This window comes from Bacillus cereus group sp. MYBK220-1 (assembly GCF_051916445.1).
Classification (GTDB): Bacteria; Bacillota; Bacilli; order Bacillales; family Bacillaceae_G; genus Bacillus_A; species Bacillus_A cereus.
In genome coordinates this window covers 461372-576714 of record NZ_JBQAGQ010000001.1, presented here as the reverse complement: position 1 = coordinate 576714, position 115343 = coordinate 461372, and the positions used below count along the sequence as shown (strand labels likewise).

Below are 115343 nucleotides of genomic sequence, written 5' to 3'. Positions count from 1 at the left end.
ATCTACGTCAGTGGATGGGTTATCGCAATCACTGCAACGTGCTAAGAAAAAAGGGATGACGGTGTTAACATGGGATTCTGATGTGAATCCGAAAGATCGTTCTTTTTATATAAGCCAAGGAACACCAGACCAACTTGCTAATTTATTAATAGAAATGACTTCAAAGCAAATTGGAGATAAAGGAAAAGTAGCCTTCTTTTATTCTAGCCCGACAGTAACGGATCAAAACCAATGGGTAACGAAAGCGAAAGAAATTATTAAAAAGAAATATCCGAACTGGGAAATTGTAACGACGCAGTACGGTGAAAATAATGCGCAAAAGTCTTTGTCAGTAGGAGAGAATATTTTAAAAACGTATCCTGATATTAACGCAGTCATTTGTCCAGATGCAACGGCACTTCCGGCAATGGCACAAGCAGCTGAAAATTTAAAAATGGATAAAAAGGTTGTCGTAACTGGCTTCTCTACACCAAACGTTATGCGTGATTACGTAAAACGAGGAACAGTAGCACAATTTGGTTTATGGGATGTAAAACAACAAGGTGCTCTCGCAACGTATGTAGCAAATGAAATTGTTGTAAAAGGGAAGAAGTTAAAAGTAGGGGATAGCTTCGAAGTAAAAGGAATTGGAAAAGTGAAGGTAGAGCCAAACTCCATTCAAGGATATGATTATGAGGCAGAAGGGAATGGAATTATCGTATTACCAGAACGAGTTGTATTTACGAAAGATAATATTGATAAGTATAATTTTTAGTAGACAAAAAAACGTCCGAATATATCGGACGTTTTTTTATTTCTTCATTAATTATGAACAGTTTCTTTTTCGTTTAATCCAAGTGTACGACCAGTAGAAGTGTGAAGATCTTGGAACAATCTTGGATTTTCAGTTAGTGAAATGCCATATGAAGGAATCATTTCTTTTATTTTTTCTTCCCATTCTACCATGCGGCTTGGGAAACATTTTTCTAATACTTCAAGCATGACGTGAACAGCAGTAGAAGCACCTGGTGATGCGCCTAGTAATGCGGCGATTGAGCCGTCAGCTGCACTTACTACTTCTGTACCAAATTGAAGTGTCCCTTTACCGCCAGCATCAGTATCTTTAATTACTTGTACACGTTGCCCAGCAACTACAATATCCCAATCTTCACTTTTCGCGTTCGGAATGAATTCGCGTAATTCTTCCATACGTTTTTCATGTGATAACATAACTTGCTGAATTAAGTATTTTGTAAGTCCCATTTCTTTTACACCAGCGGCTAACATCGTTAAGACGTTATTCGGTTTTACAGAACCGATTAAGTCAAGATTTGAACCTGTTTTTAAGAATTTAGGTGAGAAGCCTGCGAATGGTCCAAACAGTAAAGCTTTTTTATTGTCTATATATCTCGTATCTAGATGAGGTACAGACATTGGCGGAGCACCAACCTTAGCTTTACCGTACACTTTCGCATGATGTTGCTCTACAACTTTTTGGTTTTTACATACCATAAATAGTCCACTTACCGGGAATCCACCGATATGTTTTGATTCAGGGATACCAGTCTTTTGAAGTAGAGGTAGGCTACCGCCACCGCCGCCAATAAAGACGAATTTAGCAGTATGATGCTCAATTTTACCACTATTCATATCGTGTACTTTTACTTCCCACAAACCATTTTTCGTGCGCTTAATATTTTCGACACTATGCTTGTAGTTTAGCTCGACATTTTTTGTTTTTAAGTAATCAAATAACATACGTGTTAATGCACCGAAGTTAACATCTGTTCCAGAGTCAATCTTCGTTGCCGCCATCGGTTCATTAGATGTGCGGCCTTCCATAATGAGTGGAAGCCATTTTTTTAATGTTTCAGGAGCATCAGAAAATTCCATTCCTTGAAACAGTGGATTTTTTGAAAGCGCTTCAAAACGGTTTTTTAGAAACTCAACATTTTTTTCCCCTTGTACTAAACTCATATGAGGTAGTGGCATAATAAAATCTTGTGGATTACGAATTAATTTGCTCTTTACAAGATATGCCCAAAATTGTCTTGAAAGCTGGAATTGCTCATTCACTTTTACAGCCTTACTAATATCTATAGATCCGTCAGCTTTTTCGGAAGTATAGTTCAGTTCGCATAGCGCAGAATGCCCTGTACCTGCATTATTCCATTCGTTAGAGCTTTCTTCCCCGGCACTTGCGAGTTTTTCAAAAACTTTAATTTCCCATTCTGGTGCTAATTCTTTTAGTAATGAGCCTAACGTTGCACTCATAATTCCTGCACCAATTAAGATAACGTCTGTTTTTTGCTGCATGTTGCTCATGATAATCTCTCCATCCCCTATATTGGCAAAAAAGTGTAGGTGTTTTCTATGTCTAAGCCGTAAAAGAGAAACACCGCCTAGGCCCCACCTAGGTGTATACCTTTTTTGTCTCAATTATATAACCATCTCATACTCTATTATAATAATTAATAGACTAAAATATCTAGTGTTATCTGATAATTTTAAACTATTTAACGTTTTATTCGCTAAAAATCTTATTTAACAAGCTCTTTTAAGGTGATAAATAGAAAAAAATTACAGTTTGAAATTATCTCGAAAAAGCTTACGTATCCTTAAGTGACTAAATCGAGTACCTTTTTATAGGATTATTCTTTCTGTAATGGTAAGATTATTCTGAAAAATAAAAAGGAGGGACTCTAATGTGCACAAAAGAACAAATTTCAAACTTATTTCGAAACTTTTCAATAAAGGAATGTAAAGGGTCAAGTGATTTATATGAATATTTATCAATGAAAATTGCTGAAGATGAGGAAGTACTTACACTATCGTCCTATGCTCAGGTAGGTCAACCAGTCCCAAACTTACTATTAGGTGTAGTACATTATTTATTGCTAGCAGGGAAAGAACATCATTTAAAAACGTATTATAGTAGTTTAGTTGAAAATGCTGATACAAATTTAGATAAAGCTTTTAATCATTTTAAAGATTTCTGTAAAGAGTACCGAGAAGAAATCATTACTTTGTTACAAACGAAACTCGTTCAAACAAATGAAGTAAGACGGTGCGCATACTTATACCCAAGTTTCTGCTACATATTTAACAAAGTGAAGAAGCCGTTAGCGTTAATTGAAATTGGGACAAGTTCTGGGTTGCAACTGTTCTGGGACCAATATCGTTATTCGTACGGGACGGATGAAATGTACGGAAATATAAATTCAAATGTGCATGTAACTTCTGAAATAAGAGGGACGAATGTGCCGCATTTTCTAAAAGAAAGCCCATCTGTCGTAGAAAGAATTGGACTGGACTTACATGTGAATGATTTACATAATAAGGAAGATTATTTATGGTTACGTGCTTTAATTTGGCCAGAACATAAAGAAAGGCTTGAGATGTTTGATCAAGCTGCATCTTTAGTGAAAAATGAATCTGTCCAATTAATAGAAGGAGACGGTGTAGAGCTATTATCATCTATTATTGAACAAATAAGTGAAGAAGCTGTTATTTGTATTTTCCATACACATGTTGCAAATCAAATACCAGAACAAGTAAAACATAAGTTAGAAAAACAAATACAAGAAATTGGAGCAAAACGTGATGTATTCCACCTGTATAACAACATGTGGGATCGTGACCTTCATATTGATTATTATATTAACGGAAACGAATATCGTGAAACGGTTGGAGAAACAGAAGGGCATGGGAGATGGTTTAGCTGGAAGATTGGAAATGAGACGCTTATTTAGATTAATAGGGGCGCCCTCACTTGTAAAAGATGGGTCCATAGGCTCAAGCATTGACTAAATGGTTAAGGAATAAATGTATTAGTAACATACGAAAAATGCTTCGGAGAAATCCTAAGCATTTTTTGAATTACATTTAAACCCCATAATGGATCATGTACTTCTGTTCTGCTGCAGCTTGTACAATTTTTGAAGCTAACTCATTCAGCTCATCAGATTTTCTGAAGAACTTTGAGGATGTAACTGTTTCATAGAAAATTGCTAATGATTCAGGCGGGATAATTGTAATACCACAATAAGCTAAACCGTATTTCTGATTTTTGACTGTATGGAAGTAGGTTTTCATAATTGATAAATTTTGATTTAAACTACTGATAATATCATCATCAACAGATATACAATGATATTTCTCTGGTGTATAATCTTCGTAATTTTTTTGAGAAGTAAAATCGTCAATTATTCCAAAATCATGGACACATGCCATCATTATCATCCTTTCAACTTTAATAAAGTGAGTTCTATTAAAGTAAAATCGTCATTTTGTTTACGTATAATAGAAATGATTATGTAGTTCATTAGTATAGTACTTCATAAAACATCTTCGTTTCTTCTTCGTGAAGACAGTTTACTTATCGGTAAACTCATCGGGAGCCCAAGTGGCGATTTCATTCCCAGGTGCAGCGACTACAAGCCATTCCTCACATAGGACACCAGCTTGCCAACATTCATAATAATCATGAAAACCATTTAAAAAAATAATTTGTCCACTCTCTAATGTAATAATTAAATGAGGGCTTTCTAAGCCAAGTTGTATATCGGTAACTTTTTGTCTTCTTATCTTACATATTCTTTCATATTCTTCTTTCTCAGAATAAACTTCAAATTCATCTTCATTTAATGGGTAGCTTTTTTGAGGTTTATTAAATAAACACCATTTGGATTCGATATTGATATATAATTGTCCGTCATAATAAACTGAGTCGTGAAAGTTTGTGAAATGAATCTTTATAACGCCTGGAGAAATACCAAATTGTAATCCATCAACTTGTGATCCGATGAATAGATTTTTCAACACTTTTTCAGCGTGAATTTTATCCTCTGTATTCATTATTGAATTGCTCCTTTTCATAAAAATATACCTTATATTTTTATTGTAATAAATAAATTTTCATGTAAAATGAACCTTTTGTGAAAAACGAGCGAATATAGTGTGAAGGATTATGAGAGGGGAACGGAGCTTTGGATGAAGTACAATTAAAAGAATGGCTATATAAACGAAAGTATGTTATCTAAAAAAGACCTTGAGAAAGTGTTACTTTCGATTGTTGAATAGATATTTAGTAAAAGAAGCAACTAATAATTATATTATGTAAACTCTTTTTGTAAAACACCCATAAAAAAATGGATGTTTTATATTTTGATATATTAGGTGGAATATATAGTTTAAAAAAGCGGAATACTTTGCGGAAAGTTAAAAACATTTTTCGGATCGTATTTCGCTTTTACTTTCATTAATCGGTCAAAGCTGCAACTGAAGTATGCATCTGGCCAATTTTTAATGGAAAGGTCAGGTGTATTAACGTAGACACCCTTTGTAAAGGGGAGCATTGCCAAGCGGAAATCTTCAACCCATCGAATACTTCCACCAGCACCTTCTGATTGCCCCCAAGTAGCAAATATTGACATGTTTGATAGTGCTTTTCGGTAAAAATAAGCAGTCGCCTCATTTGGCACCTCGGCAACAGCACCGCCTAATCTGTGGAAAAATACGGAGGTGGTGGAAAAGGGTAAGTTAAATCGTAATTTCTATTTGATTACCTTCCGGATCGCCTATTACACTTTCATAATAGCCATCTCCAGTAAAACGTGGTCCATTCAATAAAGGATAACCAGCATCTTTTATCACCTTTGTCAGTTCATTCACACGTTCTTCACTACCGACAGAAAAAGCCATATGAGCATAGCCAGTTATGTTTAAATTAGGCTTATTTTCAATCCCTTTTTTACGCATAAGTTCAAGTCTTGCTCCAGATTCGAACGTAATAAAATAAGATTCAAATTGTTTCGTTTTATTATGATATAAAGAGTTTGCTTTACCATTAAAGTATTTCATATAAAAATCACGCATACATTCTAAGTCATTTACCCAAATTGCAATATGTTCAATTTTCATAGGTTTCACCAATCCTATCTGTATCAATTAGGCTTCCACTGTATTAAATTTGCATTTGCATTACAACAATTTTGCTTCGCTATTAAAGCTAGTTGTTAATTTTTGATTGTGTACGTACATACAATATGTAATTAAGTGAATGACCATCATAGTAATTACAGAAAAGGGTGAATGAAGCATATGAATCAATTTGAGCAAATGATGTACGTTGGTGTCATCATGTCTATTGTACTATCCGTAATGATTTTAGGGTCCTTATGTTATAATCCTCGACTTTCGTTAACTGATTATCCGAAAGATATTCAAAAAGTAGTTTTTCCAAAATCGATTCATGAAAAAAAGCAAACCATTTATTTTAATATTGTATATAATACTATTCTTTTCGGTAGTCCTTTCGTTTCTACATATATACTACATAAGCATGAAAAGTTAATGTATATGGATGCCTATTTACACACTTTTGGTATTTTAATGATTTTCAATTTAGTAGATTTACTTATAATTGATTGGCTAATTTTTTGCTGGATTACTCCAAGGTTTGTTGTGATTCCTAGTACGGAAGGTATGAAAGGTTATAAAGATTATAAGTTTCATTTAAGAGGGGCTATAGTCGCTACTCAAATTTTAGCAATCGTAAGTTTATTTTTGGCGGGAATTGCCACAACTATTTAGTGTGAAGAAGGGCATGGAGCTTTTATAAAAGATAAGGAGATTTATAATATATAGAATTAGAAATGAGAATTTGATAGTATTGGAGTAAGGAGTTTTAATAACAGTATATTAAACAATATTAATATACTGTTGCAAATGTTTTGATATTATGTGAAATTATACAATTTTACAGAGACATTTGATAAAATTCAAAAAAATTTAATGGAGGGTAATATGAAAAAAGTAATTGGCGCAGCAACAGCAACTGTTTTTGGATTGGGAGCGTTTACCACAACTGCTACCGCAGAAACAATCGTAACAGCAGATGTACTTAACGTACGTGAAAAACCGACTACAGAATCAAAAGTGGTCGAAAAAGTAAAGAATGGGCAAGAGTTAAAAGTCATAAATACCGAAGATGGCTGGTCAAAAATTGAGTTGAATGGTAAAGAAGTGTTTGTAAGTTCGGAGTTTACAAAAGATGTATATCATGTAACGGCGAATTTGTTAAATGTACGTACTGAAGCAAACACGGATTCAGAAATTCTTGGCAGACTAAAAAAAGATGATGTAATTGAATCAACGCATCAAGTAAAAGACGGATGGCTGCAATTTGAGTATAAAGGAAAAACTGCTTATGCAAACGTTTCTTTCCTATCAAGTACAGCACCAACTGAAAAGAAAACTGAAGAGAAAACGAAGCAAGTAGCGAAAGTACAAAAATCAGTTAAAGAAAAGAAAGAAATAAAGACGCAGAAAGTAGCAAAAGCGAAAGAAACAACGAAAGCACAAGAAATAGTAAAGCCTAAAGAAGAGGCAAAAGTAGTAAAAGTTAAAGAAGAAGAGAAAGCGCAAGAAATAGTAAAACCTAAAGAAGAGGCAAAAATTAAAGAAGAAGTAAAAGTTAAAGAAGAAGAAAAAGCGCAAGAAATAGCAAAGGCTAAAGACGAGGCAAAAATTAAAGAAGAAGTAAAAGTTAAAGAAGAAGAGAAAGCGCAAGAAATAGTAAAGGCTAGAGAAGTAGCAAAAGCTAAAGAAGAAGAGAAAGCGCGAGAAATAGCAAAGGCTAAAGAAGAAGAAAAAGCAAGAGAAATAGCAAAAGCTAAAGAAGAAGAAAAAGCAAGAGAAATAGCAAAAGCTAAAGAAGAAGAAAAAGCAAGAGAAATAGCAAAGGCTAAAGAAGAAGAGAGAGCGAAAGAAGTATCTAAAAACAACATACAGTCTGCTAAACGTGAATTAACGGTAGTAGCGACAGCGTATACTGCTGATCCAAGTGAAAATGGTACATATGGTGGACGCGTATTAACTGCGATGGGGCATGATTTAACGGCAAATCCGAATATGAGAATTATTGCAGTTGACCCGAAAGTAATCCCATTAGGATCTAAAGTATGGGTAGAAGGCTATGGAGAAGCGATCGCTGGTGATACTGGAAGTGCAATTAAAGGTAATCGTATTGATGTTTTAATGGGTTCAAAAAGTAAAGCTATGAATTGGGGAAGACAAACTGTTAAAGTGAAAATTTTATAATAACAATAATTATCCAAATAGAAGTCAGTTCTCTTTATTGAGGCTGGCTTTTATTTTGTTAGTAGAAGGATAATAGGATTTTTAAAGGGCTTATTACTAAATCTGTAATTAAGTTACCAGCTTCATTACCAAAAACAACGGTAAAGCTTATAAATATGAAGATATACCTACAGATGAAGATAGTTACTGGGAAGCTTTTGACTTGTTCGGTTCTGAATATGTATGTAGATTATTAGGCGTACCATTATATGATGATCTTCCAGAGGATTTGGCGTGTCCAACTTGTTCTAAAGAGATGAAATATGTTGCTACAATTACTCAAGATATTGAGGAACGTGGACTTATTTCAGTAGTTGATTTTCCAGTTTGGGGAAATGAATATATACTATTATTTATGTATAGATTGTTTAATTATAAAAACTGAAATACAAAATACAAAACAAGCCTAACATATTATGTTAGGCTTGTTTTTGTATCGCAACATCATTAAGAATTGCATCAAATATATCTTTTTGCGTAAAGTTATCTGTAAAAATAGTTTCTGTGGCAACCTTAATAGTATCGTGCGGATTATACCATTTTTGTAGGGAATCCTCACCAAATTCATGTCGTTTGTCTCTTGTGTTATGTCGTCTAATAGTTTCCTCTAATGATAAATCAAAGTAATATGCAAATGCATTTTCATCAAAATAACGAATTAATTCTTTTAACATCTCACCATACCTATGACTGTTCAATATACCTTCTAAAATAACAAATTCACATTTTCCTTTTCCGTACTTCGTAATTTCAGATAGTAAATCATGTGATAAATTACCCATTGTGTCGTGTACTCTAAGCATATCTCTACGTACAACATCCTGTGATACTAAAAGTGTCCCTTGTCCGAAATGTTCTTGTAGTTGTTTTGCAATCGTTGTTTTACCACTTGCGGAGTTTCCTCTAAGAATGATTAAAGTGGATGTAAATATAGGATTAGACATAATATATTCCCCCCCTGAACAGCATTAATTATATAGAAAATTTTAACAAATAAAGTGAGGAAAGTGTATAATCAATATGATGGATATTTAAGGAGGGGGTAAGATGGGGGATATATTAAAAAATGCACAACCAATATGGAAACGGACTTGGTTTCATTATCTAGGGGCATTTTTTATTGTTCAGTTACTGTTTATCCCGCATTAACGGGCAGTAAGACGCCCACCTCAAAATTCAGCGAAAGCGAAGAAGTTAGGTGGGGGGATCAACTGCCCGTAAAAGCCCGATTGGTTCAACTAATAATCAGTGGGGGATGAACAAAACCCCCACTGATTAAAGTTTCACTTTATTTTGTGTGAAATAACTGCGTGGGCGCCAAACCTTAGGCCAGGCGGAGAGTTTTTTAATAGAATATTAAATTCTCAATTTTTCACTGAATGGTTCACACTCTATACAATCCCGCAATTTAACGTATTTACAGCATTTTTTGCGATTACATTACTACCATATGCATTAGTAGGTGCAATGAAAGATGTAACAGTAAGAAAAAATATAAAGGAATAATAGAGGTATAATATGCTTTTTCAAAAAGAAGGTTTATTGATTAGATACGTAATGGAAGATGATGCATCTATCATTTCTAAATGGTTAACGGACCCAGCAGTCTTGCGGTATTACGAAGGACGAGATAATCCGCAATCTGTAGAAAAGGTGCTTGATCATTTTATACATAGCCCAAACAGTAATGAAAAAAGATGTTTAATAGAATTTGATACCATTCCGATTGGTTACATACAAATGTACCCAGTGGATTCAGAGTGGAAAGCGTTATATGGCTATAAAGAATCACAAAATGTATGGGGTATGGACCAATTTATCGGTGAACCAGCCTATTGGGGAAAGGGAATTGGAACAAAACTCGTTCAGGCAGCAATTACATATATTATGGGTGAAATGGGAGCAGAAGCAATTGCAATGGATCCGAAAGTAAATAATGAACGAGCAATAAAGTGTTATGAAAAAAGTGGATTTAAAAAAGTAAAGATTTTAAAGGAACATGAGTTGCATGAGGGGAAATTAGAAGATTGTTGGATGATGGAATATAAACAATAATAATGGCTTATACAAATAAAGGGGGATGTGTGAAATGAAAAAAGCATTAATCGTAATTGATGTGCAAGCGGGTATGTATACAGCTGGAATGCCAGTACATAATGGGGGAAAGTTTTTACAAACATTGCAAGAGCTTATTAGGGAATGTCGTTCAAATGATATTCCAGTTATTTATATCCAACATAACGGTCCTAAAGACCATCCGTTAGAAAAAGGTACGGATGGATGGCGAATCCATGCGGCCATCGCTCCGCAAGAAGGAGATAATATAGTTGAAAAGACGACTCCAGATTCATTCCATAATACAAACTTAAGCGAAGTGTTACAAGAGAAAGGAATTGAACATGTTATTCTTTCGGGAATGCCAACAGAGTATTGTGTAGATACGACAACGCGCAGAGCATGTAGTGAAGGGTATAAAGTAACGTTAGTGAGTGATGCGCATAGTACATTTAATACAGAAGTGTTACGTGCTGAAGATATTGTGAAACATCATAACGCAGTATTGGGAGCGTTTGCGGATGTTGTTGCAGTAAAAGACTTAAAAGTGGCTGCCTCTAAATAAGAGGCAGTTTTTTATTAGAAAAAATAGCGTCAAATATTGTTAGTAAGTCGGTATTTTGAAATAATCACTTATATAATTTCACGTACCATAATGAAAAAATACAAAAAAGGAGCACCACATAATTAAAAAGGGCGCTCCTGCATTAAAACGTTACTTTTTCTTATCTTTATCCAATATATTTTGTTCTTCAGCAAACTCTGTACCATATGCAAAGCGGCGATTAATACGAATGTTATCATTGTTGTGCCTTGTATGAGAGTTAGAGAAGCGATGAACGATTACTTCAGATAAAGTGAAGACGATGGCAGAAAGGATACTGCCCCATGCAATTTGCATATAGTTGTCTAATAAAATATTACCGAAAATCCATACGGTTAAATATGTTAATAAGAAATCCGACATAATGGCACCAGTATTGCCAATTCGATTTAAAATAATTTTATCAACGAACATGTAGGATACGATTGTAACAAAGAGACTGAATGAAATAATTTGAACAAACGTTGCAGGGAAAAATAAAGCAAGCCCAATGCTAAATGCGATAATGCACGATATAAACTTGATAAGCACTACTGTGAAATCATTCAAAATTTACACCTCCGATTTATACATAGTTTTTCAATAAATTCTGGAGTTCATACATTGTAACGGATTTATTTACATAAAACTTTTTCATGTTCGGAATTTAGTCTAAATATTATAAAAACAATGAAAAAATGTTATAGTAAAATGAGAGTGTATGACATTTTTAGGTAAGGGGGAATCCAAGATGTGGATTACTTCAGAAGTAGAAATTCCAGATGAGTTAATTGATCACCTTGAGCAAGGAAAGTTAGTGTTATTTGTTGGAGCGGGAGTTTCTATGAAAGGGAAATCAAACTTACCGAATTTTGATGATTTAGTTGATGAAATTGCAAAAACGTTATATGTCGAAAAACGTGAAATAACAGAGCCACATGATTATTATCTTGGCAAAATTGCGAAAACAAAAGATGTACATCAAGTCGCAAGAGATCTCGTTCATATAGAGAAATCAAAACCGAATCCATTGCATTATGCAATTCCAAGGTTATTTCCTTTAGATACAGAAATCCGCATTGTAACAACAAATTTTGATCAACATTTTACAACTGCAATTAAAGAAATAAATAGAGATATCAATGTTTATTACGCTCCAGCTTTACCGACTGGGAGAGCTTTTAAAGGTCTTGCTTACATACATGGTAATGTAGAACAGGAGAAAGAGGCTTTAATTTTAACAGATGGTGATTTTGGAAGGGCTTACTTAACGGAAGGGTGGGCGAGAAGGTTTTTAGTTGATCTATTCTCAAATTACACCGTTTTATTCGTTGGATATAGTCATAATGACCCAGTAATGAAATATTTAGCAACTGGTTTACCACCAAGTACAAGACGATTTGCTTTTGTCGCACAAGGAGAAAATACATACCACTGGGAACATTTAGGGATAAGACCAATTGTGTATCCGAATAAGGTGAATAATCATCAATCCCTTGTAAAAGCGGTAAAACGCTGGGCTGAATTAATGGGTGATAATTATATTACGAAAAGAATGCGTATTCGGGATATTGTAACGGTTCCCCCGTCAGTAGAACAGGAACAATTATCATACATAAAGCAATCAATTAAAAAAATTGAAACAGTACGTTACTTTGTGGAATTTGCTCATGATTATGAATGGGTCGAATGGTTAGAAGCAGAAGGTAAATTACAAAATTTGTTTATGCTTACGCCAAACTATAATGAAGTAGATGAATTACTTGCAGAATGGTTAGTGGAACAATTTCTTTTTAGTCATCAGAAAGAATTATTTCAATTAATTTATAAAAACTATTCTAAAATATCACCGTTATTATGGAGAACAATTTGTAACTACTTAAACGAAACGAGGAGTAAGATGGACCCGTTGTTGTTTGCAAGGTGGACACTCCTTTTATTAGAAACAGCTGAAAAAGATAGTAGCTCTATAGAAAAGATTTCTAAGTTACTACAAAAATGTTCTTTTCCTGAGCATAAAGAAATTGCCTTATTGTTACTAACTTTTATTTTAGACGGAAAACTGAAGTTGAAACGTGTAAGGAAATGGGGAAATGATACGCAAGAATCAATAGAACTCGAGGAATCGAGTCGCTTACCAGTATCTACATTTTCTCATGTGGAGCAAATTTGGAACGAAAAGATGAGGCCATATATCGCTTATTATGCTGTTCCAATTATGATGATTGGATTAGAAAAATTGAGAATGTTGTCGTTAAGACAAACGGCACTGAAAAAAAGAAATAAGGAAAATGTAGAGAAAGAGTTTCATCAAAATGACCTTGCATTTTTAATACGAATTGTAAAAGAGTGTCTAACTTATTTATGCGAAAACAATGAGAAAAAAGCGGATTATTATATTACAGAAATGATAGAAGCAAATAGTGTACTTCAAAAGCGAATTGCAATTGATGCGATGAATAAAAATATTTTTGTTCGTGTAGATGACAAAATGAAATGGTTGTTACATGAAGGACTTCTTTTAGATTTCACTTATAAACACGAAGTTTTTCAACTTTTAAAAAGGCATTATGCACATTGTTTAGAAAAAACAAAAGAAGAAGTCACTCGAACTGTAATAAAGCATCTTACAGAAGAGAGGGTATTTGATGCATGTCTCATATTAGACTTATTATTCAAGTGTGATTCGAATAGCCCATCTACGGCAAATGGGTATGAGTTAATGAAGCAAAAGCATCCTCATTTTCATTCTGAACGATACAGTGTACAAAAGAAAGAGGATACAGCAGAAAGCATTACTTGTAATGTAACTGCTGACGGATTATTGCAGCTGAAAGATGTTGAAATTATGAAGCAAGTTCAGCAATTTTCGCAAGATGGTGTTTTTGAACAACGCCATTTTTTAGAGATGTTATCAAAAGCATGTAAATTAAACACAGAGTGGAGTATTTCATTTGCATACCAATTAGTAGGAGTGCAAGAAATAAGTAATGAAGTATGGTTTGTTTGTATTAGAGAATGGCGAAATAATCGGGGATTGACGAATGAGCAAATCCAAAAAATTATTCCGCTATTGCAGAAATTTATTAGAAATACTGCTTTTCATTGGTTAATTAGTAGTTTTCTATATGAAATTAGTAATCGACTAGAAGAGTTAGAAGAGAATAGTATACGTGTTGTAAAACGATTTGCTTTTTCAGTGTTTCCTCAAGTTATGAAGAGTGATACAGACTTTAAGCTTGGGAAACAAGATTTTTATAATGAATCAATTCAGCATCCAGTTGGAAAAATGACGGCTGTATTATTAAAGTTGTTATCATATGATCATTTATACGATCGTAATGTATATGAATATTTATTTTTATTTGAAGAACAAGTAAGAGTTAATTCGGAACGAACAAACTTTATGTTTGCTCGTTTAATAGCAGATATTACATTCCTATATCATATTGAAAAACAATGGTGCCGAAAATATTTGTTACCATACTTAGATTTAAAAAAACAAAATGAGATTACGGAATATGCATGGGCCGGCTTATGTTACACGCAAATAAATTTACCTTTATTTACAGAAATGAAGCGATTTATTAAGTATGCGATAGAACATTTGGAAGTATTACATCCGCATACGAGAGAAGCTTTCTTGAAATGGCTTAGCTTTGTATTTATTAAATGTGTACTATATTGGGAGCAAAAAACAGATTGGTTATACCCGTTACTCATACTAGAAAATGAAGAAAATAAAATTAAGTTTATGCAGTTTTTATGCTATTACGTCAAAACATTAAGTGTAAAAGAACAACAAAAATTTTGGACAGCTTGGCTCAGTGTATTTTTGCGAGAACGACCAAAAATGGGTGAGATAACTGCAAGAGAATATGTAATGCTTTTACGTATTATTTTATACATGGATGAAATATTAGAAAAAGGATTATGTATTATGTCTCGTGCATTTTCAAGTGTACATGGTAAATGTGCAGGTGAGGAAATGAAGCAGTTATTGATTGAAATGCTTCATAAAAAAGAAAGTATGAAAGCGCATAAAGAAATATTTGCAAATGTGTTTTTTATTTTACTACAAACATGTCACGAAGCCGTTTTATTTGAAAAAGAAATCATAAAAATAAAAGAATTATTAGTTCAGTATGAAGTAGAGGAATATGTTTTACATTTACTAGAAAATGAAATAATTCGCATAGGAATTGTAATGGGTGATTTACAAAAAGAATTATAGGACGAAAGTGGAATTTTAAAAAATATATAAAAAGTTGTTGACAGTGTTTTGAAAAGCGTTCTATAATACGAATCATACTTATTCAATTTCAAAAACATTTGAATAAACAAAATGCAATGAAGAGATCACAGTAGTGGTTAGTCTTACTGTAACAGAGAGCTGGTGGTTGGTGTGAACCAGTACAGGGATAATCATGAATTACAGTCTTGGAGCATCTTTTTCGTAATAAAGATAGTTTGTCTTTATGAGGAAAAAGCGGTCAATTGATCGTTAACAGTGAAGAGAGGTAGACGGAAAGTTAGTCTACAACTAGGGTGGTACCGCGATAAATATCGTCCCTACTGATTTATTCAGTAGGGACTTTTTGTATTTTAGTGGTTCAACTTGAAAATTAAATAGTCATGCATTGAAAGGAAAAGCAGTAGTTGTTGTTTCCCTGTAACAGAGAGCTGGTGGTTGGTGCAAACCAGTACATAAACAAGAGCGAATTACAGTCCTGGAGCATCTTTTTCGTAGTAAAGATAGTATTGTCTTTATGAAGGGAAAGACGGTCAGATGATCGTTAACAATGAAGAGAGGTAGACGAAAGAAGTCTACAACTAGGGTGGTACCGCGATAAATATCGTCCCTACTGATTGGATCAGTAGGGCTTTTTTGTACAAAAAAGTGGGTTTTTAACTAGTAGTTCATGTCTTTGTAAGAATTATCAGTTTAAAATAAGAAGAGGTATCGATTCCACTATGAATTTGTATAATTAGTCAGTTCAGAAAATAGAGAATTTTTTATTCTCTTACTATACTTTTAAAACATTAGAGGAGGATTTCCAAATGGCAAATCATGAATTAGATCAATTACGTAAACAGGTAGATGAAATTAACTTACAACTATTACACCTTTTAAACAAACGTGGTGAAATTGTTCAAAAAATTGGAGAGCAAAAGCAAGTACAAGGTACGAAACGCTTTGATCCAGTACGTGAGCGTGAAGTACTTGATATGATTGCAGAGCATAACGAAGGACCATTCGAAACATCAACAGTTCAACATATTTTCAAAACGATTTTCAAAGCAAGCTTAGAGTTACAAGAAGATGATAACCGTAAAGCGTTACTAGTATCACGTAAAAAGAAACAAGAAAATACAATCGTTGATGTAAAAGGTGAATTGATTGGAAACGGAACACAAACGTTCATCATGGGACCTTGTGCAGTAGAAAGTTTAGAACAAGTTCGTCAAGTAGGGCAAGCGATGAAAGACCAAGGCTTAAAATTAATGCGCGGTGGTGCATTCAAACCGAGAACTTCTCCATATGATTTCCAAGGTTTGGGAGTAGAAGGACTTCAAATTTTACGTCAAGTAGCAGACGAGTTTGACTTAGCAATTATTAGTGAAATTTTAAATCCGAACGATGTTGAAATGGCATTAGACTACGTTGATGTAATTCAAGTTGGCGCACGTAACATGCAAAACTTCGATTTATTACGAGCGGTAGGTAAAGTTAACAAACCAGTATTATTAAAACGTGGATTAGCAGCAACAATTGATGAGTTCATTAACGCAGCGGAATACATCATTGCGCAAGGTAACGATCAAATTATTCTTTGTGAGCGCGGTATCCGCACATACGAAAGAGCAACACGTAACACATTAGACATTTCTGCAGTACCAATTTTAAAGAAAGAAACACATTTACCAGTTATCGTTGATGTAACACATTCAACTGGACGCAGAGATTTATTATTACCAACAGCGAAAGCGGCACTTGCAATTGGCGCAGATGCAGTAATGGCTGAAGTTCATCCAGATCCAGCAGTTGCATTATCAGATTCTGCACAACAAATGGACATTCCAGAATTCCATAGATTCATGGATGAGTTAAAAGGTTTCAAAAATAAATTATCTTAATTCCATATCATATATGCGTTGAAGAGGAAACAGTAGTGCTTATCTCACTGTTAAAGAGAGCTGATGGTCGGTGTGAATCAGTACAAAGGTAAGCATGAATTACAGCCTTGGAGCATCTTTCCCGACAACTTTTGGAGGGTAAGACGGTCAAACGATCGTTAAAGAAGAAGAGAGGTAGACGAAAGAAGTCTACAACTAGGGTGGTACCGCGATAAACATCGTCCCTACTGAGCGCTCAGTAGGGACTTTTTTGTACAAAAAAATAGTAAAGGGGCAAGAGAAATGAGATACATTACAGCTGGAGAATCACATGGACCGCAGTTAACAGTTATTTTAGAAGGTGTACCAGCAGGTTTGACACTTACGGCGGAACATATTAATAAAGAATTATTAAGAAGACAAAAAGGTCATGGACGCGGAAGACGTATGCAAATTGAAACAGATACAGTTGAAATTGTAAGTGGTGTTCGTCACGGGATGACACTTGGATCACCGATTACGTTAATTGTAAAAAATGATGATTTCAAACATTGGACGAAAGTAATGGGTGCAGAGCCAATTTCGGAAAAAGAAAGTAAAGACATGAAACGTACAATTACAAAACCACGTCCCGGACATGCAGATTTAAATGGAGCAATTAAATATGGTCATCGTGATATAAGAAACGTATTAGAGCGGTCATCTGCAAGAGAAACGACAGTTCGTGTAGCTGCTGGTGCAGTTGCAAAACAAATTTTAAGCGGATTAGGCGTGGAAATTGCAGGACATGTTCTTGAAATTGGTGGAGTAAAAGCAAAACATATTTCAAACTTATCAATTGAAGAAATTCAAACAATTACTGAAAACTCACCAGTTCGATGTTTAGATAAAGAAGTAGAGCAAGAAATGATGAATGCGATTGACAACGCAAAAAGTAGTGGAGATTCAATCGGTGGTATTGTGGAAGTCATTGCAGAAGGTATGCCAATTGGCGTCGGTAGTTACGTCCATTACGATCGTAAATTAGATGCAAAACTTGCTGGTGCAATTATGAGTATAAATGCATTTAAAGGTGCTGAAATCGGCGTAGGTTTTGAAGCGGCACGACAACCAGGAAGCAAAGTGCATGATGAAATTCTGTGGGATGAAGAAAAAGGATACACGAGAAGAACGAATAATGCCGGCGGTTTAGAAGGCGGTATGACAACAGGTATGCCAATTATCGTAAGAGGCGTGATGAAGCCAATTCCTACTTTATACAAACCGTTAGCAAGCGTTGATATTGATACGAAAGAAGCATTCCAAGCGAGTATTGAAAGATCTGATAGTTGCGCAGTACCAGCGGCGGGTGTAGTAGCTGAATCTGTTGTGGCATGGGAACTTGCAGATGCACTAGTCGAACAATTCGGAAAAGATCGTATGGAATTATTAAAACAAAACATTATGCAACACAATAACTACGCAAAAGAATTTTAATAAAAAGGTGGGTTTAACGTGCAAGTAAAAGATCAACTATCATCATTACAACCATATAAACCAGGTAAATCACCAGAACAAATGAAAGAAGTGTACGGAGATCATTCGTTTGTGAAATTAGCATCGAATGAAAATCCATTCGGCTGTTCGCCACGTGTTTTAGATGAGTTGCAAAAATCGTGGTTGGAACATGCTTTATATCCTGACGGAGGTGCTACAACGCTCCGTCAAACAATCGCAGATAAGTTGCATGTGCAAATGGAACAAGTACTTTGTGGTAGTGGTTTAGATGAAATCATTCAAATAATAAGCCGCGCCGTATTACGAGCGGGAGATAACATTGTAACAGCAGGTGCAACATTCCCACAGTATCGTCATCATGCCATTATAGAAGGTTGCGAAGTGAAGGAAGTTGCGTTAAATAACGGTGTATACGACTTAGAAGAAATTTCTTCAGTAGTAGATAACGATACAAAAATTGTATGGATTTGTAACCCGAACAATCCAACAGGCACATATGTGAATGACCGAAAATTGACTCAATTCATTGAAGGTATTAGTGAAAATACGTTAATTGTCATTGATGAAGCGTACTATGAATACGTAACAGCAAAAGATTTCCCAGAGACATTACCGCTTTTAGAAAAACATAAAAATATTCTTGTACTTAGAACATTTTCTAAAGCGTACGGATTAGCTTCTTTCCGCGTTGGATATGCGGTTGGACAGGAAGAGTTAATCGAAAAATTAAATGTCGTTCGTTTGCCATTTAACGTATCTTCATTAGCGCAAAAAGCAGCGACGATTGCTTTTGGTGATAACGAGTTTATTGAAGAAATAGTTCGTGTGAATACAGAGGGATTACAACAATACGAAAGCTTTTGTAAGGAAAATGAAATTCCATTTTATCCATCGCAAACAAATTTCATCTTCTTGCCAGTTGAGAATGCAGGAGAGATTTATGAAGCTTGTGCACATGCAGGGTTTATTATTCGTCCATTCCCAAATGGTGTCCGTATTACAGTTGGAACAAGGGAGCAAAATGAAGGGGTGATTTCAGTGTTACAACAACACTTTGAAAATAAAAAAAGAAAGTCTCGAGATGAGGAAAATGCGTAAAAAGGTAGTATTAATTGGAACTGGTTTAATCGGAGGCTCTCTCGCATTAGCAATTAAGAAAGAGCACGATGTAACGATAACAGGTTATGATATATTTCAAGAACAAGTAGAGCGTGCAAAAGAATTACATGTAGTAGATGAAATAGCAATTAATTTACAGCATGCATGTGAAGAGGCACATTTAATTATTTTTGCTTCTCCAGTTGAAGAAACGAAGAAGCTATTACACAAACTTGCGTCATTCCGTTTACGAGAAGATGTTATAGTGACTGATGTTGGTAGTACAAAAGGCACGATTATGAATGAAGCAGAAACTTTATTTTCAAAGGAAGTATCTTTCATTGGTGGACATCCAATGGCAGGTTCTCATAAAACGGGAGTTGAAAGTGCAAAAGCGCATTTATTTGAAAATGCATTTTACATTTTAACACCTATGCATCATGTGCCAAATGAACAAGTGGAAGAGTTAAAAGATTGGTTAAAAGGAACGGGATCACATTTCCTTGTTTTAAATACAGAAGAACATGACTATGTAACAGGGATCGTTAGTCATTTCCCGCACCTTATCGCAGCAGGTTTAGTGAAGCAAGTAGAGAAACATGCAGGAGATAATCCGCTCATTCATCAGCTAGCTGCTGGAGGGTTTAAAGACATTACACGTATCGCATCTAGTAGTCCGAAAATGTGGAGTGATATTGTAAAGCAAAATCGTGAGCATTTAATGGTATTATTAAAAGAGTGGATCTCTGAAATGGAAGATTTATATAAAACAGTTTCTACCGGAGATGCATGCGAGATTCAAAACTATTTTGCAGATGCGAAAGAATACCGTGATTCTTTACCAGTAAGAAAGAGAGGGGCAATTCCTGCCTATCACGACTTATACGTCGATGTATTAGATAAGGTGGGGGCATTGGCTCATATTACGAGTATTTTGGCGCGCGAGGAAATTAGTATTACGAACTTGCAAATATTAGAAGCGCGTGAAGGACTGCTTGGGGTATTACGTATTAGCTTCCAAAGGGAAGAAGATCGTATGAAAGCAAAACTAGCGCTTGGAGAAGAAGAATACCAAACTTATGAAACAATTTAAATGAGAAGGTGAAAAACGTGAAAGAAAGAACAATACAACCTGTTAATAACGGATTGAATGGCAATATTACAATCCCAGGTGATAAATCCATTTCACACCGTGCTGTTATGTTCGGTTCTATTGCAGAAGGGAAAACAACAATTAAAGGTTTCTTGCCCGGTGCAGACTGTTTAAGTACGATTTCATGTTTTAAAGAAATGGGAGTAGAAATTACGCAAAACGGTGATGAGGTTACTGTAGTTGGTAAAGGATTAGAAGGTTTACAAGAACCGAAAGCTGTATTAGATGTTGGTAATTCTGGTACAACAATCCGATTAATGTCAGGTATATTAGCTAACACACCATTTTTCTCTTGCGTACAAGGTGATGAATCTATCGCAAAAAGACCGATGAAGCGTGTAACAAACCCATTAAAACAAATGGGCGCAAACATAGACGGCCGAGAAGAAGGAACATTTACACCGTTAACAATACGTGGCGGAGATTTAAAAGCAATTGAATATATTTCTCCTGTTGCAAGTGCACAAGTAAAGTCAGCTATTTTACTTGCAGGTCTTCGTGCAGAAGGTGTAACAGCTGTTACAGAACCACATATTTCACGCGACCATACGGAAAGAATGCTCGAAGCATTTGGTGTTAAAGTAACTCGCGAAGGGAAAACAGTGAAGCTGTCAGGTGGACAAAAATTAACAGCAACAGATATTCAAGTGCCCGGTGACGTATCATCAGCAGCATTTTTCTTAGTAGCAGGTGCAATCATCCCAAATAGTAAACTAGTATTACAAAATGTAGGAATGAATCCAACCCGTACAGGTATTATTGATGTTTTAGAAAAAATGGGTGCTACGTTCACTGTAGACCTAATTAACGAAGGGGCATCAGAACCAGCTGCAAATATTACAATCGAAACATCTTCATTAAAAGGAATTGAAATTGGCGGAGATATTATCCCTAGATTAATCGATGAGATTCCTGTAATCGCATTAGCGGCAACGCAAGCAGAAGGAATTACAGTAATTAAAGATGCACACGAATTAAAAGTAAAAGAAACAAACCGTATTGATACAGTAGTTGCTGAGTTAACGAAACTAGGAGCTCGCATAGAAGCAACTGATGACGGTATGATCATTTACGGAAAATCAGCTCTAAGAGGCAATACAGTAAATAGTTATGGTGATCACCGTATCGGAATGATGCTTGCAATTGCTGGCTGCCTAGCAGAAGGAAAAACAATTATTGAAGATGCAGAAGCAGTAGGTGTATCATATCCTACATTCTTTGACGAACTTCAAAAGTTAGCTAAATAAAAAGGGTGGAAAGCAGATACGTGATGTATCTGCTTTTTTGTTAAAACGCCCTTGTAATTTCACTTACCGAACTATAATAGTGAGAATTATGATACAATTCAAAAAGGGAATGGAGGAGAATTATATGAATGTCATACAATTAAAAGAAGATAAATTCAGAGAAGCATTACGTTTATCAGAATACGCTTTTCAATATAAAGTAGATGAGGAACGATTACAGCAGCAACTTACAAAAATGAAGGAAAGTCATGAAATATACGGCATTATGGAAGGGAAAGACTTAGCTGCAAAACTACACCTCATCCCGTTTCATATTTACATAGGTAAAGAAAAATTTAAAATGGGTGGCGTTGCAGGAGTAGCGACGTATCCAGAGTACAGAAGAAGTGGGTATGTAAAAGAGCTACTTCAACATTCACTTCAAAGAATGAAAAAAGATGGCTATACAGTCTCTATGTTACACCCATTTGCTGTTTCATTTTACCGTAAATACGGCTGGGAACTTTGTGCGAATCTACTCAAATGTCATATAAGTAAGAGCGATTTAGTGATGAAAAAACAAGTAAATGGTACTGTGAAACGTTTTAATAAAGAAAATCATCCAAAAGAAGTCGAGAAGCTCTATGAAGCATTTGCAGAACGTTTTTCATGTATGTTAGTTCGAGAGAAGAACTGGTGGTTACAAGCGGTTTATGATGATTTAACATTAGCGATTTACTATGATGAAAATAAAAAGGCAGCAGGTTACATGTTATACAAAATAGAAAACTATAAAATGACAGTAGAAGAATTTGTACCACTGCATAATGAAGCACGAAATGGTCTATGGAATTTTATTTGCCAGCATGATTCTATGATTAAAGAGCTTGAAATGACAGTAAGTGAAAACGAACAGTTGTTATATACATTGCAAGAACCACGTGTGAAAACAGAAATAAAACCATATTTTATGGGAAGAATTGTAGATGTAGAGCAGTTCTTAAAACAGTATGAGTTAAACTGGAACAATGTACAACAAGAAGTCATTTTACATATTACAGATTCATTTGCACCGTGGAATAATGTATCGGTGAGACTTGCAAATTATGAAATAGCAATTATAGAAGAACCAATGGATAAAGGGATCAACCTAGATATAAATGCACTATCTACAATACTGCTTGGATACAAACGCCCATTAGAACTAAATGAATTAGAATTAATTAGCGGAAGCGAAGAGGAAATACGGGCATTTGAGAATGTAGTACCAGTGCGCAAGTCGTTTATTTATGATTTCTTTTAATTTGCATATAAGATGGAGTTGTTTCGAACAAAATTTTGGGATAGCTCCATCTCATTGTATTAATTTTTGTCGGTAAGTTGATATATCCTGAAAATCGCTGATATAATTTTATTCACATACAAGAGAATAGAATCGCAACTATACGTTGTCACGCACTTGACTTTTATTCCCTGTAATTTATAATTAAAAACGGAATGAATTTTCATTCCTGAAAATAGAGGTGGAAAAAATGGCTAAAAACAAACAAGAGGATATTTTTGATGCTGCGATGCAACTTTTTGCAGAGCGTGGTTACGATGGTACGACAATTCCAATGATCGCTGAAAAAGCAAATGTCGGTGCGGGTACTATTTATCGCTATTTTGAAAATAAAGAGGCGCTTGTTAACTCATTATTTTCAAAAAGTATGTTACAGCTTTCTGAAATGATAAAAACGGATTTTCCTGTTGAAGCAAATATTCGTGAACAGTTTAGTCATACGTATAACCGTTTATTTGAATTTGCGAGAAACAATGTGGATGCTTTTTTATTTACAAATTCTCACTGTGATAGTTATTTTCTTGATGAGCAGAGTAAGAAAATATTTGACGATTTTATAGGCTTCTTTATGAATATTATTGAAGATGGAATCGCAAAAGGTTTGCTTCGTCCATTGCCTCCAGTTGCTTTAATTATTATTGTATATCAACCGTTAGAAAAATTAACGAAAGTAATTGCAACAGGGCAATTAGAATACTCGAAAGAGTTAGTAAAAGAATTGGAAGAAAGCTCTTGGAACGCTATTAGAATCATTTGATTCTATAGCTTTATAAGGACAGGAATGAATATTCATTCCTAAATAGAATTAAAAAATGAGAGTAGGAGAGGGTATTTGTGCAACTAAAGGAATGAATATTCATTCCGGAAAGACTAGTTTAATAGAGTTTACAAAATAATGTAATAGAATAATAGGAATGAATATTCATTCCGTAACTAACGTAAATTTTAATCGCGGGAGATGATGCAAATGAGCAAGCTGAAAAATTGGAGAAGTTTATCTTTTCTATTATGGATAGTTATTACCATTACAATGATCGTAACGATGCCTAATATGGATAAATTAGTGAAAGAAAAAGGGCACATTACGATTCCTAATACAGAACAAAGTAGTATTGCTGACAAAATGATAAAAGAAATGGATAAAGACGGGACAGAAAAGTATGACATTATAGTTGTTTTTAATAGTGACAGTAAAACAGCTTTAACGACTGAGCAAAAAGAGGAAATAATAAAAACAATCAACGCTTTGCAAAATGAAAAAGAACAATTAGGAATTAAAGAAGTTGTTTCACATTTAGATAATAAAGAATTAGAGAAACAATTAGTTTCTAAAGATAATACGACTATTTTAACGCAAATATCGATAGATAAAAAGCATGGTGAAATATCGAAAGTTACAAATAACCTTCATAATAAAGTGAAAACGAAAGGGGTAACAACGTACTTAACAGGAAGTGATTTAATAGCAGGAGATTTCCTTACATCTTCTCAAGAGGGAGTGAAAAAGACTGAAGTTATTTCAATCATTTTCATTCTTGTAATATTAATCATTGTATTCCGTTCACCTATTGTTCCAATTGTTTCTCTTCTTACTGTTGGGGTATCATATTTAGTTTCAATGGGGATTATTGCTCATTTAGTAGATCAATTTAATTTTCCATTTTCTAACTTTACACAAGTGTTTGTCGTTGTTGTCCTGTTTGGGGTTGGAACAGACTATAACATTTTATTATTTACGAGATTTAAAGAAGAATTAAGTAAACAAGAAAACGCATTTTTGGCTACGAAAGAAACATTTAAATCGGCAGGGAAAACCGTTTTATATAGCGGGATAGCAGTACTAATTGGTTTTGCATCTCTTGCTTTAGCGAGTTTTAAACTATATCAATCTACTTCAGCGGTAGCAATTGGTGTCGCAGTTTTATTACTAGTATTAACTACGTTAAATCCGTTTTTTATGGTGCTTTTAGGAAAAGGGATGTTTTATCCCGTTAAAACATTTAAAGGTCATGAAGACAGTCGTCTATGGGGATTCTTTGCGAATAACTCAGTAGTGAGACCATTTGTAGCTTTAATTATTGTATTCGTGATATCAATTCCTTTCATATCAAAGTATTCTAATACACTTAATTACAACGATTTATTTGAAGTAGACAATAAATATGAGTCGAAAATGGGGATTAACGTAATAGAAGAACATTTTCCACCTGGTTTTTCTTCACCAAGTACGTTAGTCATTCAATCGAATAACAAGTTAGATGAGGCGAGTTCGCTTCAAACTTTAGATGAACTAACTGATAAGATTTTGAAAGTAAAAGGTGTTTCAGAAGTATATTCACCGACACGTCCAACTGGTGATAGGATTAAAGAACTATATATAAATAAACAAGCGGGTGAACTAAATACAGGTTTAGGAGATGCCAATGGTGGTATAAAGGAAATTAATGATGGATTAACTACTGCGAAAGATAAGATGGGGAATAAGGACTCAAATAGTCTTGCGAACGTTCAAAAGTTAATTGATGGAACAAATGAAGCGAAAAGTGGTGTATCAGCATTAGGAACAGCTTTAAATCAACTATCCAATGGCATAAATGACGGAGCACAAGGTGCGCGGCAAATTGAGAGTGGGTTAACTTCAGTAAATGAAAATATAAGTGTATTATCTCAAGCAACTTCACAACTTCATGCTGGCTATACACAGTTAGAAAAAGGTTTAAGTTCTTACGATCAATACTTCGGAAGTATTTCTCAAGCGATTGACGGTGCGAAGAAAGGTTATGAACAAATTGAAATGTTAATGACCAATTTCATTCAAACGAAACCAGAATTAGCAAATGATCCTAACATTCTGCAGACGTTAGGAATTGCTAAAGAGGCTCAAAAGCAATTAGGTGGGCTTTCAAATGAATTAAATAAATTGAAAGCGCAGCATAATGCGGCGATGGGATCATTTAAAGAAGCGAATCAATCGTTATTGAAAGTGGATAATGGCTTAAAAGAAATGAACAATGGAGTTACTAAGTTACAAAAAGGAGCAGCTGATCTTAAAAATGGATTAAATGAAGGTGCTTTAGGTTCAAAACAAATTGCGAACAAGTCATCTGAGTTACAAACCGGATTAACGAAAATAAACGATGGGCAAGGTCAGCTATTAACCGGACTGAAAGACTTGCAAGAACAGATGGGTCAATTACAATCCGGACTAACTAAAAGTAAAGAAGGCCTTGAAAAGGTAAGTAATGGCCTAGGGGATGCTCAGAAATATTTAGGAGAACTGAACGAATCAAAAAGCTCTGAGAAATTCTATATTCCAAAAGAAGTTTTGGAGGGAGAAGATTTCCAAAAAGCTTTGAATACGTACATGTCACATGATAGAAAGACTGCTAAAATGACAATCATTTTAGACGTAAATCCGTATTCAAAAGAAGCGATGCCAATTATTCAAGAAATCAATAACACAATAGATGGTACTTTGAAGGGGTCGGAATTAAATCATGCGAAAACAGCAATCGGAGGAACGACAGCTAGAAACGTTGATTTAAAAGAAGTAACTGGGCAAGATTTCTTACGTACAGCTACAATTATGTTAATTGGAATCGCGATTGTATTAATTGTGATTACACGTTCATTATTAAACACCATCTTTATTATTGGATCGTTACTATTAGCTTACTTTGCATCATTAGGGATAAGTGAACAAATTAGTACGCATATTTTACATGTAGATTCATTAAGCTGGAATGTTCCATTCTTTAGTTTCATAATGATTGTCGCTTTAGGAGTGGATTATAGTATTTTTGTAATGATGAGATACAATGAGTTAGAAGGGGACCCAGCGACGAAAATTGTAACTGCTTCTCGTCATATCGGAGGAGTCGTATTATCAGCGGCACTTATTTTAGGTGGTACATTTGCTGCATTAATCCCTTCAGGTGTATTAACGCTTATACAAGTAGCATCCGTAGTTGGCGTTGCGTTGTTACTATTAGCTATCATTGTGATGCCAATATTGTTACCTGCTTTAATAGGTTTAACGAGTAAAATGAAGAATTATGCAAAGAAATTAAGTGAAAGAAAATAAAAGAATCCCCTTTTAAAAGTAACTGTTTCAGTTATGGGAGAGAACATATAAAATAACACACAAATTAGGGATGTAAATCACATATGATTTAGCATCCCTTTTTTAATTGTTATTGCATTGTTTAAGTACTTTTATCTAGTTAAATTGCAAAGGAAGAGAAAAAGAAAACAGTAAAAACACCAGCGCAACGATTGGGGATTACTGACAAAGTATTTGATTTAAAAGATATAATTTACTTTAGATAGTTCACTCAAATAATGGTGGACTCTCTTTTTTAAAAGGTAAATGGGAATTTATGTTAAAATAATGATAGAGATTGTGAAAAAAATGTTCTTAAACTAACGGTCAGGTTACTTTAAGAAGGATTTTTCAAAGGAAATGTTGAATATCGTATTTTGAAGGAGTGATTGCAGTGGAGTAAGTAATTTTTTAAATCTTGGTTAAATACTTTGAAGGAAGGGATTTATAAATATGAATACAAAACTAATAATAGTAGAAGGTTTACCTGGATTTGGAAAATCGACCACTGCAAAGTTAATAAATGAAATTCTAAGCCAAAATAAAATTGAAGTTGAACTATTTTTAGAGGGGAATTTGAATCACCCCGCCGACTATGATGGTGTATCTTGTTTTAATAAATTTGAATTCGATAGATTAGTATCTAACAGTGGAGATTTTAAAGAAGTGCTTCTTGAAAGAGTTTTAAAAAAAGGAAGCAATTATTTATTACCATACAGAAAGATAAAAAATGAGTTTGGTGACCAGTTTTCGGACGAATTATGTAATGATATTTTTAAAAACGATATATATGAATTGCCATTCGATAAAAATGTTGAATTAATTGCTGACAAATGGAATGACTTTGCTGAAATTGCTCTAGAAGATAATAAGGTTTATATTTTTGAATGTTGTTTCATACAAAATCCATTAACAATTGGGATGATTAAATACGGTGAACAAAAAGAAAAAATAATAAATTATGTAATGAAAGTTGCAAAAATCATAGAGAATTTAAATCCAATGTTATTTTATGTAGAACAAGATGATCTTGAATTTTCATTTAGGAAGGCATTAAAAGAAAGAAATCCAGAATGGTCCACAGGAATTGTCGACTATTACACGAACCAAGGCTATGGGAAAGAACATAACCATTCAGGGGTAGAAGGAGCGATAAAAGTTCTTGAAGCTAGAAGGAATTTAGAGTTAGAAATATTCGATATGTTAAAAATGAAAAAAGAAAAAATCAATAATACAAAATATGAAATTGACTCATATAGGTCAATGTTAAAAGATAAGTTAACAATACAAATGGTGAAATAGCTTTTTACACTACCTGGTGCTTTAGTTGGAGAAGGAAATGAAAACGCTCAGAATATTTTCTGAGCGTTTTAGTTTGCTATTTATAATGCGAAATGCATACAAATTATTGTGTTATTTCAATTGATAAACATAATGCTCCAATTATAAATGTTTTTTCAAAATGAATCCTCTTTAAAACGTGTATGTAACTTTAATCTAATTAAAAACAAAGGTTTTATTCGAGTTTGGAAAGAAAGGAATAGCAATCAACCGTTGCTATTCATCCAGCTTCTACTATATAATAGCTATAGTCTACAATAATTGAGTCGTAATATGCGATTTCTTAAGACAATCGGTGAGAAAACGCTGAAATAAGCGGTATTAGTAGGAGGACACAAATGATTACAGTAAGTAACGTTAGTTTGCGTTTCGCGGATCGCAAATTATTTGAAGATGTTAACATAAAATTCACGCCAGGTAACTGCTACGGTTTAATCGGAGCAAACGGTGCTGGTAAATCTACATTTCTAAAGATTTTATCTGGGGAAATTGAACCATCAACAGGTGACATACATATTACGCCAGGTGAGCGTCTAGCAGTATTAAAACAGAACCATTTCGAATATGAAGAGTTCCCAGTATTAGAAACAGTAATTATGGGTCACACGCAACTTTACAAAGTAATGCAAGAGAAAAATGCTATTTACATGAAAGAAGACTTTAGTGATGAAGATGGTATGCGTGCTGCTGAACTTGAAGGTGAGTTCGCTGAGCTTAACGGTTGGGAAGCTGAGTCAGAAGCTGCAATCCTTCTTAAAGGTTTAGGTATTGGTGAAGATCTTCATGATAAGAAATTGTCAGAATTAACTGGGGCAGAGAAAGTAAAAGTATTACTTGCTCAAGCTTTATTCGGTCAACCTGACATTCTATTATTAGATGAGCCTACCAACCACTTGGACTTAAAAGCGATCCAATGGTTAGAAAACTTCTTAATGAACTTTGAAAACACAGTTATCGTAGTATCCCATGACCGTCACTTCTTAAATAAAGTATGTACGCACATGGCTGACCTTGATTTCGGTAAAATTCAACTTTATGTTGGTAACTATGACTTCTGGTATGAGTCAAGCCAATTAGCTTTAAAATTAACACAAGATGCTAATAAGAAAAAAGAAGAGAAAGTAAAAGAGTTACAAAACTTCATTGCACGCTTTAGTTCAAACGCTTCTAAAGCGAAACAAGCAACTTCTCGTAAAAAATTATTAGACAAAATTACATTAGATGATATTAGACCGTCATCACGTCGTTACCCATTCGTTGGCTTCACACCTGAGCGTGAAGTAGGAAATGACTTATTAACTGTTGAAGGTCTTTCTAAAACAATTGATGGTGAAAAAGTGTTAGATAATGTGTACTTCACTTTAAATAAAGGTGATAAAGTTGCATTTATCGGCCGTAACGATATTGCGATGACAACATTATTTAAAATTCTTATGGGTGAAATGGAGCCGGATAGCGGTTCATTCAAATGGGGTGTTACAACCTCTCAATCTTACTTCCCAAGAGATAACTCTAAGTACTTTGAGAACAGTGATTACAACTTAGTTGAATGGTTACGTCAATTCTCTCCACAAGATGAGTCTGAAAGCTTCTTACGTGGTTTCTTAGGCCGTATGTTATTCTCAGGTGAAGAAGTTAAGAAGAACGTTTCTGTATTATCTGGAGGCGAAAAAGTTCGTTGTATGTTATCTAAAATGATGTTAAGTGGTGCGAACGTAATCACACTTGACGATCCAACGAACCACTTAGACCTTGAGTCAATCACAGCATTAAATAACGGTTTAATTGCATTCAAAGGTACAATCTTATTCACATCTCATGACCATCAGTTCGTGCAAACAATTGCAAACCGCATTATCGAAGTAACACCAAACGGTGTAATCGATAAAGAGGCTACTTATGATGAGTTCTTAGAAAATGAGGAACTTCAAAAACAAGTAGATGCAATGTACAAAGGTCAATAATATATAATGAAAAAACTCGCTCTTTTTAGAGCGAGTTTTTTTGTCGAGAAAACGTAACATCGCTGGTCGGTCAAATGAATAATTATTCAAATATAATATTAATGAACAGGAGAATTTTTTCATGTATGAAGGGATGTAATGACTTTAAGATTTAAAGAGTTAGTTGAAGAAGGGAAATGTAAGTGGAGTAATATAATCAAATCGTATTATTTTGTCATGTGAAATATGTACCAAATTTGGAGATAGAATAGTTTGCGAATGAGTTTATAAAGGTATATAGTATGGGGTGTCATAATTAGTGGATGAATCTTGGGAGAAAACAGGAAATGTTACAAATTTATTTTGTTAAATAGAAACCAAGGTCAAAATGTCTAGAAAGAAATAGTTGAATAAATACTAGCTTCAAATTATAATTACTAATATTCTTCATATAGTTAAATAAAGATAATCTATTTGAAGAAGAAAATTTGAATAGAGAGACAGACTTATAAAAAAATAAGCCTTGGATGATCAAAAGAGGTGGAGAAATGAAACAGTTCTTATTAAAGAGCAAAAGCGTGTTAAGCAATCATTTTGGATTCTTTCTGTTTGCCGTTATTTTATTGTGGCTCAAAACATATGCAGCTTATGTAACGGAATTCAATTTAGGAATTTCAAACACAATTCAAAAATTCTTGCTGTTTTTTAACCCGCTTAGTTCAGCAGTTCTATTTTTAGGACTTGCATTATTTGCAAAAGGGAAACGATCTTATATTTGGTTAATTATCATTAATTTGTTATTGTCGATTCTTTTATACGCAAACGTAGTATACTATCGCTTTTTCAGTGACTTTATTACGTTCCCGACATTAACACAAACGAATAACTTTGGAGATTTAGGTGGTAGTATTCTTGCGTTGCTACATCTTTATGATCCATTATACTTCTTAGACACGATTATATTAATTGTGTTAGTCGCAACAAAATTTGCAAATCCAAAACCAATTCGTGTTGCGAAGCATAAATTATCTCTAGTATTTGTAGCAGGTATTTTATTATTCAGTGTTAACTTAGGTCTTGCAGAGTCTGACCGTCCTGAATTATTAACAAGAACGTTTGACCGTAATTATATTGTGAAATATTTAGGTGCATACAACTACACAATTTATGATGGAATTCAAAGTGCGAAAGCATCGACAGAACGAGCATTAGCTGATGGCGATAATATGACAGAAGTACGAAATTATTTAACATCAACTTATGCAAGTCCAAATCCTGAGTATTTCGGTAAAGGAAAGGGAATGAACGTAATTTACATTCATTTAGAGTCATTCCAAAACTTCTTAATTGATTACAAATTAAATGGTCAAGAAGTTACACCGTTCTTAAACTCATTTACAAAAGATGCGAATACACTTTATTTTGATAACTTCTTCCATCAAACAGGACAAGGGAAAACATCTGATGCGGAGTTTATGTTAGAGAATTCAATGTTTGGTTTACCGCAAGGTTCTGTCTTTACAACGAAATCTCATAATACGTATCAATCAGCACCAGCTATTTTAGGACAACAAGGATACACATCAGCAGTATTCCACGGTAACTACAAAACATTCTGGAACCGTGACGATATTTATAAATCATTTGGTTTTAATAAATTCTTTGATGCGTCATACTACGATATGAATGAAAAAGACGTAGTAAACTACGGGTTAAAAGATAAACCGTTCTTTAATGAATCTATTTCGTTATTACAAACGTTGAAACAACCGTTCTATACGAAGTTTATTACGTTATCGAACCATTTCCCTTATCCAATCGATAAGGCAGAAGCAACGATTGAACCAGCAACAACAGGTGATTCATCAGTTGATACGTACTTCCAAACAGCACGCTATTTAGATGAATCTGTAAAAGGCTTCATCGATTACTTGAAACAATCTGGTTTATATGATAACTCAATTATTGTTATGTACGGAGACCATTACGGTATTTCAGATAATCATAACGCAGCAATGTCAAAAGTAATGGGTAAAGAAATGAACTCATTTGAAAATGCACAGTTACAACGTGTACCATTAATCGTTCGTGTACCAGGAGTGAAAGGTGGCGTACAACATCAATACGGTGGTGAAATTGACGTTCTTCCAACGCTATTACACTTACTAGGTACAGATACAAAGAATTATGTTCAATTCGGTTCTGATTTATTATCACCAGATCATAAACAAGTCGTTGCGTTCCGTAACGGTAACTACGTAAGCCCAACAGTTACTGCACTAAACGGCAAATACTATGATACAACTACTGGAAAACCTGTAGAATTTACAGATGAAATAAAGAAAAATGAACAAATGGTTCAAAACTCACTAAAATACTCTGACCAAGTCGTGAATGGTGACTTATTACGATTCTACACACCGGAAGGATTCACTCCAGTAGATCGTTCGAAGTATAACTATAACAACCGCGATAAAAACAAAACGAAGGTAAAAACGACTCCGGAAGGGGAAGCTAAATAAATAATAAAAGGCGCTATTCATATGAATAGCGCCTTTTATTTGTAAATATACCATCATTATGAGACAGAACCAGCTGTTGCTTTTTGTTTAGCCTTTCCGAAGAAAACTACACCGATGATGATAATAATGATAAATGCCCATTTAACGAAAGGGTTACTTTCGAAAAATCCAGCGAACCATTTCTCATCTACAATCATTTTCGCGGCAGTATAAGCTAAAACGGCTGCTCCAATCGTAATGATGACAGGAAAACGATCTACCCATTTTAAAATCAAAGTACTGCCCCATACGACTACTGGAATAGACACTAATAATCCGATGATTACTAAAGAAAAGTTACCATGGGCAGCTCCTGCAACAGCGAGTACATTATCGATGCCCATTAACGCATCAGCAATAATAATGGTTTTAATAGCAGACCAAAATCCTTCTTCGGCCTTAATATCATGATCTTTGCCTTCAGCAATTAATTTATAAGCAATCCATATAAGGAGTACACCACCAATTAGAAGTAGCCCTGGTATTTTTAACAACCAAACAACAACTAAGGTAGCGAGGGCTCTAATCGCGATTGCCCCGATAGTTCCCCATATAATAACTTTCTTTTGCTGATCTTTCGGTAATCTTCTTGCTGCTAATCCAATTACAATGGCATTATCACCGGCTAACACTAAATCAATTACAATGATGGCAAGTAGGGCGGACAAATATTCGGCTGAAAGAAAATCCATATACACATCACTCCTTAAGAGTAATATGTGCTAAAGTGTTGATAATATAAAAAATAGGATTGAATTTGTATATTCAATCCATAATTTCTTACTGTATTTTGATATATGTTTTAATTTCGTATAAGTCGCTTTTGTATTCTTTTTTGTTTATCGTTTCGCTTTCTTAATTTTCGATTCATCTTTTTAATGCGGTTTTCTTTTCTATTATCCCAGTTATCACTTCGGATTTTACTAATAGACTTATCTGTCTTAGCACGAAAACGTCTTACTTTTTTCACGAAGGAAAGGGGTATTTTGCCGATAACACCTTGTTTTTCTAACGAATCCTCTTTACCTAGACACCAATCAGGATGAGATAATAAATAGTCGAAATCAAATATTATCCCGTATTCTTTATCCATATATGTATACCATTCATCTAAAGTACACTTATTTTTTGTATGTAAATATATTGATCCATCAGTCATAGCACAGCACCAATAGTCAAAATAGCTCCATAGTACCCATTCTTTCGGTACATCTAGTGTTAAAATTACCATTTTTGAATTTGTTCTACCCCAAGCTTTATGATTTCGATTTGGGTAATTATTTGCTTCCCAGACCCAAATAGGATAGTTACCTTCGTAATGAGGCAATCTTGTTTTAGCGACGCGCACCATCCAGTCATATGAATATACATCGTCTGGATCGATGAATTCTTTATTACCTTCTAAATAACCAAGTTTCTTAAATTGTTTCCATGCTTCTTCAGTTTGTACTGTATATACGATCATATGGCACCTACTTATTTAAACTAAATTATAGTATAACATGTGATTTTGAATTTTTATTGATATTAGAGAAGGGGAGTTTGAGTCGAATATACGAGGAGTAATTCCCAAAATGATAAAAAGACTTGATTCCCAGCTAAAGGAAATCAAGTCTTTTCATTACATACGATTATCATGCCAGAAGTTTAATGGGAAGTGTTCGTTCTCATTATATGCTTCTAATTCATATCCTTTTTCTTTCAGTCCTTTAATAATTCCAGGAACTGCTTTTACTGATTGTGGATGAATATCATGCATAAGGATAACTTCTGTTGGATTTGTAGCACCATGTAACACGTTTTCTACAATTTTAGCAGATGCAGCATCAACTTGCATTTTGTTATATTTCCAGTCTAAAGAATCAATTGTCCAATCCCAAACTTTTAAGCCATTTTCTACAACTTTGTTGCGAAGAGCTTCGTTTAATCCTGGCATAGAGCCGTAAGATGGACGAGTTAATACTGGTGATTTACCTAAAACACCAGCGATTAAGCCTTGGTCTTCCTTCATTTCATCTACGTAATGACCTTCAGTGTAAAGTTTCTTGTAGTTATGAGTCATACTGTGCATCCCAACGTAGTGACCTTCAGCATCTTCGCGTTTTACAAGATCAGGGAAAGCTTTTACGTTTGAACCAATTAGGAAGAATGTTGCTTTTGCATTTTCTTTCTTTAACATATCTAAAAGCTCAGCTGTGTATTTTCCAGGACCGTCATCAAATGTTAAATAAGCGACTTTTCTAACTTGCCCGTTATAATGTTTTGGAGCTTCTTTCGGAGCAAGAGATGTTTGAATCTCACTTACAAGTTGAACAGATTTTGCTTCATCCTCTGTACTAGCTAGAGCAGTATGTACTGATCCAAAAGCCACTTCGTATGTGAATAATACCCCCGCACAAACTAACATAGCCCTTTTTACTAAAGTTGTCATTCGAATTCCATTGTGCATAATTTTCCTTCTCTCTATAAAAGTTCTACTCTACTATATTAGCAATTATAGGTAGGGAAATGCAAAAAAACTTTTTTACAAGTGTAAAAAAGTTTACTCAAAAGTATGCAAGATTTTATATCAATTGCAGTTTTGAAAAATAGGATGAATTTAAACTTTATTATTTAAACTTTCAATCACCAAATCATACTTTCGTATCACTTCGTTTTCGTTCCAATTATTGATTCGAATATTTTTGTTTTTTATTAAAATATTGGTAAAGAAACAATTACATGAAAAAAGGAGTGGGAATATGGATAATTATATTTGCACTACATGTGGAGTACAGTATCCCGAAAATGAAGAAGCACCTTCTCGCTGTAAAATTTGTAATGAGGAAAGACAATATGTTAATCCAATTGGGCAGTCATGGACAACATTAGAAACGATGCAAAATAGCAATTTATACAAAAACGAAATAATAAAAGAAGAAAGCGGTTTGTATAGCATTACTACTAAACCTAAATTTGCGATTGGACAAACAGCATTTTTAATACAAAGTAAAACTCTAAATGTTATGTGGGATTGCATTAGTTATTTAGATGATAAAACGATACAACGTATATATGATTTAGGTGGTATTCAAGCAATAGCACTTTCTCATCCACATTATTACTCTACACAAGTTAAATGGGCGGAAACATTCAATGTACCTATTTATATTCATGAAGATGATAAAGAGTGGGTGGTTTGTCCGAGTAAGCAAATTAAATTTTGGTCTGGGGAGCATCTGATATTATCGGAAGAACTTACATTGCATCGCTTAGGAGGCCATTTTAAGGGTGGAACTGTTATACATTGGAAAGACGGTAATGAAGGGAAAGGTATTTTGTTATCAGGTGATATTATACAAGTAGTTTCGGATCGGAAATGGGTAAGTTTTATGTATAGTTATCCCAATCTCATTCCATTACCAGCGAATAAAGTTAGAGATATCGCAGAGAAGGTAAAAGATATCCAATTTAGTCGACTATATAATGCATTTCATGGTGTGGTGGAAGATGCGAATAAAGCTGTACAAAGATCTGCTGATCGGTATATAAAGGCCCTGCAAGGAGAACTATTTCATACGTAATAGCTTGTAATTCATCTCTATATTTATATAACTAATTTTATATGAATTTTATACTAAAGTCCTATTGTTTATTAACTAATAGGTCTTTCAACTTAGGAAGTTCACACTAATGAGGGATGTTAAAGGGAATATATGTAACCTATACTAATTACTATAAAGCTTTGGAAAATGAAAAGGAGGAGATTTGCATGAAGAATTGGGTTCAATTTAGAATTGCAAGACCAACAGATAAATTTGAAGAAGTGATAAGTTTTTATGAAACAGGATTAGGTTTAAAACGTATAGGGGAATTTCACAATCATGAAGGATATGATGGGGTTATGTTTGGCTTACCAGATGAAGAGTATCATTTGGAGTTTACTACACATGTTAATGGAAGTCCATGTCCGGCACCGACAAAAGATAATTTACTAGTTTTTTATATGCCTATTAAAGATGAAATTGAAAAGATAGTAAATCGATTAAGTAATATAGGCTATCATGAGGTAGAACCTGAAAACCCGTATTGGATAGAGAAAGGAACCACAATAGAGGATCCAGACGGTTGGAGAATTGTGCTTATGAATGCATCTGAATAAGAAAACTATTTTCATATGAAATAGAGTGTAACAAAATGATTTAGACATAAATCCCTACAGTGTTTGTAGGGATTTTTATATAAGAAATTTTTATTGAGAGAGTTATTAAAATGTAGAAAGTATTTTGGCTAAGAACAAATGTAGTAAACATAATTTATGAAGGAGGTATAAAAGTATGATAGTAAACCATTTTGAAGCGTTTTCTAAACATGTTGGAAATACACATCTTATTAAAAGTTCTTTCGTAGTTTATATCTTATTCTACGCAAAATTGATACCATCAAAAAACTGTATGTTTAACATGTACAGTTTTTTGATGGTATAGCTGTGCAATGTTTAGAAATTTCACATACCGTATTTTAAAAATAAATATAGGAAAAACAAAAAGTAATGTAGAATATATCGTACATACATATATACAGTTAACATAAAAGATAAAGAGGTGGGTATATGTTACTTGATGAAGTAATGCAGCAACTAGAGGAATATGGAACAGAACAAAATCGAAAAACGTATAAAAACCACGGAGCGAAAGAACCGTTATTTGGAGTTAGTTTTGCGAATTTAAAATTGTTAAAAAAGAAGATAAAAAAAGATCACGATTTAGCAGTTGAATTGTGGGAAACGAAAAATATGGACGCAATGACATTAGCAACTTATATTTTAGATCCGAAAAAAATAACGACAGAACAGCTTAATAGTTGGATTCAGGGTGTTGATTATTACTGTTTAATGGATGTTCTGATGACATCTATATGTACTGCGCCAATTGCAATAGAAAGAATGGAAGAGTGGACAAAGTCTAATGATGAATGGATTGGAAGAGCTGGCTGGTCTTTATTAGCAAATATAGCGATTAAAAATAAAACGTTACATGATGATTTCTTCTCTCCGTACTTAGAAGAGATTAAAGAAAATATACATAATGAAAAAAATAGAAAAAAAGAAGCGATGAATAGTGCTTTAATCGCAATAGGAATTCGTAATGAAGACTTAGAGCGACAAGCGATTGAAATTGCACGTGAAATTGGAAAAGTAGGGGTTGATCACGGTGCAACATCATGTAAAACACCAGATGCAGAAAGCTATATAAAAAAAGCGAGAGAAAGAGCTGAAAAAAAGAAAGTGAAATAAGAAAAGAGGATCGGTTATGAAACCAATTGAAGCAGCACAAAACATAATTACATTACAATTTCCGAATTGTGATGTAGCTTTACTCGGCGGAAGCGTTGCACGAGGAGAAGCGACGAAAACATCTGACCTTGACATTGTAATAGTCGATCAAAGTTTAACTTCTTGCTATAGAGAATCTTTCTATAGTAATGGATGGCCTGTTGAGGTGTTTGTTCATAATTTCGAAACATATAAAACCTTTTTCAAAATGGATTGTGATCGAGGGAGGCCGTCGTTACCACAATTAGTTTCAGAAGGGATTGCCTTAAAAGGGGAACAGGAAATTGTTGAGAAATTAAAAAAAGAAGCGAATGATTTACTACATAAAGGACCAGCTAAATGGACCGAAGAAACGATTAAGCAGAAGCGATATTTTATTACGGATACTTTAGATGACTTTATTGGTGCAACAAAAAGAGAAGAAGAATTGTTTATCGCTAATTTATTAGCCGATTTAGTACATGAATATGTATTAAGAGTAAATGGTAAGTGGCTTGGGAGTTCAAAATGGTTTATTAGAGTGCTAAAAAGATATGATGAGCAATATGCAAACAAATTTGTAGCCGCTTTTGATCATTTTTATAAAACGGGAGGGAAAAATGAATTAATTCATTTTATAGAAAAGACGTTAGAACAGTATGGTGGAAGAGTGTTCGAAGGATTTTCTATTGGTAAATAAAGAGAGGAGAAAAAAATGAATGTACCATATGTTCAATTAAGAGAATTGACACTAGATGATGTAGAAGATCGCTATCAATGGTCATTAGATAGAGATGTAACAAAGCATTTAGTTTTACCAGATCAATATCCTCCGTTCACTCGTGGAGATACGAGAAACTGGATTGAAGCTTGTATAAGCCGAAAAAATGGTTATGAACAAAGGGCAATCGTTACTGAGACAGGTATACATATTGGATGGGTAGACCTTAAAAATTTTGATAAAACAAATAAAAATGCTGAACTAGGAATTGCGATTGGAAATAAAGACTATTGGGGTAAAGGATTTGGAATGGCAGCTCTAAACAGCATGTTACAAATAGGTTTTTCTCAGTTTGAATTGGAGAAAATTTGGTTACGTGTAGATGAAGATAATACAAAAGCTAAAAAGAGTTATGAAAGTGCCGGATTTGTATGCGAAGGGTTAATGAGAAATGATCGATTGAGACAGGGAAAGTTCATTCATCGCTATCGTTACAGTATATTAAAAGAAGAGTATGAATCAAAAATTAATAACCTATAAAAATATTATGTAAATTAAAAAGGGGAAAATAAAATGATTCGATTACTTACAAAAGCGGATGCAAAAAAATATTGGGAGTTGCGTTTACAAGCACTACAAGTAAATCCAGAAGCATTTATAACGACTTATGAAGAAGCAGTACGTCAAGAAAACCCTCTTGAACGAGTTGCTAGTAATCTTTCATCCAACAGTAGTTTTACATTTGGTGCTTTTAATAATGAAAATCGTTTAGTTGGGGTTGTTACTTTATTAACAGAAGAAAAAGACGCATATAAGCATAAAGGACATATCGTTGCAATGTATGTAGATACTGAAAATCGAAGAAGTGGTCTTGCACGTGATTTAATACGTAAAGCAATTGAAAGGGCAAAAGAGATGAAGCTAGAGCAATTGAATTTAGGGGTTGTGTCAACGAACGAACCAGCCAAACGATTATATGAATCAATGGGATTTAAAACATACGGAATTGAAAAAAGGGCTATAAAAATGAATGGTGTGTATAGTGATGATGAACATATGGTGTTGTTCTTTTAAGAGAGGAAGTTTTGTATGAAAGATCTCCATTTAGAAAGAAAAATGGACCCTCAAGTAGCGATTTTGTATGCGACGGTTGCTGATACGTTTAATGGATTGCAAAGGTTAGTCGAAGGTACTGAAGAGAACGAACTATCCTATAAAGGGTCTGAAAATAATGAAAATAGTATTGGGCAGTTACTTCAGCATTTAGCAGTTGTTGATTTATATTGGGTGTATCGTTTCAAGGGAGAAGATGTTCCGCCAGCATTTGAAAATAAATATGGTCCTATGTTAAATGAAGTAGGAGAATTACCAAGTTTAAGAAAAAACACATTGCAAGAGTTAATGCAAGATTATGAAGCAGTGCAAAAATTGTTTTATGAAGAATGTATGAAACTAACAGAAACTGATTTAACGCGGGAAGTTTTGTATGAAAAAGGCGAAACTGCGACAATAAGATGGGGAATATGGCATATAGCAGATCATAATCGGTATCATCAAGCTCATATAAGTCGATTGAGGAAATTATACAGAGAATATAAACTACATATTCTTTAATTTTTGAATGAACGAACGCCCCTAAATAATAATTAAAGGAGGCGTTTGTTTTTATTCGTTCGCTTTTCTTCCCAAGCTATCATTAAATTTTTATGATAATCTTTTGGTTTCTCAATAGAAAACCAGTAAATTGAATGTGCAATAGTTGGTAGCCATCTTTTATAGCGGATGCGTATATTTTCATGGTGAGTATAGTGGGGCGAGATTAAAGTAGATTTTGACCCTTGAAAATTTTGATATGTAATGGCCTCGATTTCATACCAATGCACTTTATTCCCATGTAAATCTACTACACTTCCTTCATCATCCTAAAGTGAAATGTAAGTTTGAATGTAGATTTTTCATCGCGTATACTAAAATATAGGTCATAGAGATAAAAAATTAAATACAAGGGGTTTTACAATGAAAGCAATTGTTATAGGAATACTGGCATCATTTTTCTTTGCCTTTACTTTTGTTTTGAACAGGGCAATGGACTTAGAAGGTGGAAGCTGGATTTGGAGTGCATCATTACGGTATTATTTTATGGTTCCAATGCTATTACTTATTGTTATGTATAGAGGGAACTTAAAGCAACTCTTTCAATATATGAAAAACAATCCGAAAGAATGGTTAGTGTGGAGTATCGTTGGATTTGGTCTCTTTTATGCACCGCTTAGTTTTGCTGGAGCGTTCGGACCAGGTTGGCTCGTTGCATCAACATGGCAAATTACAATCGTTGCAGGGATTTTGTTAACACCATTTTTTGCGGTGGATCCACTACATAAAAAACTTCCGATGAAGGAATTAGTAATGTCGGGCATTATTTTATTCGGTGTCGTTCTCATGCAAGTAGAACATGCTTCTTCATTAGGTATTCGTGAAACCGTTTTATGTGTAGTTCCTGTACTTATTGCAGCATTTGCGTATCCTCTTGGAAATAGAAAAATGATGCAAGTTTGTAAAGGGGAATTAGATGTATTTCAGCGAGTACTCGGTATGACATTAGCAAGTTTACCATTTTGGTTTTTATTATCTGGTTACGAAGTATCAACAGGCGGATTACCGTCAAGTAGCCAAGTTTTTCAATGTTTTATTGTAGCAGTTAGCTCTGGGTTAATCGCGACAGTATTATTTTTCTTTGCAACAGATCTTGTGAAAGATGATTCGCAAAAATTAGCAACAGTGGAAGCGACGCAGTCTGGTGAAGTTTTATTTGCGCTAGTAGGAGAGTTGATCTGGTTATCTGCACCAATTCCATCATCATTATCTTGGATTGGTATGAGTCTCGTTATTATTGGAATGATACTTCATAGTTATGTGGCTGTCGTTGTAAAAAAAGAAGAAAAAATAACGGCGTAATGAGATTAGCTCTTTTTATTAAGAGCTAGTCTTTTTTCATAGAAAGGGATGAAAGTATGAATTTACAGTGTGTTAAACAAATTGAGAAAGATTCAATATTAAATGTGCTACAATATGCCGTCGGTCCAAATGAAGTAAGCTTAAAGAAAGCAGTAATATTTTATCAAAGTAATAAAGGGACTTTGTACAAATATGAAGAAAAAGCTTGTCTAGGTATTGAAATAATCGGAGAAACTAAAGCACGCATATGTCATATAGCAGTGGCTCCAGATTATCGTCAAAAAGGAATTGCACTGCAAATGATTAAAGAAGTGGTAAGGATATATCAATTGACTTATATAGAAGCGGAGACAGACGATGGGGCGGTAGAATTTTATAAAAGAATTGGTTTTCAAGTTAAAAGTTTAGGAGAAAAATATCCAGGGATAGAAAGACTTCATTGTTACATGGAAAAATAGTATAAAATATGCATATGGAGTATAGTTTGAAAAAATAGGATTTACATTTTTCTTCATTTCAAAAAAACTCTCGCTCATCATTATCTACGATTTTAATAGAGTTTTGAGGCTTCAGTATAATAATATACATATTTTTGTAGTAATGAATATGATTAAGTTAAAAATTAAGAAAAATATGATAATATATTTATATAAAAGTTTAAATTTACGTGGCTAGTGGGGGAACCAATATGAAAATGAATGAAATAGTAGCAAGTACACAATTTCCAAATACAATCGAAACAATAACAAAAGATTTAAAAGCATTAGGAGTCGAAAAAGGAATGACAATTATCGTTCATTCATCACTAAGTTCTATCGGGTGGATATCTGGTGGTGCCGTTGCTGTAGTAGAAGCATTAATGAAAGTTGTTACGGAAGAAGGAACGATAATAATGCCAACGCAATCTTCGGATTTGTCCGATCCGAAACATTGGTCAAGACCACCTGTACCGGAAGACTGGTGGCAAATTATCCGAGATAACGTCCCAGCATTTGATTCACGTATAACCCCAACAAGGGGAATGGGTGAAATAGTTGAATGTTTTCGTACATATCCGAATGTAGTACGTAGTAATCATCCGTTAGGAAGTTTTGCTGCATGGGGAAAACATGCAGTAGAAATAACAATGAACCATTCGTTATCAATGAGCTTTGGAGAAGAATCTCCATTAAGAAAAATATATGATTTAGACGGGTACGTATTATTAATTGGTGTTGGATATGATTCCAATACGTCTGTTCATTTATCCGAGGTGCGTTCTGGTGCATGTGAGTTAATACAAGTAGGAGCACCTATTATAGAAAACGGTGAAAGAGTGTGGAAAGAGTTTGTTGAAATGGATTACGAATCTGAGAAGTTTGTAGAAATTGGTGTGGAGTTTGAGCGAAAAGGAACTGTAAAAAATGGGAAGATAGGGAATGCAACGTGTCGTCTAATGAAACAGCGTGATATAGTTGACTTTGGAACAGAATGGTTTCGTAAGAAAAATTAGTAAGGGATGGTTACAATGAAGGGGAAAAAGGTATTAATTACGAGCGGTGGTTGTCTAGAAAAATGGGATCAAGTACGCGGGCATACGAATATGGCCAAAGGTACAATCGGAAGGATAATCGCAGAAGAACTTCTAGCTAAAGGGGCACATGTTATATATTTACACGGTTATTTTGCGGAGAAACCGAGTGATGTACATAGAGGGTTAGAATTACATCCATTTGAAGGAATCGTTGATTTACAAGATAAAATGAAAAGTATCATATCACATGAAAAGGTTGATGCAGTCATTATGGCAGCGGCTGGATCAGATTGGATTGTAGAGAAAATTTGTGATCAAGATGGTAATGTTCTTAATATGAACGGAAAAATTTCAAGTGATATAGCACCGATTATTCACTTTCAAAAGGCTCCAAAGGTATTAAAACAAATAAAAGAATGGGACCCAGAAACAGTACTTGTTGGTTTTAAACTTGAAAGTGATTTAAATGAAGAAGAACTGTTTGAAAGAGCAAAAAATAGAATGAAAGAAGCAAGGGCGAATGTAATGATTGCGAATTCACCACATTCTTTATATTCGCGCGGGGCTGTGCATTATGTAATTGGACAGGATGGTAAAGGGAAGTTGTGTAATGGGAAAGATGAAACAGCGAAAGAAATTGTCAAAAGCTTAGAGGTATTATGTAATCGTGTCACTGCTTTTTAAAATTAAGTTTTTAGATGAGAATGAATCCGCATAGTAATAAGTAAGCGAAACTTTAATTGGTGGGAATTTTACTTTTACACGAATGTGAAGCGTATACCAATCAAGAGCTATACACAGAATAATTGGTGAGGAGTGGATTCTATGGAACATTTATTAAAGCAAGCTATTAAACTTAGAAATGAAAAGAAATATGCGCAGTCTAAAGAGATGCTTATAGGATTAACAAACTTTACAAAGGATGCAGAAGTACTGTATCAGTGTGCGTGGATACATGATGTAATGGGGCTAGAAACAGAAGCAGTTCCGTATTATGAGCAGGCAATCGCAAATGGACTTGATGGCGAATCGCTTTGCGGTGCTTATATTGGTTTAGGAAGTACATATCGTTGTATAGGGGAATATGAAAAGGCAATTACAGTATTAGAAGCTGGGGTGAAAAAATTTCCAGAGAACGCTCCGATGAAAGTATTTTTATCATTAGCAAAATATAACGTAAACGATTACGAATCAGCGATGAAATTATTACTTGAAACTGTCGTGAAAGTAGAGGAAGTAAAAGAATTTGAACGTGCCATTTCATTTTATAAAGACCATTTAAATGAGGTTTTTAAATAAAGGAGTGAACGTATGAAGGTTACACTATCACGAAGGCGAAAAGGTATTTGGATTGGACTCGTCTCTTTAATTATGCTATCAAACTATTTATTGTATGCCCTTCCAATTGTACCAGTTGCGCCGAAAGAAGTTGTGCTTGGGTCATTATTAGATTGCTTGTTTGTCATTCCAATCATCACATATTTCTTCATTATTCGAAAAAGATACTCGTTAACATATATAGTTCCTGTTGTAATAGCTGGTTATATTTTTGCAAGATTTATTATTCCAAGTGATTATTTACAAGCTTTTTCATTCATCTCTTATATTATTGTTGCGGCTGAAATTGCATTTGTAGGTCTAGAATTATTCCTTCTCTATAAAATTGTTAGAGTGCTTCCTAAAATAATAAAAAAATATAAAGAATATAGAAGAGAAAATTATTCCTTTTCTTATGCAATTGATGCAGCGTTTGACGCTACTATGAAAAGAGGTAAGTTAATAGATGTCATTCTAACAGAGTGTAAGTTAATCTATTATGCGTTTTTATCGTGGCGTGAAAAAGTACCAACAGGTAAATCTGTATACTCATATCATAAAAAGACTGGTGCTATAGGTGTGTATATCATGATTATTCACGCAACAGCAATTGAAAGCATTGGTTTTCATTATTTACTACATCAGTGGAATCCAGTAATAGCATGGATTTTACTTATTTTAAATGTATACGCGATGATTTATTTTATAGCTGAAATACAAGCGATGCGCAAAAATCCACTTGTCGTAACAGAAGAACAAGTAATCATTCAAATCGGATTAGGAAAGAAAATTGTTATGCCATTTACACAAATTGATAATATTGCGTTCTACAAGGGTGAATTGCTAACGGCAAAAGAAGGGAAGCAGGTATTGGATGCAACTGTTATGGAGTTCATAAAAGAACCTGCTACTTTTGAAATAACATTAAAAGAGCCAGTGAAAGCGCAGTTGTTATACGGCTTTTCTAAAACAGTAAGTCGTGTTTACTTAAATGTTGATGAAGAACGAAAATTTTATGATGCGGTTAAGGAAAAGTTAAAACATGAGTAATAGTACTGTTAGTTGCATGAAAACAAATGAGTTTCCGTTAGAAGTGAAAAAATATGAAACATGGATAGTGAAAAACTCTTTCTAAATAAGAAGGAGTTTTTATTATGTACTTGTATAAATCATTATATAAAAAACTATACACTTCTTTATCACTACATAAATGGATATAATTGAGGATAGAACTAGCATAAGGGGAAACAAAATAATGAATAAGTTACTTACATCGAAAATTGAAATTATAGAAAGAAAAATCCGGTATAACTCAACAATAGTAGATTACAATTGCTTATTACTTGAAAAGCAATCACAAAGTATCGTTTTATTTCACGAGGTGCAGTATTCATTTACAATGACTGCAAATGATACTAAGTTAACAATCCCAAAAGGGAGTTATACAATCGCATATTACTGGAGAGATCGTCCGTACAATTTATACGTATGGAGAGATATAAAAGGAAAGTATTTAGGTTCCTATTTTAATATCGTAAAAAACACACAAATAAAAGATGAAGTGGTTTCCTTTGAAGATTTAATCATCGATATTATGGTACTTCCAAATGGAGAATACTTCATATTGGATGAGGATGAATTACCAGAACCATTAGGAAATTTCGAAGGTGGTTATGTGAAGAAAGCTCTTTATGGATTAAAAGAAATCATTCAAAAAGAGCTGCCACCAATAGTTTTGGAGACAGCTAGGGTGCAGAGGAAATAAAATTTAATTACATAAATATTTTGAATGGGAATGAGTAGTCTCAAGTTATATGATCTAACTTTTTTGATAAATCTAAGGTTAGCAGCATATCTCTTGAGATTACTCTTTTTTTGTAGAAATTTCGTCGCTTAGTTATTAAATCGATTTTAAATTTATGAAATAATATTGACTGAATCAAGTTCAGTCGTTTATGATTGAATCAGATTCAGTCGTGGTGAAAACATTGTAGGAGATGACGTATGAAAAGAATATCAAAAGAACCAGATGTAAGACGCCAAGAGTTAATGGATATTGGTTTTGAACTATATATGAAAAATGGTATGAAAGGATTTGGCATAAAAGATGTTGTGAATCATGCAGGTGTAGCAACGGGCTTATTTTATTATTACTTCAAGTCTAAAGAGAATTTTGTTGATGAAGTTTTAAATGACTGTATTGTGAAAAATATGGAGTTAATTGAAGAAATACTTGTTTCAAATGAACGGTCTGTCATGCAAAAGATGAAAGATTCACTAGATATATTTTGGACATTTATTGAAAAGTTAGCGCCCTATAAAAATGTGAGTTCGTTTCAGACGGAACAACATTTTCAACTGGAACAGAAATTATTCGCACGTATGCAACCGTTAATTAGACAAGTAATTGAAGAGGGAGTAAACATAGGGGTTTTTTATACTGATAACTCATTATTAGCTTCTGGGTTTATTCTATACGGTCTTAGCAGTATTGCTCATTCAGAAGTAAAGTTGAATCTAGATACAAAACATGAAATGGTTAATTTAGTATTAACTACACTACGATACAATCAAAAGGAAGGAGAAAGTTTATGAAAATTATTATCGATGGAAATAATATCTCACAAGAGCAACTTATAAAATGGAAAAGAGAACGGATAAAAAAAGTATTATATATATTAGGACATAAAGAGCCTGAAATAAATGATACAGACGTCATGATAAAACAGCTAACGGAAATAAAGTTGCGATATACATACAATGAAATGTACGAAAAGTTGAAATCAAAACTTAGATTAAGTGCAACAGGTATGCGTATCTGTACTCTTTTATCTGGCGATAGACGAAAATTTTCAAAAACTAGTATTTATTTAGATGGGATTACAGCAGAAGAAGCCATACATGGAATTGATAGTTTGATGCTTGAACAATCACGTGAAAATAACAAAGTGAATTTATCTGCTTGTCCTGATCACTATGTACTAAGACCCTTTGGGGAAAATGAATTAGAGGTTATCGAAACTACTGGTAATTCTCCGTTTCCAGTTCAATTTTTCATTGTTTTTGGTGACGAAACCGGATTGAAAACACCGAGAGATAAATCTTATCAATACCAATCAACAGGTGTTGCACGTATGAAAGATGGTACTACTATTGGTGGAGTTCGACATCAATTTAAAGATACTGATACAGGGATAGAAGTAAGTCTAGTTGTTGAGTTCCCAGCCCTTTGTCCTAATAGTCTAATTAAATCCCATCAAATGCATTTAGCGTGTGAGTTTTCTTATTGGTTACAGTGGATTAAAGATCAGAAAAAATAGTAAGTAAACGTCGTTTAAATAAACAAAAGTAAAATGTTCAAACAAATCATATGTATGTTTTAATAAAACCTAGTTGACTTATCGGAAATATTTGTATAATATGTACTTAATTCCATAACGTATTGCTGATTGGAGAAACCAAAGGCATTTTATCAACAGATAAAATGCCTTTGGTTTTTTTATTGCACAAATACTGAATCTGTTCATTTATATGAATCATTTTAAGGAGGGGAAGAAATGACTGTTTCAATCGATGGGGTATCAAAATATTTTTTGAAACAAACTGGTACGGTTCAAGTGCTAGAGAATATTAATTTTCAATTAGAGGAAGGGGATTTTGTTACAGTAATTGGTCCGAGTGGGTGCGGAAAAAGTACATTACTAAAAATTGTTGCAGGTTTAGATAATGATTTTGAAGGTGAAGTTGTTATTGACGGGGAGCCTATCTTAAAAACGAGCAAGAAACAAGGTTTTATTTTTCAAGAACATAGGCTTTTTCCATGGTTAACAGTTGAAGAAAATATAGCGGCAGATTTGTCGTTAAAAGATAAGTATGTGAAAGATAAGGTGAGAGAATGGGTTGAAATCGTTCGGTTAGATGGCTTTGAAAAATCGTATCCGAAAGAAATTTCAGGCGGGATGTCACAACGTGTTGCGATAGCGAGAGCGTTATTAAGAGATCCAAATGTATTATTACTTGATGAACCTTTTGGAGCGCTGGATGCTTTTACTCGAAGTCATTTACAAGAAGTATTGCTAAATATTTGGGAGCAGAAGAAAACAACAATGATATTCGTTACACATGATATAGACGAAGCGATATATCTTTCAAACCGAATCATCATTATGAGTGCAAAACCAGGGAAAATACATAAAGTGATTGAAAATAATTTGCCTTATCCGCGAAATAAAACTTCTCAATCGTTCCAACAACTTCGAACGAAAGTATTACAGCAGTTTGAATATGGAGGGTTGATTCAAACAAGTATATAGGAAAAGGGTGATTTTATATGTATAAAAAATTAAAAATTCTTTCTTTTGCTTTAGCTATATCAGTATGTTTATTAGGATGTGAAAAAAGTACAGCAAGTAGTAAGAAAGAAGATGTAACAATACAAATTGGTATACAGCAAGGGTTAAGCCCGCTATTACTAGCAAAGAAAAAGGGGTGGTTTGAAGAGGAGTTTAAAAAAGAAGGAGTTAAAGTGAAATGGACAGAGTTCCAAAGTGGACCTCCTTATTTTGAAGCAATCGCATCAAACCGATTAGACTTTGGTGAAGTAGGGAATTCTCCAGTCATTTCAGCGCAAGCAGCAGGTATTGGATTTACCGAAATCGCCAATACAAGTTATGCAAGAAAAGGAACTGGAATTCTCGTTCAAAAAGATAGCAAAATTGCGAGTGTAAAAGAGTTAAAAGGTAAAAAAATTGCAGTAGCAAAAGGAAGTAGTGCTTTTAATTTATTGTATCGAGCACTTGATAAAGAAGGGATTGATGCAAAAGAGGTAAATGTCATTCAATTACAACCAGATGAAGCGCAGCCTGCATTTGAATCAGGATCAGTAGATGCATGGGCGATTTGGGACCCTTTCATATCATTACATACGTTAAATAAAGGTGCGAAGGTGATTGCAGACGGTGAAACATTAAATGTCTCTTCACCAGAATTTTTAATTACGAGAACAAAATTTGCGAAAGAACATCCAGAATTAGTTGAGAAATTCCTCAAAGTTTATGAGAAAGCACGTGTATGGCAAGATGCTAACTTAGATGAAGCAATAAAAGTATATACTTCTGTAAAAAAGATAGATGCGGAGATCGTAAAAGAAGTGTTTAATCACGACAAACCAATTTTAGTTCCGGTAACGAAGGAAATAATAGCAGAACAACAAAAGACAGCGGATTTTCAATATAAGCTCGGTTCTATAAAGAAAGAAACTAAGGCGGAAAAAGTTGTAGATAATTCTTTCGTAGAAAAAGCATTGAAAGCGAAGTGAAAAGAGGTTTTGTAAAGTGGAAAATACGAAAGCTGTTATGAAACCAGCGAGTATAACGATTGAGAAAAACAGAGTTAAGAATGTGCGAAAGTTAAATGTAAAAGTTTTAGTAAGGGCAATTACTATACCGGTTATTATATTAATAATTTGGCAGTTAGCTGGCGTATTCGGCCTTGTTTCTAAAACAGTTTTACCAACACCATTAGATATTTTTTTAGCTTTCCAAGAGCTTATTAAAACAGGAGAGTTATTCGGCCATTTAAGTATTAGTGTATTCAGGGCTGCGGCTGGTTTCTTTATTGGTGGGGGCTTAGGAATCATTTTAGGAACGATTGTTGGATTTTCAACGAGAAGTGAGCAATATTTAGATCCATCTGTGCAAATGTTAAGAACTGTACCTCATCTAGCTGTTGCGCCACTTTTCGTATTATGGTTCGGTTTTGGTGAAACATCGAAAGTGTTATTAATTGCAGATGGTGCATTTTTCCCTTTATACGTAAACGCATTTTTAGGTATTAGAGGTGTGGATTCAAAGTTATTTGATGTAGCGAGAGTGTTAGAGTTTAGCAAAAGAAAACTAATTACGAAACTCATTTTACCATCTGCATTGCCTAACCTTTTACTAGGAGCAAGGTTATCGTTAGGTGTTGCATGGGTGAGTTTAGTAGTAGCAGAACTTATGGGATCTACAGAAGGTATTGGTTATATGATTATGGATGCAAGGCAATTTTCAAATACAGATATCGTATTTGTCGGCATAATTATCTTTGCATTTGTTGGGAAGTTTTCTGACTCTCTAGTACGTTTACTAGAAGCGAAGTTTTTAAGATGGCGAGATAATTTTAAAGGTGAGACTGGGAATTAACATATAAATTATTAGGGGTAATTTATATAGAATGTGTTAGTATACGATTCAAAATAAATAAGGGGTGTGTAAAGGCATGGAATTATTATGGTTTATTCCGGCTTATGGAGATGGTCGATATTTAGGAACGACAAAACGAGGAAGAGCAGCTGAATATGGTTATTATAAGCAAGTTGCTGCGGCAGCTGATTATTTAGGATATACGGGTGTTTTACTTCCAACTGGTCAAGGATGTGAAGACCCTTGGGTGTTAGCTTCAGCTCTTGCTGCTGAAACAGAAAAATTAAAATTTTTAGTAGCAGTGAGACCAGGACTAATGTCCCCTACAGTTGCAGCGAGGATGGCATCTACATTTGATAGAATTTCAGATGGGAGACTGCTTATTAATGTAGTAGCTGGAGGAGATCCAGTTGAACTACAAGGAGATGGATTATATCTTGATCATGATGAAAGGTATGAAGCAGCGGATGAATTTTTAAAAGTTTGGAAATCGACATTGCAAGGTGAAACGATCTCTTTAGAAGGAAAACATATTCAAGTTACAGATAGTAAAGTTGTATTCCCACCAGTTCAAACGCCATATCCTCCTATATATTTCGGAGGATCATCAGCTGCTGGAAAAGAAGTAGCAGCTGAACATAGTAATGTATATTTAACGTGGGGAGAGCCGCCAGAGCAAGTAAAAGAAAAAGTAGAAGAAGTAAGAAAACTTGCAGAAGAGAAGGGGCGTACAGTCCGATTTGGCATTAGATTACACGTAATTGTAAGAGAGACAGAAGAAGAAGCATGGGAAGAGGCCGAACGTTTAATTCAATATGTGGATAATGAAACAATTGAGCTTGCTCAAAAGACATTTGCAAGATATGATTCGGTTGGTCAAAAACGGATGACACATTTAAATAAAGGTACGAGAGAGTCGTTAGAGATAAGCCCTAATTTATGGGCTGGTATCGGACTTGTAAGAGGTGGGGCAGGTACTGCACTTGTAGGCGATCCGCATACAGTAGCAGAAAGGATAAAAGAATATGAATCGTTAGGAATTGATACGTTTGTTTTATCAGGATATCCGCATTTAGAAGAAGCGTATGAAGTGGCAGAATTGTTATTCCCATTATTGAAAGACAAGAAGAAAGAAGAAAATAAAATTGTTGGTGAAATGATTGCTGATGCATATGCATTAAAAAAATAGTGAGAAATAAAGTTTCACTTATTTATTGCTTCATTTTGTTTACTGCCTGTTAATAGGGTATAAAAAATCCGCAAGTTATTCGCTTGCGGGTTTTCATCGTAAATTATTAGAAAATATGGTAAAATCAAAGGGTAACTTAAGGTGCGGTTGGTTGTTCAATTATCACTTCTCCGAGTAGGAGGGGGGTGATAATACGTGAGTGAAATAGCGTTGCTACTGCAGGGTGGACTGTTTCTCGTTGCATTGTTAACGTTCGTCGTCGTTTTAATAGACAAGCTCAAAAAATAACAACCCACCTATGCCTATAGAATGTGGGTTGTTTTGTTTGTAAGAAACAAATAGGATAAATGAACAATCCAATCTGCTAAGTTACGTGGACTAGTGTGTAGCCGCACACTAGTCTTTTTTATTTATATACAATTTATAATTGGTTTATGTGATTGTATTGTTCTTTTCATACTCATTATAACACAGTGTCTTTTCATCAAGAAAGGAGACCATATGTTCTGGTATCTATTATATAGTAGGTGCTTTTTCTTTGAACAGCCCATCCATATACTGTTTTAAACTTTGGACATAAAATTTCTGTGTATTCACATTATTTACACCGACAATGGGTGATGGAAGGTCAAATCTTTTTTCTGATAAATGAACGACAACATCAAAGATGTCAAACAAACGAATGAAGCAAAACAGACCGTCTTTATCGCTAAGTAAAATAAAGTAATGATTTTCACTACTTGTATTTAACGTATTCCATAAAGAACTTTTGCTTAAATCACGTACAATACTTTTTTCTTTTAGTTCCACGAAATCTGCATTTGAGAGAATGGTAGAAATATCAATCGCATCTTGATCTTCAAAGTAGCCATCAACTGCTTGTACAGCGAATGTATAAGCCATTTTTAATATACTCATTTTATATTTACGGTTATCTAATAGTAATTCCCGTTGAATAGAACTCGCTACTTTCGTTACACGTTCCTCTTTCCAAATTTCATTATGTAAGGAAATATCGTGCTTTTTACATAGTTTCATAATTAATGCATTAGAATAAAGAATTTCGTCGCTTACTTCGACAACATCAGTCTCAGCAGCCGCAAGTTCCTCACCGTGCTCATTCGTATAGAGTGGGGAATCAATTTGTCTTTTCATTTGTTCAATCTTAAATTGACTCAATTTATGCCTAATTAAAGGACGATCAATATTTGTTGTCATTTGTTCATGACAAGTATCACAAATTGAGTTTGTGAAATAATATCCACATAATATTTCTGGAATGACATATTGTTCACTAAGTTCTTTCGTATCTTTTCTGCATATGATGCATTGTGTCATTTTTATCACCTTTACCTGCAAATTTGTATGTAATCTCATTGTAGTGTATTTATCGGTATTTTGGAATATTGTAAAGGAAAATATTATGTGAAATTCATACTTATTTTGGTACAATGAAGAGAAGTGCTAGTTTAAAGGAGGCCGTTTTTTTGAAATCAAAAGTGCACTTTTGGACATTAGAAGTGCTAATGGTTGTAGGAATCATATTTATTTGCACAAAAATATCATTTTTATTTCAACCGATTGGTATCTTCATATCAACATTATTTTTCCCAATCTTAATCGCGCTTTTTTTATACTTCATATTTAATCCTGTATTAATCTTTTTGGAGAATAAAAAAGTACCTAGAAATTTAGCGATATTGCTGTTATATCTTTTTATCATAACATTAACTGCGGTTGGCGTTGGAGTAGTTGTTCCTACGATTTCACAACAGCTAATGGACTTAGTAAAAAATATGCCAGGCTACATAAAAGAGGGAAAAGTATACATACAAGAATTATCACATCATAGGTTGTTTGAATGGTTATCTACACAAAACTACGTTTCCATTGAAACAATTGAAAAAAATGCGATTGAATACTTAAAAGATATACCAAATACAATTACGTCGAGTGCAACGGCTTTATTTGGTATTATCACGAACGTTGCATTAGTTGTATTTACTGTACCGTTCATTTTATTTTACATGTTTAAAGATGGACATGCCTTTCCAGGAAAAGCGGTAAGTTTATTACCAGAGTCTTACCGTGAAGAGGGGCTTCGTATCATTAAGGAAACGAACGAAACATTATCTGCATATATTCAAGGGCAAGCGCTCGTTTGTATATTTGTAGGTGCGTTTACTTTTATCGGTTATTTAATTATCGATTTACCGTACGCTTTCGTTTTAGGAATTATCGCAGCATTTACAAACATCATTCCTAACTTAGGTCCATTTATCGGGGCAGCACCAGCTGTTATTGTAGGACTGTTCGTATCTCCGATGCAAGCCTTATACGTAATTATTATCGTAACAATTGTACAACAGTTTGAAAGTAATATTATTTCACCACGTATTATGAGCTCGAAATTAAACATCCACCCATTAACAATTATTATCCTAATTTTAGGGGTAGGAAACTTTGCTGGAATCATCGGAATGATTTTAGCAGTACCAGTTTATGCAGTAACAAAAACAGTTGTTTCGAACTTAGTGAGATTGTTTAAGACGAAGAGAAGTAACCGAAAATAGTAAAAACTGAGGAAGATACACCGCTTTTTAAGTGGTGTATCTTTTGTTTATAAATAAATAATTAAAAGCGGGTTGATTTGATTTTATTATATATTTTTTATACATCAAATTCAGTGATAAACTTGTGTGATATAAGCTCTATAAAACTATGACTATGTGGAATCCCTCTGAACTATCCAAATCATTTCCTTACAGCGTGCTATCAACATCATAATCGACTCCTTTCAATTCTATATAGTTAAACGATTAAAGGTGAGTGTAGTACTTGCTTCTACGATCTCGAATTTCATCAATAACTTGTTTATATTGTCTTTCTTGTTTTAATTCATTTTGAGATATTGTTTCTTTTTGAATCGTAATCGTTAAAAAGAAAAGGTGAAACTTCATATGTGAATTCCTCCTTTCGAATTGGAATTACAGATGACTACAGTAATGACTTTGTCTTTCTTTTACAGAATTCATAGCCTGATTAATTTGTCGTTCATGAAGCATTTCAGACTCAGAAAATTTATTTCTTTGAATGGTAATGGTTAAAAAGAATACTTTAAATTTCATAAAATAATTGCCCCTTTATAAATGATTTAGAAAAAACGAGTGTAATAAGAAATTATAGGTGACTACAGTAATGACTTTGTCTTTCTTTTACAGAATCCATAGCCTGATTAATTTGTCGCTCATGAAGCATTTCAGACTCGGAAAATTTATTTTTTTGAATGGTAATGGTTAAAAAGAATACTTTAAATTTCATAAAATAATTACCCCTTTATAAGTGATTTAGAAAAGACGAGTGTAATAAGAAGATTGACGCTCTTTTACTTCGTCCATAATATTTTGAATGTGTTGTTCACGTAAAATCTCTTTCTGTGAGAGCTTACGTTTTTGAATAGTGATTGTTAAAAAGAATGCTTTAAATTTCATGAATATATTACCCCTTTAAAATATATTTTTAATACATTTGAGTGTAGTATGAACTTTTAATGTCAGTTATTTTATCAGTCAGTTGTTTTAACTGTTGTTTACGATTGATTTCAGTTTCAGATAAAGTATTTTTTTGAAGTGCAGTCGTAAAAAAGAAAATATGAAAAGTCATAAATGAATTCCTCCTTTCGAAAAGGAATTACAGGTGATCACAGTAAAGTGCTTGGCGCTCCTTAACATCATTCATAGCTTTTTCAATTTGCTCATTATGAAGAATTTCATCTTTGGAAATTGTATTTCTTTGAATCGTAATACTTAAAAACAATACGCTAATAGTCATTGAATGTTGCTCCTTTCTTAGAAAAATAATGTAAGAGACTAAAAAATCGCGCAAAAAAACCACAGGAAGATACAGTTCTCCTATGGCTGGGCGTGAAAAAGCCACAGGAAAGTATACGACCTCCTGTGGCGAATTTATGAATTAAATGAAATAAAGTACGATTTTCAATTCTCCATTAGGGTGGTCGAATTCATATTTAATTGTCCAGAAAACACAGGTGCAGTTAACGCTAAAGTTAATGCATGTAATTGTAATTTCATCATTTCCTTCGACCTCCTTTTAGAATTTTTTTCTTACGTTAGTAAGTATATACAATTAATGGATAATTGTAAACATAAAAAATGAAAATTTTTAATTTTGATTAAAATGCGTATATTTAAAAAGGGATTTGAAAGTAAATATTGTAATTAACGAAATATCGATAAAAATGGGGGATGCTAAATGAAATATATGCATCATAACATGATCGTTATGCTAACAATTTTTTTATTCATTGCGGCTTGTTCTAACGGAGAAAGAATAAAAGATATATATGATGTTAGGTCAGATGATTTTAAGAAATATACTGGGACATACGTTGGTAATAATTCAGATGTGGTTGCAATTGTTAATCATTTACCCGGTGGTGGAACAGTTCAAAGTATAAGTTTAGAAAAGTTTGGCGGGAAAATAATAATCATGCTATATGAAAACTTCTCATTTGAGAAGTTTTTTTATTTTTATAGGTAAGCAAAACAAGTTGTTGAAGGGCAGGCTATCATAGAATATGATACATATTATAATGAGGAAAAGTTGAGGGGATAAAAATGCGTACAATTTTACTTTTTCTAAACAACATGTCCATCGATAAAATAGAGAACATTAGACATAAACATGATCCTTTAGTTGGATTAATTCCACCGCATATAACAATCGTATTCCCATTTGAAAGTTCGATTTCAAATGATGAGCTGAAATTACATATTATAAATGTATCAAAACCGATACAGAATATAGAAATTGAATTTACGAATCAAATTACAAGTGAAAGAGAATATTTGTTTTTACGAGTTGAAAAGGGGAAAGAACAAATAGAGGAACTACATAATATTCTATATACAGGACCTTTATTACAATTTTTGAAAGAAGACATTCCGTACATCCCGCATGTAACAGTCGGAAGAAAAGAAAGTGCCGAATTAGCTGCTGAAGTAGTGAAGGAGATTCCTAGTTTTCATGGGAAGTTAAATTGTTTGATTGATAGAATAAGCGTGGAGCGAATTGGAGAGAACGGGGAATCAATTATTGAATTTGAAGTGCCATTTCTAAAAAGCTGACAAAAGTCAGCTTTTTATTTCGTAGCATGAAGTAATGCACCAATTGCACCGCTATTACCACCATCTTGTAAAAAGATTGGTGTTTTATTTTGATATTCGGTGTAGCTACTAATAATATGTTGAAGTTGTACGTTATTACATAAAGTCGAACCAATATAAATAATATGTTCAATGTTTTTTGTTTCAGCGAATTGAAGGCTTAATGCAGTAACGACTTCACCGACAAGTCCTTGTACAGTAGCTAGTATATCGGAGCTACTATTATTTGATTCTGTAATGGCTGCTTTTCCGAAGTTACTAGCAGTTAAGTTATTATCGATAGGGGAAAGAATACCACCATAAATATCTCCAACCGTAATATCTAGTTCTTTTCTAGATCCTACTTTTGTTAGAGGTATTATATCTTCAAAATGATCTATATTTGTTAACAATTTTGAGAGTCCCATAATAGTCCCACCGCCAACTCCGGTTCCACCAGCGCGAATATATTGTTCATTATAAACATAATGGATAGAAGTACCTGTACCGATATTGGTTAAAATAAAATTGTTTATAGTATGTTGTTCTTCTTTTAATATGAATTGGACACCTGCAAGAGTAGCTTCAAATTCGCTTAGCTCTATTATTTTATATGAACCTGTAAGCAGTTGCTGTAATAGTTTCGATTTACCACCCGTAATACATATTTGTTTTATGCCATTGTTGTTTTTAATCCAATCTATTATTTTATGTTGTTCATGCGAATAAAATTTTTCAAAAGTTAATAGCTTTTTTTTGTTAAAATAAGCTATTTTCGTTAATGTGCCTCCAGCATCGATACCGATAGTACGTTCCATTTTCCTGCTCCTAACTACGTAATATATTTTCCTATTTACTTAATTGGTTGAGAATAGATATTTCCAACTGATATAAGGAACATTTTAATCTGCTTGATATATTAATAGTTTTTCTATAGTTACAATAGGCTGGTCGTTTACAGTTGCAATACCTTTACCAAGAACAAAACCTCGGCGATTGCGCGTTAGCTCATAATGTAAATCAAGTTTATCACCGGAATATGCTTTTCCGTGGAATTCAATTCCATCTAAAGAGGAGAGGAATCCTAGTCCTTCAGAATCACTTGTATGTACAAATGCACTAAGCTGAGCAAGTGCTTCTACAATTAACATATGAGGCATATGTTTGTGACTATCATTTATAAACCATTCGTTATTTGTAATGAGTTTATATCCTGTAACGAATTCATCTTGTTTTACATTTGTTACTTTATCAATCATTAAAAATGGATAACGATGGGGAAGTGTGTCTTTAATATGCATATGAAAGTACCTCCAATTAATAATACCCCTGCTAAAGTTAAGCAGGGGAGTCGGAATTAATTTTTAACTAATTCATTTACTTTTTCAAGAACGAAAATGCCGCTATTTCTAATGTTTTCAACAACTTGTTGCAACACTTCTTTATCTTGAACGAGTGCAATACGTACGAAGCCTTCTCCGTGAGGTCCAAATGCATGACCAGGTGTAACAACGACATTCGCACGATCCATTAATGCATAAGCGAAGTCTAGAGAAGTCCACCCTTGTGGAATTTCTGCCCAGACAAACATACTACCAGCTGGCTTATCGACATTCCAGCCAAATGTTCGGAATCCATCGACTAAAGTATCTCTCCGTTCTTGATAAATATTGCGGTTTTTCTCACAAAATGCAGCGCCATTTCTTAGTGCTGCAGATGCCGCTTTTTGAATTGGTAAAAATACACCGTAATCGGTATTAGATTTAAATTGAGTAAGTGCACGAACAATTTCTTCGTTTCCAATCATATATCCAATACGGCTACCCGCTAAACTATAACTTTTTGACAAAGAATTGATTTCTACACCAACTTCTTTAGCACCAGGTACAGAGAGGAAGCTAATTGGCTTATTACCATCGAAATAAAATTCAGCATAAGCAAAATCATGGACAACGATAATATTATGCTTTTTCGCGAATGCGATTACTTCTTTAAAGAAATCTTCATGAGCCATTGCTGGAACGGGATTCCCTGGGAAGTTTAAAATCATCATCTTTGCTTGATCGGCAATTTCTTTAGGGATGACTTCTAAGTCTGGTAAGAAATCATTCTCTTTCTTTAAAGGCATGTAGTAAGATGTTGCACCAGCCATTTGAATACCTGTTTCATAAGCTGTATATCCTGGATCAGGAACTAATATAATATCACCTGGATTTGCATAAACCATAGGTAAATGAACGAGCCCGTCTTGTGAACCCATTAATAATAAAACTTCTTTATCCGCATTTAATAAAACGTTATGAGTGTTGTTGTAATATTCAGTTACAGCTTCGTGAAATTCTTGAATACCTGATAATGTATACCCGTAGCTCTCTTTCTCACTCGCTGTATGTACCATTGTTTCTCTTACAAAATCAGCGGGCGGCATATCAGGATTTCCGATGCTCAAATCAATCATGTTATGACCTGCTGCAATTTTTTCTTTTTTATAGGCTCCTAATTCACTAAATATAGAAGATTGGAATGCTTTCATTCTAGTTGCTAACGTGTAAGTCATCAAAACCCCTCCTAAAACAGTGCTTTCATTCTGCGTTTTTAATTATTCTGAAAACACATGTTTATATTTTATCATTTTTTTATGAAAATTAAAACGATTGACAAATTTAGAGGAAGGATTAGCCTATTTTGAAAAGTATCGATGTAAATAGCGTAGATGTGTTAATTGAAATGTCTATTATAGGATTCATTTTATATAACTTAAGGTATTTTCTAGTTTTTATTAAGTATATTTCTCATGTTTTGAATGAAAAAGAATACGAAAACAAGGGCTATTTTTGTGGCCGATTTCTAAAGTGAAATAACGCAGAAAATATTTTCTGCGTCTCCTCTGAAATGTAATCATTTCTTTTTATATGTGCATAATTTTTCGGCTGTCAAAAAGTATACATTTAATGTACCGTCGGCAACTTTTAAAGTTTGGTCCGATGTAAATGAATTACCATAATCAATGTGATATACATTAGAATTTTTGACAAATGAGCCTTTATATAAATCGTCTTTATTCTTTGTTGTCTGCATTTCTACTAAATTTTGCACAATTTCCTCTTTATTTTCTTTTTTGACAACTGTTTCAAATTTATAATATACAGGGCATTCACCTTTTTTATTGTCAACGACTTCCCAAGAACCGTATATATCGTTATTGCTGCATCCACTAAGTAGGATGATTAGTATAGGAATTGTAAGTAGAACCTTTTTCATTTTGTGCTCCTTTCTTTTAAATTTGAATAAACGTGCGAATACGATAGGGATATTATAATAAATAAAGTTTAAATTTTTTTAAAGAATTATTTAATTTCATATAAAAATTTAAGAGAAATTAAATAAGCATGAATCTAGTGTAAAGTCAGATTCATGCTAGTACTATAGCCTATGTTATGTCTTTTTTGAGGATAAATAAAGAGGAAAGCAGAATCACTATTCCATTTAATATATATACGCTTGCGATCATAAAGGCTAACGTACCTGCGCCAAATCCTGCTTTATCGAATATAGAAGCAAATGTTGCGATAGTCAAAAAAATAATGGGAGTCAGTAGTAAAAATATGAAACCTGCCACGATTCTTTTTTTTAAACTATGTCCAGATAAGGAAATGGCTAAAAAGTTTAGGATGCTAAACAGAGCAATTGCAAAGAGCAGGACAATAAATACTTCGATGCCATCAGACATTTTACCACTCCTTTTATAAAGAGTACTTTTTATAATCTATTCGAAATAAAAGGGGGATACTCCTTTAGGTAATTTCAATAAACGTAATAAATAGGCGTATTATAAAACAAAGAAGTATGGATTCAATATTAGACCCATACTTCTTTGTTTATTTTATAAATTTGCAGATTGCGAATGCTGTTTTTCATAATGTTTCTGCTTAGAAAGGGAAATAGAAATAATCAATAATGAAACGACTCCAAAGATGAGAACCATATATTGTAACCCAATTGTATCTAAGAAGAAGCCTGTGCCAAGTAAGACGATTTGGAACATAACCCTCTCAAACATATTACGGAATGAGAAGAGGCGACCGTGATAACTTTTTTCCACTTTCGTTTGGAAAATCGTCGACATAATAGGGAAGAAGCAGCCAACACTAAACCCAAACAAACCAAATGATGTAAGAGCCATCCATTTTATATCGCTAAAGAACAATGACAGATGTGCAAAAGCAGTACAAACTGCGAAGAAATATAGTAATTTTTCAGGTTTGAAATGATCAGATAGACGTTTAATTACGAAGGCACCTAACATAAATGCGACACCTTCAATTGTATATATGAACCCTTTAATCGTAGGATCATGTTGCATTTCGCTAATGTTAATAACCATTAAATTAAACCCAGCTATAAATAATAGAGGGATGATACTTAATATAAGTGCTGTAAAAGCAATAGGAATTCCTTTTAAAATACGAAATACTTCCATAAAGCTATTATCTTTTGCAGCTTGTTTACTTGGTGTTGTTGATTTCTTGTCTTCGAATTGTAGGAAGAAAGTCGAGAGGAATAATAAGGCGTATGCTGCCATTGAGAAGGCATACATGTACTGTAAACTCATCACAACTAAAAGAATTCCACCTAGTGAAGTGCCTGCAATACGAGCAATTGTACCAACATTCATATGTACACCGTTCATTTGTAATAACTCATGCTCACGTACGATGAGTGGAATTACAGATTGTAATGCAGGGAAATAAAATGCTGCTGAAATTTGAAGAGCAACCATAAATGCGATCATAAATGCGATACTTTCAAATTGAATAGCAAAAAACATGAAAATAACACTTAAAACTCGACCAAACCCAGCGTAAAGAAGAACTTTTTTCTTTTCATACTGATCGATGACACGGCCAGCCATAGGTCCAACTAGAACACCGGCTAATAGTCCGATAAATAATATAACTGATTTCATGAAATCAGAAGGGACATATTTTTGCATAAATTCAAGGTTGCCAAGAATACCAAGCCATAATCCTAGACCTGCAATAAACTCCCCAATTAAAACAATCCAAACGTTTTTATTACGCCACATAACATTAAAACCTCTCCGTCTTTTAAAATGAAAAACTCGTATATAAAACCTCCTTATTTATGTATTCTTTTCATACGAACTTTTTTAGAGTCAGAGTCTATATTACGTGTTTCATAATTGGATTTCAATCTTTTTGATTGGTCAAAAATTTGATGTGTTAATTGATGAAATAAGTGAATCAAAACGTAAAAAAATTATGATTAAAGCTAATAGAAAGTAAGGATACATATAAAAAAGCAAGAACGTATAACTACGCCTCGCTTTTCTCAAGTACAAAATTAAATATTAGATTCACTTAGCAACATTTACGCTCTTGTCCAATAGCTAAAGCGCTAAAAGATAGTGGGCCAACAACTTCTGCGCTTGCACCACTAGTAAGGTTTTCTACAGTTAATGAATATTCGTGTGTTCCACTGCTAACGTTTTGATCTATAGCTTGAAATGTTTGTACGTAGAATTGTTCAGAATCTGTAGATTCAATACCTACTTGCGCATTAAAAATTTCAATGTTATCACGGAAAATTCGGAATAAAACTTGTGAAGTCTCAGTTATACCTTCTACACCAATTGTAGCGATTAATTCTACTCGATTATTACGTGAATCTCTACTTGAAATTCTCAATTTCAAATTTGCTAAAATTGCTTTATTTGGAGAAGCTGGGATTGCAAAAGTTGTTTCACCAGTTTTACTAATAGGTTGAGTAGCTTGGTAATCAATGATATGAGTCATATTCTTCACCTCCTCATATACTAGAATATGAAAATAGTGAAGAATTAGCTTGGACAAATACTAGATTATTTAATAGAGTCAACAACAATTATTGAAAAGAAGAAATTCACATAAAAGCATTAAGAATATATCACAATAAGATGATATGCTTCTTAATGCTTTTTGTAATTAAGCAGAGTATTCTTCTTTACGTACTTCAAAAAATTCATTACGTCGTAAGTAATTATAAATTTTCTCTGAAACCTCTTCTTCTTCAGACACCAAGAAACGATGATCAAAAGCGTAGAAAGATTGACCTTTAATTAATTTTACGTAATACATATTAAACGCCTCCTGACACTAGATTATTACTTGCTTCATATTTATGATGGCCTATATGTCTGCTAAAAATACTTGAAGTTTCAAAGGGGATAAGCAGAGGGATGAAAGAGCTTACAATTCTGTAAGGTTTATGTCACCTTTTTCGATAGTTTACATTCGCTAATTTCTTCTATACTACAAATAAGTTACATAAAATAAGGGGGTAAAAAGATGGATGAAGTAATTGGAGAAGTTGTAGCAGGTATTTGTGAGTTTGTAGTGGAAGTAACAGCGGATGCTATAGGAAATTTAGTTTCCGGAAATGATGAGGAAAAAGAAACATTATAATAATTTGTAAAAGAATAAAGTTGATCGAATTATAAAGGCTGATTTCTAAAGGGGATTCAGCTTTTTTATTTTTTACATTATATTAACTTAATTTGAATATTCATTTGTTATCATATTTAAGAAGCCTATATAAGGAGGTGAATAAACAAATATGTCGAATTCAGGGCCTGATTTATCTGTTTCTCGTTTGATTGTGGTAAATATAGAGGAAAAAGAATATCATTTTATTGTTCGTGAACATCCGATTGTAGGGAAATTTATATCGCTATTTGAAAATGGAAAAGAATATGGTTTAATAGATAAACAAATCGCTAATAAAGATAAATTTATTACATCGGAGCTTACTAAGTTAGATTATTTTAATATAGATGTTTTATATCTTACACCTGGGTGGATATGGATTGGTATGGATCAATTTGGTTTACATGCTCGTGAGGCTACTTATAACGAAGTAGATGTTATTATGAAGTTGAAAGAGGATTTATATTATATAGATATATATGAAGAAATAAAAATGTAGTAAATATTTAGTCAGGTTAGGGGGCAAGTTCCCGTAGCCTTTTTTTGTTTAATGAAATAACGTATAATCATATTATTTTGATTATACGGGAACGTGATGAGAAGTGAGATGAAAAGAGGATTTGAAAATACATGAAGAGAATTGTAATAATTATATGAGTCGTATATGTAAATAACAATAGAAAGAAGATGATAATATGAGTAAAGAAGAGCTTGTGAAAAAACAGTTTGGCAGTAATGCAGATAAATATGTAAATAGTAAAATACATGCTAAAGGACTGGATTTACAATATGTAGTTCAACAAGTTGAGTCTCGTCATAATAATCGTCTTCTTGATGTTGCTACTGGTGGCGGACATGTGGCAAATATGTTAGCACCCATGTTTGAAGAAGTAGTTGCACTTGATTTAACAGAACAGATGTTAGAAAAAGCAAAAGTTTTTATAAAGCAGAATGGGCATGAAAATGTATCTTTTGTAGCAGGAAACGCAGAGGATTTACCATTTGCAGCCCATTTTTTTGATACAATCACATGCCGGATTGCAGCCCATCATTTTACGAATCCGGCTCAATTTATTTATGAAGTAAATCGTACATTGAAGGATAATGGATTATTCATCTTAACAGATAATGTTTCGCCAGAAAATAATGAATATGATACATTTTATAATTTTATAGAAAAAAAGCGAGACCCAAGTCATGAACGAGCTCTAAAAAAGACAGAATGGCTTACTTTATTAGAAAAAAACGGTTTGCAAATGCAGTCATGTCTTACTTTTGATAAGAAGTTTGATTTTGACTGGTGGTGTAATATGATGGATGTCCCTTTACAAAAGCGTGAAAAATTAACAGAATGTATGATGAAAGCACCAAACGAAATGAAGGGATATTTTAATATTCAATTTAAAAATAATAAAGTAGAATCGTTCTATACTGAAATGGCTATGTTTATATGTAAAAAAAGTACAACGTTAAAAAGATAAATGTGTTGCAGTCTTTCTGAAGTACGATATACTTAGTACAGAGAAACTGAGAATTGAGGAATAGTTATAATGATTCGTGTACGCATTGAAGGTTCTGAGGAAGAAATGCTTGAATTTATGGGGAAAATGCCAGACATTCCTGGATTTGAAAAGACACATATGAGAGAGCCGAGAAAAGGAAATAACCCGAAATACGATTCAAGTAAAAATGTACTTGCATATTTGTCTTATAAAAAGATTGAAGTCGCCAATAAATAGGCGACTTTTTTAGTTTGCGCTGTTTCACCGCCTTGTCTTTTTCACATAATAATAATAGTAGATTATGCTTAAGAGGGGTGAGAATAGTTAATAAGAAAATTATCTTTTTTGGAGATTTTGGTATTGATGACGCCGTAGCGTTAATTTATGCAAATAAAACATGTAAATTAGATATTCTAGGTATTGTTGCTGAGTACGGGAATGTATCACGAGATATCGTTACGGAAAATGTTTATTTTTTAGAAAGGTACTATGCTACACAAGTGAAAATTATTGAAGGTGCGAGTAGACCGATGACAGCTGAAGAGCCTTTGTTTTTCCCTGAAATCCACGGGGATCACGGTTTAGGTCCTATTATTCCACCTGAGATGAGAATTTGTAAACGAGAAAATTTTTGTGAATTAATCAAATTAATCGAACCTTGTCCAGAAGATATTATAATTGTGGCGACAGGGAGACTAACGACGCTTGCTACGTTATTTTTATTGTATCCAAATATAATGGATCGTATTTGTTCGTATTATATAATGGGCGGCGCTTTCCTATTTCCAGGTAATGTTACACCAGTATCTGAAGCGAATTTTTATGGTGATCCAATTGCAGCAAATATTGTTATGAAATATGCGAAAAACGCTAGCATATACCCGTTAAATGTAACACAGGGCGCGCTTATTACGCCTGAAATGGCCAATATAATAGATAAACAAGGAACTGGACAGGCGAAACTCATTAAACCAATGATTGATTTTTATTATGAGAATTTCTATAAAAAAGAATATCCGGGTATTGGTGGAAGTCCTATACACGATTTACTACCGTTTATCTCGTTTATAAATGACAGTATTTTCGAATATAAAAAATCGGCAGTGTGGATTAGTACGACAAATGATGTGACTAGGGGCCAAAGTGTAGCAGACTTTAGAAAAATAGCTGAGCCAACAAGGTTTGATGATCGGCCGATTCAAAGAATTGCTGTTGGTTTTAACTATGCAGCTTTTAAAGAAGAGTTTATGCGAACAATATTGAAGCCAGATTGTTCTTAATGTGTGTAATAACAAGTCGGATAAATCGTTAGTTCAAAAAAAGGTTTAATCTGTGTGTATTATTCTCAAAAATCTTAAAGTTGAACAACATGAATAACTTATGAAAAATGTCACATAACTAATGGTAAGCAATTGTTTCTAATTATATTTTGATTGGTGAAATGTAAAGGAGGTTATTATATGATTTGGTCTTTAATCGTCGGTGGTATATTAGGATGGCTTGCGAGCTTAATTACTGGAAAGGACGTACCTGGTGGTGTAATTGGTAATATTATTGCTGGTATTATCGGTTCTTGGGTTGGTTCGAAATTACTTGGTAGTTTTGGTCCAGTCATTGGCGGATATGCAATTATTCCAGCTTTAATCGGTGCGATTATTTTAATTTTCATCGTAAGCTTCTTATTACGAGCAATGCGAAAATGAATGTAAGGACTGTTTACATTTGTAAGCAGTCCTTTTTATATGTTATGCTAGTATTATACAATCAGGAGGTGTCAGCATTGAAATCATTTACAGTAAATTTCCATCAAGAAGATAATGCAAAAGCGACAACAGTACATAAATTAAGTGAAGAGGACTTCAATAAAGCAACTGAAAAAGGTACTCGTCATTTATTTGATTTAGATACAAACGTTGGCTTCTTCGTATTCTTTGATGCAGAAGATGCAGAAGGAAATGATCAATACTTAATGTTACAATATGAAGGGGATCATGAAGAACCAACTGCATGCTACGGATTTGATTTAAAACTATACTATCAATTTTTAGCACTATACTTAAACGATCTTGAATTCCAAGGCGAAACAGATGAGGAAGAGGAAGAATACGGTCCAATTCATCATTTAGCGCATTTACTTTATCATATTGTTGAAGATGGTAAATCAATCGAAGTGTAATATACATATTTGAAGCTGCTCTTTTTGGGCAGCTTTTTTATATGACATTGAAATGGTGTACTGTAAGCTAAATAAGGTGAAATTTTAATCAGTGGGGGTTTTGTTCATTCCCACTGATTATCAGCCCTCACCAATTTAGCTTTTACGGGCAGCAGGGCCCCCACCTAACTGCTTTGTTTCCGCTGAATTTTGAGGTGGGGATCTTACTGCCCGGCAAATAGCGGGATAAATTAATAATAGAAATTTATTTATTACTTTCATGTTAGCGTCTTAAAACACCTGTTATAATGATTGTAATTAAATTCTTGGAGGCTAATTCTATGCTTGTAGATGTAAAAGCTTTTATTAAAGCTGCAGGTTTAACATGTATTTCATCATTAAGTGGAGATAACACGTTTGCTTATAATTTTGAAACAGTAAAAAACACTATCGCTACATTTTTTAAGAAGCTAAGATTTACCGTTTAATTTCATTTCAACCAGTAGGAAAAGAGTAATCACTTCCTACTGGTTTTTTTGTTTCAAGGAGCTGTTGTGACAGTATAGATAGAGGATATTATCATTGAGAAGAGAAGGTTTAAAGAAGGAGATGAATACGATGATTAACAATATAATTCCAAGTTTTTTAAAATTATGGGAAAGTGACGATTTAGAATTAGAAGTCCTTAATTAATACTATACTTCGCATCCGGTTGATTATCGAAATGAATAAAATACAATAGGGGGTAAAAATGATGAAGGTATATTTGAAAATAGTTATGTTATTTCTTACTTTTACATGCACATTTGCATTAGCAGCATGTAAAGGGACAGACGAAAAAAAGGAAGCAAATCCAGCCTCGGAAAATAATAAAAATGAACAAAGCAATTCTTCAGAAGAAAAGAAAAATCTTGAAGCAAAACCAAGTAATGAAAAAACAATAAAACCATCAGCTGAGCAAGATTCGAAAGATAGAACACTTAATCAAAAATCAATTAACCACGTTAAAGATTTGTTTGAACTAGCAAAAGAAGGAAAGGTACCTAATGTGCCATTTGGAGCCCATACAGGGGATATTGAAGAAATTGAAAAAGCGTGGGGGAAAGCAAATAAAACCGAATATGCAGGGAATGGAATGTACGCAACTTTTACAAATAAAAATGTTGTTTTCGGATTTAATAAAGGGTCACAAGTTTTTGATGTACGCTCATATCATGCAGAACTAAAATTGATTACATTACAAGAAATTGAAAAAGCATTAGGAAAACCATCTTCAGTTAAAGAGAATGGTGAAGATAAAATATATGTATACAAAGTAAATAACCAGTATGAATTGAAATTTGTCATTCCAAAATCGACTGGTAAGGTCGATCATATTTCCGTATTTTCGCCAGAGGATAGTATTAATAAAATGGCAGGATAAGAAATTAAGTGATTTCAAAAACACCTCACTTTCTTGAAGTGAGGTGTTTTTAGTTGTAAACAAGGAACGTCTCCTGTCATATAAAACATACTTTCATATGCAAAATACTTCACTTTTGTTTTTTAATATTCATCCAATAAGAAATATTGATCTACTGAAAAAGTAGTAACCTATAAATTATGTGTAGGATGGTTCACGATTTTTTTACGTTCCAAACTTTGAACAAATAGCGCTTGAACAATACCTCCAACTAATAAGAAGCTAGCACAAATATAAAACAGTATACTTCCATTTAACTTACTTAATATAACTGCACCAATAATTGGTCCACACGTTCGAGATATATCCCAGTGTATACCGTAAATTGAAAAATATAAACCACGTTTATCATGAGGTGCAATTTCTGAAACGAATCGTAATAAATGGTTTAGAGCAATACTTTCTCCAATGACTAAAAAGAGTAAGGTGAAGAATAACGACAATATCGTCGTTGAATAACTAAAGCCAACTGCAGCTATTGTATAGCAGGCGTAAGAAATAAGGATGATTTTCGCCATAGAAAATCGTTCAGACCATTTTACGAGGAAGATTTGTAGAATGATTTCCAAAATGGCTTTGCATGTTGAAATAAATGCGAGTATGAATACGAGATTAGGAAATACATGTTCTGCAAAAATACGATAATTCGTCTCAGTTTGTGCATAAAAAAAGCTAATAGGAAGTGTAGAAACCATAAGACCGAATATGGCGTAATGTTTAAAAGCAAATTGCTTTGGTGAACTTGCCTCAACTGTTTGTTTCGACTTACTTATAGGTGGAACAGTTTCTGGGAGCTGGGTCCAAACAACAACGGCATATATCGTAAGAGTTACACTTTGCACGATAAATAAATATTCTGGGTGAGTATTATAAAAACTTGCACCGATTAAAGGGCCGACTACGGATCCGATTGCTCCCATCGTTTGTAGGAGAGCAAAAATTTCTGCTTGCTGCTCTTGTTTTGTTAAATCAGCAATTTGTGCACGTTGAGCTGGAATATATAAGGAACGGCCAATACCATTAATGACATATAACAGTGCAAATATAAAAACGGATTGAGCGAAAACGAAACTACCGATTGCAACACCTTGTAGTAATAATCCGAGTAACATAATCTTTTTTCGGCCATATTTATCAGTAATTCCTCCAGCAATAAGTGTAAATAAAATGTCTGAAAGTGGCTGTAATCCGAAAATTAGCATAGTTATTATTACATTGCCGTTTAACATTTTATTGACGTAAATAATCATAATGAGAGCTAACATAGATTCAGTCGTTCGGGTTAATAATTCACCACACAATCTAATAAAAATAGGTTTATTGTAACGAAGTAAGAGATAATTCAATATTAATTCCTCCTTTCTATATTGAAATGATAAGATGAAAGGAGAGTTGGAAAAAGGGTAGAAACTATAGGGAGGATTTTTCACCTTTTAGGGGGAGTATGATGTTTATTTTAGATCAATACATTGAACTATGGATTGCTTATGGAAAAGGAAAAAAAGAGGGAGAACGATTGGAAGTAACAGTGCAAAATATATCTGGTACATTATTTTGTACAGAGCGCAATAGTAAATTAATTATAAAAAAATTAGATGAGTTAAATTGGATTAAGTGGTTTCCAGGTCGCGGCAGAGGAAATCGGTCTAAGTTAATATTTCAAAAGCACCCGATATCTTTAATTTTAGATAGAGGAAAAGAAATAACGAAAAAAGGGGATGTGAAAAGCGGAAGTATATTTGTGGAACGCTATAGCTCACATTTTCCATCGGTAAAGGGAGAATATCATTCCTGGGTGGATTCAATATTTGGTCATAAGGTTGAAATGACATCTGAAGGGAGAAGAGATGTACTCCGGTTGCAAGTACAAATGAATTTAGATATCACATTAGATCCTGTATACGCTACAATGCGCTCAGAATGCCATATGGTAAAACATATATTCGACACACTCGTGTATGTAGACGGTAATACAAACATTATAGAGCCAAGACTTGCATTTCACTGGGAATATAATGACGCTGAAAAAATATGGACGTTTTACTTACGAAAAGGAGTTCACTTTCATAATGGAAAACAACTTACTGCACATGATGTTATATACTCGTTGAATCGATTTATGAAGCTGGAAAATAATGCACACGCATGGATGTTACAACACGTTGAAAGTATCCGTTCAGTGGATGACTACGTTTTCGAAATTCAATTACATACAGAAAATCGAATGTTTTTACATATGCTAAGTGCAGAACAGTGTTCTATCGTGAATGAAGATGAAGCAGGAGGGCTAATTGGAACCGGGCCTTTTCAATTATATAAAAGTAATGAAAATCTGTTCATTTTAGAAGGACATCCTTTATATTTTCGTGAAAGACCTTTTTTAGATCGTGTTGAGTTGTGGAATGTAGAACAAGGTGTAAGTACATACGATGTTTTAGTAAAGGCGCAGTATAAAGATAAAGAAAAACATAATAAAGAATTGTCCCGGCTTGAGTCGAACGTGACATATATAACATGTAATCTTACGAAAGAAGGACCAATGCAAGATGCGTTATTTCGGAAAGCGTTATATAACATCATTCATGGTTATACAATCGTTCAAGAACTCGGCGGAGAACGTGGAGAAGTGGCAAAAAAACTAATATTAGCAGGTGAAAGCATTGTAGAGATTGAGGAAGATGTAGAAAGTTTAATTAAAAGGAGTACTTATCATAATGAAGTGCTACAACTCTACACATTTACAGGACGAGATCATGTTGAAGATGCACAGTGGATACAAAAAGAGTGTGCGAAATACGGGATTCGTGTAGAAAATAATTTTCTTGATATAGAAGAGCTATTGGAAATAAGTACGATAAAAAAGGCCGATATGATGCATGATAGTGCCACAATTAGTGAACGAATAGAAGATAGTCTATTATATATGTTTCTTACAAAAAATAGTTTTATTCATGGACAAAGCAGCATGGACTTTCATGAAAAGTTGTCTCCTTATTTTAGACAAGAAGAATTAGAGAAAAGAGTTACACTGTTACGCGATATCGAGGATACTTTGTTACGTCAAATTCATGTTATTCCTTTATATCGTAATAAACAAGAGGTAAGTACACATGAAAAAGTTCAAAATATAATGATTAATTCACAAGGTTGGATTGATTTTTATAATATTTGGTTTAAGTCTTGATATATAAGGGCTTTTGCACATTTTCATAAGGTGTGTAAGAGCCTTTTTTGTATGTAGGAATAGGTTTGTTTTACACATTGTTACGCTACTTGTGATAAAAGTCTATTTACAGCGTAACAGTGTTATGTTACATTGTTATCAGGAAGGAGTGTTATACAGTTGAGTACAGATTTAATTTCAAAAAAAGATTTATTAGAACTAACTGGTATTTCATACGGACAGTTATATAGGTGGAAAAGAAAAAATTTAATCCCGGAAGATTGGTTTGTACGAAAATCAACGTTTACAGGTCAAGAGACATTTTTTCCGAAAGAAAAGATATTAGAGCGTATCGATAAAATCCAAACGATGAAAGAGGATTTATCACTTGATGAACTAGCTAACATGTTTTCACCGAGTGTGAGAGAAATTCTTTTAACAAAGGAAGACATTTTATACAAGGGGATTGCATCAGAACCAGTTTTACAATTTTTCATAGAACAAACGAATAAAACAGCAGAGTTTCAATTTGTAGACATTCTTTATGTGTACATGTTAGAAGAATTACTACAATCAGGAGAGATTAGTTTAGAAGAAGGAAAAATGGTCTTGCAAGTTTTACGTGAAAATTATGAAGCAATGAAACATAAAACTTGTGACTTAATCATTGTCCGAAAGTTAGGGATTTCTACATGTTTATTAGTTTCAAACGTGGACGATTTAATTTTTGAAAAAGGCACCAAAATCGTTTTACGCGAAGCGATTATGAAATATACCGAAGCATTAAAAACTAAATTGTTCTAGTGGAGGAGAAAGTATGCGTACAGATAATTTGATTATAAATGGTTACGGTTCATCGAATGGCGGCGAGTTTCATAAAGTGCAATTAAACGGAAAAGGAACTGTGAATGGAAATGTTGAATGTGAGCAATTTGAATGTAACGGTTACGGTGCAGTTACTGGTGATTTGAAAAGTAGCAGTGCACGAATTAGCGGATCTGGTAAAGTTGATGGTACAGTTCATACTGAAACGATGCGAATTGATGGAAAAGCAACAATTACGCAAAATGTAAAAGCAAACAGTTTGAAAATTGCAGGAAAAGGTACGATAGGTGGAAATGTCACTGGTGAAGAATTTAAAGTCAATGGTCAAGCTACAATTGACGGTAATTGTGAAGTGGATACTTTTTCTTCAGAAGGACAATTTACAATCGGTGGTTTATTAAGCGCAGATGAAATTAATATAAATATTCACGGTACATGTCGAGCGAAAGAAATTGGTGGTCAAACGATTAAAGTAAGACATAGATCAGGTACATTTAGTAGGTTATTTAAAACAGTGTTTGGCTTGCAGTTAGAAGCTGAACTATTAGAAGGTGACAATATCGATATTGATTATGCTCATATAAGAACGGTAAGAGGAAACAATGTTACAGTAGGAGCAAACTGTGAGATTGAACTGATTGAATATACCGGTGTTCTTACTGTTGATAAAAATGCAAATGTAAAAGAAATTAAGCAGGTTTAACGGAAGGGAGAAATCAGTATGGAACATCCACATAGTCTCACAGTAAATGGTTCTGGTAATTCAGCAGGCGGAGATTATAATAAAGTGAAGATTCGCGGTGAAGGAACAATTACCAATGATATGAGTTGCAATGAGTTTAAAACGTACGGAACGAGTGATGTACACGGTAATGTGAAAGTGAAAAACTATGTCGTGTATGGAGATAACGAAGTACAAGGAAATGTAGATGCGGAATATGTAAAAGTATATGGTAATACACAAATTCATGGTGATGCTCATATTGAAAAAACAAAAGTTAGAGGTATGATAGATATTGAAGGAAAGTTTTCAGGTGATTTCGTAGATGTAAAAGGTGCTTTAAATGTAAAGGGAGATATTGAAGTAGAAGATTTATCATTAACTGGTGGTCTTGAAAGTGATGGATTACTTAATGCTGAAAATATTCAAATCTCACTTCGTTATGAAGGCAGTAAGGTAAGAGAAATTGGTGGTAAAAAGATTACTGTTCGTAAAAAAGCGAGATTTATTCCTTTTACTAGTCATGCTGGAAACCTCCAAACTTCGATTGTTGAAGGAGATGATATCTATTTAGAACATACGATTGCTGAAGTTGTAAGAGGCAACAACGTCACAATTGGTCCTGGATGTGAAATTAGTGTTGTAGAATATCATACTAGTTTTAATCAAAAAGGTAATGCAGTCGTAAAAGAACATAAACAAATATAAGTAGTATGAGGGAGAGCAAGAGATATGGTTGAGAAGAATAATAAGCTCGGCTTTGTTGTGGCGGGCTTATTGCTAGGTATTTTAATGGCATCGATGGATAATACCATTGTCGTAACGGCGATGGGAACAATCGTTGGTGACTTAGGAGGCCTCGAAAACTTTGTATGGGTCGTTTCTGCCTATATGGTCGCAGAAATGGCAGGCATGCCGATTTTCGGTAAGCTATCAGATATGTATGGTAGAAAGAGATTCTTTATTTTCGGTTTAATTGTCTTTATGATTGGTTCGGCACTTTGTGGTACTGCTGAAAATATTACACAGTTAGGTATTTATCGTGCCATTCAAGGTATTGGCGGCGGGGCATTAGTGCCAATCGCGTTTACTATCGTTTTTGATATTTTCCCACCTGAAAAACGCGGGAAAATGGGTGGTTTATTCGGAGCGGTATTTGGATTATCTAGTATTTTCGGGCCATTACTTGGCGCATATATTACCGACTACATTAGCTGGCACTGGGTATTTTATATTAACTTACCACTTGGCATTTTAGCACTTATTTTTATTACATTCTTTTATAAAGAATCACGCGTTCATAGGAAGCAAAAGATTGATTGGTTTGGTGCAATTACTTTAGTTGGTGCAGTAGTTTCTTTAATGTTTGCGCTTGAACTAGGCGGACAAAAATATGATTGGGATTCTAGCTTTATTTTAAGCTTATTTGGTGGATTCGCTATTTTAATCATCGCATTCATTTTTATTGAACGAAAAGTAGAAGAACCAATTATTTCATTTGAGATGTTTAAGCAGCGCTTATTCGGAATGAGTACAATTATTGCTTTATGTTACGGTGCTGCATTTATGTCAGCAACTGTGTACATTCCGTTATTTATTCAAGGTGTATACGGTGGTACCGCAACAAACTCAGGATTATTACTTTTACCGATGATGTTAGGATCAGTCGTAACAGCGCAGTTAGGCGGATTTTTAACAACTAAACTTAGCTACCGAAACATTATGATTATTTCTGCGGTTATTATGCTAATTGGACTATTCTTATTAAGCACGTTAACACCAGAAACAAGTCGTGCATTATTAACAGTTTATATGATTATTATCGGATTTGGAGTCGGTTTCTCATTCTCTGTACTAAGTATGGCAGCTATTCACAACTTCGGTATGGAACAGCGCGGGTCTGCGACTTCAACGAGTAACTTCATTCGTTCGTTAGGAATGACACTAGGCATTACAATCTTCGGAATGATCCAAAGAACAGGTTTCCAAGATCAATTAGAAGAAGCATTTAAAGGGATGAGCGGGGGAATGAATACAAACGCTTTAGGGGATTCAAGAGCTATTCTATCAGAATCGGCAAGATCTCAAATCCCTCCGCAAATATTAGATAAGATTATTGACGCTCTTTCTAGTTCAATTGTTCAAACATTCATGTGGGCATTGGTACCAGCTGGATTAGCATTCATATTCATTTTCTTTATGGGAAATGAGCGCATGGTAATTAAGAAACAACAAACGAATAAAAAGAGTGAAACATCAAAAGCGTAATGAAAAAGCTCCTTTCTAATTGGAAAGGAGCTTTTTCGTATGTACGGATTTAGATTAGCCTTCGATAATTTCGTATTCTTCGTCTGCTAAGAGTAAAATTTGTGTTTTCTTACCTTTGTTTTGAACTTCGATTACATCGTAAGCACCTAAGTCTCTTACTTTGCTTTGAGAAGCGTTAACCATAACTTCAATAGAATCAATTAAGATATCTTCTTCAATGTATGATTCAGGCAATGCCATATCTTCAGTATCTAATACACATGCGTATAGATTTTGTAAGTTTTCAGCAGTTGGGTTTTGTTCCTCAACATCAATGATGTTTTTTACTGCTTCCATATTTTCCTCTTTTGCTTGGTATACTTTAATTTTAGCCATTGTTTTAATCTCCTTTATAACGTAATCGTAGAGGCTACACCTTATTATAACGTTTTTTTCATGAAAGATGAAATTGTTATATGTATTTATAGTAAAAATTATGTGTCCTTACTCAAAAATGGTGTGATTTCCATATAAATGTACGATTAGGTAACGATATTGCTACGTTAACGTTATATTGTCCAAGCTTTTCTTATTTTCTTCTCATATATATGTAGTAGCAATTCTATATAGAGAAGGGATGGAGTGTAAGTGGGGTGTGAACCGAAACGTAATTGTGGGTGTTGCCAAAATAGTATATGTGAGTTTTTACAGAGTCTAGAACCGTATACAAAAGTTGAAAGTATCATAATAGCAGGAAACGAAATTGCTGTATCTTATTTTCTTTCATTTAATAAGAAAACAGGTATCGTATCATTCGTACAAGAAGACAATGAGGTTATATTTGTCGATTGTTCAAAGATTGATGCAATTCGAATAGGGAAAGTATGTAGTTGCAAAACAAAAGTTAAATATATTGAAGAGGACTTTAGCTTGCTAGGAAATGTTTGCCCGCATTGTTTAACAGAGGGGAGTACAATCTTTTTCGATTTTAACAATCCTGAATTAAATGTGTCTTTCCAAGCAACAACAATTAATCCACCTAGATGTACTGAATTTACAGATGATCTCGGGAATGTAGTAAAGCAAATTACTATAGTAGGTGAGGCGAGAGTTTCTAGAGATTTTGTTCAAGTACCTGAACTGGTAGGTTTTCGATTACTTTTATCACATCCAGCTGGAGACCCTTTAAACTACGGATTATTATTTATTAATTTTCCTGATACGATTTTTATTTTTATATTGGCATCAAGCGGATACCTTTCCATTTCGAACTGTTTAAAAATAGAGGGCGGAACTGGTGATGCCGAAATAGAAGAGATGAAAAAAATGATAGAGGATGACGTTAACACGTACAAATCAGTTGTTAAATTGACTAAAGTATATAAGAACGGTGAGACGGAATCTTTTATTTATAAAAATGAGTTATAACACATGTATTTAAATGCACCCTCAAACTATTGTTGAGGGTTGTTACATAATTAATTATGTTGGTCCTTCAAACCGTTTGTTAACGGGTAAGAAATATATTTATTGTTGACTTATTTTATATGTTGATCATTTCATAGTTAGTAGATGTTATAATCATTTTATGTTTACTGATATTTTATAAATATTCGAAGTTTTAATTTAATAGTCAATTGCTTTTATGATGAACAGGTGGGTATGTATATGAATACGAATTATGGAGCGCTCATGAAAATGTTAAGAGTAGTTGATTCTAAAGAAGGCGGGAATGTAAATGATATATGAAGCGAATATACATACAAGAAAAAAACTAGTTTCTATGTTTGAGGATTTCAATAACGTTGTTTTACTTTCTTATTTACAAGGGCATATGGGTACTGCTTGGGTAAATGATCTTGAAAATCCAAAAGTAGCACAAGTTACGGTAGGGATTTTTACATTTTACGCTGGAGACCCAAATACGAAAGAAACAGAAGAGTTATTACGTAATATTCCAGAAAGAATTTTAGTTATCGTAAATAGTGAAGAGTGGAAACAACGCTTAGAAACATTCCATGAAAGAAAAATAGATAAGTTTTTACGTTATAAATTCAAACGAAATCCAGAAGTTTTTAATCGTTCAAAATTAAAATCTTTTATATCAGCACTTCCAAAAGAATATGAGTTAAGAAGAATAGACGAGCATATCGCAAATAGCCCTACATTACATAAGATATCTGAAGATTTCACAAGTCAATTTCATTCGGTAGAAGATTATATAAACCGTGGTATAGGTTATAGCATTTTATATAACGGAGAAATTGTATGCGGTGCATCCTCGTATAGTATTTATAATGATGGGATTGAAATTGAAGTTGCGACTGATCACAATCATAGAAGAGAGGGCTTGGCAACTGTAGTAAGTGCAGCTCTTATATTGGATTGCTTAGAAAATGGAAAGTATCCAAACTGGGACGCAGCGAATACTACATCTGCTAAACTAGCAGAAAAGTTAGGATATGAATTTGATAAGGCATATGATACTTATTTTGTGGATAATAGATGAGTGAAGGAGTTACATACTAAAAAATAAATGCGCCCTAGTACGTAAGTCTAGGGCGCATTTATTAGTTGGTAAATATCTTCATAACAATCATATCATATTTTATCTTTTGAATGTTTGGAATTAAAGATATTTATGTGACTTTTTGAAAAAATAAAAGAGCAGCTAGCAAAAGCCAACTGCTCCTCTCTCAGGAGGAATGGAGAAATACAATCATATTATCTATAGTATTGACGGAACATAGAGTTTTAATCAAAGCCCGATTGGTGAGGGGTTTGATTAAAACTCCCACTGATTAAAGTTTCACTTTATTACATTTACAATTTAAATAGTAGAACGTGTTTATCGTAGTTCTCCAAACACCAATTATATTTTTTTAGAATAATTGGATGGACTGCTTCTGTCGTAGTATCGACTTCAGTATATCCATATTTCTTATAAAAGTTTTCTAATTCCTCAAAAGGAAGACAATATACATTTTGTATTTGTGATTTTTTCGCAGTTTCTACTAAAAATGAAACAAGCTCACCAGCTAATTGAAGCCCTCTAAATTGAGGCAGAATAAAAATCCCGCCCATTTCTAAAGTATCTTCATCTATTTGGACTAATCGGCCAACACCTGCATACTCGTTGTTATATGTAATAATTGCAACTTTATCTCTTTTTAAATCACTTCGTACAAATCCTATTGAGTCATATTGATTATTAATCCATTTTAAATCGTTAGATGTGGCCAATTGAATACTCATATACATCCTCCTTGGAAATACTAGCGCTTTCTTCATTATATAGAACATAACATACTATATCAAAGGAACCTTGAGGTAGCCCATTTGTTTAAGTTATTAGTTAAAAGTGTGGGGTTGCTGGCATTGAAATGATGGCTTCACCAAACATAGGATAATAATCTTGTGAATTTAGTGTTACATAGTCAAAATAAAAATTAGTTCATGCGTTCGGTAATGCACGATGGTTTAAGTGTAGAGAAGATCATAGGGGTATTTTAATTAGTAGCTACTGTATTCATTGAAGTTATTAAGGAAATGTCGTAATCCCTAGCCTTAGTGATACAAATCATATTATGGTTTAGTAAAAAAACTCTTCCTGAAAAAGAGGGGGATTAAAGATAAGAGCACTTCGAAAAGTGCCCTTCAGTAAACGACTACTTATTCTAAAAAGAAAGGATGCAATATATTATATGAAGTTTAGTGTATTTAAGTATGGGTCTTTTATATAAAAGTTTTATTTTGTTCCGAATAAAAAGGCGGTTGTTTCCGCAACCACCTTTCAGTAAAACAAAGCACTTTTTATGAAATAAATTATGGATGGTCCCTAAAAAAGGTTATAGGATATACCCACATTTTTATAACTAAAGTGACGAACTCAGGTTATAAGGAAGGAACAATTATATTGTATGAAATCTATTCTAGAGTAGTCACAAAGAAAGTTGTCTTCTTATTAGAAGGCAGCTTTTTTTATTAGAAAAAGAAGTAGAAGATTAAGTTACTTGTCCAAACAAATTTTAAAAAAATACATAAAATGCTATTAGTTAGTCAATATTTTAATATTGCTAATTTTTAAGACTAAAAGGGGTGATTTTATGTGTGAATGTGAAGTTTGTAGACGAAAGAAAAATCGGGATCCATTAAACCGGGAGTTTGAGCCGAAAAAACGAGTTCATGAGCCAAAAAAAGAGGATTGTGAGCCAAAAAAAGAAGATTGTGAGCCAAAAAAAGAAGATTGTGAGCCAAAAAAAGAAGATTGCGAATCATTAAATGATTATTCGTTTAGTAAAAATGCAAATTTTTTAGAGGCAGCTATACAAACAGATGAAATCGATCAAATTTCTGAGGAATATATTGAAATAGTTGATTCAGCAGATGTACAAGTTACTACTACAGATACAAAAGCTGCGCTATCTATCCAAGCGGCATTACAAGCAGCTATCGTAGTTGTAGTAAGTATTTCTATAGCAGATAGTGAAAAGGCAGATAAAATAACACAAGAATTATTTCAAAAATCAGCTATTAAACAAATTAATAGACAAAAAACATTTATTAAAAATTCTAGAAACGTAACCGTAACAACTACTGATACAGATATTGCAGTGAATATTCAAATTCTCCTTCAAATTTTATTAGCTTTATTAGTTAAACTAAACATTTTATAAAGTGTCTATCCTATTGATATTTAGCTATAAGTTTTCACTCTAAGTAAATGTTTTTTGTTGTAATACGTGGTACAAGCTTGGACTTTTTATTATGACTGAATTAATATTCAAGATTAATGGTAAAGCAAGTGTGGAAAACTACAAATAAAGATAAAATACATGATTTAACAGTAATGAAACTTATATTTATGTGAAGTGAAGGAAAGCTGTCTTCTTATTAGAAGTCAGCTTTTGATTTTATTAGCAAAAAGAAGTGAAAATAGAAGATTAAGTTACTTGTCCAAGCAATTTTTATTTCATTACATATAATGCTCGTAGATATTTAAAATTTTTATAGAAAATTGATTGGAGTGAATATTGTAAATGGATGATTTAAACAAATTTTCTTCCTTTAAGTTTGATAAGGATCAAAAGAATATAATTATAGACCTTTTACTCTCAGATATTTTTAATAGGCATGGGATAAATGAAGAAAAATTAAAAAATTTATCACCAGAAAAAAAGCAGCAAATTAAAAGTATTGTTTCTGAAATACAATCACAAGTTAATAATTATTTAGATTGAAAGGGGGTGAACGCATGGACAAAACATGTCATTCAGATGAAAATAAAAAGTGGAGTGCATTAGATTCCTCAAATCCTCATCCATCTTTTAAAAATGCTAGCGTTTCAGAAGCAGCTGCGCAAGAAAGTAAAACGTATCAAATTTCTGAAGAATCTATTACAATTGTAGATTCAGCAGATGTAGAAGTTACTACTACAGATACAAAAGCTGCTTTATCTATTCAAGCAGCATTACAAGCAGCTATCGTGGTTATAATAAGTATTTCTATAGCAGATAGTGAAAAAGCTGACCGTGTAGCACAAGAATTGTTTCAAAAATCATCTATTAAACAAATTAATAAACAAGAAACTGTTATTAGAAATTCTAGAAATGTTACAGTTACGACTACGGATACAGACATAGCAGTAAATGTTCAAATTCTTCTCCAAATTTTATTAGCTTTACTAGTAAAATTAAATATTTTATAAAATGTTTAACTTGTTTTTATCTAGTGATTCTTACAGGTGAATATTCACTGTTTTAATTATAGTACAGGCTATAAATATTTATCATAACTGGACTAATATTCAACATCACCAAAGTATGAATGTAAACAAACAATGTGATGGAAAATAAAGTTTGGTTATTTTATGAAAATGTAAAAGCCATTTCCTTTATTGGATTTGGCTTTTCAATTTTAAACAGTATAAATTTGAAAAGATTATATTAAGATAAAGAATTAAAATATAATGATACAAAATACTTATAAAATTATTCGTGTTTTAGAAAAATAATAAGAAAAAGGTGTTTAAAATAGAATCATTTTCATTAACAGTTCAAGTTTTGAAGAATAGTGCATACAATATAAAGTGTTTTCCTTTCTTCATTTAAGTTTTACGTATATAATTTAAAAGTACTATTTTTATTTTATTATTTTATATTTATAACAGAATAGAGGTTTAAAAATGGGTGTTAAAATCATTACGGATAGTGCGGCGGATTTACCAGTAGAATTGCTGCAAGCATATGATATTGATTTAATTCCACTCCGTGTATATGATGAAGCAGAAACAGAGTATTTAGATGGAGTAACATTAGAGTCAGTTACATTATTGCAAAAAATGAGAGAAGGCGCTGTTTATAGAACGTCATTGCCTTCACTTGAAACGTTCCAAGAAAAATTTGTTTCTTATGCAAAAGAAGGTAATCCTTGTATATATTTAGCTTTTTCATCTGAACTGTCTGGTACATATCAATCATCAGTTGTCATTAAAGAGGAAGTAAAAGAAACATATGCTAACTTAGATTTAGAAATTATTGATACGAAATGTGCTTCGCTTGGTCAAGGTCTTGTCGTTTTAGAAGCTGCTAAAATGGCAAAAGACGGCGCATCAAAAGAAGATATTTTAAAGCGTGTTGATTTTCTAATGAGCCATATGGAACATATCTTCACTGTAGCTGACTTACAGTACTTAGTGAGAGGTGGACGTTTAAGTAAAGTCGCAGGATTTATCGGTGGTTTACTAAACATTAAACCGATCTTAAACGTGGAAGAAGGAAAACTTGTACCACTTGAAAAGGTACGAGGGAAAAAGAAAGTATTAAGCCGTATTGTTGATATTATGGAAGAACGTGGTAAAGACCTTAAAGGTCAAACAATCGGTATGACTCACGGTGACGATTTAGAAACAGCGGAAGCATTAAAATCATTAATTACGGAAAGATTTGGCTGTGAAGTATTTATCGTAAATACAATTGGTGCAGCAATCGGTGCACATACAGGACCTGGCGTTATAACGTTATTTTTCTTAAATGAAGTAGAGTAAAGGATTGATCTTTTGATCAATCCTTTTTTATTTTTTAATCTGTGATAATCGGTCGATATGGTATTGATGAAGATAAAATCTTTGAAGTTTTCCTATATCAAATGCAATCTTGTAGAGGGATTATTTTTTATATGTGTAATGATACTTAATGGTAGAAGAAAAGAGTATAAATAAGAATATATTTATAGGAATTTAAATATTTGAAGATATCAAAATTTTTCCATTTCATATATAATTGTGTAGGAAGAAATATCTGTAACTATTTGTAAAAATAGGAGGCGGCTATAAAAATGCAAGAAAGTGCTAGATGGGATTTAAATCGCTTGTATTTGAATGAGGATATTCTATTTCCGATTTTGGAGTTGAAAGAGCAATATTTTGTAACAAAAGATGTAGAGATTCTTTCAAAGCTTATACAAGCTATTGAAAAAGCAGAATACTATTTGTACTGTCGATCGGTTGAAGAAAGTGTTCCATCTGACCTTACTAAATTGACCGTGAAAGTGAAGGAACTAAAAAGTGAATTACAGCAAGTAATAAAACATAATGAAGTGGAAACTTCAGATAATACTAAGTTAATAAAAGATGAACTTAATGCGTGGGAAAATATGTACATACAATTACGGGATAGGATAGAAATAGAGCACAATAATAAACTATTATCCTTTGGACAAGCAAATACTATTGCAATGAATAGTGATAATGAAAAGGAAAGATTAGAAGTATTCGATTCATTAACATGTGCTTTACATAAGGAAAAAGAAATCTTTGCTACTGTATTAAATCAAGTAGGGAGATTGCGTAATGCAAAGAGTAATGAAATAGAAGATAGAGAGATTTTAACACAATCTTTTCATGCGAATGGCATTTCAGAAACTGTATTATTCCAAATGTGGAATGTGACAGAAGAAAACCTTGATAAATTAGTAAGTGCTTTAAACGTGTATAAGAAAGGGAAAGCTTCGATTACATGGCATGAACTTATGACAGTAAAGGAAAGTAATGAGGTCATGATTCCTTTTTCAGTAGCAGTACAAAACGTTTATGATGCATGTAAGAATATTGATCAAGAATTAGCAGAATTTGCACGTAATGCGATAGAAAGTGGATGGATAGATGCTGAACCGAGAGAGAATAAACCACCAGGTGGGTTTTGTGCTCCATTTTTCAGTGAGAAAGAATCGAGAATCTCCATGCGTTATGATGGGAGTATAGATAGTGTAAGAGTGCTCGCTCATGAATTAGGACATGCTTGGCATTTTTATAATATGAGTTTTGAACAATCTACATCTTTTTTAGATGATTATTTGCCGATGAGTACGGCTGAATCAGCATCTATTTTCTTTGAAACGGTACTCTTAAATTATCTAATTGAAACAACGGATAGTAAAGATATGAAAAAGTCATTACTTAGCTGGAAAATAAGAAATAGTTTTAATTATGTAATGGCAATACGAGCATCGTATCAGTTTGAAAAAACATTTTATGAAAAATGTAAAGAGGGTCCATTAAGTGCTGATGAAATTGAGAAATTATCTATAATGGCACAAAAAGAAGCTTATGGAAAAGCTTTAAGTGAATACCAGCCGTTTGTATGGATGAAATATATTCAATTTTATATAGCAGATGTTCCTTTTTACAATTATCCATACACGTTTGGATATTTAGTAAGTTTTAGTTTATTAGAAATAGCTCAAGAAGGTAAAAGTACTTTTCATTCGAAATATAAAGAGTTCTTACGAGAAACAGGAAAGGCTCCAGTAGAGGAGCTTATGAAAAAACATTTTGAAATAGATATAAGAAATTATGAATTTTGGAATAAAGCTTTTATTCAAATTTCTAAAGACATTGATGAATATTTGCAGCTTATATAAGGGGAGAGTATAGTGGATCAACAGTTTATAAAAGGTATACCTTTTTCAACTTTAGAATATGCAAAAGCTATAAGTTTATTAAAAGGTTGGGTACATGAACAACAAGAGAAACCAAGGTTTGTAGTAACTGCAAATCCTGAAATTGTTATGTCTGCAAAGGAAAATACGGAAAAATCAAAGGAGTTTAAAAAGATGTTACTATCTGCGGATTTAATAACAGCGGATGGGATTGGTGTCATAATTGGCTCGAAAATATTAAAAGGAACTTTGAAAGAACGTGTTACTGGGGCGGATTTAACTCACGATTTAATAAAATATTGTAACGACAATGAATATCGTGTCTTTCTTTTTGGAGCTGCGCCAGAAAGTAATAAAAAGGCATTAGAAAAATTAAATGAGCAGTTCCCGGGAGCACAATTTAAAGGACAGCATGGATTTGTAAATGGTGAAGAAATAGAAGAAATAAAAATGAAAATTAAGCAATTCAAGCCGCATTTATTACTTGTAGGACTAGGTTCACCAAAACAAGAAGAGTTCATTTATGAAAACATACAAACATTAAACGTTCCGCTATCTATTGGTATCGGGGGAATGATTGATATAATATCTGGTACTGTAAAAAGAGCACCGAAAATAATGAGGGATACTGGAACTGAATGGCTGTATAGGTTACTCTCACAGCCGAAAAGATTAAAGAGACAACTTGTACTTCCGAAATTTTTATTGTCGGTTATGTCAGAGAGGATTAAAGGGATTAATTAATAAAGGGGACTACATACATGAACAGAATCGGCATTATCGGAGCAATGCAAATTGAAATAGATTTACTTTTAGAAAAGCTAGTAATACAAGAAGAACAGACAATAGCGGGAATGCCATTTTATATTGGAGAATTCATGGGAACAGAAGTAATTATTGCACGTTCTGGTGTAGGGAAAGTAAATGCAGCTGCATGTGCGCAAACATTAATTCATAAATTTAATGTAGACTCTATCATCAATACGGGCGTTGCTGGTGGATTACATCCAGATGTAAAAGTTGGTGATGTAGTTATTTCAACGAATGTTACCCATCATGATGTAAGTAAAAATCAAATGAAAAAATTATTCCCGTTTCAAGAGGAGTTTATTGCAAGTAAGGAATTGATAGAGTTAGCACGTAAAGCATGTAACAGTAATAGTTCAAATATTCAAGCTCACGAAGGAAGAATTGTAAGTGGTGAATGTTTTGTTGAAGATTCAAAGTTAAAGGCAAAATTAATAGATGAATACGCACCTCATTGTACAGAAATGGAAGGTGCAGCAATTGGACATGTTGCCTACATAAATGATATACCGTTTCTTGTTATACGATGTATTTCTGACAGTGCAGATGATGAAGCTCAAGTTTCTTATGATGATTTCGCGAAAACTGCTGCGAATTATTGCTCAGAAATTATTATTGAGATGCTTAAAAATATATCTGGTAAAACTATAGTCCAAAAGGAGAGATAGGAATGTTACAAGCATTAATTTTTGATATGGATGGAACATTATTTCAAACAGATAAAATTTTAGAATTATCGTTAGATGATACTTTTGATCACTTAAGATCACTTCAATTATGGGATACGGTAACACCGATTGAAAAATACCGTGAAATTATGGGTGTGCCGCTACCGAAAGTTTGGGAAGCTTTATTACCGGACCATTCTATTGAAATAAGAGAACAAACAGATGCATATTTTTTAGATAGACTAATTGAAAACATAAAAAGCGGAAAAGGCGCTTTATATCCAAATGTAAAAGAAATATTTACATATATAAAAGAAAATAATTGTTCAATTTACATTGCTAGTAATGGTTTGAAAGAATATTTACGAGCAATCGTAACGTATTATGCTTTAGACAAGTGGGTGACTGAAACGTTTAGTATTGAACAAATACAATCGCTAAATAAAGGTGACTTAGTTAAAAGTATTATGAACAAATATGATATAAAAGAGGCAGCGGTAGTTGGTGACCGGCTATCTGATATAAATGCAGCGAAAGACAACGGTTTACTTGCAGTTGGGTGCAATTTTGATTTTGCGCAAGAAGAGGAACTTGCTCAGGCTGATATAGTAATAGATGATTTAATAGAGTTAAAGCGGATACTGCCTGCTGTACAGAGATAAATAAAGTGTGTGCATTTTTTCCAAGTCCTATATGTCTTATTTTATGGAGGGAGTATGCTTAAAAATAATTTTAAAATTAGTAATATTCCTGCGGTTTTATGGGGAGAGAAGAGTGAAAAAGTTTTTATTGCAGTACATGGAAATATGTCAAATAAGGAAGATATAGTTATTCAAATATTAGCTGAAGAAGCCAATCAAAAAGGCTATCAAGTATTAAGCTTTGATTTACCTGAGCATGGAGAAAGAAAAAATGATAACACTCCTTGCAAAGTACAGTTTTGTGTTAGTGAATTATCTATAATTATGAACTACGCAAAAGTACATTGGAAAGAAATAAATGTGTTTGCATGTAGTATGGGAGCGTATTTTAGTCTTTTAGCTTATCAAAATGATGTGCTAGAAAAGGCATTATTTTTATCACCAGTAGTTAATATGGAACGAATTATCGAAAATATGATGAAATGGTTTAATGTAACACCGGAGCTTTTACAAAAAGAAATGACTATAGAGACACCTATTGGTCAAAAGTTATATTGGGATTATTTATGCTATGTAAAAGAGCATCCTATTAGTACATGGAATACAGATACATATATTATGTACGGAGCTAAGGATGAGCTGTGCGAATTTGAAACTATTAACTATTTTACAAAAAAACATCGTTGTGAATTAGAAGTTATGGAGACGGGTGAACATTACTTTCATACTGAAGAACAGTTGAAAATATTTGAACAGTGGTTACACAAGCATATCAATTAACAAATTATAATTTAACTTATACCTGCTAGAGAAGAATGGTGAATTTATAAACTGATATTATATTTGAGAGACATTATAAATGTATATGTATTCATTTAAGTAAAAAGGTGCTTTAGTTCAATAAGAATTACACAACTTTAAAGAGCCTTACCACACACTAGATTGTAGCAAGGCTCTTATATTTTCATAATAAAATTAATTAACTGTATTATCGATTTACATATGAAGTGAAGTATATGCATACTATGAATTAAATAAAGTAACAACCATAAAAATGCTCAGAATAAATGATTCTCGAGCATTTTTATGTATTTTCGTACTTAGGGGGAATGGACTTGAAAGATATACATATTCAACAAATAGAAAATTTAATGGAATATGTATTCAGTCATCTCGTTCAAGACAGTGAAGAAGAAGGGTTTAATTTCCTTATAAGACTAATAAATGAATATAAACACAAAGTAAATGTATTCAATAAAACTGGAGAATGTTTATATGGTATTTTCCAAGGGGATATGTTAATCGGAGTTGGAGGTTTAAATAAAGATCCGTACACAAAAGACAATAAGATTGGGCGGTTGAGGAGATTTTATATTTCCAAGGATTATCGGCGTATAGGGTTAGGGAATTTATTATTAAATCAACTATTATGTCATGCGGAAAAGTATTTTGAAGTGATTGTTTTACATGCTGACACGAAGCAAGGGGATGTGTTTTATACTTCAAATGGATTTGTAAAAGGGGGATTATATAAGGGATCGAGTCACTACAAACTATTATAGAGATTGCTATCCAAAGAATAGCTACGGAAAGATATTTTCGTTGATAAATCGATATATTTTAAAAATCCCTGATATATATGAAGGTGCGACCCTTATATTAAAAACAACTTTTATAATTTCATTTACCAAATTGTTATTATAAAAAAGAGCACCTTAGCTTTTAAAATTTAGCTTATAAGGTGACTCCTTTTCATTCAATTACATTTTAACCTTCATTTGTTTCAATAATAATCCTGGTTTACCTTTTACATAATAAAAATGCGGATTATTTTCATCATCATAAAGCATAATATAAGGCTTTTCTTTTAGTGGGAGTAGTATAAGTATTTCGTCTATTGTAGTGTGTAACCATTGATTAGTAATAGAAACCGGCTTAGATAAAGGGATTTTTATCATATAGCCATCTTTTGGAACGACATTTAAGTTTTTAAATGGACCAGTAATTGATTTAGCGTATTGAACTGCTTCTTTTTGGATTACTGGATCTAAAGATTGTTTTTGAATGACCATTTCTTTTTGACAATCAAATACTTCAATTTGTTGATTTGTATTTGCGAACGCATTTGTTGATAATAGAAATAGAAGAAGAGAAATGACCCCGATTTTTTTTATCATAGTACAACACCTCACCATTACTATCCCCTCAAAAGCTTTAAATATTTTTCTGTCACATTCATGTAACAAAGATGTTGTATGATACAATTGGTTTTTGTTTAAAAGCAATGGAGGAAAAAATATGAAAGTTTTAATTGCAGATGACGAACAAGATATGTTAAGGATTTTAAAAGCTTATTTTGAAAAAGAAGGATTTGAAGTTTTTTTAGCAAAAGACGGGGAGGAAGCACTTCAAATATTTTATGATGAAAAAATTGATTTAGCTATTTTGGATTGGATGATGCCAAAACATAGTGGTATTACTGTCTGTCAGGAAATAAAAAAGAATTCAAGCGTAAAAGTATTAATGCTTACGGCGAAAAGTGAAAGTGAAGATGAATTAGCAGCGCTTCAAAGTGGGGCAGATGAGTACGTGAAAAAACCATTTCATCCAGGAGTACTAATTACGCGAGCGAAAAAACTTATTCAGCATGATGATATTATTCAAGTACAAGATGTAAAGATAAATTTCGCCAAAAATAAAGTATATAAAAATGATATAGAGTTAGAAATTACAAAAACAGAGCTCGAATTAATAAAATGCTTTTTAAATCATAAAGGAACAATTTTAACTCGTAAAAAATTGCTAGATATTGTCTGGGGATTTGACTATTTTGGAGAAGAGAGAACGGTTGATACACATGTAAGAAGGCTACGTAAAAAAATTGGAGAAAATATTATTAAGACGCATCGTGGGCTGGGTTATAGTTTGGAGGAACAAAGTGAATAAACTTGGGAAAAAGTTATTTTTAAGTATTTCTGCAACTGTTATTCTCATCTTTATGATTTCATTATTATTCATTAACAATCTCTTACCGAACTATAATATTTATAAAACACGTGAAAACTTAAATAAATTTACAACACAAATACAAAATACAACAGTGGAAAATATAGAGGATGTTATTCATACAATTGAAAGTGAAAATAACGTTACAATTGCGTATACGCCAATTAATCAGTCGGAAGATGCTATGAACGACGCGTTACGCATGCAACTTACGAAAAAGAAAGTAACGTTAAATAAGCTTTGGATTACGAAAGACGAAGTTATGAAAGTGAAGACGGAAGGGCAATCGAATAAACTGTACGATCAAGGAAAGGTAAAAGCGAGTTTTTTTGCTAAATATATTGCGAAAGATGATACGATAATTTTAATTGGGACTTCCATTGCGAATTCAAATGAAATTATAAATACGTTAAATACATTTTACTTATATATCCTATGTTTCTCGCTCCTTCTTATTATTTTACTTGTGTGGATACTTTCAAAAATAATAACGACACCACTGAAAGAGTTAAGTGATGTGGCTCAGGATATTTCACATTTGCAGTTTAAAAGAACGAAAGTGAAAACGAATGATGAAATAGGAGAGTTGGCCAATAGTATTAATATCATGAGTGAAAAACTACATGAAGCACATCAAGACTTAACTGATCGTAATGAACATTTAAAACGATTTATGGGTGATGTAACGCATGAATTAAAGACACCGATCGCATTAGTAAAAGCATACTCTATGGGGATTAAAGATGGATTAGATGATGGGACTTATGTAGATACAATTATTAAACAAACAGATCAAATATCAAACTTAATTGAAGAACTATTACGATTTTCTAAACTAGAAAGAGATATTTTACAAAAAGAAGAATTCCCCATTGAACCACTGGTTCAGAGTATATTAGATAAGCATCAGATTGAACTGGATTCGAAAGAAATTAACTTGCAAGTAAATTGTAATGCGGGCGATACAATCGTTTATGCAGATTTAAATAAAATGAGAATGGTGTTTCAAAATTTAATTTCTAATGCGATAAAATATACAGCAAATCAAAACATAATAATTACATTAGAAGATAGAAATAAAAGTATATATTTCCAAATAAAAAATGGCATTCCTACGGATAAAATTAAGGATATCGAGAAAATTTGGGAGCCTTTTTATGTACTAGAATCTTCTCGTAGTAAAGAAAAATCAGGTACAGGATTAGGTTTAGCGATAGTGAAAAGTATTTTAGAAAGGCATGGTTTTGAATATGGAGTTTCCTCTATAGATGGAGAAATTCAATTTTATATAAATGTGAAAAAGGACTAATGAAAATATTAGTCCTTTTTGCAGCTTTAGAGATTAGCGATACAGGATGAATCACCATAATTTTCAAAATTGATGTATTAAATGGAGAATTAGCAAATGTTCTACTTTCATTAAATTCACGTGAAGTTCACAGGAAAACGTTATATTTACATAGTTATATTTGAATTTAATGAAGTGAGGTATTCAGATTTGAAAAGAAAGAAATTAGTAATTGGTAGCATTTTAATGGGTATGACGTTATCTTTATCTGCATGTGGTTCATCAGATAATATTGTAACGACAAAATCAGGAAGCATTTCAGAAAGTGATTTTAACAAAAAATTAAAAGAAAACTACGGTAAACAGAATTTATCTGAAATGGTAGTAGAAAAAGTATTACATGATAAATATAAAGTTACGGATGAAGAGGTAACGAAACAACTAAAAGAATTAAAAGACAAGATGGGCGATAATTTTAATACATATATGGAATCCAATGGTGTGAAAAATGAAGATCAGTTGAAAGAGAAATTAAAGCTTACTTTTGCTTTTGAAAAAGCTATTAAAGCAACCGTAACGGAAAAAGATATTAAAGATCATTATAAGCCAAAGCTTCAAGTTAGCCATATTTTAGTAAAAGATGAAAAGACAGCAAAAGAAATTAAAGAAAAATTAAATAGTGGCGAAGATTTCGCGGCATTGGCTAAACAATATTCAGAGGATCCAGGTTCTAAAGAAAAAGGTGGGGAACTATCTGAATTTGGACCTGGTATGATGGTGAAAGAATTTGAGGATGCTGCGTATAAGTTAGAAGTTGGTCAATTGAGTGAACCTGTTAAATCTTCTTTCGGATATCATATTATTAAGCTAACGGATAAAAAAGAGCTTAAACCGTATGAGGAAGAGAAAGAGAATATTCGTAAAGAATTAGAACAGCAACGTATACAAGATCCTCAATTCCATCAACAAGTTACTAGAGAACTGCTTAAAAATGCAGATATAAAGGTATCTGATAAAGACTTGAAAGATACCTTTAAAGAGTTAGAAAAATAATAAATGGAATGTAAGGCAAGCGATAGAAATATCGGTTGTCTTTTTCTCTATTTATCCCGCTATTTGCCGGGCAGTAAGACCCCACCTCAAAATTCAGCGAAAGCAAAGAAGTGGCCCTGCTGATCGTAAACGCCCAATTGGTGAGGGCTGATTAAAGTTTCACGTTATAAAGAAGGAGGAAGTGGGAAAATAATTTCACACCTCTATTAAATTTTACTTAATAAGAAATCTTTGAGTTTCTCAACTTTTATATAAAAATAAAACTGAATTTTCAGTTATTTTGTTATATAGTAAAAGAGAACGAATAAGGGGAGGGAATATTTTGAGTAAAAAGAAAATGGCAATTACACTGTCAGCAATGCTATCTGCAACAATTATACCTAGCTTTACTATGGATGTGCATGCAGAGAAGAAGGAAGAGACTAAAAGTACGAAAATTGAATTAGAAAATGGGATGACAAAACCGATTTATTCTCTCGATGAAGCTATTATCGAAAATTTATATGTAGAGACAGAAGTTGATAGTGATCGAGACGGTAAGAAAGACAGAGTATCGATAAAAGTTATGCGTCCAAAGACAGATCCGAATGTGAAAGTTCCTGTTATTTATGAAATGAGTCCATATCGATCTGGATTAAAAGATGTTCCTGTATATAATGTAGATGAAGAATTGTATGCGTATGAAGGAAAACCGTATGGAGCGGTTAATCTTGGTTCGTATGGGAACTATTACGTGCCAAGAGGTTATGCAGTTATTCTAGGCGAAAGTATCGGTACTGGAAAATCAGATGGATGCCCTACAACTGGAGATGAACAAGAGATACTCGGGACAAAATCTGTTATTGATTGGGTAAACGGTCGCGCGAAAGCATTTACAGAACAGGGTGAGGAAGTTCAGGCAAATTGGTCTACAGGAAATGTAGGTATGACTGGAGTTTCTTATAATGGTACATTACCAAATGCTGTTGCGACTACTGGAGTTGAAGGTTTAAAAACAATTATTCCAATCGCAGCAATTAGTAGTTGGTATGATTATTATCGTGCAAATGGTGCAGTCATTGCTCCAGGCGGATATCAAGGGGAAGATACAGATAATATGGCAGAAGCAGTACTGACAAGGGAAAACCCTGAAGTTTGCGGACAAGTTATAAAAGAGTTAACGGCTGGACAAGACCGAAAAACAGGTAATTATAATGATTTTTGGGATAAACGTAACTATGTAAAAGATGCTAAAAATGTAAAAGCGAGTGTATTTGTTGTTCATGGTTTAAACGATTGGAATGTTAAAACAAAACAGTTCGCGCAATGGTGGGAAGCACTTGGAGAAAATAATGTTCCGCGTAAAATGTGGCTACATCAAGGTGGTCATGGTGGGACATCAAGTAATAGCTGGCAGCAAACACAAAATAAATGGTTAGATTATTGGTTATACGGGATTGAAAATGGAATTATGGATGAACCAATGGTTGATGTGCAAAGAGAAAATAAAACGTGGCAAAAGATAAAAAATTGGCCAGATCCATCAGCTGTACCTTCAAAAATCCGTATGTATTTAAGTAATAAATTAGTCAATTTGCCATTAAGTATGGGATCGGCTAATAAAGTTTTCTCATTCTTAGATGATGCACAAATGAAATCAAACCAATTAGTAGCAAACCCAGAATTAGAAGTAGCAAATCGATTAGTATATACAATGCCTGTACTGCAAAAAGATACGCGTATAAGTGGTACACCAAAGATTTCAATTACAGGAAATATTGATCGATCTGTATCAAATTTAACAGCATTACTTGTTGACTATGGAGGAGCGAAGCCGGAAATCGTAACGAGAGGCTGGATGGATCCACAAAACGTAAAGAGTATAGAAAATTCAACAGCGATTCAAGCGGGCAAAGATTATACATTTACATGGGACATGCAGCCAGATGATTATGTATTTAAAGTGGGGCATCAAATCGGAGTTGTTTTAATTGCAAGTGATTATGATTATACAATTAGACCGAAAGCTGGCACGAAACTTACAGTGAAATTAAGTGAAGTGACATTGCCGATTGTGAAATAAATATTTTTTCTAAAGAGCTTACTAAAGTAAGCTCTTTAGAATGTAGTCTGAATTTTTGATTTTTATATTTCAAATTGGAAGGTTATGTAATACAATATCATTATATTCTATGGAAAGTGAGTGATATATTATGATAGTCAGCTCTTTCGAAATCTCATTAAAATTAGAGGTACAGGAAGATTAGTTGAATTGAAATCTTCCGTACGTAAAAACGGAGGAGAAAATAAATGTTTAGCTTTTATAGTACACTTTGTACGGAACTGTATGATTACACAAAACCAGTCGGTTATTCTTTAAATGGTGATATTGAGTATTACAAAGAACTTTTAAAAGGTTGTAGAGGAAGAATCCTCGAAGCTGCAGTAGGTTCAGGGCGTGTCATCATTCCGCTTCTAGAGGCTGGTTTTAAAGTGGATGGGATAGATTATTCACCTGAAATGCTAGATTCTTGCCGTAAGCGCTGTAAAGAGAGAGGCTTACATCCTAATTTGTATGAAGGAAGCTTGCAACAATTTTCACTTCCGCATAAATATGACGCAATTATCATTCCTACTGGATCTTTTTGTTTAATTGAAAATCGTATGGATTCTATAAATGCATTGAAATGTTTTTATGAACATCTTAATCCAGATGGACAATTAATCGTAGATATTATGCTTCCGCATGACTGGAAGACTGGAGAAATTCATACATCGACTTTCTCTTTGCCGAGTGGAGACGGAATCACATTAGAAAATAAATCAATTGAAATAGATTGGCTGAACCAAGTTACTGTATCATATTTGAAATATGAAAAGTGGAGTAAAGGACAGCTCGTACAAACAGAGTTACAACGTTTTGCGCTGCGCTGGTATGGAATAGTAGAGTTTAAACTCCTTTTAGAAAGTTTAGGTTTCTCTAACATTACTTGCTCTGCTGAATATGTTTATGAAAAAGAACCGTCAAACGCAAATCAAATGATTACTTTTGAAGCTGTGCGAAAAGAATAGAACTAAAACTATGAATAAAAAATAAGGCAATCGTTTTAAAATCGGCTGTCTTATTTTTTATTTTATGTAATGGTTTATAGAGAAAGATTGGAGGGAAATAAATAAAACTTATATTAATATTTGGCCCACAAGCAGTTGGAAAAATGACAGTGGGGCAAGAATTAGCAACATTAACCGGTTTAAAACTTTTTCATAACCACATGACAATTGATTTAGTAAGTCCAATTTTTGATTACAGTACGAAAGAAGCAAAAAGGCCAGTAAGTTTATTTCGTTTTCGTTGTCCAAGCATTTTCCTATTAATTACATATACTATTTATGTTAAAGTCAGCTACTATTTTATATAGGGCTGTTATTTTCCTATAAATGCTATTTTAGTGAAGTGGGAGGAATCAATTTGGAAAACGTAGAACAAGATAGAATTGAAAATCAAGTGTATTCAAATCGTGTAGTAAGATCAGAATTTGATTCGAATTGGGAAACTTGTATATCAAAGAGTGGTTATGTAATTTATGTAGCAACAAGTAATAATGCTGAAGTAATAGTGCTTCTTGCAGATGGTTCAAGTAAATTATTAATTTTCGAAAAAGGCGGTAAAGTAGTAGTTGGTGGCGGTGGAACAAGTCATTACAGTAAGCCGCATATTGCAAGAAATATTTAAGATAGAACATGTTGTTAATTAAGAAGAAGCTGGAAAACGGTTGTCATTCATGTTTAGGGCATGATAGACGAACCGTTTTTTTATTTGTTTATAAATTTAGAAGAACTTCATTGATTACAAATACATCGGGATGACCAGCGAAATTAGAAGAAAACTTGGCGGCTAATGGTACAAAATATTATGTAGGTTTGCAAGAATCTTATAAGCGATATAAAAAGTATTTCCTATTTGGGGAAACACTACTTCTATGTTATAGTATAATAGTGTTTTTAGAGGGCGCTATTTTAATATATCTATAATTTTGTTGTGTATTATTTTCATATTAAATAAGTGTCTAAAGTATTTTTTTATATAAGGAGTAATAATTAGAAGAAATGAAAAATATAGACTTTATACTAGAAAGTGACGAGACATTAAAACCGTCTGAACGATTAGTACTATTATTATTAGAGAAGCATAGAATGTTATATACGAACGATCTATTGGCATTATCAAATTTATCATATAAAACATTAACAGATGCATTAACGGCGCTAGTTTTAAAATCGTATGTGTTAAAGGAAACAGGTAAGGGAAGAAGACAGAATTGCTATAGATTAGTATGATAAGGCAGCTGTTTTAGAAACTTTTACATATGTTTTTTCAATTGTAAGGTGAAATTGTATTTTTGTTTTCGAACGAAAAATTTACTATAAGAGGGGCTAAGATAGTAGCGTTTCATTTTTGTAAATATAATTATTCTATCATTGAAAATACAAAAATAAAATAAACCGCATAAAACAGAAATAAAAAAACAATCCATTTTTAAAATGGATTGTTTTTTTATTGGAATAATATTATTTGATATGTTGAAAGCATAAATAGCAGAATAAACATTACCTGTTTTAGTTCATGCAACTGAACAAATATGATGAAAACTATGTGTATAGTTTTTTGCTTGCTTTTTCAGTCACTCTAATGAAATCATGGTCTTCATTGTTTAAAGGCAGTATTTTTAACATTATTGCTATTCAGCATTAAGCACAAAAAGTGATATATAATATTATTATGTAAACTTAAGATTTTAAAAGGAAAATATAATAATGAATAGAACATGTAGAAGGAGATGCTTAAATATTTTGAAGGATGGGAGATTATTATGGAGCATTTACAATCAATAGCACAAGCTGTTATAAGTGGTAATAAGGAAAAAGTAGTGAAGTTTATAAAGGCGAGTCCAAGTATTGTTAACGAATGTAGTGAAGATGGATGGACACCACTTCATTTAGCAGCTTATTTTGGACAGAAAGAAATAGCGAGTTTTCTTTTAGAAAGTGGTGCAGATATACATAGTAGAGCGAAAAACGAAAATGAAAATACGCCTTTGCAAGCAGCAATTGCGAACAAGCAAAGTGAACTTGTTGCTTTCTTAATTGAAAAAGGATCAGATGTAAATATTATGCAAAGTGGTGGCTGGACAGGACTTCACGAAGCGGCATTATTAGGAAATGAAGAAATAATTATGTTACTCCTTAAAAATGGAGCTAATAAGATGATAAAGAAAAATGATGGGAAAACAGCGTATGATATTGCATTAGAAAAAGGATATGATCATCTATTACATCATTTGAAACAGGAAGTGAACTTATGATGAATAAATGGAGTGTTGGTATATTTTTATTTAATGAAGTAGAAGTGTTAGACTTTGCAGGGCCATTTGAAGTTTTTTCTGTAACTGAGGTGAATGAAGAAAAACCATTTACTGTTTATACAGTTAGCGAGAATGGGGAAATGATTACAGCAAGGAACGGATTGAAGGTACAGCCAGATTATAGTATTGAAAATTTACCACCAGTGTATATTTTAATAATTCCGGGTGGGCTAGGTGCTAGAGAATATGAAATAAAAAATGAAATAGTAATAAAATGGATTCGCCAACAAATGAAAGAAGTAAAGCTGATGACTTCAGTTTGTACAGGAGCGCTATTACTGGCGAAAGCAGGTTTACTGGAAGGTTTAAAAGCAACAACACATTGGGCTAGTATTGAAAAGTTTAAAAATGAGTTTCAAAATGTTGAAGTTATAGAAAATGTAAAGTTTGTAGATGAAGGACATATTATAACATCTGCCGGAATTTCAGCTGGAATTAATATGGCATTTCATATTGTGAAAAACTTGTTAGGTGTGCATGTTGTGGAGGACACAGCGAAGCGAATGGAGTATGATATTAGTTTCCCAAATTAAAAAGCCCGGATTGGGCTTTTTATATTGAATGAATATAGTTAAGCTCTTCATCACTCAACATAGGGCGAACAGATGCATTTGCATTTTCTTGTGCTTGTATTCCTGTTTTGGCACCAGGAATTACAACACTTACTGCCGGATGAGAGAGTACATAGCGAAGTGCAAGTTGCCCTAAGGTCTGATTTTTATTTGAGAGCAACCGAAGTTTCTCTACAGTTTGTAAGTCTTCTTGAAACCAAGTTTCATTTGGCCAATCTTTGCGTAAATCTCCATCCGGAAAAATTGTTTTATTTGTGAATTTTCCAGTTAATATGCCCATTTTTAATGGGCCACGAATAACAGCTCCTAAATTTTTCTCTTGTAAAAATGGTAATATATCTTTTTCTGGTTTTCGATTTAATATATTGTAATCAAGCTGTACGATATCAATTTCGTTGTTGTTATTGAAATGATGAATGTATTGTAAATCATGAGTCGAAACACCGACTGCCCTTACTTTTCCATCACGTTTTAATATGTCAAATGCACGTAGAAATGCTTCTGTTTCTCTACGATTATGCCACCAAATATGACAAAAATAAAGATCAATATAATCTGTTTGAAGACGTTGTAAACTTGTTTCAAATACGGCGATGATTTTTTCGGGAGTATCATATACAGGAACTCCATTAGGGTCGTAGTGGTGTCCGATTAAACCACCTTTCGTTGATAGGATAATATCATTACGATGTCCTTTAATCGCGGTAGCCACCAACTTTTCACTATGTCCTAAACCATACACATCCGCAGTATCAATAAAATTCACACCACACTCAATTGCTTTTTTTATAGCAGTTATAGATTGTTTATCGTTAACAGGTCCCCATTCATCACCACCGATTGCCCATGCGCCAAAACCTATTTCAGAAACAGTTATTCCAGTTTTACCTAATGTGCGGTAATGCATATTCCCCCTCCTTGTAAGCATGTTATAACATGGATATGTGGGGAAGGAATTTTTTGTGTGAAAAAACTCTTCTACAATAGTAGAAAAAGAATTACAGAAACTACTATTTTATAGCAGCATGTATAAAAAAAATCGGTGTAAATATGGAAATGTCGTCGAATGCTATCTTTAATTGGTTAATTTATGGGATATTTTTGTGAAGGAGTTTATTTTATAAGAATAGAATTTAATTTTAGTAAGAAAACGTGCCGATGGTAGTGAAAAATATGGGTTAGGGGGATTTGAATGAGGAAACTCGAGCGAGTAAATGTTCCTAATATACCAGAGCAATTATCACAACCTAGTGACAAGCGTAGGGTAAATAAAAAGAAGTTAAGGCGACTTATTTTAATGGTCCTTTTTATTGCGACAACTACTCTGTACGTTCAATATATTTTAACGAAACAACAAGAAGTAATTGATAAAAAGAAAGATACGATTACGGATCAAAAGAAGCAATTAGTATCTTTAAAGAAAGATAAAGATTCTTTAAAGACTAACATAGAAAATTTAACAGACGATGAGGAAGAAATTTTGAAGTTAGCGAGAAAAGAGTATCAATTTTCTAAGTCAAATGAAACTATATTTGTGATGCCAAAGTAATAAAAAACAGTTAGCCATTGAACTGCACCCCCAATTGTTAGACACCGTCTAACAATTGGGGGTGCAGTTTTTCATGTATGAATGTCATGGTACAAGGAACAATCACATATTGTAGAAATGAAGAGTTTAAGCTGTTTTCATAAATATGGAATATGCACTAAAATAAATGTTGTTAAAATTCTGTCAATTATATTATAATAAAAGGTAAGCGGATACATTTTTTAATCAACGTTGAGTTCCTCGCTCATATGACTATTAAGAAACCCGTTATCCTCGTATAAGAAAGGAAGATAGCTGTGTACGCTTCAAATACAATTTATATCGTAGGGGATGCGAAAGCACCTCAAAATAATCCCATTACTGAAAAGTTTAAAAGCTATTTCGTAGCATTTATACTTGTTAAGGATACAGGGGAAATTGTAGATGCAGACTGCTCAGCGACAATTGCATTAACATCTCAATTTGTTAAATATTTATTTCTACATAAAAATATAAATGACCCGGCGTTAGTAATGGAAGTAAAGAACCGATATTTCGGTTCTTCTCAAAAAGCGTTACTTGTAGCGCTAAAAGATGCACAGAAAAAATATAATCAGATTGCTGCTTTGTCTACTCAATCATAGACAAAATCCAGCCGTAAGAATCATTCTTATGGCTGGATTTTTTTATTTCACATTATCGTCCTACATCAAAAGCAAACGAAAATAAAGTAGAGAGATAGGAGAGTAAATGCCCAATGGGTTTACCTAATAATCCGTGGGTATAAATCTCCGGTGGATTAAAATTTCACTTCATTGGAGAACGAAAGGATGAACAAAATGAAAATTACAGATGTAAAAGTAAATCGTAGACGTGTAAAACTGCATACACCGTTTAAAACCGCGCTTCGTACTGTAACCGAAATTGAAAGTATAGATGTTTATATTCATACAGACGAAGGAGTGATTGGTAAGGGGGCTGCAGCCGCAACGCCAGTTATTACGGGGGATTTCACCAGCGGAATGGAAGAAGCGATTTTAGGGCCGATGCGTTCATGTTTAATTGGTCAAAATATCATTCAATTTCAGCAGTTACTACAGCGCATTCAAATGAGTTGTATTGGAAATTCAAGTGCAAAAGCAGCGGTAGATATCGCTTTATATGATGTATATTGCCAATATCAAAATGTGCCGTTATATGCATTGTTAGGCGGGAAGAAAGAAATTCATACCGATATTACAGTGAGTGTGGATGAGCCTGTATTAATGGCAAAAGAAGCGAAGAAACATATAGAAAAAGGATTTCAAACATTAAAGATTAAAGTGGGTAAAGAGGCGCATTTAGATTTGGAACGTATTGAGGCAATTCGAAATGTGGTACCAAGAAATACGACATTACGTTTAGATGCGAATCAAGGTTGGAGTCCAAAAGAAGCGGTCTCTATCATTCAAGAGATGGAAAATCGTAATTTAAATATAGAATTTATTGAACAACCAGTACACGCGAAAGATTGGGATGGGTTAAAGTACGTCAAAGATCGTGTGCAAACGCCAATTATGGCCGATGAAAGTATATTTTCAGCAAGTGACGCATTAAAGCTCGTTCAAGGAAGATATGCAGACTTCATTAATATTAAATTAATGAAATGTGGTGGCATACGTGAAGCATGGCGTATTGCTGATATCGCAGAAACAGCTGGTGTGAAGTGTATGGTGGGCAGCATGATGGAGTCTTCACTTTCCGTTAGTGCTGTTGCGCATTTAGCGGCAGCGCATCCTAATATTCATTATTTTGATCTTGATGCACCGCTTTGGTTAATGGAAGAGTCAGAAGGAATGACTTATTCTGGATCAAAGGTAAACCTTCAATCGACAGTGAATAGTAAATCTTAGGAGAAGAGACAAGTAAACTATCTTTTAAGGGGGATATATATGAAAAAAGTAGGAACTGCATTTTTAACAACTTTATTTATATTTTCATCGTTTACATCGGCAAATGCTGAAGAAAAGAAGGATAATAAAGCATTTATAGATGTATCTGCTGCAACGTTATGGACAGCACCTGATTCATTAAGACCAATCGATACACCGAGTGCAACAAATCCAGTGGATCTATGGAAATGGACGAAATCAATGACACTTGACGAGAAACTATGGTTAACAAATGCAAATAAATTAGAAACACAAGCTTTACTCGGTCAAGAAGTAACTGTTATTGATAAGAAAGGCGAATGGGTGAAGGTATTAGTGCATGGACAGCCAACACCACGAAATGAAGAAGGTTATCCGGGCTGGATGCCTGAAAAACAATTAACATATAATCAAGAATTTGCAGATAAAACAAATGAACCTTTTGTCTTAATAACCAAACCAACAGCGATTTTATATATAAATCCTTCTGAAAAACATAAATCACTTGAAGTCAGTTATAATACAAGACTGCCGCTATTAAGTGAAGACACAATTTCATACCGTGTATTGTTGCCAAATGGTCAGAAAGCATGGCTACGAAAAAATGATGGAACAGTTTACCGATCTCAAACTGATATTCCAACTCCGGCGGCCGATGATTTAATTAACACAGGGAAAATGTTTTTAGGCTTACCGTATATATGGGCTGGTACAAGTGGTTTTGGATTTGATTGCTCTGGCTTCACACATACGATCTATAAATCGCACGGCATTACAATTCCGCGAGATTCTGGACCGCAATCAAGAGCAGGGGTTGCAGTTGATAAAGAAAATCTACAAAAAGGAGATTTAATTTTCTTTGCACATGATCAAGGGAAAGGTAGTGTCCATCACGTTGCAATGTATATTGGTGATGGCAATATGATTCACTCACCAAGAGCTGAAAGGTCGGTAGAGATTATACCGCTAAATACACCAGGATATATAGAAGAATACGCTGGTGCTCGTCGTTACTTACCTTAAAAATAGAAGGGGGTTTTTAAATGAAAAAAGTTGTTCGTTACTCATTAGTTAGTACTCTATTAGTTTCTTCATTTTTAGTTGGTTGCGCAAAAGAAAAAACTGCAACAAAGCCGAAAGATGAGAAGAAAGTATTACAGTTACTAGAAACAGGTGAAATTCCGTCGTTAAATTCAGGGAAAGTAACAGATGCAGTCTCGTTTAACGTTTTGAATAACGTAATGGAAGGACTATTTCGTCTATCGAAAAATGATGAAGTAATTGAAGCCGGCGCACAAAAATATGAAGTGAGTAAAGATGGAAAAACATATACATTCCAATTACGTGATGCGAAATGGTCTAACGGAGAGCCAGTAACCGCTCATGATTACGTATACGCTTGGAAGAAATTGGTAAATCCAGATACTGCTTCTCAATATGCATACATTGCGTACGATGTAAAAAATGCTGAGAAAATAAATAAAAAACAACTAGGTCTAGATGAATTAGGAGTAAAAGCGAAGGATGATAAAACATTCGTCGTAGAGCTAGAACATCCTGTACCGTATTTTACGAAATTATTAATTTTACCATCCTTCTATCCAATTAACGAAAAATATGCGAAAGAGCAAGGTGATAAATATGGATTAGAAGCAAATAAAGCGGTATATAATGGACCGTTTACATTATCAGAGTGGAAGCATGAAGCTAGCTTTACAATGAAGAAAAACGATAAGTATTGGGATAAAAAAGAAGTGAAGTTAGATGAAGTAAACTATCAAATTGTAAAAGAAATTTCAACTGCGGTAAATTTATATGAAACAGATAAAGTTGATAGAGCTGTTATTTCTACAGAATTCGTAGATAAATATAAAAATAATAAAGAGTTAAAACAATATACAGATCCAGTTATGTACTTCTTCCGATTTAATGAAAATGTACCGATTCTTAAAAATAAAAATGCACGTCTTGCGCTAAGTACAGTTTTTGATAAGAAGGGACTCGCAGATTCATTTTTAAATGATGGATCGGTTGCAGCAAACTATTACGTACCAAAAGGATTTTTAAAGGGCCCAGATAAGAAAGATTTTAGAAGTACGGCTGGTGAGTTTAATAAGACAAATGTAAAACAGGCGAAGGAATATTGGGAGAAAGCAAAACAAGAGACAGGTACAAATGAAGTGACGTTAGAACTATTAAATTATGACTTGGAAAACTTTAAAAAAGTTGGAGAGTACATTAAAGAGCAGCTTGAGAAAAACTTACCAGGATTAAAAGTGAATGTGAAATTACAACCACATACGCAAAAATTAGCACTTGAGAAGAAGAAAGAATATGAAATGTCGTTATCACGCTGGTTACCAGATTATCCAGATCCAATGACTTACTTAGAAGTATTCCTTTCTGGAAGTAGCGTCAATAATACAGAATATGCAAACCCAGAATATGATGCGTTAATTAAGAAGATTAAAACAGAATTAGGTAATGATGAAAAGGCTCGCTGGAAAGCAATGCAAGATGCTGAAAAAATGCTACTGGATGATGCGGTAATTGCTCCAGTATTCCAGCGCGGATTATCTTACTTACAAAAACCCTATGTGAAAGATTTATATGTACATCAATTTGGTCCAGCTACAAGTTTAAAATGGGCAGATGTACAAAAATAAAGTGATGGAGAAACAGACTTCATGTATGTGATAGTCTGTTTTTCTCATTTAAAGTTAGAAAAATAGTTCATGGTATAATTTATTAGTCTGTAAACAGTATTTGGAGGGGAAATGATGTCTATGTTTGAAGAAGAGAAAGTAATTTATACAAAAAGATTATTTATGAGGAAACCAATTGTAGAAGATATTAATCAGTTTTATAACATATTAAAAAAAGATACTGTTGGCAAATGGTTGGCTAAATCAAGAGGAATGTCGAAGGAAGAAACAAATGATTATATTGGGCAACTTATCTTACATTGGGAACAGTATGACTTCGGGGTATGGTTGTTATTTAATAGTAAAACAGGAAAGCTTTTAGGACATTGTGGTTTAAGAACGGTAGAGGAAACAGGTGAAATAGAAATTATGTATCTCCTTGACCCAGAACATTGGAGAAATGGGTATGCATTAGAAGCAGCAGAGGCTTCCATTAAATATGCAATAGAGACTTTGAATGTAACAAGAATAATTGCTAGAGTTAAAGTAGCAAATGAGAGCTCGAAAAAACTTTTACGAAAGCTCGGGTTTATATATACTCATGAAGTTAATCATAGCGGGCGTTTATTATCATATTTTGAACTTCATACATCATCCGAAGAATTCTAGACATTTCATATGTTTTTTTATTGTTAAAAAATAAAATTATTACTAAAATTCCAGTGTGAAATTTATGTAGAATCTTGTATAATTAACGTGTTTCTATGGAAACATTTTCTTGTGCTATTTATATAGGACTTAATAGACCAAGTAAGGAAATACATACATGTATATAATAGATAAATAGAATGGAACATGTATAGAGAAAAAGGAGAGAAAAGATGACGTGTCAAAAACAAGGGTTACAATTTAATAACGATAGAAAGAGGGACAGAAGATGAAAATGAAGCATGCTTTTGGTCCTATAATTTTAGCGTGTGTGCTTTTTTTCATTATCATTCTAATTCCATCGAAAAGTTTAGTATCGCTTATTAGTGATAAGAAGGTAGAAGATGCGGCAACTTCTTTACAAAAAGAGAAATTACAAAGTGTTTTCTTACAGCAAAAAATGTTAGAGAATTCACAGTATTTACCGATGTACGGTTCATCAGAATTTTTACGAATGGATGCATATCATCCGTCTAATTATTTCAAAGTAAACCCAGCTGGTTTTACACCGTTTTTAATTGGAACTGGTGGTACACAAAGTTTAGCTCATATTTTAAATATGACATCTACTATGGATGAATTAGAAGGTAAAAAAGTAGTCTTTGTTCTTTCACCACAATGGTTTACAAAGACTGGTGTATCACAAGGGGATTTCACTAATAATTTCTCCAAACAACAAGCATATCATTTTATTTTTAATGATGAGATAAATCCAGAAATGAAGAAGCAAATCGCGAAACGGCTATTAGATTATAAAGTTGTTCAAGAAGATGATATATTAAAAAATTCATTAGAAGGTATTGTATATAATGATTCGAAACATAACATAAAAGCAGGGTTAGTTAAACCACTTGCTTATATGCATCGAAATATTTTAGATCATAGAGATTTATTTAACTCTTTATTTAAAATCGAACCGATGAAAGAGAAAAAAAATATCGGACTTCGTTCAATTTCTTGGGAAGACGCACGTAAACACGCAGAACAAGAAGGGAAAGCTGAATCTACTACAAATACATTCGGAATTGAAAATCCGTATTATCATAAGAATAATCTGAAGAAAAAACTAAAAGGTTTAAAAAACTTTAGAGCAAATGAAACATATGATGAATCACCAGAATACGGTGATTTACAAATTATTTTAGAGTTATTTAAAGAGAAAAATGTCAAACCACTCTTTATTTCTGTACCTGTAAATGGGCCTTGGTATGATTATACTGGCTTCCCGAAAGAACGCCGTGAAGTGTATTATAAAAAAGTTCGAGAACAGGTTGAGAAAGCAGGATATCCAGTAATTGATTTCTCTGGTCATGAATATGATAAGTATTTCTTAAAAGATACGATTCATTTGGGCTGGAAAGGTTGGATTTATTTTGATGAAGCAGTGCAGGAATTTTATTCTGAGAAATAAAGTATAGAAATCGGAATGGCTATGAGCCGTTCCGATTTTTTTAGTATAGAGGATTTTGGTGAGGACAATTTGGGAATGCATGTATATCTTGAATCTGTCTATAATCATAATGTTTCATTGCAAACTGAGCTTGATAAAGGTATTCATACACATATAATTGACCATCATGCGCTGAACATAATACACCAGAAGTTCCTTGCCCATTTATGAAGGAAATGCCGATAGGGCGTCCGATTAAGTACGGTATTTTTTGCTGCCAATGCATAGGGGAATCACTCCTTTTTGAGATAATATACGAAAGAAATGATTAAATGGTTGCTTATCCATGTAAATGTAGATGGAAAGGTGTTATATAATTCCTGAAGATTAATTCATATATAAATAAAAAACCGCTATAATTCCGAATGAATTTATAGCGGTTTTTATTATATTCTTAAGCGAGATTTTTACGCTTTTTTGTCCATTTTTTTATAACGAAGTATAAAAGTATAAGTACGACGCCACCAATTGCGAATGATTTCACATACGGACCAGCAATATCATTTATATTCTCCCAATTTTCACCTAGTTTTTCACCTAAATAAATGAAAATAATAGACCAAGGGATAATCGCAAGTGCTGTTAATGTAGTGAAACGTAGTAATGGCATTTTTGTAATACCAGCAGGAATTGAAATCGCATGACGCACTACTGGAATGAAGCGTGCTGTAAAAATGACGCCAGTTCCGTAACGATTAAACCAATCTTCTGCAGCATCTATTTGTTTTTTATGTATGAAAATATATTTTCCGTAACGTTCTAATATAGGGCGTCCGCCGTATCGTCCAAGCCAATAAATAAAGATTTGAGCAATAACACCGCCAATTGTACCGAATACAACAGCGCCTATAAATGAGATACTTCCATTGAATACTAAGTATCCTGCATAAGCAAGGACAATTTCACTTGGGATAATTTCAATCATAAGTCCAAGCATAATGCCCCAATAACCTAATCCTTCAAAAAACGTTAATACTGAATGAATAAAACTACTTAACATTGTTGCACCTTCTAGTTTATGAATTTTTGAGTATAAGAACCTTTTATTTAATGACGTAAAAGGTTCACTATATGTAGATTATACCTTATTTACATAGGGGATTGCTATTTCAATTCTTTTATGTCTCTCATAATTATTATAGTAAAAGATATAAGCCGCGTTTTCATGAAGGGTTAATGAAAAGATTATTAAAAATTTCTCATATATCAATGATAATAGACTGAAAATTAAGTATAATGGTATAGGTCTTTCATTTACAAAAATAGGAGGAGAACGTATGTATATTACAGATCCGATTTATGGACCAATCTCTATTCGTGATAGAGATATCCTTCGATTGATAGATACAAAAGCATTTCAAAGGTTGGTGAATATTAAACAACAAGGACATACTTATTTTTTACATGAGAACGCAATACATACGAGGGAAGAACATTCGATAGGTGTATATGTGCTAGTAAATAAAGTGATAGAACATCTTACTGAGATTGGTGACATACATTTATCGAAATATGAACGAAAGCTAGTATCTACTGTAGCCCTTCTACACGATGTTGGACATGGGCCATATTCACATTGTTTTCAGCAAATATCGGGTGAAGATCATGGTGAGTGGACGGTACGAATCATTCAAGAGGACGAAGAAATACGTACGATTTTAAATCAAACACCTAGATTATTAGATGATGTAACGAAAGCTTTAACAGAAGATGGAGTTTTTCCAATTATAGATGAGCTCTTATTTAATTCATTAGGAATGGATCAATTAGATTTTTGGAATAGAGATTTATATTACTCATCGCTTGAATTAGAAGGTTTACAGATAGAAGAATTGATTGCTAACATGCGTTTAATTGACGATAAACTTGTTATTGAAGAATCAGGAATCCCCTTCATCGAACAATTAATGAAAATGAAAGAAGGGCTTTACAATAATGGATTTGGCCACCCGTTTGTGATAGGAAAAGACATATTGCTGCAAACAATTTTAAAAATGATAGAGGAGAAAAATCTTTCGTTCTATACTCCTGAACTTCAAAACTTCTTTCATAAAGGAGAGAAGTTAGAAGTAGAAGACTTTCTTCCTTTACAAGATGAAATGATTTTAAATGAAATAAAGTACTTTGCAAAATCAGAGGACGTACAATTAGCGACGTTAATTCACCTTTATTTTTCAGAAGCCAAAAGTTTATCTTTTGAAAAAGGACTAGAGGGTGATTTTAAAAAGGAAAATAGCACCTTAGCAGTAATAACTGAGAAAAAGGCGTACAGTTCATATGTAGGTGGTATTTACGTCTATAGTGAGGGGCAGTTAGAGGACATTTTAGAGAAATCAAATTTCATTCAAGAGATAGTAAAATTGCCTAAAAAAGAATATGCCTATTCAATTTGATTTGGTTCGAAAATAAAAAATGAATGAGATGGAAACGTAAATTTAGAGGAGGGAATAAAATACATGAAACATAAAATTGCTGTACTGGCAGATGTACATGGAAATGCAACTGCTTTAAAAGCAGTTATCGAAGATTCTATGAAAGAAGGTGTGACTGATTATTGGTTTTTAGGAGATTTAATTATGCCTGGTCCTGGATCGAATGATTTATTTGAAATATTAGAAATTATTAACGTTGATACTTATGTACAAGGAAACTGGGAAGATAGTTTTCTTGACGTTCTTAATAAAAATATTGATATTGATAACGCAACTGATATTTATGTTTCTAGATTAGTTCAGTATCAATGTGAAAACTTGGATGAAAACTATATTAAGCATGTTAAAAATTTACCATTACATATAACAAAACAGGTTAATGATTTATCAATCAGTATTAGTCATAATCTACAAAATAAAAATTACGGGGGAGATTTGTGGCCCACTAATAATCAGGAACAGTTTGATCGGTTATTTGATCGTGATTATGATATTGCGATTTACGCTCATACCCACCATCAATTATTGCGCTATAGTAGCAAGGATCAATTAATTATTAACCCAGGAACAGTTGGACAACCTTTTTACAAGTGGAATAAGCTAAACTCTGACTTACGTGCTCAGTATGCAATTCTTGAAATTGATGAGGCAGGGATTACTGATGTGAGGTTTAAAAAGGTTTTTTACGATGTAGAAAAGGAATATAAAAATGCCATAAATAAAAATCTTCCTTATATTGATTTATATCGTGAGCTGTTAGAGACAGGAAAAACTCATACGCATGATATTGAATTATTACAAGAAATTAATGACAAATATAATTATAAAGATGAAGTAATTAAGTTTATCGAGAAAATCTGATGGGAGTTTAATAAAAAGAAATGAACATTGTTGAATGTTAGGTTAGTCATGATTTTTACATAATCAAGAGCTATTGTAGAATGAAACTTAGATGTAAAATGATTTTTGTATTTTATATTGATTGAAAACAAGCATCCCCCTGTACTACGTATATGACGGGGGGATGCTTGTTTTTTACGGCTTCACATCTAAGTTCTGTAAAAATAAAGTTGCTGTTACGTAACGCTTTGCTAACATTTGTACATATGCGGTATGTACAGAAAGGGTCGCAATAATAATAGCGTTACGAATTGCTTCGCGTTGTTCGTTATTAATTTGATCGAACTTGCTTGCGATTTTATCAGCTTTTTCTTTTACGATGTTTTCAATTGTATGAACGGTATCTGTTGCATTTAATTGTAAGCAATTCCCTTGATTGAGTTCTTCAAATAGAGAAGAGTATGCTACATATAAATGAACAGGATTGATTAAATCATCACTTCGATCGGCTGGGTCATTTACAATAAGGCGTAATAGCTTACGAATGGATTCAAAATCAAGTGCTGTTTTTAAATCTTCGACAATAAATAGTAAGGCTGCTTGTTCAATTGAATATTTTTTCCCTTTTTGAGGAGAGCCAATCATTTCTTTTATATCTCGTTTCACCCAGTTTTGCATAGCAGTTACAGAGAAACTTGTGTTTTCAATCTGATTGCCAAGCGCAACTATTTCATTTAAAGAAAAACCGACATCAGTATCGTCAATTTTAATCAGCTTTTCAAAAATAGGTGAAAGTGCGGTAGTAATAAAAGCTGTAACGCTTTGTCCGCTTTCAATATCTTTTTTATGTGACTTTGCCCAAGCTTCTTGTAAAATACCGAGAGGCTTTTTCGTATTCCATCCTCTTAGTGATAGAAGAAGGGTAGCCATTTCGTTTCGTGTGAGATGAAATGTTTCCATCTTTTCACCTCCAAAATAATAAAAAGTTCTTATGAACTTATAATATGTTTTGTTTCATTTAAAGTCAATTCTGTTTTGCTTAATTTTTCCTTTGTGACCAAACTGTTGAAAGTAAATAATACTTGCATATTTCGACAAAAGTTCATATAATAAGTTCATAAGAACCTTTAAAATGTTCTTAAAAACAAATCTATCATTCTGAATTTACTAGAAAGATAGATTTCACATATATCTATATAAAAGGAGAATGGATATAATATGTTGAAAAAACTTGTAGCAGTAATGACAGCATTCATGGTTATCTTTGGGGCTAGCAGCTTTATGTTCGTAGATCATGCAGCAGCGAAAAGTTACAAATCTGGTAAAAAATCATTTACACCAAGTTCAGGTCAAAAGTCAAAAGTGGATTTAAACAAAAAAGACTCAAATGTAAATTCTCAAAAAACGACTCCAGATTCAAAAACGAAAGCAACAAACACGGCACCAAAAAGTAATAAAGGAAGCTTTATGAAAGGTTTATTACTAGGTGGTCTTGGTGGTTTACTAATGGGTAGCTTATTTGCAAATATGGGAGCTCTTGGTTCTGTATTAGCGTTTATGGTAAATATGTTAGTAATGGCTGGTATCGTAATGTTAGCAGTTCGTGCATTTAAATACTTCAAAGACCAACGTAAGAAGAAAGCAGATGAAGTAGCATGGAAACAATAAAAATTTCTGAACAAGAGCTTATAAATGCGCTTTGCGTATATATAGCTGAAAAAAGACAAGTGGGTCCAGAAGAAGTATTAGTTGAACTCATGTATGATGACGACTACGGTTTCTCTGCGGAAGTAGAGGTAAATGGTCGCCAGCAAATTTTAATTCAAGCAAACTTAATCGAAGCTTTACGCTTATTGCTTGACAGAGAATATAATGTCAATCCATTCGCAGCGAGATTACAACTTGAATTAGATGATGAAGAAGGCATTTACGCATTAGCGAAATTTAATAACTCAGATGACTAGAAAAAAGAGCTGTTGAGAATAATCTCAGCAGCTCTTTTTAGTATGTGCATATGTAGAAGAATAATCACGCCAAATTTCATTCATTTTTCGTCTACCGATATCTAGCATAGGATTAAACTGAATTGTAGCTTTCTGACGAACAAAGTGAACGTTTTGAATGGCGTGAGATAATGGTTGGTCGACTATATCAGGTTTTTTACTTGCATATTTAGCAATAGATAGACCTGCAACTGTTCCTTGCGCCATCGCAATTTTTCCGCTTTCAATGCCTGTAATATTGCCAGCTACAAATAAACCGGGAAGAGGGGTTTCCATTGCTTCAGAATGGAGAGGAACGTGTCCACCTAATTCTGAAATGTAATGGAAGGGACAACCAGCTACAGCTGCAAGTTCGGCAAGTGGGTATAATCCCCCGGCAATACATACAAAATCTGCTTCATATATTTTCTCTGTTCCATTAATAACATTTCCTTTAGAGTCAATATTAGCAATACGTACACCTTCAACTTGATCTGTTCCGATAATTTCAAGAGCTGCTTTCCGAAGGTGAAGTGGCGTTCCGTTTATTTTCATTCCGCTGTTTGGATAGAATGTTAATCCAGCTTTTCGAATCCAATCATATTTCATAAAGTGGCTACCTATTCGTAAAATAGCAGAAGGAGCGAGATGTGCTGCATTTAAAAGAGAGTTTAAAACTTCTTCAGGTTCACCAGCTTTTTGACTTAACTCGCTTTTTTCAGGGAGTACAATATGATCTACTTTAATTCCCGCTAATTGCAATTCACTTAAAATGGCGAAAGATAAAATGTTAGCACCAATAATAATTCCTTTTTTTCCAACTTGCACGCGATGAACATTTGTCATAACTTGAGCTGCTCCAATTGACATCACTCCTGGAAGTGTCCAGCCAGGAAGGGGAATAGAATATTCCGCAGCTCCAGTAGCAAGTAGTACGAAAGGTGCTTCTAACGTACCGATATTAGTATGTACAAACCAATTGTTTTCATCTCTATCTAAATTATAGACCGAAACACCGCACCTGATATGTACTGAAAGTGATTCTGCTTCTTCATGAAGTCGCTTCGATTCTTCTATTCCGTTCCACCATTCTCCAGTAGGCTCTTGATGCAACTGTCCTAACAATCTCCCGCCCGGCTTCATAAATTCATCAATAACGAGCACTTTTAGTCCGAAACGAGCACAAGAGATAGAAGCAGATAATCCCGCTGGCCCTGCACCTATAATAATTACATCACTCATCGCTTTTTCACCATCTCTCTCACGATATTCGGATGCTGTTTCCCGCTTTCAACAACCATGTTTTCTTCTACAACAGTTAAGCATGCGCGTACATTTGTTTGATTATTTACTGTCACGCGGCATTCGGAACAGTGCCCGATATTACAATAAATACCTCGCGGTGTTCCGCTATCTTCATGAACTCTTAATGTCCTTATTTCATTTGCTAACAGGGCAGCAGCTATCGTTTCATGTTCATATGCTTCGTATTGATGACCGTTAAATTGAAAGGTAATACGCTCACTACTTTGTAAAGTACCTAAAATAGGGTGATGTGTAATTCTACTCATTTACTTTCACCTACTGATCCAAAAGTAACTGCACGTATTGGTGGTTGATATTTTAACGGTAGTTCATTAAGAGTTACGTCAGGATTCACATTTTCAATCATTCGATCTATCATTATTCTGCATGTGCGACCACCGCAAAATCCCATGCCAGCACGTGTTCTTAATTTTAATTCTCTTGCCGAGCAGTTATATTCAGCAATTGTCGATTGAAGTTGCCCATATGTAACCTCTTCACAACGACAAACGATTAAGTTGTTTTTATTTGTCATGTGTATTCCTCCTCTAGTTCGATTTCCACAAATTATACATGCAAAAATCATGCCAATATAGAGGAGGGAGAGAGAGCTACCTGTAAACGCCTGATCGGTGCATACTGATTCTTTATTGAAGTCCAAGTTTCTTTAAACGGTTATATAAAGTAGCCCTTGTTACACCAAGATGTTTTGCGCATTCTAATTTATTCCCATTTAAAATTCGTAAAGCCCTTTCAATAACTTTTTTCTCATGCTCATCCATCTCTTCTTGTAAAGAAAGGATTGTATTATTGTTGCTGAGTAATAGGGAATGAGCTGTATGGTTTTCTAAAGTTTCAGTCGTATGAAATGGTAAATATTCTTGTTTTATAATTCCGTCTGTTGCGAATACCACAAGCCGTTCAACAACGTTTCGAAGTTCGCGAATATTACCTGGCCAATTGTAATGAAGCAGTTCATGCATAATGCTTGAAGGTAGGTCACGAATTGGTCTGTTGTAGTTGATTGAAAAATCGTTTAAGAAAGAATAGGTTAATTCAATAATATCCTCGCGTCTTTCGCGCAGCGGTGGAATCTGCAAACTAACTACATTTAAGCGGTAATATAAATCTTCTCGGAAAGTTCCTTTTCTCATTTCTTCTTGTAAATCACGATTTGTAGCAGCGATAATACGGAAATCAATATTAATTTCTTTTTCACCACCAACTCGGTAATACTTTCGCTCTTGCAGTACACGTAACAGTTTTACTTGCATATCAAGTGGCATTTCACCTATTTCATCAAGAAATAAAGTACCGCCTTGCGCGAGTTCAATTTTACCTTTTTTTCCTTTACTATTTGCTCCAGAAAACGCCCCACGCTCGTAACCGAATAATTCACTTTCAAATAACGCTTCTGGAATTGCCCCGCAGTTAATCGAAATGAAAGGCGCCTTCGCTGCCTCACTTGCTTCATGAATTGCTTTCGCAAATACTTCTTTTCCAACTCCGCTTTCCCCAAGTATTAAAACAGTTGATTTTACCGAACAAACTTTTCTAGCTAATTGTATCGTTCTTTGTATAACAGGACTTTTCCCATTCATCGCAAGGAATGGATCGGATTCATCTTTATACTTTGCCACTTCTTGTTCTAAACGGTGCATTTCATGTGACATATTAAATAGTTTTTCATTTAAAGCGACTTGATTTGTAACATCTGTTTCTGAAACGACTGCTCCTATAATTTCATCATTACAATAAACTGGATTTGAATTAATTAATACGAATAAATCGGGACGAGGCTGATGGAACTGAGCGACTATGCTTTTTCCATCATGTAAAGATTGTAAAATTTCCAAGTCTTTATAATCAAAAAAACGAGTAATCGGTTGCCCAATAATCTCATTATGGTTGACTGAAAATATTTTTTCAGCGCCATCTGTCCAAGTTCGAACGTATTCTTTACTATCAATGACTGTAACAGAAGAGTCAGTTGTTTGTATTACAGTGTCATAAAATGACTGTAGTTCATTGTAGGACTTATAAAGAAATGGAATCATTTGCTGAGAAGTTATACAGCATAGCGGCTCATCGTTTTCGTTAAGGATGATAACAGCTAATTCATAAGAAAAAGCGTC

At 33.5% G+C, this 115343-nt stretch carries 123 protein-coding genes, 5 pseudogenes and 3 other annotated features (2 of these 131 running past the window's edge); of the genes and pseudogenes, 91 read left to right on the top strand and 37 right to left on the bottom strand.

Translation table 11 applies throughout. The features are described from left to right. Window positions 1–754, top strand: the 3' portion of a protein-coding gene (gene lsrB, locus ACTFRU_RS03000; RefSeq protein WP_000823660.1) for an autoinducer 2 ABC transporter substrate-binding protein LsrB. It extends 290 nt beyond the left edge of the window; the window shows 754 of its 1044 coding nt (coding positions 291–1044); its start codon lies beyond the left edge, outside the window; it ends in the stop codon at window positions 752–754. 47 nt (window positions 755–801) lie between these two features. Here the strand turns inward: lsrB and ACTFRU_RS02995 are convergent, their stop codons facing one another. Continuing rightward, on the bottom strand, window positions 802–2304 hold the full coding sequence (locus ACTFRU_RS02995) for a malate:quinone oxidoreductase (RefSeq protein WP_000069138.1): 1503 nt from the start codon (window positions 2302–2304) through the stop codon (window positions 802–804). A 380-nt stretch (window positions 2305–2684) separates the two neighbouring features. Here ACTFRU_RS02995 and ACTFRU_RS02990 point away from each other — a divergent pair, with 380 nt between their 5' ends. After that, a complete protein-coding gene (locus ACTFRU_RS02990) occupies window positions 2685–3731 on the top strand; it encodes a DUF2332 domain-containing protein (RefSeq protein ID WP_088363752.1) in 1047 nt (348 codons plus the stop codon). Window positions 3732–3864: 133 nt separating this feature from the next. On the opposite strand, the gene ACTFRU_RS02985 is transcribed toward ACTFRU_RS02990, so the two are convergent. The 4 genes from ACTFRU_RS02985 to ACTFRU_RS02970 all read right to left on the bottom strand — a co-directional run bounded on the left by ACTFRU_RS02985 (window position 3865) and on the right by ACTFRU_RS02970 (window position 5901). After that, complete coding sequence (locus tag ACTFRU_RS02985) at window positions 3865–4215, bottom strand: hypothetical protein (RefSeq protein ID WP_001999997.1); 351 nt, start codon at window positions 4213–4215, stop codon at window positions 3865–3867. A 138-nt stretch (window positions 4216–4353) separates the two neighbouring features. Beyond that, entirely contained in the window at window positions 4354–4836 is a 483-nt protein-coding gene (locus tag ACTFRU_RS02980; protein ID WP_290101097.1) for a hypothetical protein, read from the bottom strand. 335 nt (window positions 4837–5171) lie between these two features. Further along, on the bottom strand, window positions 5172–5462 hold the full coding sequence (locus ACTFRU_RS02975) for a BBE domain-containing protein (RefSeq protein ID WP_001132392.1): 291 nt from the start codon (window positions 5460–5462) through the stop codon (window positions 5172–5174). Between the two features lie 58 nt (window positions 5463–5520). Further along, window positions 5521–5901, bottom strand: a complete 381-nt coding sequence (locus ACTFRU_RS02970) for a VOC family protein (protein WP_000687534.1) — start codon at window positions 5899–5901, stop codon at window positions 5521–5523. A gap of 180 nt (window positions 5902–6081) precedes the next feature. Here ACTFRU_RS02970 and ACTFRU_RS02965 point away from each other — a divergent pair, with 180 nt between their 5' ends. The 3 genes and pseudogenes from ACTFRU_RS02965 to ACTFRU_RS02955 form a co-directional block, all read left to right on the top strand. Beyond that, on the top strand, window positions 6082–6573 hold the full coding sequence (locus ACTFRU_RS02965) for a nitroreductase (RefSeq protein ID WP_070180236.1): 492 nt from the start codon (window positions 6082–6084) through the stop codon (window positions 6571–6573). A gap of 213 nt (window positions 6574–6786) precedes the next feature. Further along, window positions 6787–8082: a cell wall-binding protein EntB gene (gene entB, locus ACTFRU_RS02960; protein WP_440037451.1), complete on the top strand. Its 1296-nt coding sequence runs from the start codon at window positions 6787–6789 to the stop codon at window positions 8080–8082. A 110-nt stretch (window positions 8083–8192) separates the two neighbouring features. Beyond that, window positions 8193–8531 (top strand): annotated as a pseudogene (locus tag ACTFRU_RS02955) (hypothetical protein); the annotation flags it as partial. A gap of 9 nt (window positions 8532–8540) precedes the next feature. Here the strand turns inward: ACTFRU_RS02955 and ACTFRU_RS02950 are convergent. Further along, on the bottom strand, window positions 8541–9065 hold the full coding sequence (locus ACTFRU_RS02950; RefSeq protein ID WP_088362573.1) for a kinase: 525 nt from the start codon (window positions 9063–9065) through the stop codon (window positions 8541–8543). Between the two features lie 103 nt (window positions 9066–9168). Here ACTFRU_RS02950 and ACTFRU_RS02945 point away from each other — a divergent pair, with 103 nt between their 5' ends. From ACTFRU_RS02945 to ACTFRU_RS02930, 4 genes and pseudogenes are all read left to right on the top strand, one after another. After that, window positions 9169–9270, top strand: coding sequence for a YfzA family protein (locus tag ACTFRU_RS02945; RefSeq protein WP_392389473.1), 102 nt, complete (start codon window positions 9169–9171; stop codon window positions 9268–9270). Between the two features lie 138 nt (window positions 9271–9408). Further along, window positions 9409–9627 (top strand): annotated as a pseudogene (locus ACTFRU_RS02940) (YfzA family protein); the annotation flags it as partial. A 12-nt stretch (window positions 9628–9639) separates the two neighbouring features. Next, window positions 9640–10176 carry a GNAT family N-acetyltransferase gene (locus ACTFRU_RS02935; RefSeq protein ID WP_000898772.1) on the top strand — a complete coding sequence of 179 codons (537 nt, stop codon included), beginning with the start codon at window positions 9640–9642 and terminating at the stop codon, window positions 10174–10176. A 34-nt stretch (window positions 10177–10210) separates the two neighbouring features. After that, complete coding sequence (locus ACTFRU_RS02930; RefSeq protein ID WP_440037450.1) at window positions 10211–10741, top strand: cysteine hydrolase family protein; 531 nt, start codon at window positions 10211–10213, stop codon at window positions 10739–10741. Window positions 10742–10891: 150 nt separating this feature from the next. On the opposite strand, the gene ACTFRU_RS02925 is transcribed toward ACTFRU_RS02930, so the two are convergent. Then, window positions 10892–11329 carry a YndM family protein gene (locus tag ACTFRU_RS02925; RefSeq protein ID WP_088362576.1) on the bottom strand — a complete coding sequence of 146 codons (438 nt, stop codon included), beginning with the start codon at window positions 11327–11329 and terminating at the stop codon, window positions 10892–10894. Between the two features lie 181 nt (window positions 11330–11510). Here ACTFRU_RS02925 and ACTFRU_RS02920 point away from each other — a divergent pair, with 181 nt between their 5' ends. The 12 genes from ACTFRU_RS02920 (at window position 11511) to ACTFRU_RS02865 (ending at window position 33100) form a co-directional block, all read left to right on the top strand. Then, entirely contained in the window at window positions 11511–14993 is a 3483-nt protein-coding gene (locus tag ACTFRU_RS02920; protein ID WP_290101093.1) for a DUF4020 domain-containing protein, read from the top strand. 107 nt (window positions 14994–15100) lie between these two features. After that, window positions 15101–15336: a binding site (T-box leader), on the top strand. A gap of 54 nt (window positions 15337–15390) precedes the next feature. After that, window positions 15391–15626, top strand: a binding site (T-box leader). A gap of 194 nt (window positions 15627–15820) precedes the next feature. Further along, window positions 15821–16897: a bifunctional 3-deoxy-7-phosphoheptulonate synthase/chorismate mutase gene (locus tag ACTFRU_RS02915; protein ID WP_001273575.1), complete on the top strand. Its 1077-nt coding sequence runs from the start codon at window positions 15821–15823 to the stop codon at window positions 16895–16897. Between the two features lie 9 nt (window positions 16898–16906). Continuing rightward, window positions 16907–17126 (top strand) — a binding site (T-box leader). A 53-nt stretch (window positions 17127–17179) separates the two neighbouring features. Further along, window positions 17180–18352, top strand: coding sequence for a chorismate synthase (gene aroC, locus ACTFRU_RS02910; protein ID WP_086388259.1), 1173 nt, complete (start codon window positions 17180–17182; stop codon window positions 18350–18352). Between the two features lie 18 nt (window positions 18353–18370). Then, window positions 18371–19471: a histidinol-phosphate transaminase gene (hisC, locus tag ACTFRU_RS02905; RefSeq protein WP_088362579.1), complete on the top strand. Its 1101-nt coding sequence runs from the start codon at window positions 18371–18373 to the stop codon at window positions 19469–19471. Continuing rightward, entirely contained in the window at window positions 19464–20564 is a 1101-nt protein-coding gene (tyrA, locus tag ACTFRU_RS02900; RefSeq protein WP_088362580.1) for a prephenate dehydrogenase, read from the top strand. The genes hisC and tyrA overlap by 8 nt, the downstream gene beginning before the upstream one ends. Window positions 20565–20581: 17 nt before the next feature. Continuing rightward, the gene (gene aroA / locus ACTFRU_RS02895) at window positions 20582–21871 is read left to right on the top strand and encodes a 3-phosphoshikimate 1-carboxyvinyltransferase (RefSeq protein ID WP_440037449.1); all 1290 of its coding nucleotides are present in this window, start codon (window positions 20582–20584) and stop codon (window positions 21869–21871) included. A 124-nt stretch (window positions 21872–21995) separates the two neighbouring features. After that, window positions 21996–23153, top strand: coding sequence for a GNAT family N-acetyltransferase (locus ACTFRU_RS02890; RefSeq protein ID WP_001100926.1), 1158 nt, complete (start codon window positions 21996–21998; stop codon window positions 23151–23153). Between the two features lie 229 nt (window positions 23154–23382). Then, complete coding sequence (locus tag ACTFRU_RS02885) at window positions 23383–23949, top strand: TetR/AcrR family transcriptional regulator (RefSeq protein WP_001107309.1); 567 nt, start codon at window positions 23383–23385, stop codon at window positions 23947–23949. Between the two features lie 210 nt (window positions 23950–24159). Continuing rightward, complete coding sequence (locus ACTFRU_RS02880) at window positions 24160–27276, top strand: MMPL family transporter (protein WP_440037448.1); 3117 nt, start codon at window positions 24160–24162, stop codon at window positions 27274–27276. A gap of 471 nt (window positions 27277–27747) precedes the next feature. Further along, window positions 27748–28596: a hypothetical protein gene (locus ACTFRU_RS02875; protein WP_290101091.1), complete on the top strand. Its 849-nt coding sequence runs from the start codon at window positions 27748–27750 to the stop codon at window positions 28594–28596. A gap of 377 nt (window positions 28597–28973) precedes the next feature. After that, window positions 28974–30599, top strand: coding sequence for an ABC-F family ATP-binding cassette domain-containing protein (locus tag ACTFRU_RS02870; RefSeq protein ID WP_000633864.1), 1626 nt, complete (start codon window positions 28974–28976; stop codon window positions 30597–30599). Window positions 30600–31126: 527 nt separating this feature from the next. Further along, on the top strand, window positions 31127–33100 hold the full coding sequence (locus tag ACTFRU_RS02865; protein ID WP_440037447.1) for an LTA synthase family protein: 1974 nt from the start codon (window positions 31127–31129) through the stop codon (window positions 33098–33100). Window positions 33101–33156: 56 nt separating this feature from the next. Here ACTFRU_RS02865 and ACTFRU_RS02860 read toward each other — a convergent pair whose 3' ends face one another. From ACTFRU_RS02860 to ACTFRU_RS02850, 3 genes are all read right to left on the bottom strand, one after another. Then, complete coding sequence (locus ACTFRU_RS02860) at window positions 33157–33831, bottom strand: TerC family protein (RefSeq protein WP_000346930.1); 675 nt, start codon at window positions 33829–33831, stop codon at window positions 33157–33159. Window positions 33832–33941: 110 nt separating this feature from the next. Next, window positions 33942–34604 carry a DUF3841 domain-containing protein gene (locus tag ACTFRU_RS02855; protein WP_290101090.1) on the bottom strand — a complete coding sequence of 221 codons (663 nt, stop codon included), beginning with the start codon at window positions 34602–34604 and terminating at the stop codon, window positions 33942–33944. Window positions 34605–34760: 156 nt separating this feature from the next. Then, a complete protein-coding gene (locus ACTFRU_RS02850) occupies window positions 34761–35588 on the bottom strand; it encodes a peptidoglycan-N-acetylglucosamine deacetylase (protein WP_000551452.1) in 828 nt (275 codons plus the stop codon). 292 nt (window positions 35589–35880) lie between these two features. Between ACTFRU_RS02850 and ACTFRU_RS02845 the strand changes: the two genes are divergently transcribed. The 21 genes and pseudogenes from ACTFRU_RS02845 (at window position 35881) to ACTFRU_RS02745 (ending at window position 52597) form a co-directional block, all read left to right on the top strand. Beyond that, window positions 35881–36702 carry a hypothetical protein gene (locus ACTFRU_RS02845; protein ID WP_290101089.1) on the top strand — a complete coding sequence of 274 codons (822 nt, stop codon included), beginning with the start codon at window positions 35881–35883 and terminating at the stop codon, window positions 36700–36702. A 188-nt stretch (window positions 36703–36890) separates the two neighbouring features. Then, window positions 36891–37280 (top strand): VOC family protein, encoded by a 390-nt coding sequence (locus ACTFRU_RS02840; RefSeq protein ID WP_290101088.1) that lies wholly within the window; start codon window positions 36891–36893, stop codon window positions 37278–37280. A 450-nt stretch (window positions 37281–37730) separates the two neighbouring features. Next, entirely contained in the window at window positions 37731–38414 is a 684-nt protein-coding gene (locus ACTFRU_RS02835) for a DNA alkylation repair protein (protein WP_290101087.1), read from the top strand. A gap of 16 nt (window positions 38415–38430) precedes the next feature. Then, window positions 38431–39191 (top strand): annotated as a pseudogene (locus ACTFRU_RS02830) (nucleotidyltransferase domain-containing protein). Next, window positions 39148–39693, top strand: coding sequence for a GNAT family N-acetyltransferase (locus ACTFRU_RS02825; RefSeq protein WP_001102490.1), 546 nt, complete (start codon window positions 39148–39150; stop codon window positions 39691–39693). The pseudogene ACTFRU_RS02830 and the gene ACTFRU_RS02825 overlap by 44 nt, the downstream one beginning before the upstream one ends. Window positions 39694–39726: 33 nt before the next feature. Continuing rightward, entirely contained in the window at window positions 39727–40227 is a 501-nt protein-coding gene (locus ACTFRU_RS02820) for a GNAT family N-acetyltransferase (protein ID WP_000620314.1), read from the top strand. 15 nt (window positions 40228–40242) lie between these two features. Then, entirely contained in the window at window positions 40243–40767 is a 525-nt protein-coding gene (locus ACTFRU_RS02815; protein WP_290101085.1) for a DinB family protein, read from the top strand. 402 nt (window positions 40768–41169) lie between these two features. Continuing rightward, window positions 41170–42108 (top strand): DMT family transporter, encoded by a 939-nt coding sequence (locus ACTFRU_RS02810; RefSeq protein WP_290101084.1) that lies wholly within the window; start codon window positions 41170–41172, stop codon window positions 42106–42108. A gap of 56 nt (window positions 42109–42164) precedes the next feature. After that, on the top strand, window positions 42165–42566 hold the full coding sequence (locus tag ACTFRU_RS02805; protein WP_290101083.1) for a GNAT family N-acetyltransferase: 402 nt from the start codon (window positions 42165–42167) through the stop codon (window positions 42564–42566). A 230-nt stretch (window positions 42567–42796) separates the two neighbouring features. After that, complete coding sequence (locus ACTFRU_RS02800; protein ID WP_000783346.1) at window positions 42797–43600, top strand: aminoglycoside N(3)-acetyltransferase; 804 nt, start codon at window positions 42797–42799, stop codon at window positions 43598–43600. A gap of 15 nt (window positions 43601–43615) precedes the next feature. Beyond that, entirely contained in the window at window positions 43616–44305 is a 690-nt protein-coding gene (locus tag ACTFRU_RS02795; RefSeq protein WP_000676726.1) for a phosphopantothenoylcysteine decarboxylase domain-containing protein, read from the top strand. Between the two features lie 141 nt (window positions 44306–44446). Further along, a complete protein-coding gene (locus ACTFRU_RS02790; protein ID WP_290101082.1) occupies window positions 44447–44920 on the top strand; it encodes a tetratricopeptide repeat protein in 474 nt (157 codons plus the stop codon). 12 nt (window positions 44921–44932) lie between these two features. Next, window positions 44933–45988 carry a hypothetical protein gene (locus tag ACTFRU_RS02785; protein WP_290101081.1) on the top strand — a complete coding sequence of 352 codons (1056 nt, stop codon included), beginning with the start codon at window positions 44933–44935 and terminating at the stop codon, window positions 45986–45988. A gap of 205 nt (window positions 45989–46193) precedes the next feature. Then, on the top strand, window positions 46194–46703 hold the full coding sequence (locus ACTFRU_RS02780; protein WP_001037886.1) for a DUF402 domain-containing protein: 510 nt from the start codon (window positions 46194–46196) through the stop codon (window positions 46701–46703). A 239-nt stretch (window positions 46704–46942) separates the two neighbouring features. After that, complete coding sequence (locus tag ACTFRU_RS02775; RefSeq protein WP_000822621.1) at window positions 46943–47533, top strand: TetR/AcrR family transcriptional regulator; 591 nt, start codon at window positions 46943–46945, stop codon at window positions 47531–47533. Continuing rightward, a complete protein-coding gene (locus tag ACTFRU_RS02770) occupies window positions 47530–48258 on the top strand; it encodes a hypothetical protein (protein WP_290101080.1) in 729 nt (242 codons plus the stop codon). Before ACTFRU_RS02775 ends, ACTFRU_RS02770 begins: the two co-directional genes overlap by 4 nt. A gap of 237 nt (window positions 48259–48495) precedes the next feature. After that, window positions 48496–49251, top strand: a complete 756-nt coding sequence (locus tag ACTFRU_RS02765) for an ABC transporter ATP-binding protein (protein WP_000218576.1) — start codon at window positions 48496–48498, stop codon at window positions 49249–49251. 17 nt (window positions 49252–49268) lie between these two features. Further along, a complete protein-coding gene (locus ACTFRU_RS02760; RefSeq protein WP_440037446.1) occupies window positions 49269–50255 on the top strand; it encodes an aliphatic sulfonate ABC transporter substrate-binding protein in 987 nt (328 codons plus the stop codon). Window positions 50256–50271: 16 nt separating this feature from the next. Then, window positions 50272–51120 (top strand): ABC transporter permease, encoded by an 849-nt coding sequence (locus ACTFRU_RS02755; RefSeq protein ID WP_000432128.1) that lies wholly within the window; start codon window positions 50272–50274, stop codon window positions 51118–51120. 76 nt (window positions 51121–51196) lie between these two features. Next, the gene (gene ssuD, locus ACTFRU_RS02750) at window positions 51197–52309 is read left to right on the top strand and encodes an FMNH2-dependent alkanesulfonate monooxygenase (RefSeq protein WP_000422246.1); all 1113 of its coding nucleotides are present in this window, start codon (window positions 51197–51199) and stop codon (window positions 52307–52309) included. 195 nt (window positions 52310–52504) lie between these two features. Then, window positions 52505–52597, top strand: coding sequence for a putative holin-like toxin (locus tag ACTFRU_RS02745; protein ID WP_001289320.1), 93 nt, complete (start codon window positions 52505–52507; stop codon window positions 52595–52597). Window positions 52598–52825: 228 nt separating this feature from the next. Here ACTFRU_RS02745 and ACTFRU_RS02740 read toward each other — a convergent pair whose 3' ends face one another. Continuing rightward, the gene (locus tag ACTFRU_RS02740) at window positions 52826–53647 is read right to left on the bottom strand and encodes an HNH endonuclease (RefSeq protein ID WP_000189709.1); all 822 of its coding nucleotides are present in this window, start codon (window positions 53645–53647) and stop codon (window positions 52826–52828) included. Window positions 53648–53796: 149 nt separating this feature from the next. Here ACTFRU_RS02740 and ACTFRU_RS02735 point away from each other — a divergent pair, with 149 nt between their 5' ends. Further along, window positions 53797–54882: an AI-2E family transporter gene (locus ACTFRU_RS02735; RefSeq protein ID WP_000837892.1), complete on the top strand. Its 1086-nt coding sequence runs from the start codon at window positions 53797–53799 to the stop codon at window positions 54880–54882. Between the two features lie 246 nt (window positions 54883–55128). Here the strand turns inward: ACTFRU_RS02735 and ACTFRU_RS02730 are convergent, their stop codons facing one another. From ACTFRU_RS02730 to ACTFRU_RS02705, 6 genes are read right to left on the bottom strand one after another with little or no spacing between them, the layout of a single operon-like run. After that, complete coding sequence (locus ACTFRU_RS02730) at window positions 55129–55269, bottom strand: YrzI family small protein (RefSeq protein ID WP_000668497.1); 141 nt, start codon at window positions 55267–55269, stop codon at window positions 55129–55131. A gap of 27 nt (window positions 55270–55296) precedes the next feature. Then, window positions 55297–55437 (bottom strand): YrzI family small protein, encoded by a 141-nt coding sequence (locus ACTFRU_RS02725; RefSeq protein ID WP_000669816.1) that lies wholly within the window; start codon window positions 55435–55437, stop codon window positions 55297–55299. A 52-nt stretch (window positions 55438–55489) separates the two neighbouring features. Then, window positions 55490–55630, bottom strand: coding sequence for a YrzI family small protein (locus ACTFRU_RS02720; protein WP_000669805.1), 141 nt, complete (start codon window positions 55628–55630; stop codon window positions 55490–55492). A gap of 26 nt (window positions 55631–55656) precedes the next feature. Further along, on the bottom strand, window positions 55657–55800 hold the full coding sequence (locus tag ACTFRU_RS02715) for a YrzI family small protein (RefSeq protein WP_000668963.1): 144 nt from the start codon (window positions 55798–55800) through the stop codon (window positions 55657–55659). 28 nt (window positions 55801–55828) lie between these two features. After that, window positions 55829–55972: a YrzI family small protein gene (locus tag ACTFRU_RS02710; protein ID WP_000142708.1), complete on the bottom strand. Its 144-nt coding sequence runs from the start codon at window positions 55970–55972 to the stop codon at window positions 55829–55831. Between the two features lie 27 nt (window positions 55973–55999). Beyond that, the gene (locus ACTFRU_RS02705; RefSeq protein ID WP_000156193.1) at window positions 56000–56140 is read right to left on the bottom strand and encodes a YrzI family small protein; all 141 of its coding nucleotides are present in this window, start codon (window positions 56138–56140) and stop codon (window positions 56000–56002) included. A 441-nt stretch (window positions 56141–56581) separates the two neighbouring features. Here ACTFRU_RS02705 and ACTFRU_RS02700 point away from each other — a divergent pair. Together ACTFRU_RS02700 and ACTFRU_RS02695 are read left to right on the top strand one after the other, a co-directional pair. After that, window positions 56582–56812 (top strand): annotated as a pseudogene (locus ACTFRU_RS02700) (DUF4825 domain-containing protein); the annotation flags it as partial. 134 nt (window positions 56813–56946) lie between these two features. Then, window positions 56947–57456 (top strand): 2'-5' RNA ligase family protein, encoded by a 510-nt coding sequence (locus ACTFRU_RS02695; RefSeq protein WP_001259210.1) that lies wholly within the window; start codon window positions 56947–56949, stop codon window positions 57454–57456. Window positions 57457–57470: 14 nt separating this feature from the next. Here ACTFRU_RS02695 and coaW read toward each other — a convergent pair whose 3' ends face one another. From coaW to ACTFRU_RS02655, 8 genes are all read right to left on the bottom strand, one after another. After that, complete coding sequence (gene coaW / locus ACTFRU_RS02690; protein ID WP_000442501.1) at window positions 57471–58292, bottom strand: type II pantothenate kinase; 822 nt, start codon at window positions 58290–58292, stop codon at window positions 57471–57473. An 84-nt stretch (window positions 58293–58376) separates the two neighbouring features. Continuing rightward, entirely contained in the window at window positions 58377–58775 is a 399-nt protein-coding gene (locus ACTFRU_RS02685; RefSeq protein ID WP_000547648.1) for a 3-hydroxyacyl-ACP dehydratase FabZ family protein, read from the bottom strand. A 56-nt stretch (window positions 58776–58831) separates the two neighbouring features. Continuing rightward, window positions 58832–60031 carry an LL-diaminopimelate aminotransferase gene (locus tag ACTFRU_RS02680; RefSeq protein WP_000222701.1) on the bottom strand — a complete coding sequence of 400 codons (1200 nt, stop codon included), beginning with the start codon at window positions 60029–60031 and terminating at the stop codon, window positions 58832–58834. Window positions 60032–60372: 341 nt separating this feature from the next. Further along, entirely contained in the window at window positions 60373–60735 is a 363-nt protein-coding gene (locus ACTFRU_RS02675; protein WP_000757017.1) for a hypothetical protein, read from the bottom strand. A 169-nt stretch (window positions 60736–60904) separates the two neighbouring features. Then, window positions 60905–61204, bottom strand: coding sequence for a hypothetical protein (locus ACTFRU_RS02670; protein WP_065484089.1), 300 nt, complete (start codon window positions 61202–61204; stop codon window positions 60905–60907). 153 nt (window positions 61205–61357) lie between these two features. Next, window positions 61358–62560: an MFS transporter gene (locus ACTFRU_RS02665; protein ID WP_000269261.1), complete on the bottom strand. Its 1203-nt coding sequence runs from the start codon at window positions 62558–62560 to the stop codon at window positions 61358–61360. Window positions 62561–62855: 295 nt separating this feature from the next. Beyond that, window positions 62856–63290, bottom strand: a complete 435-nt coding sequence (gene exsC / locus ACTFRU_RS02660; RefSeq protein ID WP_000148797.1) for an exosporium protein ExsC — start codon at window positions 63288–63290, stop codon at window positions 62856–62858. Window positions 63291–63458: 168 nt separating this feature from the next. Continuing rightward, on the bottom strand, window positions 63459–63611 hold the full coding sequence (locus ACTFRU_RS02655; RefSeq protein WP_000291905.1) for a YqbF domain-containing protein: 153 nt from the start codon (window positions 63609–63611) through the stop codon (window positions 63459–63461). Window positions 63612–64089: 478 nt separating this feature from the next. On the opposite strand from ACTFRU_RS02655, the gene ACTFRU_RS02650 reads away from it, so the two are divergent. The 8 genes from ACTFRU_RS02650 (at window position 64090) to ACTFRU_RS02615 (ending at window position 69039) form a co-directional block, all read left to right on the top strand. After that, a complete protein-coding gene (locus ACTFRU_RS02650; RefSeq protein ID WP_000071478.1) occupies window positions 64090–64458 on the top strand; it encodes a hypothetical protein in 369 nt (122 codons plus the stop codon). A 196-nt stretch (window positions 64459–64654) separates the two neighbouring features. Then, the gene (locus tag ACTFRU_RS02645; protein WP_078403914.1) at window positions 64655–65440 is read left to right on the top strand and encodes a class I SAM-dependent methyltransferase; all 786 of its coding nucleotides are present in this window, start codon (window positions 64655–64657) and stop codon (window positions 65438–65440) included. Window positions 65441–65509: 69 nt separating this feature from the next. Further along, on the top strand, window positions 65510–65698 hold the full coding sequence (locus ACTFRU_RS02640; RefSeq protein ID WP_000621873.1) for a DUF3970 family protein: 189 nt from the start codon (window positions 65510–65512) through the stop codon (window positions 65696–65698). 77 nt (window positions 65699–65775) lie between these two features. Further along, a complete protein-coding gene (locus ACTFRU_RS02635; RefSeq protein WP_001223682.1) occupies window positions 65776–66741 on the top strand; it encodes a nucleoside hydrolase in 966 nt (321 codons plus the stop codon). 180 nt (window positions 66742–66921) lie between these two features. Next, window positions 66922–67164: a GlsB/YeaQ/YmgE family stress response membrane protein gene (locus tag ACTFRU_RS02630; protein ID WP_000638306.1), complete on the top strand. Its 243-nt coding sequence runs from the start codon at window positions 66922–66924 to the stop codon at window positions 67162–67164. A 77-nt stretch (window positions 67165–67241) separates the two neighbouring features. Continuing rightward, the gene (locus ACTFRU_RS02625) at window positions 67242–67637 is read left to right on the top strand and encodes a hypothetical protein (protein ID WP_000834883.1); all 396 of its coding nucleotides are present in this window, start codon (window positions 67242–67244) and stop codon (window positions 67635–67637) included. 320 nt (window positions 67638–67957) lie between these two features. Further along, on the top strand, window positions 67958–68104 hold the full coding sequence (locus ACTFRU_RS02620) for a hypothetical protein (RefSeq protein ID WP_000959548.1): 147 nt from the start codon (window positions 67958–67960) through the stop codon (window positions 68102–68104). Between the two features lie 263 nt (window positions 68105–68367). After that, window positions 68368–69039 (top strand): YjgB family protein, encoded by a 672-nt coding sequence (locus ACTFRU_RS02615; RefSeq protein WP_002204763.1) that lies wholly within the window; start codon window positions 68368–68370, stop codon window positions 69037–69039. 170 nt (window positions 69040–69209) lie between these two features. Here ACTFRU_RS02615 and ACTFRU_RS02610 read toward each other — a convergent pair whose 3' ends face one another. Further along, window positions 69210–70424, bottom strand: a complete 1215-nt coding sequence (locus ACTFRU_RS02610) for an MDR family MFS transporter (RefSeq protein WP_001108463.1) — start codon at window positions 70422–70424, stop codon at window positions 69210–69212. 101 nt (window positions 70425–70525) lie between these two features. Here ACTFRU_RS02610 and ACTFRU_RS02605 point away from each other — a divergent pair, with 101 nt between their 5' ends. From ACTFRU_RS02605 to ACTFRU_RS02585, 5 genes are all read left to right on the top strand, one after another. Continuing rightward, window positions 70526–72262, top strand: coding sequence for an SgrR family transcriptional regulator (locus tag ACTFRU_RS02605; RefSeq protein WP_049108077.1), 1737 nt, complete (start codon window positions 70526–70528; stop codon window positions 72260–72262). Between the two features lie 159 nt (window positions 72263–72421). Beyond that, complete coding sequence (locus tag ACTFRU_RS02600) at window positions 72422–73045, top strand: YhbD family protein (protein ID WP_440037445.1); 624 nt, start codon at window positions 72422–72424, stop codon at window positions 73043–73045. 13 nt (window positions 73046–73058) lie between these two features. Next, on the top strand, window positions 73059–73769 hold the full coding sequence (locus ACTFRU_RS02595; protein ID WP_440037444.1) for a polymer-forming cytoskeletal protein: 711 nt from the start codon (window positions 73059–73061) through the stop codon (window positions 73767–73769). A gap of 18 nt (window positions 73770–73787) precedes the next feature. Beyond that, on the top strand, window positions 73788–74495 hold the full coding sequence (locus ACTFRU_RS02590) for a polymer-forming cytoskeletal protein (RefSeq protein WP_000400903.1): 708 nt from the start codon (window positions 73788–73790) through the stop codon (window positions 74493–74495). Between the two features lie 24 nt (window positions 74496–74519). After that, window positions 74520–76055, top strand: coding sequence for an MDR family MFS transporter (locus ACTFRU_RS02585; protein ID WP_000229616.1), 1536 nt, complete (start codon window positions 74520–74522; stop codon window positions 76053–76055). A 54-nt stretch (window positions 76056–76109) separates the two neighbouring features. On the opposite strand, the gene ACTFRU_RS02580 is transcribed toward ACTFRU_RS02585, so the two are convergent. Next, window positions 76110–76430, bottom strand: a complete 321-nt coding sequence (locus ACTFRU_RS02580) for a hypothetical protein (protein WP_001062733.1) — start codon at window positions 76428–76430, stop codon at window positions 76110–76112. Between the two features lie 252 nt (window positions 76431–76682). Between ACTFRU_RS02580 and ACTFRU_RS02575 the strand changes: the two genes are divergently transcribed. Beyond that, window positions 76683–77462, top strand: a complete 780-nt coding sequence (locus ACTFRU_RS02575; RefSeq protein ID WP_102956028.1) for a BC_2878 family exosporium-associated protein — start codon at window positions 76683–76685, stop codon at window positions 77460–77462. Window positions 77463–77772: 310 nt separating this feature from the next. Continuing rightward, window positions 77773–78543 (top strand): GNAT family N-acetyltransferase, encoded by a 771-nt coding sequence (locus ACTFRU_RS02570; RefSeq protein WP_102956029.1) that lies wholly within the window; start codon window positions 77773–77775, stop codon window positions 78541–78543. 314 nt (window positions 78544–78857) lie between these two features. Here the strand turns inward: ACTFRU_RS02570 and ACTFRU_RS02565 are convergent, their stop codons facing one another. Continuing rightward, window positions 78858–79289 carry a GNAT family N-acetyltransferase gene (locus ACTFRU_RS02565; protein WP_063220344.1) on the bottom strand — a complete coding sequence of 144 codons (432 nt, stop codon included), beginning with the start codon at window positions 79287–79289 and terminating at the stop codon, window positions 78858–78860. 851 nt (window positions 79290–80140) lie between these two features. On the opposite strand from ACTFRU_RS02565, the gene ACTFRU_RS02560 reads away from it, so the two are divergent. The 10 genes from ACTFRU_RS02560 (at window position 80141) to ACTFRU_RS02515 (ending at window position 88649) form a co-directional block, all read left to right on the top strand. Continuing rightward, window positions 80141–80710 carry a spore coat protein gene (locus tag ACTFRU_RS02560; RefSeq protein WP_000333025.1) on the top strand — a complete coding sequence of 190 codons (570 nt, stop codon included), beginning with the start codon at window positions 80141–80143 and terminating at the stop codon, window positions 80708–80710. A gap of 363 nt (window positions 80711–81073) precedes the next feature. Then, the gene (locus ACTFRU_RS02555; protein ID WP_000342253.1) at window positions 81074–81274 is read left to right on the top strand and encodes a spore coat protein W; all 201 of its coding nucleotides are present in this window, start codon (window positions 81074–81076) and stop codon (window positions 81272–81274) included. Window positions 81275–81288: 14 nt separating this feature from the next. Next, window positions 81289–81741, top strand: a complete 453-nt coding sequence (locus tag ACTFRU_RS02550) for a spore coat protein (protein WP_000361676.1) — start codon at window positions 81289–81291, stop codon at window positions 81739–81741. Window positions 81742–82218: 477 nt separating this feature from the next. Continuing rightward, window positions 82219–83079, top strand: a complete 861-nt coding sequence (locus ACTFRU_RS02545; protein WP_000538278.1) for a DegV family protein — start codon at window positions 82219–82221, stop codon at window positions 83077–83079. A gap of 290 nt (window positions 83080–83369) precedes the next feature. After that, window positions 83370–84953: a M3 family metallopeptidase gene (locus ACTFRU_RS02540; RefSeq protein ID WP_001158169.1), complete on the top strand. Its 1584-nt coding sequence runs from the start codon at window positions 83370–83372 to the stop codon at window positions 84951–84953. A 12-nt stretch (window positions 84954–84965) separates the two neighbouring features. Beyond that, on the top strand, window positions 84966–85715 hold the full coding sequence (locus ACTFRU_RS02535) for a WecB/TagA/CpsF family glycosyltransferase (RefSeq protein WP_006922103.1): 750 nt from the start codon (window positions 84966–84968) through the stop codon (window positions 85713–85715). Between the two features lie 17 nt (window positions 85716–85732). Next, window positions 85733–86446, top strand: coding sequence for a 5'-methylthioadenosine/adenosylhomocysteine nucleosidase (locus tag ACTFRU_RS02530; protein ID WP_001079720.1), 714 nt, complete (start codon window positions 85733–85735; stop codon window positions 86444–86446). A 2-nt stretch (window positions 86447–86448) separates the two neighbouring features. After that, entirely contained in the window at window positions 86449–87108 is a 660-nt protein-coding gene (locus tag ACTFRU_RS02525; protein WP_006922102.1) for an HAD hydrolase-like protein, read from the top strand. Between the two features lie 54 nt (window positions 87109–87162). After that, window positions 87163–87867, top strand: coding sequence for an alpha/beta hydrolase (locus tag ACTFRU_RS02520; protein ID WP_000916870.1), 705 nt, complete (start codon window positions 87163–87165; stop codon window positions 87865–87867). Window positions 87868–88154: 287 nt separating this feature from the next. After that, entirely contained in the window at window positions 88155–88649 is a 495-nt protein-coding gene (locus ACTFRU_RS02515; RefSeq protein ID WP_440037443.1) for a GNAT family N-acetyltransferase, read from the top strand. A 198-nt stretch (window positions 88650–88847) separates the two neighbouring features. On the opposite strand, the gene ACTFRU_RS02510 is transcribed toward ACTFRU_RS02515, so the two are convergent. Next, window positions 88848–89264: a hypothetical protein gene (locus ACTFRU_RS02510; RefSeq protein WP_006922097.1), complete on the bottom strand. Its 417-nt coding sequence runs from the start codon at window positions 89262–89264 to the stop codon at window positions 88848–88850. Window positions 89265–89385: 121 nt separating this feature from the next. Here ACTFRU_RS02510 and ACTFRU_RS02505 point away from each other — a divergent pair, with 121 nt between their 5' ends. From ACTFRU_RS02505 to ACTFRU_RS02460, 10 genes and pseudogenes are all read left to right on the top strand, one after another. Continuing rightward, window positions 89386–90033 carry a response regulator transcription factor gene (locus ACTFRU_RS02505; protein ID WP_000865970.1) on the top strand — a complete coding sequence of 216 codons (648 nt, stop codon included), beginning with the start codon at window positions 89386–89388 and terminating at the stop codon, window positions 90031–90033. Beyond that, window positions 90026–91402 (top strand): sensor histidine kinase, encoded by a 1377-nt coding sequence (locus ACTFRU_RS02500; protein WP_006922096.1) that lies wholly within the window; start codon window positions 90026–90028, stop codon window positions 91400–91402. Before ACTFRU_RS02505 ends, ACTFRU_RS02500 begins: the two co-directional genes overlap by 8 nt. Before the next feature lie 189 nt (window positions 91403–91591). Beyond that, window positions 91592–92434: a peptidylprolyl isomerase PrsA gene (locus ACTFRU_RS02495; protein WP_002204764.1), complete on the top strand. Its 843-nt coding sequence runs from the start codon at window positions 91592–91594 to the stop codon at window positions 92432–92434. Window positions 92435–92756: 322 nt separating this feature from the next. Next, the gene (locus tag ACTFRU_RS02490) at window positions 92757–94496 is read left to right on the top strand and encodes a Xaa-Pro dipeptidyl-peptidase (RefSeq protein ID WP_025709514.1); all 1740 of its coding nucleotides are present in this window, start codon (window positions 92757–92759) and stop codon (window positions 94494–94496) included. A gap of 227 nt (window positions 94497–94723) precedes the next feature. Beyond that, a complete protein-coding gene (locus ACTFRU_RS02485; protein ID WP_016122683.1) occupies window positions 94724–95485 on the top strand; it encodes a class I SAM-dependent methyltransferase in 762 nt (253 codons plus the stop codon). 101 nt (window positions 95486–95586) lie between these two features. Then, window positions 95587–95760: pseudogene (locus ACTFRU_RS02480) on the top strand (shikimate kinase); the annotation flags it as partial. Window positions 95761–95882: 122 nt separating this feature from the next. Continuing rightward, the gene (locus ACTFRU_RS02475; protein WP_000432429.1) at window positions 95883–96146 is read left to right on the top strand and encodes a hypothetical protein; all 264 of its coding nucleotides are present in this window, start codon (window positions 95883–95885) and stop codon (window positions 96144–96146) included. A 374-nt stretch (window positions 96147–96520) separates the two neighbouring features. After that, entirely contained in the window at window positions 96521–96751 is a 231-nt protein-coding gene (locus tag ACTFRU_RS02470) for a hypothetical protein (protein WP_088345578.1), read from the top strand. 533 nt (window positions 96752–97284) lie between these two features. Beyond that, entirely contained in the window at window positions 97285–97776 is a 492-nt protein-coding gene (locus ACTFRU_RS02465) for an ankyrin repeat domain-containing protein (RefSeq protein WP_033687648.1), read from the top strand. After that, window positions 97773–98369, top strand: coding sequence for a DJ-1/PfpI family protein (locus ACTFRU_RS02460; protein WP_440037442.1), 597 nt, complete (start codon window positions 97773–97775; stop codon window positions 98367–98369). The genes ACTFRU_RS02465 and ACTFRU_RS02460 overlap by 4 nt, the downstream gene beginning before the upstream one ends. 19 nt (window positions 98370–98388) lie before the next feature. Here the strand turns inward: ACTFRU_RS02460 and ACTFRU_RS02455 are convergent, their stop codons facing one another. Beyond that, window positions 98389–99315 carry an aldo/keto reductase gene (locus ACTFRU_RS02455; protein ID WP_000559357.1) on the bottom strand — a complete coding sequence of 309 codons (927 nt, stop codon included), beginning with the start codon at window positions 99313–99315 and terminating at the stop codon, window positions 98389–98391. A 285-nt stretch (window positions 99316–99600) separates the two neighbouring features. Between ACTFRU_RS02455 and ACTFRU_RS02450 the strand changes: the two genes are divergently transcribed. The 7 genes from ACTFRU_RS02450 (at window position 99601) to dltD (ending at window position 106610) form a co-directional block, all read left to right on the top strand. Beyond that, on the top strand, window positions 99601–99957 hold the full coding sequence (locus ACTFRU_RS02450; RefSeq protein ID WP_059303743.1) for an FtsB family cell division protein: 357 nt from the start codon (window positions 99601–99603) through the stop codon (window positions 99955–99957). 296 nt (window positions 99958–100253) lie between these two features. Beyond that, on the top strand, window positions 100254–100580 hold the full coding sequence (locus ACTFRU_RS02445; protein WP_000271312.1) for a DUF3870 domain-containing protein: 327 nt from the start codon (window positions 100254–100256) through the stop codon (window positions 100578–100580). A gap of 186 nt (window positions 100581–100766) precedes the next feature. Continuing rightward, the gene (locus ACTFRU_RS02440) at window positions 100767–101828 is read left to right on the top strand and encodes a dipeptide epimerase (protein WP_142343402.1); all 1062 of its coding nucleotides are present in this window, start codon (window positions 100767–100769) and stop codon (window positions 101826–101828) included. A 39-nt stretch (window positions 101829–101867) separates the two neighbouring features. Continuing rightward, the gene (locus tag ACTFRU_RS02435; RefSeq protein ID WP_006921880.1) at window positions 101868–102869 is read left to right on the top strand and encodes a C40 family peptidase; all 1002 of its coding nucleotides are present in this window, start codon (window positions 101868–101870) and stop codon (window positions 102867–102869) included. A 20-nt stretch (window positions 102870–102889) separates the two neighbouring features. Continuing rightward, window positions 102890–104512: a peptide ABC transporter substrate-binding protein gene (locus ACTFRU_RS02430; protein WP_098376242.1), complete on the top strand. Its 1623-nt coding sequence runs from the start codon at window positions 102890–102892 to the stop codon at window positions 104510–104512. Window positions 104513–104626: 114 nt separating this feature from the next. Further along, window positions 104627–105160 carry a GNAT family N-acetyltransferase gene (locus ACTFRU_RS02425; protein WP_000061618.1) on the top strand — a complete coding sequence of 178 codons (534 nt, stop codon included), beginning with the start codon at window positions 104627–104629 and terminating at the stop codon, window positions 105158–105160. A gap of 268 nt (window positions 105161–105428) precedes the next feature. Then, the gene (gene dltD, locus ACTFRU_RS02420; RefSeq protein ID WP_440037441.1) at window positions 105429–106610 is read left to right on the top strand and encodes a D-alanyl-lipoteichoic acid biosynthesis protein DltD; all 1182 of its coding nucleotides are present in this window, start codon (window positions 105429–105431) and stop codon (window positions 106608–106610) included. A 40-nt stretch (window positions 106611–106650) separates the two neighbouring features. Here dltD and ACTFRU_RS02415 read toward each other — a convergent pair whose 3' ends face one another. Then, complete coding sequence (locus tag ACTFRU_RS02415; RefSeq protein ID WP_000558689.1) at window positions 106651–106875, bottom strand: hypothetical protein; 225 nt, start codon at window positions 106873–106875, stop codon at window positions 106651–106653. A gap of 168 nt (window positions 106876–107043) precedes the next feature. Further along, on the bottom strand, window positions 107044–107649 hold the full coding sequence (locus ACTFRU_RS02410; protein WP_000952913.1) for a DedA family protein: 606 nt from the start codon (window positions 107647–107649) through the stop codon (window positions 107044–107046). A 277-nt stretch (window positions 107650–107926) separates the two neighbouring features. Here ACTFRU_RS02410 and ACTFRU_RS02405 point away from each other — a divergent pair, with 277 nt between their 5' ends. Further along, the gene (locus ACTFRU_RS02405) at window positions 107927–109042 is read left to right on the top strand and encodes an HD domain-containing protein (RefSeq protein WP_290101022.1); all 1116 of its coding nucleotides are present in this window, start codon (window positions 107927–107929) and stop codon (window positions 109040–109042) included. A 63-nt stretch (window positions 109043–109105) separates the two neighbouring features. Continuing rightward, window positions 109106–109942, top strand: a complete 837-nt coding sequence (locus ACTFRU_RS02400; RefSeq protein WP_440037440.1) for a metallophosphoesterase family protein — start codon at window positions 109106–109108, stop codon at window positions 109940–109942. A 174-nt stretch (window positions 109943–110116) separates the two neighbouring features. On the opposite strand, the gene ACTFRU_RS02395 is transcribed toward ACTFRU_RS02400, so the two are convergent. Then, a complete protein-coding gene (locus ACTFRU_RS02395) occupies window positions 110117–110881 on the bottom strand; it encodes a DUF1836 domain-containing protein (RefSeq protein ID WP_000447231.1) in 765 nt (254 codons plus the stop codon). A 258-nt stretch (window positions 110882–111139) separates the two neighbouring features. Between ACTFRU_RS02395 and ACTFRU_RS02390 the strand changes: the two genes are divergently transcribed. Further along, window positions 111140–111589 carry a hypothetical protein gene (locus ACTFRU_RS02390; protein ID WP_000914478.1) on the top strand — a complete coding sequence of 150 codons (450 nt, stop codon included), beginning with the start codon at window positions 111140–111142 and terminating at the stop codon, window positions 111587–111589. Continuing rightward, the gene (locus ACTFRU_RS02385) at window positions 111577–111885 is read left to right on the top strand and encodes a YxcD family protein (RefSeq protein ID WP_000447758.1); all 309 of its coding nucleotides are present in this window, start codon (window positions 111577–111579) and stop codon (window positions 111883–111885) included. Before ACTFRU_RS02390 ends, ACTFRU_RS02385 begins: the two co-directional genes overlap by 13 nt. Window positions 111886–111909: 24 nt before the next feature. Here ACTFRU_RS02385 and ACTFRU_RS02380 read toward each other — a convergent pair whose 3' ends face one another. The 4 genes from ACTFRU_RS02380 to ACTFRU_RS02365 form a co-directional block, all read right to left on the bottom strand. Next, window positions 111910–113145: an NAD(P)/FAD-dependent oxidoreductase gene (locus ACTFRU_RS02380; RefSeq protein WP_290101020.1), complete on the bottom strand. Its 1236-nt coding sequence runs from the start codon at window positions 113143–113145 to the stop codon at window positions 111910–111912. Then, window positions 113142–113474: a (2Fe-2S)-binding protein gene (locus tag ACTFRU_RS02375; protein WP_000087063.1), complete on the bottom strand. Its 333-nt coding sequence runs from the start codon at window positions 113472–113474 to the stop codon at window positions 113142–113144. The genes ACTFRU_RS02380 and ACTFRU_RS02375 overlap by 4 nt, the downstream gene beginning before the upstream one ends. Then, entirely contained in the window at window positions 113471–113743 is a 273-nt protein-coding gene (locus tag ACTFRU_RS02370; RefSeq protein WP_000182620.1) for a (2Fe-2S)-binding protein, read from the bottom strand. The genes ACTFRU_RS02375 and ACTFRU_RS02370 overlap by 4 nt, the downstream gene beginning before the upstream one ends. Before the next feature lie 112 nt (window positions 113744–113855). Beyond that, window positions 113856–115343, bottom strand: partial view of a sigma-54 interaction domain-containing protein gene (locus ACTFRU_RS02365; RefSeq protein WP_290101019.1) — the 3' portion only. It continues 174 nt past the right edge of the window; the window shows 1488 of its 1662 coding nt (coding positions 175–1662); the start codon falls outside the window, past its right edge — the gene reads right to left on this strand; its stop codon occupies window positions 113856–113858.

What these genes read in the sequence shown, in the direction of transcription:
- ACTFRU_RS02815 (WP_290101085.1), top strand. Translation starts at nt 40,243, where the DNA reads ATGAAAGATCTCCATTTAGAAAGAAAAATGGACCCTCAAGTAGCGATT.
- ACTFRU_RS02845 (WP_290101089.1), top strand. Translation starts at nt 35,881, where the DNA reads ATGGATAATTATATTTGCACTACATGTGGAGTACAGTATCCCGAAAAT.
- ACTFRU_RS02770 (WP_290101080.1), top strand. Translation starts at nt 47,530, where the DNA reads ATGAAAATTATTATCGATGGAAATAATATCTCACAAGAGCAACTTATA.
- ACTFRU_RS02850 (WP_000551452.1), bottom strand. Translation starts at nt 35,588, where the DNA reads ATGCACAATGGAATTCGAATGACAACTTTAGTAAAAAGGGCTATGTTA.
- ACTFRU_RS02560 (WP_000333025.1), top strand. Translation starts at nt 80,141, where the DNA reads ATGTGTGAATGTGAAGTTTGTAGACGAAAGAAAAATCGGGATCCATTA.
- ACTFRU_RS02675 (WP_000757017.1), bottom strand. Translation starts at nt 60,735, where the DNA reads ATGAAAAAGGTTCTACTTACAATTCCTATACTAATCATCCTACTTAGT.
- ACTFRU_RS02875 (WP_290101091.1), top strand. Translation starts at nt 27,748, where the DNA reads ATGAATACAAAACTAATAATAGTAGAAGGTTTACCTGGATTTGGAAAA.
- ACTFRU_RS02460 (WP_440037442.1), top strand. Translation starts at nt 97,773, where the DNA reads ATGATGAATAAATGGAGTGTTGGTATATTTTTATTTAATGAAGTAGAA.
- ACTFRU_RS02385 (WP_000447758.1), top strand. Translation starts at nt 111,577, where the DNA reads ATGGAAACAATAAAAATTTCTGAACAAGAGCTTATAAATGCGCTTTGC.
- dltD (WP_440037441.1), top strand. Translation starts at nt 105,429, where the DNA reads ATGAAAATGAAGCATGCTTTTGGTCCTATAATTTTAGCGTGTGTGCTT.
- ACTFRU_RS02805 (WP_290101083.1), top strand. Translation starts at nt 42,165, where the DNA reads ATGAATTTACAGTGTGTTAAACAAATTGAGAAAGATTCAATATTAAAT.
- ACTFRU_RS02965 (WP_070180236.1), top strand. Translation starts at nt 6,082, where the DNA reads ATGAATCAATTTGAGCAAATGATGTACGTTGGTGTCATCATGTCTATT.
- ACTFRU_RS02665 (WP_000269261.1), bottom strand. Translation starts at nt 62,560, where the DNA reads ATGTGGCGTAATAAAAACGTTTGGATTGTTTTAATTGGGGAGTTTATT.
- ACTFRU_RS02740 (WP_000189709.1), bottom strand. Translation starts at nt 53,647, where the DNA reads ATGACACAATGCATCATATGCAGAAAAGATACGAAAGAACTTAGTGAA.
- ACTFRU_RS02840 (WP_290101088.1), top strand. Translation starts at nt 36,891, where the DNA reads ATGAAGAATTGGGTTCAATTTAGAATTGCAAGACCAACAGATAAATTT.
- ACTFRU_RS02435 (WP_006921880.1), top strand. Translation starts at nt 101,868, where the DNA reads ATGAAAAAAGTAGGAACTGCATTTTTAACAACTTTATTTATATTTTCA.
- ACTFRU_RS02860 (WP_000346930.1), bottom strand. Translation starts at nt 33,831, where the DNA reads ATGGATTTTCTTTCAGCCGAATATTTGTCCGCCCTACTTGCCATCATT.
- ACTFRU_RS02440 (WP_142343402.1), top strand. Translation starts at nt 100,767, where the DNA reads ATGAACAAAATGAAAATTACAGATGTAAAAGTAAATCGTAGACGTGTA.
- ACTFRU_RS02655 (WP_000291905.1), bottom strand. Translation starts at nt 63,611, where the DNA reads ATGTATTACGTAAAATTAATTAAAGGTCAATCTTTCTACGCTTTTGAT.
- ACTFRU_RS02380 (WP_290101020.1), bottom strand. Translation starts at nt 113,145, where the DNA reads ATGAGTGATGTAATTATTATAGGTGCAGGGCCAGCGGGATTATCTGCT.
- ACTFRU_RS02720 (WP_000669805.1), bottom strand. Translation starts at nt 55,630, where the DNA reads ATGAAATTTAAAGTATTCTTTTTAACCATTACCATTCAAAAAAATAAA.
- ACTFRU_RS02985 (WP_001999997.1), bottom strand. Translation starts at nt 4,215, where the DNA reads ATGATGGCATGTGTCCATGATTTTGGAATAATTGACGATTTTACTTCT.
- ACTFRU_RS02780 (WP_001037886.1), top strand. Translation starts at nt 46,194, where the DNA reads ATGAATAAGTTACTTACATCGAAAATTGAAATTATAGAAAGAAAAATC.
- ACTFRU_RS02865 (WP_440037447.1), top strand. Translation starts at nt 31,127, where the DNA reads ATGAAACAGTTCTTATTAAAGAGCAAAAGCGTGTTAAGCAATCATTTT.
- ACTFRU_RS02920 (WP_290101093.1), top strand. Translation starts at nt 11,511, where the DNA reads ATGTGGATTACTTCAGAAGTAGAAATTCCAGATGAGTTAATTGATCAC.
- ACTFRU_RS02615 (WP_002204763.1), top strand. Translation starts at nt 68,368, where the DNA reads ATGATGAAGGTATATTTGAAAATAGTTATGTTATTTCTTACTTTTACA.
- ACTFRU_RS02775 (WP_000822621.1), top strand. Translation starts at nt 46,943, where the DNA reads ATGAAAAGAATATCAAAAGAACCAGATGTAAGACGCCAAGAGTTAATG.
- ACTFRU_RS02395 (WP_000447231.1), bottom strand. Translation starts at nt 110,881, where the DNA reads ATGGAAACATTTCATCTCACACGAAACGAAATGGCTACCCTTCTTCTA.
- ACTFRU_RS02680 (WP_000222701.1), bottom strand. Translation starts at nt 60,031, where the DNA reads ATGACTTACACGTTAGCAACTAGAATGAAAGCATTCCAATCTTCTATA.
- ACTFRU_RS02540 (WP_001158169.1), top strand. Translation starts at nt 83,370, where the DNA reads ATGCAAGAAAGTGCTAGATGGGATTTAAATCGCTTGTATTTGAATGAG.
- ACTFRU_RS02725 (WP_000669816.1), bottom strand. Translation starts at nt 55,437, where the DNA reads ATGAAATTTAAAGTATTCTTTTTAACCATTACCATTCAAAGAAATAAA.
- ACTFRU_RS02400 (WP_440037440.1), top strand. Translation starts at nt 109,106, where the DNA reads ATGAAACATAAAATTGCTGTACTGGCAGATGTACATGGAAATGCAACT.
- ACTFRU_RS02470 (WP_088345578.1), top strand. Translation starts at nt 96,521, where the DNA reads ATGAAAAATATAGACTTTATACTAGAAAGTGACGAGACATTAAAACCG.
- ssuD (WP_000422246.1), top strand. Translation starts at nt 51,197, where the DNA reads ATGGAATTATTATGGTTTATTCCGGCTTATGGAGATGGTCGATATTTA.
- ACTFRU_RS02980 (WP_290101097.1), bottom strand. Translation starts at nt 4,836, where the DNA reads ATGAATACAGAGGATAAAATTCACGCTGAAAAAGTGTTGAAAAATCTA.
- aroC (WP_086388259.1), top strand. Translation starts at nt 17,180, where the DNA reads ATGAGATACATTACAGCTGGAGAATCACATGGACCGCAGTTAACAGTT.
- ACTFRU_RS02405 (WP_290101022.1), top strand. Translation starts at nt 107,927, where the DNA reads ATGTATATTACAGATCCGATTTATGGACCAATCTCTATTCGTGATAGA.
- ACTFRU_RS02825 (WP_001102490.1), top strand. Translation starts at nt 39,148, where the DNA reads ATGAATGTACCATATGTTCAATTAAGAGAATTGACACTAGATGATGTA.
- entB (WP_440037451.1), top strand. Translation starts at nt 6,787, where the DNA reads ATGAAAAAAGTAATTGGCGCAGCAACAGCAACTGTTTTTGGATTGGGA.
- ACTFRU_RS02885 (WP_001107309.1), top strand. Translation starts at nt 23,383, where the DNA reads ATGGCTAAAAACAAACAAGAGGATATTTTTGATGCTGCGATGCAACTT.
- ACTFRU_RS02370 (WP_000182620.1), bottom strand. Translation starts at nt 113,743, where the DNA reads ATGACAAATAAAAACAACTTAATCGTTTGTCGTTGTGAAGAGGTTACA.
- ACTFRU_RS02890 (WP_001100926.1), top strand. Translation starts at nt 21,996, where the DNA reads ATGAATGTCATACAATTAAAAGAAGATAAATTCAGAGAAGCATTACGT.
- ACTFRU_RS02785 (WP_290101081.1), top strand. Translation starts at nt 44,933, where the DNA reads ATGAAGGTTACACTATCACGAAGGCGAAAAGGTATTTGGATTGGACTC.
- ACTFRU_RS02950 (WP_088362573.1), bottom strand. Translation starts at nt 9,065, where the DNA reads ATGTCTAATCCTATATTTACATCCACTTTAATCATTCTTAGAGGAAAC.
- ACTFRU_RS02580 (WP_001062733.1), bottom strand. Translation starts at nt 76,430, where the DNA reads ATGGCTAAAATTAAAGTATACCAAGCAAAAGAGGAAAATATGGAAGCA.
- ACTFRU_RS02930 (WP_440037450.1), top strand. Translation starts at nt 10,211, where the DNA reads ATGAAAAAAGCATTAATCGTAATTGATGTGCAAGCGGGTATGTATACA.
- ACTFRU_RS02645 (WP_078403914.1), top strand. Translation starts at nt 64,655, where the DNA reads ATGAGTAAAGAAGAGCTTGTGAAAAAACAGTTTGGCAGTAATGCAGAT.
- ACTFRU_RS02800 (WP_000783346.1), top strand. Translation starts at nt 42,797, where the DNA reads ATGAAAATGAATGAAATAGTAGCAAGTACACAATTTCCAAATACAATC.
- tyrA (WP_088362580.1), top strand. Translation starts at nt 19,464, where the DNA reads ATGCGTAAAAAGGTAGTATTAATTGGAACTGGTTTAATCGGAGGCTCT.
- ACTFRU_RS02695 (WP_001259210.1), top strand. Translation starts at nt 56,947, where the DNA reads ATGCGTACAATTTTACTTTTTCTAAACAACATGTCCATCGATAAAATA.
- ACTFRU_RS02795 (WP_000676726.1), top strand. Translation starts at nt 43,616, where the DNA reads ATGAAGGGGAAAAAGGTATTAATTACGAGCGGTGGTTGTCTAGAAAAA.
- ACTFRU_RS02595 (WP_440037444.1), top strand. Translation starts at nt 73,059, where the DNA reads ATGCGTACAGATAATTTGATTATAAATGGTTACGGTTCATCGAATGGC.
- ACTFRU_RS02410 (WP_000952913.1), bottom strand. Translation starts at nt 107,649, where the DNA reads ATGTTAAGTAGTTTTATTCATTCAGTATTAACGTTTTTTGAAGGATTA.
- ACTFRU_RS02640 (WP_000621873.1), top strand. Translation starts at nt 65,510, where the DNA reads ATGATTCGTGTACGCATTGAAGGTTCTGAGGAAGAAATGCTTGAATTT.
- ACTFRU_RS02880 (WP_440037448.1), top strand. Translation starts at nt 24,160, where the DNA reads ATGAGCAAGCTGAAAAATTGGAGAAGTTTATCTTTTCTATTATGGATA.
- ACTFRU_RS02790 (WP_290101082.1), top strand. Translation starts at nt 44,447, where the DNA reads ATGGAACATTTATTAAAGCAAGCTATTAAACTTAGAAATGAAAAGAAA.
- ACTFRU_RS02450 (WP_059303743.1), top strand. Translation starts at nt 99,601, where the DNA reads ATGAGGAAACTCGAGCGAGTAAATGTTCCTAATATACCAGAGCAATTA.
- ACTFRU_RS02810 (WP_290101084.1), top strand. Translation starts at nt 41,170, where the DNA reads ATGAAAGCAATTGTTATAGGAATACTGGCATCATTTTTCTTTGCCTTT.
- ACTFRU_RS02820 (WP_000620314.1), top strand. Translation starts at nt 39,727, where the DNA reads ATGATTCGATTACTTACAAAAGCGGATGCAAAAAAATATTGGGAGTTG.
- ACTFRU_RS02685 (WP_000547648.1), bottom strand. Translation starts at nt 58,775, where the DNA reads ATGCATATTAAAGACACACTTCCCCATCGTTATCCATTTTTAATGATT.
- ACTFRU_RS02505 (WP_000865970.1), top strand. Translation starts at nt 89,386, where the DNA reads ATGAAAGTTTTAATTGCAGATGACGAACAAGATATGTTAAGGATTTTA.
- ACTFRU_RS02515 (WP_440037443.1), top strand. Translation starts at nt 88,155, where the DNA reads ATGATTCTCGAGCATTTTTATGTATTTTCGTACTTAGGGGGAATGGAC.
- ACTFRU_RS02455 (WP_000559357.1), bottom strand. Translation starts at nt 99,315, where the DNA reads ATGCATTACCGCACATTAGGTAAAACTGGAATAACTGTTTCTGAAATA.
- ACTFRU_RS02590 (WP_000400903.1), top strand. Translation starts at nt 73,788, where the DNA reads ATGGAACATCCACATAGTCTCACAGTAAATGGTTCTGGTAATTCAGCA.
- ACTFRU_RS02710 (WP_000142708.1), bottom strand. Translation starts at nt 55,972, where the DNA reads ATGACTTTTCATATTTTCTTTTTTACGACTGCACTTCAAAAAAATACT.
- ACTFRU_RS02765 (WP_000218576.1), top strand. Translation starts at nt 48,496, where the DNA reads ATGACTGTTTCAATCGATGGGGTATCAAAATATTTTTTGAAACAAACT.
- ACTFRU_RS02430 (WP_098376242.1), top strand. Translation starts at nt 102,890, where the DNA reads ATGAAAAAAGTTGTTCGTTACTCATTAGTTAGTACTCTATTAGTTTCT.
- ACTFRU_RS02995 (WP_000069138.1), bottom strand. Translation starts at nt 2,304, where the DNA reads ATGAGCAACATGCAGCAAAAAACAGACGTTATCTTAATTGGTGCAGGA.
- ACTFRU_RS02990 (WP_088363752.1), top strand. Translation starts at nt 2,685, where the DNA reads ATGTGCACAAAAGAACAAATTTCAAACTTATTTCGAAACTTTTCAATA.
- ACTFRU_RS02870 (WP_000633864.1), top strand. Translation starts at nt 28,974, where the DNA reads ATGATTACAGTAAGTAACGTTAGTTTGCGTTTCGCGGATCGCAAATTA.
- ACTFRU_RS02630 (WP_000638306.1), top strand. Translation starts at nt 66,922, where the DNA reads ATGATTTGGTCTTTAATCGTCGGTGGTATATTAGGATGGCTTGCGAGC.
- ACTFRU_RS02760 (WP_440037446.1), top strand. Translation starts at nt 49,269, where the DNA reads ATGTATAAAAAATTAAAAATTCTTTCTTTTGCTTTAGCTATATCAGTA.
- ACTFRU_RS02970 (WP_000687534.1), bottom strand. Translation starts at nt 5,901, where the DNA reads ATGAAAATTGAACATATTGCAATTTGGGTAAATGACTTAGAATGTATG.
- ACTFRU_RS02855 (WP_290101090.1), bottom strand. Translation starts at nt 34,604, where the DNA reads ATGATCGTATATACAGTACAAACTGAAGAAGCATGGAAACAATTTAAG.
- ACTFRU_RS02730 (WP_000668497.1), bottom strand. Translation starts at nt 55,269, where the DNA reads ATGAAGTTTCACCTTTTCTTTTTAACGATTACGATTCAAAAAGAAACA.
- ACTFRU_RS02555 (WP_000342253.1), top strand. Translation starts at nt 81,074, where the DNA reads ATGGATGATTTAAACAAATTTTCTTCCTTTAAGTTTGATAAGGATCAA.
- ACTFRU_RS02570 (WP_102956029.1), top strand. Translation starts at nt 77,773, where the DNA reads ATGATATATGAAGCGAATATACATACAAGAAAAAAACTAGTTTCTATG.
- ACTFRU_RS02585 (WP_000229616.1), top strand. Translation starts at nt 74,520, where the DNA reads ATGGTTGAGAAGAATAATAAGCTCGGCTTTGTTGTGGCGGGCTTATTG.
- ACTFRU_RS02465 (WP_033687648.1), top strand. Translation starts at nt 97,285, where the DNA reads ATGGAGCATTTACAATCAATAGCACAAGCTGTTATAAGTGGTAATAAG.
- ACTFRU_RS02520 (WP_000916870.1), top strand. Translation starts at nt 87,163, where the DNA reads ATGCTTAAAAATAATTTTAAAATTAGTAATATTCCTGCGGTTTTATGG.
- ACTFRU_RS02945 (WP_392389473.1), top strand. Translation starts at nt 9,169, where the DNA reads ATGGGGGATATATTAAAAAATGCACAACCAATATGGAAACGGACTTGG.
- ACTFRU_RS02415 (WP_000558689.1), bottom strand. Translation starts at nt 106,875, where the DNA reads ATGCATTGGCAGCAAAAAATACCGTACTTAATCGGACGCCCTATCGGC.
- ACTFRU_RS02835 (WP_290101087.1), top strand. Translation starts at nt 37,731, where the DNA reads ATGTTACTTGATGAAGTAATGCAGCAACTAGAGGAATATGGAACAGAA.
- ACTFRU_RS02375 (WP_000087063.1), bottom strand. Translation starts at nt 113,474, where the DNA reads ATGAGTAGAATTACACATCACCCTATTTTAGGTACTTTACAAAGTAGT.
- ACTFRU_RS02485 (WP_016122683.1), top strand. Translation starts at nt 94,724, where the DNA reads ATGTTTAGCTTTTATAGTACACTTTGTACGGAACTGTATGATTACACA.
- ACTFRU_RS02605 (WP_049108077.1), top strand. Translation starts at nt 70,526, where the DNA reads ATGTTTATTTTAGATCAATACATTGAACTATGGATTGCTTATGGAAAA.
- coaW (WP_000442501.1), bottom strand. Translation starts at nt 58,292, where the DNA reads ATGGAACGTACTATCGGTATCGATGCTGGAGGCACATTAACGAAAATA.
- ACTFRU_RS02545 (WP_000538278.1), top strand. Translation starts at nt 82,219, where the DNA reads ATGGGTGTTAAAATCATTACGGATAGTGCGGCGGATTTACCAGTAGAA.
- ACTFRU_RS02935 (WP_000898772.1), top strand. Translation starts at nt 9,640, where the DNA reads ATGCTTTTTCAAAAAGAAGGTTTATTGATTAGATACGTAATGGAAGAT.
- ACTFRU_RS02530 (WP_001079720.1), top strand. Translation starts at nt 85,733, where the DNA reads ATGAACAGAATCGGCATTATCGGAGCAATGCAAATTGAAATAGATTTA.
- ACTFRU_RS02390 (WP_000914478.1), top strand. Translation starts at nt 111,140, where the DNA reads ATGTTGAAAAAACTTGTAGCAGTAATGACAGCATTCATGGTTATCTTT.
- ACTFRU_RS02915 (WP_001273575.1), top strand. Translation starts at nt 15,821, where the DNA reads ATGGCAAATCATGAATTAGATCAATTACGTAAACAGGTAGATGAAATT.
- ACTFRU_RS02620 (WP_000959548.1), top strand. Translation starts at nt 67,958, where the DNA reads ATGCTTGTAGATGTAAAAGCTTTTATTAAAGCTGCAGGTTTAACATGT.
- ACTFRU_RS02525 (WP_006922102.1), top strand. Translation starts at nt 86,449, where the DNA reads ATGTTACAAGCATTAATTTTTGATATGGATGGAACATTATTTCAAACA.
- ACTFRU_RS02565 (WP_063220344.1), bottom strand. Translation starts at nt 79,289, where the DNA reads ATGAGTATTCAATTGGCCACATCTAACGATTTAAAATGGATTAATAAT.
- ACTFRU_RS02510 (WP_006922097.1), bottom strand. Translation starts at nt 89,264, where the DNA reads ATGATAAAAAAAATCGGGGTCATTTCTCTTCTTCTATTTCTATTATCA.
- ACTFRU_RS02550 (WP_000361676.1), top strand. Translation starts at nt 81,289, where the DNA reads ATGGACAAAACATGTCATTCAGATGAAAATAAAAAGTGGAGTGCATTA.
- exsC (WP_000148797.1), bottom strand. Translation starts at nt 63,290, where the DNA reads ATGACTCATATCATTGATTACCAAGCTACTCAACCTATTAGTAAAACT.
- ACTFRU_RS02425 (WP_000061618.1), top strand. Translation starts at nt 104,627, where the DNA reads ATGTCTATGTTTGAAGAAGAGAAAGTAATTTATACAAAAAGATTATTT.
- ACTFRU_RS02715 (WP_000668963.1), bottom strand. Translation starts at nt 55,800, where the DNA reads ATGAAATTTAAAGCATTCTTTTTAACAATCACTATTCAAAAACGTAAG.
- ACTFRU_RS02705 (WP_000156193.1), bottom strand. Translation starts at nt 56,140, where the DNA reads ATGACTATTAGCGTATTGTTTTTAAGTATTACGATTCAAAGAAATACA.
- ACTFRU_RS02650 (WP_000071478.1), top strand. Translation starts at nt 64,090, where the DNA reads ATGTCGAATTCAGGGCCTGATTTATCTGTTTCTCGTTTGATTGTGGTA.
- ACTFRU_RS02670 (WP_065484089.1), bottom strand. Translation starts at nt 61,204, where the DNA reads ATGTCTGATGGCATCGAAGTATTTATTGTCCTGCTCTTTGCAATTGCT.